Here is a 91669-nt window from a genome sequence, read left to right as displayed (position 1 = left end):
GCTAAAGCTCAACCAGTTGTCCAGGCGCGTGCTGACGGTCCTTTTGACGACGGTCGTGCCTACTCCCTTCTTCCGCGTCAGCAGATTCTCGTGTTGCAGCTTGTTCGTGGCCTGGCGGATGGTATTGCGCGAAATACCCAGGCGCTTGGCTAATTCCACCTCTTTCGGCAGCAGCTTCCCATTCTGGTAATGGGGGCTTTCGATCAACGCCCGCAAATGGTTTTCCACTTGTACATGCAGCGGTATGGGACTGCTGTGGTCGATCTTAAAATCGCCGGGATCTTTCTCAATTTTATCCTTTACGGCCATAATACAGCTGGGATACAAGTCGCAAATTAGACATGTGCGAACATAAAAACAACGTCATGCACCTTGTATTGCCCACGAACCTGGATTTTAGGGCGATCCGGAAGCAGAAAGTGGAATGCCCTTGTATTGCAAATGGTATATCTGAAGCTTTCGGTGCGGGTCGTGACCGATCATCAGCAATCCGGCGCGCACCAGCACCGCCAGTGTATTGTATACCGTCGACCGGCTGACACACCGGCCCTGGTTACACAACCGCAGGTATACCGATTCGGCGTCGAACGAGCCCTGGCCGTTGAGGATCTCTTCCAGGATACGCTTTTTCTTGGCCGTCAGAACGATATTCTGATCCGCCAGGGTGCTTTCGGCCAACGTGATAAAATACCGGGCGGAGGTTGAGCTCAGCATAATTTTCTATTCATCTGCAAACGTGATAACAACAGCCGGGCTCATGATCGATATTACCTCGAAGCTGGTCATGGCGCGCAGTCCATACGGCTGCCCGGCCGGCACCACCAGCGTCTTGCCCCGCGACAATTCATGATCGGTACCGTTCAGGTGTATCATGACGCGGCCCTTCTTGACCAGCATGAACTGCTCGCCCGTTGCATATCGGGTGCGCAACCGCTGGCGTTCAGCCCCGGCCAGCTGTACAACCTTAAAGAGGTCGTTCTGATACAGCGCCCGTTCTTCAATAGGCAGCGGCATGTTCATTATACGCCAAACGAAGATTGGCCAAACTTCAACAGGTTGCCGTCGGGATCGCTGACGTAAAATTCCTTCATGCCCCACGGCCGGTCTTCCAGGTGAAGCCGCACAATGCCCTTACGCTCACAATGCTCATAGAGCGCTTCGATCCCGCCCGACACCCGGAAATAAAGACTCGAGCTCTGCGGAATAGCCGGATCACTACACCGCCACAAATGGATCTCGACATCATCGCGCTTCAGAATGATCAGGTTCTCATACCGACGATGCAACACAAAGTCCAGCTTGCGCTGATAAAAGTCACGCGAGCGCTCCAGATCAAGCGACGGAAGCTGCGGAATAGCCTGATGGATCATACTATCATATCAAGTAACAGTAAAGAATGAGATCGTTAGTCCCTGCAACAGCCGGGGCATTGGTTGCCCCGGCCCGAGGGTTAGCGTGAGCCATTAGGCCTTCACAACAAGTTTGTATTCGATCAGCGGCTTACCACGCGTACCGCCATCGTTCGCATGGAAGTTGATAAAGCGCAGCTTATAAACATTGCCAAAGGCATCCTTCACCACGTAATACCGATCCGTGCGCACACCGACGGTCTCTGTGCTACCTTGCGGCGCCGACGTCACGCGCCAGCTGGAACCGATCACATCGCGTTGGTTGTCAAATGTAATATTCGCTACATCGCTTGCCGCGAAGTTGTCGTACGCCACGGTGGCTTCCATCACCTGAACAGATGACACACCCCCACGGTTATTGATGAACACCAGGTCGGAGTATGCATACGGAATGCCCTGCGGCGCCTTGTAAATGCTGTAAGTCCACTCGATGTCCCACTTCTCACGCGCCGGCGCTACGGCTACGACTGCATTTGTCGTAAACGACACATACGTAAAGTCGTTCGTAGCGGACTTCGCCACGTCAAGCTCGGTGAACTCCGTAGCGTTCAGCGGAGCGTATTGCACTTTGTATCCTGCACCGTTGCGCAGCACACGAACTTTGATCAGATTCTCTGCCGCATCGACGATACCGAAACCGCCGGCGCGGTTTATCACATATACTTTATTTTCAGCGTCGTTATCAGAGATTTCCTCGATGGCGGTATTGTTGAGGTCGCCGGTCACGTCGTCAATGATGTCAAACGTACCCTGGCCCTGGCCCAGCGCCAGTCCGCCTGTCTCCACATTCTCCGCCGTAACTTCGGCCAGATCCGTGGCATCGACTGCGATGACCGACGCGGCGGTTGTGTTGTTGATAATCACCCGGAACTCGTCACCGCTATAAAAACCGAGGTCCCATGACTTGCGGGCTACCGCCGTCTGCTGGTTGCTGCTAAAATCGACAAACACCGAGTTGCCTGCGCTCGAACCGAGCTCATCGCTGATGATGCCGTTCAGCGTCATCTGCTGTCCTTCCGATACGATCGGCGAGAACGACACCGTCACGGTAGACTTCTCTCCTACTACAGCGCTTTGCGAAGTTGTTCCAACCGTAAAGACGATCGAAGCATCGCCTTCCAGGAACACGTTGCTTGTGCGAAGTACTTTAAACGACGCCGTGCTGGAAGCTGCCGGCACAGACACGGTAAACTTACCATCGGTGGCGGCCGGTGATGTCGTAAAGTGTGTGCCGTACTGTACTCCGGTCGTAACCAAGCTCACGGTAAAGTCGGTAGCCACGTCCACCGCGCGCGACAGGTTCAATTTTATTTCAACTTCGTCCTGGCCGTCTTCCAGACCCAGTGTGGAGGATTCAAAGTCCGCTTTGTTGGCCGGCAGCGGCGGATCGTCGTCGCTACACGCGTTGATCACCAACGCTAAAAAAACAATGCTACAAGCGATAGCAGCCAACTTCAGAAATCTGTTCAAGCTATTCATACGAGTTTAGATTATGTAAAAATTATAGGTGTTTTGTGTTATTTGGTAAAGTGCACATGCAGCGACAGGAAGTACGAGCGGCCATAGCTCATCGGTTGATCTCCGCCGCCACTGTGCGCGTTGCCGACATCCAGCGACGTATTGCGCAGCGTCGTTACGTCCAGCAGGTTTCGTACGCCCACGGTCAGGTCCAGCAGGCGGTTGATGCGCTGGGCCACGGTAAAGTCGGCCCATTGAAAGTTCTCGCGGGAGGCCAGGCGCGTGATGGGCTCGGTACTTCCCTCCGGTATAACAGTTTCATAGTTGGAGCTCTTGCCAGTGTATTTATAGTACAGGCTAACCGTCGTACCGGGCTTGTTCCAGGTATAGGACACGTTGGTGCGCACCTCCGGCGACCAGAGCAGCTCCAACACCCCCTCCTGTGACTTCAGCGGGTCGGAGACGCCGATATAGGAGAAGCCCAGCGAAACCTGCAGACCACCGTACAGGTAATTGTTGTCCAGCGTCGTACCGATGGTACGTGATCTTGTGATATTCTCATACCGCGAAATCACACCCGACGGCATCGACGGATCGGCCACCGTCGCCAGGATGATCTGATCCTGAAAGGTGCTGTAGAAACCCGCCAACGTCGAGGTCAACTGATCTTTGCGGCCCGCGCCCGTCAATGCCTGCCAGGCCAATGAGCCGGTAAAGCTGTTAGAGTATTCTGCCTTCAGGTTTTCATTGCCATAGATGTCATGGCTGGCATCGTGAAAGCTGAAATACAGCTCGCGCAACGCCGGCGAGCGAAAGCCATACGCATAGGCCAACCGCAGGTCAAGCCGCGAAGAGAGCTGGATCTTGGTGTTGAGCGAAGGCACTGCGGGCGGTGCATCGTATACCGAGTTATGAATGAACCGAATGCCAGGCCGTATATTCAGGAACGAAGCGGGCTTGATCTCTGCCGCGGCAAAAACAGCATAGTCGTTTATTTCGCGCTCGCGGTCGATGCGGTCACCGGCGCCCTTGCTGAGGTTTACATCATACCCCGGCTGCAGGGACACGCGATCCGATAAGCGGTACAGGAACGTGCCGCGGCTCATCGCCATGCTGAAGTCCGTTTCGTCTTGCGTGCCCGGTTCCGGGGAGAGCCAGGTAGCGCCCGTGGCCATGTCGTACAGCAACGTGCGGGTACGGCGCGAGTAATCCTGGTAACTGGCCACACCGTTGAATACAAGTCGCTCGGTCAGGTTCCAGTCCGCCTGCAGCTGGTGATTATACCGGTGCGTGATATACTCCTTATCGATCGCCTGCCCTACCCGCGGGTTGTATGTTCCCAGGCTGGTGATCGTCTCGTCGGTGTAGTTCAGCCGGTAACGCAGCGTCATTTTATCTGTTCCAAAACCTACGTTTCCCATGCCGAGCCATTGCTCTTTGGGGTGCCACCGCATCGGCTGCGACGGCAGGTCGCTGGAGTAATGATCTTCGTTCCAGCCGCCCGCGTTGTTGCGGGTGACCGAACCACCCGCCGACCATTTGCCGCGTTGCCAGTGCGCACCCACGCTTTCGTTGTGCACGCCTTTGTCCGTAAAGGGATCGTACTCGCGGGCCGCGGTCTCTTCCAGCACCCGTGCTTCGAGGTTCCAGTGGCCGTCGTACTTTTTGGTAATGATGTTAAATACACCGGCCAGGGCGTCGGAGCCATACATCACCGACATCGGCCCCTCCACGATCTCGATACGCTCCACGGTGTTGATGTCGATCTGGTTCAGGGCTTCGCGGGTTTCGCCACGCTCCAGCAACGGTACACCATCCAGCAGGATCTTTACATTCTGTCCGCCCATGCCCATCAACCGGATGTCGCTTACGCCCAGGGCCAGATCGTTCGAGAAGCGCACGCCCAGTTCCGTGGCGAGCACGCTCTGCAGGTTCGTGGCGCCGCGCCGTACGATCTGTGCGTACGAGATGGTACGCACCTGGTATACAGACTGCTTGATCGACAGCGGCTCGAACTGGCCCGTAACCACTACGTTATCCAGCTGCGTCGTCCGAAGTGAATCCTGTGCATACAGCATACCGTACCACGCCAGTAACACGCCGGCGATTGCCAATCGGAGTTTCATATTACAAGGCGGGTAGGTTTTCGACCATGCTGCGCCACTCCAGCTTCTCGGGTATACCCGGCTTGCGCAGGCCAAAGAACTGGGCAATGAGGTTGCGCTGCTTGTCAAACAACTCTACCGAGGTGACAAACCCCTCGGTGGTATTTTTCTTTACCACCCAGGCGGTGTCCACCAGGTCCATGCGCAAGTGCATGTTGAAGTCGGGGTCCAATACGTTCAGCCACGGCTCGGGGCCGTTGTGGCCGCGCTCCAGCAAACGAATGGTGCGCACCTTGCCCTGATGTATCTGCAGGTTGCCGCGGTTGCCGGCAAAGATCATAATGGGCAGCTTCTGCGCTGCCGCTGTTTCCAGGATCTGCTGCGGTGTAGCCTTCGCGTTCAACTGGTAGGTAAATTTTCCCCGCGCCACTTCCAGCGCCTGGTAGCGGTCTACTTTGTGACGGCGCAGCATGCCGAAGAAGTCGTGCGTGTCTTTCAGCTCGCCCCACTCCTGCAGGAACGCCGCTTCGTTGTCGGGGCCTTTCAGCACTTCGTTTGCATAGACCGACACGGGCTGCTCGGGACTTTGGTCTGGCGAACGGAAGTCTTCGATCAGACGCGCATAGGCTTGCTCATCGCTCTTCTCCTGCAGGTATATCTTGGTCACGGCTTCGCCTGAACGGTCAAACACCTGGATGCTCTTCAACACCCGGTCGCTCTTCTCTTCCGTCGCCGCAAAGGCTACGTGCCAGGCGTGAAAGAACACGCGGCTTTCAATAGGGCCAATGACCGTCGCCATCGACCGCGGGCCGGCGTCAATGATATCGATCTCCTGAAAGGGCCCCTTGTGCTCGAGGATACATGCGTCGTTGCGCGTGAGCGACATGACACGGCCGAGCGTCGTAAAGCGCCGCAGCAGCTCGGGCCACGGCCCCTGCAGGCGTACTACCTGTGCGCCGATCTTGGTGGCAAGCAGCTCGGCTTCGCTGGCACCAAGCGCCCGCGCCGCTTCGCGGATTCGAAGCGTGGGTTTAGTTTGTAAGAGCGATGCCCAGGCCTCGGCCAGCGCGCTGGCGCCGGCGGTGTTGGTTTGAATTGAAGTTTCCACGTTATGTTAGTTATTCCGTTGAGTCATTTGTTATTATTATTTGCCCACCGCCACAAACCGGTTAGCAGGATCGCTCGCCGGAATGATATAGGGGTGGCCGGTAACCGGGTCGCGGTATAGATTGACGCGACATCGGAAGGTTTCTTCTATATTACGTTGTGTAAATACCTGCCCGGCCGGACCGTGTGCTGTCACCAGGCCGTCGCGCAGAAAGTATAGCGTGTCTGCGTATTGCACCGCCTGGTTGAGGTCGTGCACGATCGCCATCACACCGATGTTGCGGGCGCAGACGGCACGGGCAAGGTTGAAGATGTATTGCTGTTGGGCAATGTCGAGGCTGCTGGTCGGTTCGTCCAGCAGGATGTACCGGGGGTAAACGGTTTCATCCCACACCTGCGCCAGCACGCGTGCCAGCTGTACGCGTTGTTTCTCTCCGCCCGACAAGGTTTGATACTGCCGTTCGCGAAACGCCAGCGTACCGGTCAGGGTCATGACCGCTTCGCAGACGGCCCGGTCCTCTGCCGGCGACGACCGCCGGCCGTGACGGCCCAGCGCCACCACCTGTTCCACCGTAAAGGCAAACTGCACCGTCGTGGCTTGCGGAAGTACCGCGCGTACCTGCGCCAGCTCGCGCGGCGTATAGGAGCTTATATCCTGTCCGTTAATACTGACAGCGCCTTCGCTGGGACGTTGCTCGTTGGCCAGTACTTTCAGCAGCGTACTTTTGCCGGCGCCGTTCGGTCCGACAATAGCCGTAAAGGCACCCGGCATTACCTGCAAGGATACACCGTGCAGGATCGCTCTGCCGAGGGTGCGAAACGTTATCTGGTGGGCCTCGTACATCAGAGCTCGTGTTTCTTTTTTGCGTTTAACAAGAGGGCTATAAAGAAAGGCGCGCCGATAAACGCCGTCACCACACCGATGGGCAACTCCGAGGGGGCCACCACCGTGCGGGCCACGACATCCGCCAGCACCAGCAGCAATGCGCCACCGAATACCGACGCCGGCAAGACCAATCGGTTATCCACCTGGAACGACAGCCGGATAAAATGCGGCACGACCAACCCGATAAAGCCGATCATACCCGCCAGCGATACGCTCACGCCTACGGCCAGCGCGGAAAAAAGTATGACCAGTTTTTTTGTGCGTTCTACGTCGACGCCAATGTGGTAGGCTTCGGCCTCGCCCAGGGCAAGCGCATTGAGGGAACGGGCAAAGAATAATAATGCACCCGTTGAACCGATCAGGAAGGGCGCGGCAAAGCCCAGCTTTTGCCAGGTAGCACCGCCCAGGTCGCCGAGTGTCCAGAAGGTAAACGTGCGCAATTGATTTTCGTCGGCATAGAAGATCGCCAGACCGATAATGGCCCCGGATAAGGCATTCAGCGCAACACCCGTCAGGATCAATACGGCTACGTTCGTACGTCCCAGCTCGCTGCTTAAACGCAGCACCAGGAAGGTTGCCGCAAGCCCACCGGCAAAAGCAACGATGGGTAACAGCGAGTCATAGACCCAGGGTGCGAGGTATACCGACAACGGACCGCCAAACACGATCAGGATCACCACCGCCGAGGCCGAGCCACCGGATACACCGATCAGGCTGGGCTCTACCAGCGGATTTCGAAACAGCCCTTGCAAGGCCGCGCCGCTTACACCCAACGCACCGCCGATCAGGATCGTCATGGCTATGCGCGGTATACGGATCGACGACAAAACCACGGCGTGCATCTCGTCGACGGCCGTGCCCTGAAAGAGGCCAAGCTTCTGCAGCAGGATCACAACCACATCGCCCGCCGGTATAGACACCGCGCCGATGGTCAGCGAAAAGATTGTCGCTACCAGCAAGCTGACGCCTAATCCCACCAGGACGACGGTGGCACGAAGATCGCGCAAAGACAATGCAACGTTCATGATCCGCCTTACTTGGGTTGCAGCTCGGGATGCAGTAACACTACCAATGCCTTCACGGCTTCGCCGAAACGGGGCCCGAAGTTGGTGAGCATTAAACTATCGAGGGAGACGATCTGTTTTTTCTTGCCGGCAGTCGTTTGTGCGACACCCGGTACGGTGAGCATACCTTCCACACCGCCGATGCTTTGCAGGCCCGCATCGATCATCACGAGGTAGTCGGGGTTGGCGGCAATGAGCGCCTCGGTATTTAAAGGCTTATAACCTTCTACATCTTTTACCGCGCTGACAGCACCGGCGTAGGATAATATTTCACCAAAGGTGTTCGTACCCGCTACGCTGACCGTAGCCGTCCCTCTGTTGTAGATACAAACCGCCTTGGGTACAGCGGTAGCGCGCTTCAGCATGGCCTTCGCTTCCGCCAGTTCGCCTTCGATCTTCGCGATCAGTTTTTTACCTTCTGCTTCACGATGCAGTGCCGTGGCGATCTGCTGTATAAACTTGCGTGTGTCGTCTACGGTAAACTTGCGGTCAACGATCACCAGCTTCACGCCGCTGCCGGCAAGTTGTTGCAACACGGCTTCGTCAACATAATCTTTCTCGGCGATGATCAGGGTGGGCTTCAAGCCCAGGATACCTTCGGCGCTGATGCCGGTGCGGTAACCAATCGAGGGCAACTTCTGGATCTCGGCCGGATACAGGCTCGTACGGTCCGAAGCAATGATCTTGTCACAATCTCCCAGAGCACATACGGTCTCCGTTAGTGCACTGCCCGCAGTAATAATGCGGAGCTGCTGTGCCGACGAAGAAACAGATATACCTATAACAAGGAGAAATAATACAAGGCGGCAGGCGCTGGATTTGCTCATTCTGTTTAGATTAATTCTAAACAAAAGTAGAGCAGCACGTCATCCTGCGTCAATCGCTTGCAGCGGGCATTTTTGATTTACCTTATGGGGGCTAGTGTGTATACAGCGGGTGTATCACATTCAGGCGATATACCATCGTACGTTGGGGTTAGGTATATACCTTCTAAGGGTGAGGCCCGTTACCTCGGTTTAATGAGACCGAAGTCGATCGCATAGATCACAAACTCGGTCGGCGACTTGATACTCAATTTGCGAATGATACTCTTACGGTGCGTTTGTACGGTATGCGGGCTGAGATGCAGGTCGTCTGCGATCTTTTGCGTAGAGTTACCCATGGCCAACAACTTGAGGATCTCGGTTTCACGTGTCGTGAGAACATTCACGGCGGCCTGCGGTATTTCGGCACCGAAATGTTTCTCCATGATGATGTCCAGGATCTTGTGGCAATAGAATTTCTCGCCACGGGCCACCGATTGTATCGCCATCATGATCTCCTCGCGGCTACACTCTTTTGTCAGATAGCCTTTCACACCGGACTGTAACACATCGAGTATGTTACTCTTATTATCATCCGACGAAATGATGAGTACCTGGGTCTGCGGAGAAATGTTCTTGACGGCGTGAATGTCCTGGCGGGTAATAAAGCCGCTCAGGTTATAGTCGGCAATGAGCAGGTCGGGTGTATGTTTACGAAGCAGGGGCTCCAGCAGTTCGCGTTTTGTTACTTCATCGATGATGCTGGCGTTGTCATTACCGCCAAGAAATTGTGTAAGTCCTGCGGCGGTTAGGGGCTGGTTGTCGGCCAGTAGAATGCGAATGGGATCCCTCATTGGATATCTTTTGCTTCGTTGATCCGGTTCGGACAAGCTTCTAAAGTCCTAGAAGCCAACCTATTTAGACTAATTCCAAACAAAAGTAGCGACGAATTCGTTCAGAATCAAGGTTTCTTTCATTAAAGCGGGTAGGACGTCACACGTGAGGGGTGATTTAGCTCCCGACGCATGCTGCGCAAGGGGCGGAAATCATGGAAAAGAGTGCACCAAGATTGCCGGCCGACCCCGGCCCGAGGCGTTACGTAGCTCCCTTCCCTTGGCGGCGGATGATCCCTCGCCCTGGGTAGCCATAAACTGCATTTAACTGACAGGCCGGAGTCATTTTTGGACAGTCTTCAATCACGTAATGCGAGTCAGTTAAATACAACTATCTGATTATCAAATGCATGAAAAGTTGTCTTTATTTAGATTTTTTCTACAGAAAGGTATTTATGAATACTAACTTGTCGCTACATTTGCTTTCGAATATGCAAAGTTTGGAAAATCAGGTGACCGATACCCTCGTACTTACGCTTACACGTGCCGGCGGTAGATTTGAGTTGATGGTGGGCGAGAAAACGTTCCAGCAGAATACCTGTGAGTTCATGCTCACCTACTGGTCCCTCCAGGGAAAAGACATGGATGAGTACATGAACAACCTGGCAAACGAGTTCGACCAGGTACGTGTCCCTCTTTCCGGCTGCGGCAGAGCTGTTACACTGCCCCTTTCCGATTTCGCCCGGCTTCGCTCGCTGTACGGTCAGCGCATGTTTGATCTCAAGCTGGAAGATATGCTGATGCGTCAGGGAATCACCACGTACGATGCCGCCACGCGGCAATCCCGCTAAGTCTATATATAGACTTGTTTTAAATAACACTCATTTCGCCCTGTTTCTTAGATCGTTGTGATCGAAGGCGATATTTTTGTTTAAGAAATCGACCGTCGCTCAGCAGGCGAATGGTCCTAAACAAAAAAGAAATGGCAACAACTTCTATACTTCGTCAGAAGACATCTCTCCAGGAGAGTGTCCTGGACATCCTCAACCAACAAATGGGCGTAGAAGCTCATTCATCGGCTTTGTACCTCTCGATGTCGGCCTGGTGTTATGCACAGGGCCTGCGCGGCTGCGGCGAATTTTTCAGAAAGCAATCGGACGAAGAGCGCGAGCACATGATGAAGATCTTCCACTATATTACCCACGCGGGGGCATTGGCTGTATCGCCCGAAGTTCCCAAGGTGGAAGCTAGCTTTGACGACCTGCGCGCGATCCTCGTGAAAGCACTCGACCAGGAGATCCAGATCACCGAGAATTTCAATAAAATGACCGAGCACTGCCAGAAGGTCCGCGACTTTCAGACAGCACGGTTCCTGCAATGGTACCTCGATGAACAGCTCGAAGAAGAGCGTCAGGCACGCCGTTGCATCGAGATCTTCGACCTCATGAATGCGAAAGATGCATTGTATGACATCGACCGCGAGATCCACGATCTCAAAAAGGGCGAATAGTCAAGCGTCACAATTTGTGAATAGAGAGGCTGCTCACGACCGGGCAGCCTTTTTATTTTTTCTCCGCCAGCATCAGCATATTCGTGACAGGATACGGCAGCGGAGCAACCCCTGCTTGTACCGGCTCGAACAGCTCCACCTTTCCGGCCAACCGGTTGGCTACGATCCATTCGTTGACGTAGGGCTTTGAGACCGGTAACACCGTAAAGCCCGCTTCTTCCAACGCATGCTTCCAATCGGTAACGCTCCAGAACGTAAAGGTCTCGTGCATCTCGCTCTCCCAGTTGTCGGTATAGTCCTTGCGGCTCATGAACTCACACGCGTCGCCGAGCGACAGGCGGACATAACGCTCTCCCCGGAGCGCCACTTCTTCGTATGCCAGGGTATACCCTTCTTTCCTGCGGAAGTCCCGCGCAAAGCGGCGGAAGCGCGCGGCCGTGGAGAGACCTTCCAGGTGTTCGGCCAACGCTTCGCGCGTGTCTGCTGTTTTGAAGATGTCTTCGTCGCTGCCGTCTGCGTCGTTCAGCTTCATCAGGACCAGCCGGCGCTTATCTTCCGGTCCCACCACGTCGCGGTTGATCCAGATGCCGCCGGGGCGAAGCTCCGCATAGCGGTTGCGAATGAAGGTTAACAGGTCGGCGCGGCTGCCGTACGATTCGATCTCGTGCGTCAGCGACGAGGTGTGGATCGTATCCATCGAATTCGGCTCAAAAGCCAGCCCCGTGACGGCGTTGCGTTGCGAGAAGAATACAAAAGGGTTCTTAAACTCGCCGTTGTGTTTGCGCTGTTGGCAGATATCGAACAGGTGGCGTGCTACCTCGATGCCATAAAAGTCCGACTCGCGCAGCCGCGCATCGTCGCACGCCAGCTTGATCCACGAGCCTACCGCACAGCCGATGTCACCTACGCGCCCCGGGCGGATATAGGGCGCGGTGTCTGTATACTTCAATGCGGCGATGGTGTCCATCTGGCGCACGTAGGTGTTATAGTCGCGGGTCGTCGTAATGTCGCCGTCCTCGCCGATCATGTGGTCGCGGAACAGCAGCTGTACCTTGCCGGCCAGGCGGTACTGGCGCCAAAGTGCACGGGACGACGGATGCATGTGATCGTGTATATAGGCATCGTCCTCCCAGGCGTCGGTCGTGGCGATCTTTTCGACGACGTCCCACGGCAGGGCCGTGCTGTGTTGCCCGGTGCGGCGGTCGGTGAGCTCGGCCGGCAGGATCGGAAAGCCCAGGGACTCGTACATGTCCAGCACCGGCGTGGAGCAGATCACCGCGGTGTTGTCGGGCCGCAGGTCCAGCTGGCCGTCGCTTTCGTGGCGGATACGCTTCAGTGTATAGGTCGCAAAGTTGTTCAGGCTGCCGACATCGTCAATGCCATAGATATATACCGGTATGCCCAGCGTAGCCGTAAACTCACGAATGGCCAGCGCGCGCAAATAAAACGGCAAGGGGTTGCGCCGGGTATTGCTGTGGTTGGCCGAGGTCACGGCAAACACGATCGCCTCGACGTCGCCCGTAGGCAATACCTGGCCGTGGATGTCGCGGGCTGTATGCAGACCGTTGGACAACAGGCCGGAGAGATACTGAAACTGAAAGTTGGTCAGGAGCTGATGGCGCCCGGGAAAGAGCAGGTACATGCTCAAAGATAGCGCTTTTAGCCCATCTCGCTAAGGCTTTTGTTCGTCACCAGGTTGGAGATGGCGCGGGCCAGCAGCTCGGCGCACGTCACGATCTCCACTTTCGGGTGATCCAGCGCCGCCACCACGGTATCGGCCATGTACAGCTTTTCCAGCCGCGACTTCATGAGGTTGTCCAGCGCGGGGCCGCTCAACACACCGTGCGTACAGTACGCACGAACGGACCGTGCACCATGCTCCATCAGCAGGTCGGCCGCCTTACACAACGTACCGGCTGTGTCAACGAGGTCGTCGATGAGGATGATGTTCTTGCCTGTCACATCGCCGATGATCTCCATGTGCGCCACCTGGTTGGCCTTGAGGCGTTCTTTGTTGATCACCACCATGTCGGCATCCACGTGCTTTTTGTATTGCTTGATGCGTTTAATGCCGCCAAAGTCGGGGCTGCACAGACACAGGTCCGGCAGGTTGAGATTTTTGATATGGCCCACGAACAGCTTGAGCGACGAGAGCGGGTCGAGCGGTATCTTGTAAAACCCCTCGATGGCATTAGTGTGCAAGTCGAGGGTGATGATGCGGTCGGCCCCCATCTGCTGAATGATGTCGGCAATGATACGCGACGAGATGGAGGTGCGCTGGTTGTCGCGCCGCTCCTGTCGGCTATGCGGCAGGTACGGCAGCACCAGCACTACCTCGCGGGCCGAAGAACGACGGGCAGCATCTACGGTCAGCAGCAGCTCGAAGATGTTCTCATACGGCATGTTGATCTTGGCGATGAGAAAGACGGTCTGTCCCCGGACACTTTCGTTGAAGCGGACAAAGAGCTCGCCGTCTGAAAATTTCTCGCAGTGGATGTGGTGCAGCGGCATGCCCAGGTGAGAGGCGATGCGTTCGCTGAGAACCCGTGCGGTCGAGGTGCTGTAAATCTTGACGTTGTTTTCCATAAAAGGGTCGTACTAGGCTTGGTTGCGTATGGATGCAAAGGTATACTCTTTCCTGATCTCTCCATTCTCAAAGACCGTTTCTAACACGTCGGGCAGCCCTGCCTCCGCTCCTTCCGCCACCGTGCGGAACCCGGCGGCATCCCGCACCAGCTTCAGGCGGCCGGCCTTCGAGGTTTTGAAAGACCGCACCAGGTTGCCGTTTTCATCCATCTCCCTGGGCGACTTCTGTACAATGACCGGACGACCGTCGACTTCCGCATACGAACACTTCAGTGCAAACTTCTGCGTATCGCGATTCACTTTCTGCAACAACGCACCACCCATACCCAATACCAGGTTTTCTGCAGACACACCGTCTTTCTTCAGTGCGTCATAGATCGTTTGGATGGAATCATAATCGACACCGTCTCCCTGGATGACACGTATCTGCGGCGGCAACACGCGGTAGCCCTTGCTGTTTACCGTAAAACCGAACTTATCGAACAGGAGCTGGAAGATCGTTTTCAGGGTCATCACCGGGTCACCACTGTCTGGGCGTACCACCAACCGGCCGTTACGGGCCAGGATGCGGTCTTTAAATACACCGCCCCACAGGTTGCTCACGGCATGAAAGACGTCGTAGGAATCGGATACACAAGAGAGGATACCTTCCGGGTAAGCACGTAATACATGGTCAAAAACCTTCTCCTCCCCTTCTTTGCCCAGCAGCGTCATGATGGAGTGCTCGGTAGCGGGTACGGACATACCGTACACGCGGTCGGCGTTATAATACTTCTGTGCAAAGACCGATGCATATACCGTGTCACTGCCCAGGAAGCTGAGCAAGTGCGCGGAACCACCCAGGCCGGCGCTCTCGACAGAGCTTACACCGCGAAAGCCAAAGTCGTTCAATACAAAATCGATACCGCCGTGCGCGGCTTGGTCAACGGTCTCGTCGTAATAACGCTTTACAACCTTGCGTACCTGGTGAGAGACAGTGGCCACGGTGCTGGGGTACCACACCTGCATCAGCAGCGTTTCCAGGAAGTTCGTCAGCCAGTAGCAGTTCGGGTCGGTGTTCTCGATCGTCATCAATACCTGGCGTACCGGCACCGACATGCCTTCTGGCACCGCTTTGATGCGCACCGGCAACCGGCCGCCGTGTTTGTCGATGATATACTCAAAGATCTCACGCTTGAAGACACCTTTGCGACCAAACACCTGGTTCATGAGCTGCTCGGCAGCGTCCACATCCGCGCGGGTAACGGCTTCGCCTTGCAGATACTCTTTCAGAAAATATTGCAATCCATAGAATACTGTTTCATCAAACGTGCCGCCGCGGCTTTCCAGGTAGGAGTATATTTTTTCGGTACCGGGGTAATACAAGGCATGGTGAGAATATTTATAGGCGTCGGCCAGCAAAAGGAGATTGTTCGTTTTCATACCGATGGTATTTAGAGATGGGAAGTGTCACTTCAGGTAGGTATTCAGGACAGCGCTCAGCTGTGGCGTGTGTTCGGGTGCCGTCTGACCGTTGGCCATGAGTGCGGCAACATCGGTCAGGGTAAACCAGGCTACCTCGGCAATGTCGTCGCTGCCGACCGGCGTTCCGGCCAGGAAGTCCGTGGCAAAGAGCGTGGTGATGATCTTGTCTTCTTCGCGTCTGTACCGCCAGTCGTCCATGCGGAAGGAAGCCATATACTGCATTGGAGAGATCTCCAGCCTGCCACATTCTTCGCGCAGCTCCCGCGCAGCAGCCTCTTCATAGCCGGCATCGGTCGGGTCGACGAAGCCACCCGGTACGCGCCATTTGTTGTCGATGTCTTTCCGGCCCAGCAGTATCTCTGTGCGGTTGTTCCGGAACAGCGCCACGTCCACCGTGGGGTATACTTTCAGGTATGTGTTGGCGTAGGCGTAGATAATGCCCGTGCGGAACTCCCGCGAGTCGAGCACCTTGTCACTGATCTTCTCGCGGATGAGGGTCGAATTGTGACGGCCCGTTTCCGGTAGCTCCACCGTTTCGTGCACACCGCTGTAGTAGGCCTTAAAGCTGTCGCGGCTGCCGTAGAGTACAAACTGCCCGCCGGGAAACGTAGAGGCCAGCAATGCGTCGAGCTGCTGCGACCACCGTGTGTCCAGCGGGTGATCCGACAGCGGCAATACGACGATGTCGGGAAACTCGTTTTTGATCATCCGCTCGCGGGTAGGAAAGTCGAGCGGGTTACGACGGCTGCCGCGTACGGGCGATACGCCCAGGACAATGACTACCTGGTTATGCCGCTGCTGCACCGAGGTGATCAGCGCCTGGTGGCCTTCGTGCAGGTAAGGCGACTGGAAGCGGGCGATGACAACTCCTGTTTTAGTCATATTGAAATTGGTTACTATTTGCGTAATATTTACGCAAACTAGGTCATACAGGTTTTACCATCTTCAAATAATTTGCGTATTTTCTACAACAACTCTTCTCGATCCGTTCTGCAATCGATGGAGTTACATGCTTTTATACATAGCCCCGGGGTTACAGAAAGAGATCGAAGTTGTAGCCTTTCGTTTTCAGCTCGTCGTATTTCTTTTTGTTGAAGCGATAAAGGTGTGCAGGGCGGCCGGCTTTGCGCTGGATGGTCTCGTCCAGCTCTTCGAGAAAGCCGTAGCCGATGATCTTCTTCTTAAAATTCCGCCGGTCGATCTCGCGCCCAAGCAGCGTCTGGTACAGGTTTTCGAGATCCGAGAACGGAAACTTCTTATCCAGCAGCTCAAAGCCTACCGGTTCATAGGCAAGCTTACCGCGCAGGCGGGTGATCGCCATGTCGATAATGGCCCGGTGGTCAAAGGCAAGCCTGGGTATCTGGGCGATGCCGTGCCAGGCAACGTCTTCGGCATCCGTCTGGGCGGCCAGTTGATAGTCCGACGGGCGCACCAGGCCAAAATAAGCCACGGTCACCACCCGGTTACGCGGGTCGCGGCCGGGTTTTCCAAAGGAATATAACTGTTCGAGGTAATGAACGTCCACGCCTGATTCTTCCAGCAGCTCGCGGCGCACGGCGTCTTCAAGCGATTCGTCGTTGCCGACCAGGCCACCGGGCAGTGCCCAGGACTTCTGAAACGGCTCATACTTCCGCCGGATCAACAGAATGGAAATACCTTTCTCGGGGTCGTAGCCAAAGACGACAGCGTCTACGGCAACCTTGATAGACTGCTTCATGATCAGTAAATGAAGCAAATTTTAGGGGGTGATCCGAAGATCGGCGCTAAAAAATCAGTCTTCGCGCAGTGCAGACAGGGCTTTTTGGTTCCGAAGCTGCTTGGCACCCTGGCGGGTCAGCTTCAGCAGGAACAGGCGCTTTTTATACGGGGGCGTTACTACCTTGATCAAACCGCGTGCTTCCAGGTCGAGTTTCACCTGCAGTACGTACCAGCTCACATCGCTGTCGATCATGTCGGGCAGGTTCGATTGTGCACGTTCCAGCAGCGCGTGGAGCGTAAAGGTCTCTTCTTCGGTATCCAGGATGGAAAGTACTACGGCGCAGATCTCGTCGTAGTGATGTTTGGGCATAACGACACCCTTCTTCCCATCTGGCCTCAATGTCACAATCGTCTCGGTCCCGCTCATGCCTGTCAAAATATATTTAGTGCAAAATTAAACTCTATAACGCAGAACTCGTTTACCGGATATATCAGGTATCTACCTTTTTTCAAAAAAAACGTTGCCGGTCGGCTAAAATCTGTCCGTGTCTGGCAATGATAAAATAAAAAAGACAGGCTATAGCGCTCACCTATAACCCGTCTTTACTATATATTTTACTCTTTGTCAACCCGCTCCCTCCCCTGTGCAGGGTAGTTGCACGGTATATATAACCCTGCGCCTAGGGGTTAATAGGCGTAAAATCTTCACCGCTTACGGCGTCGTCCGGCATTACGGCAACACCCTTCTTTGCACGAATGTTGTCCATACGAACCGCCTCTTTTTACCGTTACCGTTTGCATGCGTTGTATACCGCGGTGCCCACTGCTGGAACTTGCGCACGGTATAGTCTTCGGCTGCGTAGTCCTTCTCCCTATCGTCGATCGTAAAGAACGACGAGGTCTTTCAGGCTTTCGGCCCGGGCAGTGAGCTCTGTCCTCCCCCTTCGATCAGTTGCCGCATGCGTGCCTCGTACTCGGCCAGCATGCGGGCCATCATGTCGCCGGACAGTTCCATTTGCTCCACTTCGGCCAGTAGCATCTCCAGCAGCTTTCCCTGCTCGGCAGGGCGCGATTCCTGCTGAAGCAGCTGCAACATGCCTTTTACCCGAAACAGCGGCCCATGCAACATCTGGTCGTTGTGAAATGCATAGTGCCGCGTTTGCTCATACATCCGTTGCAGGATCTCCCCTTCTCTTTCCATCACAATCTCTATTTTACTTCCGTTATGGATGTGTTTATTCTTCTGCTCACTCCACTGGCAATGCTCATCCGATAATCTCCTTCATCCTCTCCGGCTGTCTATCGGGTCATCTCTCCTTATGTCGGTATACTCTGCGTGAGAGAATATCTTGTCCATGTCAAGGATTACGATAAACTTGTTGTCGAGCTTGATCACACCATCGATAAAACGCGTGAGCTCTTTGTTGCCCACCGTGGCCGGTGGCAGGATCGCTTCGGGCGTGACCTCGATCACCTCGAAAACGCTGTCGACGATCGCGCCGATCTTCAGTAATTCCTGGTCCGCCTTCACGTGTAGCACGATAATACAGGTGTCCATGGTGTCGTCAGCGGTCGGTAGCGAGAGCTTCACCCGCATATCGATCACCGGCACTGCACTACCCCGCAGGTTGAGCACGCCCCGCATGTACTCGGGCGCGCGCGGCACACGGGTCACCGGTAACATTTCCATCAGCTCGGTAACCTTGCTTACATGTACTGCGAAATGCTGGTGGTGCATCATGAACGTCAGGTATGAGTCGTCCACCGCTTGCTGTTGATCTCCGCCAGGCCGTATCATGTTACGAAGGGATCACATTCATAAACAGTTCTTATAGGGATATCTGTTTTGCAGGGGAAATCACCGTTCTTAATTGCGAAAATCCCTACGTTTCAGTCGGGCAATTGGCGTCTGGCGCCTTTACAGTCGCACCATTGTCAAAATGGTCGTGTCAGTCCCGTGCTTTTTGGACTACAAATGAGGCGGAACCCGCTGCCGCAAACGATAGGAGGTTTCAGAAATAGGTGGGCGAATTCCCAATTCGGATTGGGAAATTTCCCAATTCGAATTGGGCGATCCGCAGGGTCAGGCGTGCTGCAGGTACAGCTTGATAAGCTGCACGACGTTCTTGACGTCGCATTTTTGGAGGATGCTGTTCCGGTAGTTGGCCGCGGTCTTTTCGCTGATGAAGAGCTTCCCGGCGATCTCGTCGGTGTCGAGGCCCTCGATGATGAGCTCCAGCACTTCCAGCTCGCGTTTGGACAGCACCTTGCGGAAAAAGTCGTAGCCCTCCCGCGGTTTGTTCATGTTCTCCACGATGTTGCTCATGATATTCTGACCGAAGTATTTCTTGCCGCTGCTCGCCGCCGCGATCGCCGCCAGCAGCTCTTCCTTGGCAGCGTCTTTGGTGAGATAGCCCATGGCACCGGCCTCGATGGCTTTGGTGGCAAACGACGACTTGTCGTGCATCGTCAGGAAAATGATGCGCACGGCTTTGTTATACTTCTTGGCATATTCCAGCACTTCGTAGCCGTCGCCATCGGGGAAATTGATATCACACAATAAGATCTCGACTTCGGGATGCTCCTCCAGCAAGGTCTTCGCTTCGGCAACGGTGCCGGCCTCTGCTACAACCTCCACTTTGCCGGAGGCCTGCAGGATAGAGGCCATGCCTTCCCGCAGGATGCCGTGGTCGTCGGCGAGTGCAATCTTGATCATGATACGTCTGCGTTTAGGGGTATAGTGAGGCTGATCGTCGTGCCGGCCCGGCTGGCCGAGTTCACCAGCAGCTTGCCGTGCAGCAGGCGCGCCCGCTCGACCATCGTTTTGAGGCCAAAACTGTTTTGTCTGCTCAATGCTTCGTCTACATCAAAACCTTTACCGTTGTCTTCGATCAACAGGTGCAGGCTGTTCTTTAACTTCATCACCATCACCGACAGCGACGTGGCCTGCGCATACTTCATCGCATTGTTGACACCCTCCTGCGCAATGCGGTAGATGTGCATCGCCGGCGCCTGCTCCGGCTCGAAGCCGTCGAGGTTGATCTTGCATTGGATCGTTACCTGTTTGCCACGGAACACCTGGTAGCGCTCCAGCAGCGCGGTGATCGCGCTCTCCAGCCCCAGGTTGCGAATGCTGAGCGGCATCAGGTCGCTCGTCAGGCTCTTGATATCGGTCGTGACGTGCAGCAGCAGCTCCTGTACACTCCTGCATTGCCGTTGTTGCTCCGGCGTCAGTACGTCGTGCAGGCCTTCCAGCTGCAGCTTGACCAGGCTCAGCAATTGTCCCACGCCGTCGTGCAGCTCACGGGCAATGCTTTCTTTTTCATTCTCCTGTACCAGGATGATCATCTCCGTCAGCTTGCGCTGCATCTCCAGCTCGATCTCGAGCTTGGTCATCGTCAGCGCGGTGACTTCGTCCTCCAGGCGTTTGCGTTCGGTAATGTCGAGGATGTTGATCACAAAGCCCATGGGGTCGCCATCCTGGCGGATCAACGATGTCACGACCTGCGTCAGCAACCGCCGGCCGGACTGTGTAATAAACTCCTGCTGGCTGCGGCAGTGCTCTTGCAGCAGGTGCTCGGCCGATGGCTCTGGCAGCAAGGTGGCAATATCCTTTTCAATGATCTCGTGTTGTTTATACCCCAGCAGCTCGACGGCCGTGTCGTTCAGGAACTCGATCGTGCCGTCCATCGAAGTAAAGAGAATGGCCGAATGGTTCTGCTTGATCATCTCTTCGTAGATGGTCAGCTCCTTCTGGATCACCTTGTGATCGGACAGGTCGGTGACCGTGCCCACCATGCGTTGCGGGTTGTTATCATCGTCTACCTCCACCACCTTCGCGCGGAACATGATCCAACGGTAGTCGCGGGCGTCGTCCAGCACCTGTACTTCCATCGTAAACGGGTGGTACGGCGGACGCAGGCTTGTTTCGAAGTTAGCCCTGAACTCGCTGCGCAGGTCGGGATGCACGTGCCGGATAAAACGGCTAAAGTCTTGTTCCGGTCCCAGGTCGATGCCCATGATCTCTTTGGCACGCGGCGAGAAATAGAACTGCCGGGTACTGATCCTCCATTCATACACACCGTCGCCGTTGCCTTCCAGCGCATAGGCCCAGCGGTCCTCGCTTTCGCGCAAGTCCTTGTTGAGCTTGCTCAGGGCATCGGCCGAACGCTTCTCGGCATCGATGTCCTTGATGATGCCGATGATGCGCGTCACGCGGCCCTCGGCATCCCACTCGATGGGCATGTGCTGGTCTTCGATCCAACGGTAGGTGCCGGCGCGATCCTGCAGGCGATATATTTGTATGGCCGGCTGGCTGGCCATGGGCGCATAGGCATGCTTGCGCTCGGCAAAACATGCTTGCTCCTCCGGATGGACCAGCGACAGCCACTGCGTAAACGTCGGGTTGAATTCGCCGGCGTCGTGGCCGATCAGCTCGTATAATTTTGTATTAAAGACGGTCTTATCCTCTTGCGGATACCAATCGTATACCGCCAGGTTTCCCACCTGCAACGCAAACAGGTACCACTCTTCGCGCTGTTTGAGCTGGTGGCTGAGCGCCAGCTCACGCTTGAAGGCCTCGCGCAACCGGCTCTCGCCCTGCACCTGCTGGTCGCGCAGCCGTTGTTCGAGTGCGATGCGCTCCAGCTCGCTGCCGATGCGCAATGACAGGAACTCGAACGTAAGCCGAACACGCTCAGAATCGAGCACAGGCCGTTTGAACAAGCTGACGATAATACCCACAGGGCTGCGGTCCAGGTCGCAAATAGGAATGCCCACGTAGCCGTCGATGGCCCGGGCACGGAGAAAAGGTATGTGCGGGTGGCGGGCAGCAATGCCGTCGTAAAACACCATCGCCCCGCTTTTTCGTACTTCATCACACGGGCCGCCCGCCAACGGATACTGTATATTTTCCAGCATGCCGCTGCGATCGCAGACCGCCAGGGTACTGACCGTTGTTTGCGAGGCAGAAAAGGTGCCGATGAAGGTTATATCGGCGTCCAGTAGTACATTGAGGCTGGTGACGGCCGTGTCAAAGAAGGCCTGGCCGGTTTTTCCGGTCAGCGTAGTTTGCAGCGCATGCCACAAGGAGTCAACATTCCTGTGGTCGGCTGGAAACGGCTGGAGGGAGGCCTTTTTTCCATTGATCATGGTGGTGAATACAAAAGCTCCTGCAAAAGGAACTATTACTTAAGATACGAATGATGATGCAATATTACACATTAGAGAACAAACTCCAGGATGCCGCCTTCCTCGCCGGCCAACCCGTCGTTTGCCCCATCGCATTACATCGCCATGACCTGGAGGCAGGCACCCTACGCGAAGGCGCATCCATCGTCGTCATGCTCTCCAACCGCGCGAAATACAAAGCTCGTATAGCCAGCCTGACCTACACCCTAAAAGGCACCCATGCCGCCGGTGAAATGACGATTATCCGTGAAGTGCCGTCCTAAAAATACCTATTGACCCGAAAAACGTCGGGCCGTATCTCATTTTCACCTCGTTTTACAACCAGTAATCCCAACACGCGTCTTCATCACCTGCTTCTCATTTAAAATATTTCAAATTTTAACTGACCTAGCCTAAAAACACCCCATCACTAAAACGTTTTCGGTCATTTTAATTAAAAATGCCTCAAAATCGAATCTATTCTTCCAAAAAACACCGATTTTTGAGTCACTACAACAACCAGATCTTATTCCTATATGAAAAAATCGTTAATCTTTCTTTTGCTGCTGGTGGGATTCAGCGTGCTGGCGGTGTTTATGCCGTCGCTGCCCAAGCAGATCGTGACGGAGGGGCTCAATGGAGGGGACATCGCCTGGATGCTGGCGGCTTCGGCGCTGGTGCTGCTGATGACACCCGGACTGGCGTTCTTTTACGGCGGCATGATCGACATGAAAAACATCATATACACCATGTTCCAGAGCTTCATCGCCATGGGCGTAGTCGGTGTCTTGTGGATCGTAGTGGGCTTCAGCCTTGCCTTCGGTGATTCGATCGGCGGCATCATCGGCGACCCCCGCTCCTTCTTTATGTTCCAGAACGTACTGGACGGCAAACCCTGGGCTCTTGCCCCCACCATTCCGCTGGTGCTGTTTGCCTTCTTCCAATTGAAATTCGCGATCATCACCCCGGCGCTGATCACCGGTACCTTTGCCGAGCGCGTACGGTTCAAGTCGTATATCATCTTCCTGGTGCTTTTCACCCTGTTCATCTACTCGCCGCTGGCGCACTGGACCTGGCACCCCGAAGGTTTCCTCTTTAAAATGGGCGTACTCGACTTCGCCGGAGGCACCGTGGTCCACATGTCGGCCGGTATCGCCGCCCTCGTAGCGTCGATCTTCCTGCGCAGCAACAGCGAAAAGAAACACATCGCCCCCGCGAATATTCCCTATGTACTGCTGGGCACCGGCCTGCTGTGGTTCGGTTGGTTCGGCTTCAACGCCGGCAGCGCCATGGGTGCCAGCACCCTGGCCGCCTCTGCCTTTGCCACCACAAACACGGCTTCCGCGGCGGCAGGCCTTGCCTGGATCCTGCTGGATTCGGTAAGAGGTAAAAAACCTTCCGCCCTTGGGTTCTGTATCGGCGCCGTGGTAGGTCTCGTGGCCATCACCCCTGCCGCCGGTTTCGTAACCATTCCTTCAAGCCTCTTCATCGGTACATTCGCCAGCCTCATCAGCAACCTGATGGTGCACTGGAAGACCACCAAAACTTCCCTCGAAGACACCCTCGACGTGTTCCCCTGCCACGGTGTAGGCGGCGCGGTCGGCATGCTGATGACGGGCCTCCTCGCGCACACGGCCGTCAACGGTGCAAACACCACCGGCAACGGCCTGTTCTTCGGCGAGACAACCCTGTTCTTCGTACACCTGAAAGCCCTGGCTATCGTCGTAGGCTTTACCTTCGTAGGCTGCATGGTGATCCTGAAGATCACCGACATGATTTCGCACCTGCAGATCAAGGCGCACACCGACGCCAAACGCCCGGCCGAAGAAACAGCCGACGAAGCCATCGAGTCTGCCGAGCTCCTCACCGCGAACTAGAGAACTCATTTTTCTTATATACCTAAACCGACAAGAGGGTGCTTCGAAAGAGGCACCCTTTTTCGGTTTTACAGGATGCACCTGGCAAGTCTGAGCGAAGCGGTGACTTGTGCCGCGGTCGGTGGGCAGTTTGCAACTGCCGTCAGCCGGCTGGCGGATGGCCACAGTATAGGCACAAATCATCGCTTCGCTCAGACTTGCCAGTGACCTTTTTAAAAACAACAAGGCCACTCCAGTCTCCTGAAGCGGCCTCGTGCCTTTATACCTGTTTTCTGTGTGTGCGTGTAGTGCCCTAGTTAGGCACCGCTGCGGCGTCGGCCACGGGAGTGATTTTTTCCAGGCCGCTGAAAGATTCCAGGGTGCCGGTCGGTGTATACTTCACCTCGATCTTATTGCCTTTAGCTTTCTTTACGAAGCTATAGTTCAGCGGTGTTACGATCGTGCGGCCGTTGCTCGATTCTTTTTCGATAAGAGCGGTCCAGTAGCCACCTTCCGGCGCGGCGCCAAAGTCTTTTTCAAATGCATTGCGTACCGACACGGGCACTTGTTCCAAGGGAACCTTGATCGTTTCTCTCAAAGGAGCGTTTGCTGCGATTGCCAACCCCATGGCTAATACGAATGCGAAGCCTGCCAAAATTACCTTTTTCATAGTTGTCGATATTTAATGTGACTGATGTGTTTTAAGTTTCTTTATGGTGATCTTAACGGGGCGGGTTTGAAGAAAGTTAGCGTTTATAGCTCCCGCAATCGGTGGTATTTTTATTTCTACCCCATCTATACTCTTGTCGTCACGGCTATACCGTACACTATCGAACAACATGATCCATCTCAAAAACCCACGCCATGCGGGCACGAAGCGCGATAAAAGATGACGTGTGTATCGCTTGTTCAAAAGCGTACATCACCCTCGCAGCGGCGGACACCTCCGTTTTTCTGATATATACCCTCCGTTTTTTTCGAAAATATTTTTTTCCGCGTCGTAAAGACCCTTCTCAAACAGCGTATATTGTTCACAAGTGAACAAAACCTATCCCATTCACGGACATCTACCGTTGGTATTTTCTCTGTAAATTTCATGTTACAACAATCACGCAGATAAAAGGCATACATTTTTTATCGGCATGCATACCAAACAATCACGCTTCTATGAATAGCAACCGCATTGACCGCGAAGACAACAAAGGATCTGAACTCCCCGCCGTCACGGTGGCCGAAACCGGCGGCCTCGGGTCGGCGCGCGTGCCGGCCGCCCGACAGAACAAGGTGGCGATCCGGCTGGCCGTGACCGTCTTCTTCTTCACGCAGGGCCTCTGCTTTGCCTCCTGGGCCAGCCGCATTCCGGATATTAAGGTGTTGTTGGGGCTGAACGACGCGCAGCTGGGCACGATCCTCTTTGCTCTACCCGCGGGGTTGATGACAAGCCTGCCCCTGTCGGGCTGGCTGGTGACACGGTTTGGCAGCCGCCGGATGCTGCTGGTGGGCTCCTCGTTGTACACACTCACCCTGGTGGTGATCGGCCTTGTAACCGACCGGTGGCAGCTGACCGGCGCGCTGTTTATGTTCGGCTTCTTCGGCAACCTGGTGAACATCGCCGTAAACACCCAGGCCATCGGCGTCGAAGCCGTCTATGGCAAGTCCATCATGGCCTCCTTCCACGGCGCCTGGAGCCTGGCCGGCTTTACCGGTGCTTCCATTGCATGGTTCCTCGTATCCTTAAACACCGCCCCCTCCCATCATTTCGCGATGATCGCCGGGTTGGTCTTTGTGCTGGTAGCCCTGGCGTATAAACGCACGCTACCGGCCATGCGCGGCTCGAGCGACACTCCGCTGTTTGCCAAACCCGATGGCTTGTTGCTGCGCCTCGGCATCATCGGCTTCTTCGGCATGGCCAGCGAAGGCACGATGTTCGACTGGAGCGGCGTGTATTTTCAGAAGATTGTCGAAGCCCCCGAGAAGCTGGTGACGCTGGGTTATGGCGCCTTCATGAGCACCATGACCGGCGGTCGTTTCATCGGCGATGCCCTGTCAAACCGGCTGGGACGTAAAAAGATGTTGCAGTTAAGCGGTACACTGATCGCCACGGGATTGTTGGTGTCCGTGTTCTTTCCGATGATGATCACCGCCACGATCGGCTTTTTGCTCGTAGGCTTTGGTGTGTCGTCGGTAGTGCCGCTGGTGTACGGCGCCGCGGGCAAGTCGGGCACGATGTCGCCCGGCGTAGCGCTGGCGGCCGTGTCGACCATCAGCTTCTTCGGCTTTTTGTTGGGCCCGCCCGTGATCGGCTGGATCGCCGAGGTAGCAAGCCTACGCTATTCGTTCGCGCTCATTGCCTGTCTCGGTTCGGGTATCGCCATACTCGCAACACGCTCGCGCCTGTTGCAGTAACGCCGTTAGTTCCAGAAACCTTCCTTACTGTTGAAGGTCGGACACGGTATCAGCTTATATTTTTTCTTGTTCTTCTTTTCGTTGCCTTTGGATGAAAACTCGAACACGACCGACAGCTCGTGAGCGCCGCCCGAGGCGGTCTGCATTTCCGAGATCGTAAAGTCGTAGCTGTAGCCGATCGACAGCTGCTTGAAGTATAGCCCCAGCGTGAGAATGAGCGCATCCTGCGACAGCCCGTTTGACACCGACTTCTCAAACGGCTTGCCGCGGTACCATACCCCTACCGACACCGGGTCGATGTGATAGTTCACCCCCAGGTCGAGCTGTGAGAACGTCGGCCCCTGCATGCGATAAATGAACGACGGCGTGAGGTACGACGCGCGCCCGCCGTTGCGAAGGCCGCGGTTCAGGTCGAGCTTCGCCCCGGCGTGAATGTTCGTGCGCATGGGCAGTTGACTTTCGCTGTTCAGCACCGAGATGTTCGGCATGTTCATGTGCAGGAACGACGCGCCGATCCACAGCGAGCGGCTGTAGATCAAAAAGCCGGATCCGAAGTCGAAGTACTCATGACGTCCCAGCTTGCTCACCTCCGGGTCGAGCGACGAGCCGGGCGTTTCATATTCTACCGAAAGGTCACCCCCCAGGCGTATTTTGCTCCGGTCGATGCCGTTGGATCCATACCCAAAGGATAAGCCCGGCGAGAAAACGATCTTATCCGTCAGCTTTACTTTATATGAATACATCAGGTTGACGTTGGTCGTGCGCCACCCTGCCGTGCCCATCTTGTCAGTGGTGAACAAAATGCCGAAGCCGCTGCGCAACTCGTTGACAAAGATGTCGTACGATGCCGCATAGGTTGTAAAGGCCTTGGGCAGGCTGGGCCACTGAATGCGGTGGTTGAACACCAGGCGTTGCTGTGGCGTAATGCCCGTAAAGCCGGGGTTGAGATACAGCGGCGCCTGGTAGTATTGCGAGAACTGCGGATCCTGGGCCCGGGCCTGTTGCAGCAAGGCGCAACACGCGAGAACAACGATGGCTATTTTGCTGGTAAAGTTTTTCATACGCGTTTGCCGCTTAGCGAATCAGGGTTACGTCTCCTACTTGTGTGGTGCGCTGGCTGTCAGACAACCGCAGCGTGATCTTATATACGTAGACACCGGCCGGTAACAATCGGCCGTTCTTGTCGTAACCGTCCCAGCCCTGGTTCACATCACGGCTTTCAAAGATGAGGTTGCCCCACCGGTCGTAGATCTGCATGTGGAACTCCTCCACGCCTTCCATGATCGGGCGGAACACATCGTTAAACAGGCCATTGCCAAAGCCCCCGTTCGGGCCGCTCGGGTCCGGCGTAAAGGCATTGGGGATCTTGATCCGCCCACCCGTGCGGGCGATGATCGTTTGCGTAGCCGTATCATAGCAAACCAGCGGGCCGTCGATCGTGCCGTCACCGTCTATGTCCTTCATGCCGTGGTTGAAGGATGCGATCAGCTTGATGAGGTAGTTGCCCTCCTCGGTATACTTGTGCAGGGGCTGGATCTCGATGGAGCTAGCACCATCGTCAAAATCCCACGTATAGTCGCTGGCGCGCAGCGAGTAGTTACGCATCTCGATCCCCACATTGTCGGGCACAAACACGATCGTGTCGGGCACGACGTCAAACGCGGCAAACGGATTCTCGAAGATCTGCACAGGCTTGTCGGCGTTGCTGGTCTCGTCCGTGGTGCCATCAAAGGCATCGGTCGTCTTCAGGTGAATGACATATTCCCCCGGATTGGAGATTCCGAAGATAGGCTTCACCTCGTTCGACGTGTTGACTACACGGCCCAGCTTGTCGGTCACCTTCCACTCGAACAGATCGCCCGTGGACTTGTTTTCCAGGATCTCGATCGTAGCCGGGAAACACACCGCCTGCGGCGTGTAGGTGAAGTCCGCCAGAATCGCGCCGCGGGTGATCAGCAGCGTACCCGGAAACTTCTTGAAACAACCGGGAGCCGCCCGATTGATCATCGTCAGCTCGATCGTCTTCGTACCACGCGAGGTATATTGCACACGGCCGGGGTTCATACCGACTTCGCTGGCCGGGTTAGACGCCTCGCCAAAGGTCCATTCATACCGGAACTTGCTATCGTCCAGCGGCGTGGACGTGTTGGTGAAATCCGCAAACGCCATACCGCCCGTGAAAGAAGTAGCCGCCGAGTTGAACAACGGCGTCATGCCCTGGTATACCGCAATCGGCAACACGACAGTCTCCTGACAATTTGCGTTCTTCACAATGTATACCACCTCATACGGATCCGGGTTGGCCGGACCGTTGTTCGTGATCCTGAACGACTGCGACGAAGGTGTCGTAAGGTTCCGGTTATCCAGCTTCTCAGTCACCCCGGCATGCCGGTAGAACCATTCGTGGCTGGTACCGCCGATCGTCGCGTTGGTGATCTTGATCTCTTCGTCGCTGCACATCTCGGTCTTGTCAGCCGTTACGTTCAGGTAAATGCGCGGGTACACCGTCACATTCTTCGACGAGAATTTTGAACACGCCCCTTCCGGAGTGCTCGTGATGCTGGTGGCCGTCAGCATCACGGGTATTTGTGTTTCGCTGTTGACATTGGCGGACTCGAAAATGTGCGTGGGCGCCGGCGTGATCGGCACTCCGGCCGGATAGGCATTGGCGGGGATTACCAGGTTTGGCGTACCGTCGTTCCAGTTGAAGGTGTACGTTACATTCGCCTGCGGCGTGAGGGAAATGGTATATACACCACCACTGCATTTCGACGCAGGCTCCGTCAGTCCGAACGTGGCGTCTACGTTGATCATGTTTACAGTGACCGGGGCCGGGAAAGCCACCGCCTCACATCCATAGAAATCGGTGATCTTGGTCAGCGTATAGGTACGCGTGGCCGTATAGTTTATGATCGGCACCAGGCGATCGGCTCCCCCCACGAGGTTAGAAGGAGTAACACCGTTATTGTACTCAAACCGGAACGGCTCCTGCCCGGTCGGGAATTTAAAGTCGAGCGTAAAGTTGCCGCCCTGGCAAACGGCGTCGGTGCTGGCGGTCAGCGTGGCCGTCGGCAACGCACGGATCGTTACCTTCAGCGTTTCCGATGTCTCCGTCGGACAGGCCGGGTTGGTGCCCGAGGTCACCGTACGACGATAGTACCGATCCGTGGCCAGTACCGGCGGTTCGTATTCCGCTACGGTGTTCGCGCCGGCCGCGGCACCAAACGTAACGTTGTCGGCCGACTCTTCCCAATAATAGGTATAGACACCGGTACCGCCATACGGTTGTGACAGCTCCTGAAACGCCGCGGTCGGCGACCCGGCACAGATGTTCTGATCAAAGCCCAGCACACCCGGCAGCAGCGGCATCGGCTCGATGAGCAGGCGCGGGACAGAGGTTTTCTTACAGCCGTTGGCATCCGTAGCCGTGACCGTATACAGGATGTTCGCCGACAGGTTTTCAAATATACCCGATGTGGCACCCGTCGTATTGGTCAGGTCCTGGTCCAGCACGTAGGTATAGGTGGGTGTACCGTCCGTCACCAGCACCTGAATGATCCCATCGGCGGCTCCCATACAGCTTACGTCGTTGCCGTCATAGTCTGACGTGATGCTGGCGTTGATCTTCAGATCGTCGGGCTGCGTTACGGCAATGTTGGGCACCATCACCTGGCAACCGTTCCGATCGCGGATCACGACCGTGTACGACGGGTTCGCACGCAAGCCGCTAAAGCTGCCGGTGGCAGGATTATACACAGCCGTAGGGTCTTGCAACAAACCAAACTGCAAGGGCACACCGCCTCCGGCAGACGTACCACCCGTTGCGGTGATCGCAATCCTTCCATCCGGTGTCGGGCTGTTGAAACAGCTCACCGGTGTCGTGCCCGGTGTGGAAGGCATGATCGCATCCGGCGCAACGATGGCTACATCCACAGAGTCCTTACAACCTTCCGCGTTTTGCGTACGGATGGTATAGGTACCGGCAGAAAGCCCGGAGAAGAACAGTGCGGGCACATACGTAAGCCCGTCGGTACTAAAGGTGTGATTGGTACCGTACTGCGCCGACAGGTCGATGCGGCCGTCGGCAAAACCGTTGCATGTGATATTAAAGCGCGGGTCTGTGGTCTTGAAGGCGGTGGCGCTGACCTGGGGCATCGGGTTGACGATGTATTTCACCTCCACATCCTTCGAGCAGCCACTGCTGGGATCCGGATCGACCACGTGCATCGTCACCGCCTTGTTGTTCTCCAACGTATAGGCGCCGAGCTGGCCGGCTGGAATCGGCGTGCCGTCATGCGCAAGCCAGGTATAGGTCAATGCCGCCGAAGGCTGCAAGTCCAACAAATCTTCCACATAGGTATTGCCCCCCCGGGTATCCGAGCATACCGTCTTGCTGATGTTCGCCACCGTCGGTGCAGGCCGCACGTTGATCGTAATAAGCTGCGCAGGTCCCACGCACGTAGGATATGCCGGATCGACCGCCGTGATCGAGTAGCGCACCTGGTCAAGCGTAATGCCGCCGTTGACCAGTTTGTCGTCGATCACACCGGTATTGTCGTTCGTCGCACCGGTGATCAGCGTACCGGTATACTGCACGATGGCCGAGAACTGCAGCGACGTCAGGTTATCCGACTGCAGCGTGATCGCCAGCGTCTCACCACTACAGACGTCTTGTGCCGGCACCGCCGTCACCAGCGGCTTCGGCCGGATCACCGCGATAACATCGGCCGGTGGGTTGCCATAACACTGCGTAGTCGAGCTATACGGCCGGATCTTATAGGCGATCTGTTGGGAGGCACCCGTAACATTCTGCCAGCGGTTCTGGTAAATTGCATTGTCGGTTAACAAAGTATTGAGCGCAGGCAGGTTCGGCGTAGCCGGCGGCAAAGGCAGCGGCGTCAACAACGCCGGATCGTAGGTGATCTGCTCCACCGAGAACCTGTCTGCCACATACGCGCCCGTAGCCGACCGCAGCGTAATGCGGATTTCCTCGTCGCTGCACACGGCCGCCGACAGGTTCACATCCATCACCGGCTCCGCCTTGATATTGACGGTCGCCGTACGCTCCTCGCCTAAACAGCCGTACGCGCTTACCGGACGCACGCGGTATATCACCGGCAGCGTCTGCGCAATGGTCTTATTCTCATAACGATCGAGCGCCAGCGCCTGGCCCGGCTGGTTGTTGCCGAACGTCCGCACCACGGGGTTAATGCCGGGGTATATAAAAGGTTCCTGAATGTTGAACAGGGAGGCCGGTTCGCTACCCGCTTTCACGTCGAGTGTAACACCAATGTCCAGGCCACTGCAGATCTCCGTCAGGACGTTATCCATCTGCGGATTCGCACGCACCGCCACGTCGATCACCGGCGGTGTCGCCGCCGGACAGTTCGACGCGTTTGTCTCCGTTACCTTGACGCGCACATTCTGACTTTCAAAGTTGATCAATACCGTCGCACTGCCCTGTCCGTTGGATACCACGCCACCCCCGGCGGCACCATCGCTCTGTCGAAAGATCTCCCAGTTATAGGTAGAGCCGTTCGACGGCGTCGATACTTTGAATTGATAGGTGCCCTCTGCACAGACCACCGCCGGCGGATCGATGGTATATCCCTTCGGGTCGTCTGATACCGTAATGGTTTTTGTCGTCACCAGGCTTTCGCAGCCGTCGACCTCCAGCTTGACCGTAATATCTTTGGTTTGCAGGCTGGGGAAGCTCAGGTACAGGAAGTTGTTACCAACCTCTCCGCCCACCAGGTGCGTAAACTCCGGCGGGTATGTCCAGAGATACTTTGCGCCCGATACCTGCGTGACCGTATACAGCTCCGAGCTGTTCATACACGGATCGGCCTTGCCGGTGATCACCGGCGGTGCGGGCACGGATTTGATAATAAGGTTTACCTCCGCCACGTTATAGCAGCTGGTCGTGCTGCCTTCGATGCGCGCATAGAGCACGCGGTTGGCCGTCAGGTCGATGTCGTTGGCGGCCAGGGCATTCATGCCGTTGTCGGCATCCACGGGCGTGTTATACCAGGTGATGGTGCGGCTGCCGGCCGCCAGCGTCGTGAGCGAGTCTCCTACCGCGGCGGTCGTCAGATCGATGTCGTGTACCTCGCCAATGCCGATACCGCCCGGCGAAACCTCTTCGCAGAAGTAGAAGCTGTGGTCGCGTGCCACCGGGCGGCCGCTTACCGCAAACCGCACTTGCGCCAGCGTGTTACAGGCCAGGGCACCGGTGGTCAGGTCGATCACGCGGATGTATAGTATATCGTTGTTGGAAATGTCGTAGCTGGTGATGATCCCGGCCGGATCGTTATTTACTTGCGCAATAGCCGATGCATACCACTTCACCTGGCGGTCGGCCGCGTTCGCCGCGCCCACAACCCGGGCGTCATAGCCGGCCAGCGTTACGCCGGTTGCCTTCAGGCTGCCTTCGGTGGTTTCACACAGGTCGTTGAATTGCAACGTAGCCAACACAGGCAGCGGATTGACGATCACCCGTACATCATCCGAGGTGGTGGCGCAGGCGCCGGCGTTGCCGTTCTGCGCGCTCGTCACGGTCCACGTGAACGTATACGGCGAGCCCGACACCGGCAGGTTGGTCACCGTCGAGGCTGGATTGTGCGTGGCCGCGATCGTTCCACCCGTGCCGGTCCATGTACCCGTACCATTGTTGGTCGCCGCCGTGGCATTGAGCGTAGCCGAGCTGCCCTCGCATATATTGATATCCGCACCGACCGTGGCCGCGGCCGGCTTGCGATCGAGCGTGATCGTCATGTTGCTGCTGTTCACGTTCGCACAGGGCCCGGCACCGTCGGGATCTATGCCCACCAGCCGCACCGTGACCGCGCCGGCCAGAAAATCCGCTGCCGTCGGCTTGTATGCATCGGTCAGCGACCCCGCCGCCAGTATAGCCCCCGGGGTTGCATTGTTGCTCGTAAACACTCCGCTCCCTGTTATAACTTCCCAGCGAGCTTGTGTCGCGCTGCCGCCAACGCTGCCCACTGCCAGGGCTATCGGCGCAAGCGTCGTTTCATCCACACAGGCGACAAAACCCGTACCCGGTAGCGTCGCCGTGGCGGGTCTGCTAAAAACCACATTCACATTTACAAACTTCGGCGCACAAGCACCGGTACCGGAACCACTGCTATACTCCCACCGCAATCGATACGTACCATACACGGTAGCCGTTGCCTGCGCCGTGGGTTTGGTATCGTCGTCAAAAGACACGGTGCCACCGGCAGGGCCGCTCACATAGCTCCACTTCGACTGCTCGAAGGTAGGAGCGCTCCCGTTCAGCGCCCCTGTCAGACCGCAGAAGGCGATGTCGTTCGCGGTCGGCTGTGCCGGCTCCCGGCCGAAGTCGATCTGCACCGTCGAGGCCCGCGTACATGAACCGGAAGTAACTTCCCATTCAAATACATACCGGCCCGGCAGGTCTACCGTCACTTTGCTGTCGTGCTGGTTGACATTCGTAAACGTGGGGGTGTTATCCGGGCCGCTTACGTATGACCAGGTACCCGTTCCGGCTGATGGAGTCGCCGCAGCCAACGTCGTCGTCAGCGGTGGCGCCGTGAAGCAAAGGTTTTGGTTCGGGCCGGCCGATACGTTTTGCAAACCGGGCGTGATCACGACATTGACGTTGTCGGTGCCCGAACAGCCAATGCTGTTGATGACAGTGTAGGTAATCGTATACGAACCGGAAGAGGCCGTCGTGAGAATATTCGGTTGCTGCACGGTCGGATCATCCAATAAAGTACCGACGCTCAACCCCGTCCAGCTATGCGAAGCGATCGTACCAAACGGGTTATTGGGATTGCCGTTGACCTGCACCGTCTCGCCTTCACAGAGGCTGACCGGATCTGGCTGAATATTCGGAGTAGGCCGCGGACGAATATTTACCGTGATCTCGCGTACCTGCGACGGACAAATGGGCGCCGTCGTCCACTGCCGCACTACGCGGAGTGTAAAAGTGGAGTTCACTGTCACGTTGCTTGTCAGGATCGAAATCTGCCGGGTACCTTGTCCACCGGTGATCGTCGCAGCACCGGTGATTGTCCAGGCAAATTCGGTAGCGCCTCCGAAGGCCTCGGTGGCGGGATCGTTAGGCAAAGAATACGTATAGGTCGTGTTCGGGCAGACATCCGTCGCCGGCGAGATAAGCGCAGGCGGCTGGGCGCTGATATTTTCACGCCGGGTTAAGCTGACAATGGACGTATCGCTCACACACGAGATGTTGCCCTGGGCGGGATATACCATCGATGACGTCACCCAGAAGCGCGTACTGCCTATGGGCGCCTGTGCATCGGCAGGGGTGAACGTCGGGCCAGTGCCCACCACGTTGGCCGCCGTCAAGGCATCGGTAGCGTTGAGATACCACTTATAGGTCATACCCGCGACGGGCACAACGCTAAGGGTACGCGTGCCGTTGTGGCATATCGCCAGATCCGGCGCTACGGGCGGGTCCGGCGAATCTACCACCGTGATCGTATAGTCGCGGGCGACGGGATTGTTATGTGCAAAATAAGATCCGGTGGGCATCGGTTGACAAGCATCGGAAGTGCCCGGCTGGTACGTTCCCCCGTATATTTCGAATTGGTTGTTGGTGCCTCCCTGTGCCGGATTTAGGCCGCAGCCGTCCACGCCCAGATCCCGGTCGAATGGATTACAGGTATTCCAGGTGCGTAGCGTAACGACGAATTGTTCGTTGGGGTTTGCCGAGACCGGCATCCGTATGTCGTCGGTCTGTAAGGTAGCCGGCCCGGTAAACGGTTGCGGTTGATAGAACGGACGGCCATATACAGGCAATTGCGCCGCGGTATAAGATACACCGTTGATGATGATACTGCCATCTGCCCCGCCGGGTGCCGTCACGGACGATGTGGAACCATATACCCATTGCATCCAACGACCGCGACTGTTCGGGTTGGGATTTTCGACCTGCGTGCCGCCAGGGGTACAGTTGAAATCGGTGTTGTCGACCAGGCGAATGGGGCTCGTGTCGCCTTCACAGATGTTGACGTTCTCGCCGTTGGCCGGCAGGGGCGCAGGCGGATTAGCCTCGCTGCCGGCGGTACCTGCCTGGTGATTGATATCGAACGTACCGAGCTGAGCGTTGTCTTCGGTGTCCCACACAGGCACTTTTACAGCCTCGAATTTGGTGCCAAAACAGTGGCCCGCCGGTCGACCGTATGATGTGCGGATGGTGTATGTACAACGCTCGCCGGGAATCGTCGATGCCGTACTGCCGGCGCGATAGTCGTAGGTGTGATTCACCTGCACCATCCACTGTTGCCGCATTTCGTTCGTTTCGCGGATGTCGACGATAGTAGCCGGATACGACTGAATTGGACCGTCGCCCCAGTCAACATAAATCGTGGGCGCGTTGGTTGGAATGGTGTAGTCGATGCCACGGTACCGCACGGTAAGGGTAATAGTGCGGGGCGAACAGGAGCGATCGCCCGCATCGAGGGTGATGGAAGGGTCCGGCGAGCCGGTGCCGTCGGGCTTTGTACAGCTCGAACCGGTTGGAATAACCGCATTGGACGTACTCGGGTCGCCAGCGCCGGCGCCGCACGACCAGGGTTGGAAGGTTTCGATGTTGCCCGTCTCACCGGATGCATCACGGGCGGTCACACGAACACCGATATGTTTGCCCACGTCGGCATTGGTAAGTCGGTAAGTTTTGGCGGTAGCACCAATAATAGCTACAGGATTACTACCGCAATTGTCGTCATACCGGAACCATTGATATAAAGATGCATTTGCGCTGCCTTCAGGGTCAGAAAAGGTGTATTCAACGGTGACGTCATGGTTTCGCTCCATCACACCCGTCATGTGGACATCGGAGATTGTCGGCGGCGCAGCATGCAGCAACCCCGGCAGCCCCACGAAAATAATGACGAATAAAAAAGCAGCTCTTAGAGGGGAAAAAGGGCTCATTTTTAAAAGGAACTTAGATAGGTTAATCCAAAACTACGGCAAAAAATGGCTGGCGCCCGCCGGGCTGGCGTTTTGTGCACGACCGGTCGGTTGGTGAATACAACGAAAAAAAAGGAAGGTAACCGGGAAATGCCGTATTTGGGCTGATTCCACACCTTTTTCCACACTTTACGCGAAATCCAACCCTATGCCCACTGTTTTTGAAGACATTTCGAAATTAAATAATGCCATCGCGGGCACCTGCAAAATCGCCCCGGCAACGCTGTGGCGGCGGGTATTCTTTTGTGGGTGAACTTTCGAATTGCACGTAATTATTGTCTCGAAAAGGCTACCTTTGCACCCGGTTTACTCAGGCTGCTTCATTAATCTATGTCATCTACTGCCAAATACATCTTTGTAACCGGGGGTGTTACGTCTTCTTTGGGGAAAGGAATTATTGCCGCATCGCTGGCGCAACTGCTTCAGGCTCGGGGCTTTAAAGTAACGATCCAGAAATTCGATCCCTACATCAACATCGATCCGGGCACGCTCAACCCGTACGAGCACGGCGAGTGCTACGTAACGGACGATGGCGCCGAGACCGATCTCGACCTGGGCCACTACGAGCGTTTTCTCAACGTGCGCACCTCCCAGGCCAACAACATCACCACGGGCCGTGTCTACAACAACGTCATCACCAAGGAGCGCAAAGGCGAGTACCTCGGCAAGACCGTGCAGGTAGTGCCCCACATCACAGACGAGATCAAACGCAACATCTTCCTGCTGGGAGAAAGCGGTGAATACGATTTTATTATTACGGAGATCGGTGGTTGCGTGGGCGACATCGAGTCGCTGCCCTTCATCGAAGCCGTGCGCCAGGTAAAATACGACCTGCCGCCCAACCACTCCATCGTCATTCACCTGACGCTGATCCCCTACCTGAATGCCGCCAAGGAGCTTAAAACAAAGCCCACCCAACATTCCGTAAAAGAATTGCTGGAAGCCGGTATTCAACCCGATATCCTGGTATGCCGCACCGAAATGCCGCTGCCGCAGGAGATCCGCAAAAAGCTGGCGCTCTTCTGTAACGTACACATCAACTCGGTGATCGAAGCCATGGATGCCGAAACGATCTATGATGTGCCGATCCTGATGCGCAAAGAAAAGCTGGACGAACGTGTGCTGTCCAAGCTCAAAGTGACCTCCAAAGAGGAGCCGCACCTGGAGCAATGGAAATCGTTCCTGGGCAAGCTCAAGAATCCCGTAAACGAAGTGACAGTCGGCATTGTGGGCAAATATGTATCCCTGCCCGATGCCTATAAATCCATTGCCGAAGCCTTCGTGCACGCCGGTGCCGAGAACGACTGCAAGGTGAACGTGAAGTGGATCTCCTCGGAAGAGATCTCCAAAGAAAGCGTAGCGTCTGTGCTGGAACGGCTGGACGGTGTGCTGGTAGCGCCCGGCTTTGGCGAACGCGGCCTGGAAGGCAAGATCGAAGCCATCCGCTACGTGCGCGAAAACAAGGTTCCGTTCTTTGGGATCTGCCTGGGCATGCAGTGCTGCGTGGTGGAGTTCGCGCGCCACGTGCTGGGCCTCGAGGCCAGCTCCACCGAGCTGAACCCCAAGACCAAGAACCCTGTCATCGACATGATGGAGGAACAAAAGAAGATCACAATAAAAGGCGGTACCATGCGTCTTGGTGCCTATACCTGTAAGCTGAAGAAAGGAAGCAAGGCCTACGCCGCCTACGGCGAGTCGCAGATCGAAGAACGGCACCGCCACCGGTATGAGTTTAACAACAAATACCTGGAGCAGATCGAAGAAGCCGGCCTGAAAGCCGTCGGAACCAACCCCGACTCAGGTCTGGTGGAAGTGGTCGAGCTGAAAGACCACCCGTGGTTTGTGGGCGTGCAATACCATCCCGAGCTGCGCAGCACCGTGCTGAACCCGCACCCGCTGTTCGTGAAGTTCGTCGAGGCGTCGCTGGAACACAAAAAATCATTGAACAAGTAATCATTTAAGTATACAGACACGATGGATAGGAATTCCGCGATTGGCCTTACCTTAATTGCCGGCCTTTTACTGGCATATTTTTATTGGTTTGCGCCGAAGCCCCAAGAGGCTCCGAAAGCCCCCACCGCTACCGAGCAACGCATCGCCGCCACAGACTCTTCTGCCGTCGTTGTGAAAGGCGAGCCCGAAGCCAGCGACAGCATCCTGGCGGCTACCTACGGCGATCTCTCCGCGGCGATGAAAGGTACCGACGCTGCGACCACGGTAGAGACCAACGACCTTCGCGTAGAATTCACCAACCACGGCGGTATCATCCGCGCGCTGGAGCTCAAGAAGTTCAAGACCTATGACCAAAAGCCGTTGCTGCTCGTGCAGCCGCTTTCCACCGCATTCAACCTGTCGACACAGTACCAGGGCCGTGAGATCGACCTCTACACCCTGTACTACCGGCCCGAGCAAAAGAAAGAAGGCGACACCACGGTGCTGACCTTTACCGCGACGTTGAGCAACGGTGCGAGCCTGGCCCATGTATACAAGGTCCCGGATGCAGGCCACGAAATTCAATACCAGCTGGTCAGCAAAGGCTTTGACAAGCTGCTGGGCACCGACCAGCTGACCTTCCGTTGGGCCGACGCCATTCGCCCCCTCGAGAAAGACCTGACCGATACACGCAACAACACCACGGTGACCTACTACGGGCACGAAGAAGGCTTTGACGAGCTTTCCGCGCGCAGCACCGGCACCGAAAACGAAAAGATCGCCACACCGCTCAACTGGGTGGCTATTAAACGTAAATTCTTCCTGTCGTCGATCATCGCCAACGGAACACCGTTCACCGGCGGCGAAGTACAGACCGCAGTCAACACCGCCGACTCGTCGCTGGTAAAACAAGCCAACCTCCAGCTGACCATTTCCAAAAAGGCCCTGGCCGAAGGTAAAGCAAGCTTTAAATTCTACTTCGGCCCGAACGACTATCAGGTCATCGGCAAGGTAACAGAAGACTTCGCCAAGAACGTATACCTCGGCTGGCGCCCGGTATACTGGATCAACAAGTTCGTCATCTTCCCGGTGTTCCACTTCCTGACACTGTACATCGGCAACTACGGCCTGATCATCATCATCCTGGTGATCCTGCTGAAGCTGGTGTTGTTCCCCCTCTCCTACCGTTCGTACCTCAGCATGGCCAAAATGAAAGTGCTGAAGCCCGAACTGGACGAGATCAAAGCACGCGTGGGCGACGACATGGCCAAAGTACAGCAGGAGCAAATGAAGCTGTATTCGCAGGTGGGTGTAAACCCTATCAGCGGTTGCGTGCCGGTACTGTTACAGATGCCGATCCTGTTCGCGATGTTCTACCTCTTCCCCGCCAGCATCGAACTGCGGCAGCAACCGTTCCTGTGGGCGGAAGACCTTTCCACCTACGACTCGCTGATCCAGCTGCCGTTCGCCATTCCCTTTGGCGTCGGAAACCACATCAGCTTATTCACCCTCATCATGACCATCTCGACGCTGATCTATACCTGGCAGAACAACCAGATGTCGTCGGTACAGGGACCGATGAAGTCGATGTCGTATGTCATGCCCGTGATCTTCTTCTTTTTCCTGAACTCGTTCTCGGCGGGTCTGACGTTCTATTACTTTGTCTCTAACCTGGTAACATTCGCACAGCAAGCCGTGATTAAACGCTTCGTAGACGAAGACAAGATCCGTGCGATCATGGAAGAGAACAAAAAGAAGAACGCAGCCAACGGCGGCGGCAAGAAGTCGAAATTCATGAGCAAGCTGGAAGAAGCGATGAAGGCCGGTGAAGAAGCCCGCCGCAAAGCCGACGAAGAGAAAAAGAAAAGAAAAGGCTGATTCAGCGGTTACCTTTTGCGTATATCGCAGACGAAATCCCTGAAATAGCGTGAAATAATTGGTAACGAAGCGCTTAACGCAAATCGTTCAAGTATAGGATGCGAAAAGCACAAAAGTTGCCGACAATCGTCAACAAAATTGTCGGTGATTTGTGCAGCGATTGTGGATAACACGTTCCACGATGTTCCACGCTCCGATCACTTTTACCATATCTTTGTGCCCGTCCGTTTAGACCCGGACGGGCTTTTTATTTTTTAAACGTCATTCTTGAATGGGAAAAATCATTGCCATTGCCAATCAAAAAGGTGGTGTCGGAAAAACAACTTCAGCTATTAACCTGGCTGCAAGCTTAGCCGTACTGGAGAAACGCACGTTGCTGGTCGATGCCGATCCGCAGGCCAACTCCACTTCCGGGCTCGGTCTAAATCCTAAAGATGTAACGCAGGGTATCTACGAATGTATGGTAGACGGCGTGAACCCGAAGGACGCACTCGTGAAGAACGACCTGAAGTACCTCGACATCCTGCCTTCACACATCGACCTGGTAGGTGCCGAAGTCGAAATGGTCAGCATCGAACGCCGCGAGGAAAAGATGCGCGATGCCCTGGGCATCGTCCGCGACGAGTACGACTTCATCATCATCGACTGCTCGCCGTCGCTGGGTCTGATCACCATCAACGCGCTCACCGCCGCCGACTCGGTCATCATCCCGGTACAGTGTGAATATTTCGCCCTGGAAGGTCTCGGCAAATTGTTGAACACGATCAAGATCATTCAAACACGGTTGAACCCGAAGCTTGAAATAGAAGGCATCTTGTTGACGTTATATGATTCACGTACCAGCCTGGGCAACCAGGTAGTCGAAGAGGTACGGACACACTTCCAGAAGATGACGTTCAATACGATCATCCCACGGAATGTTAAGCTGAGCGAGTCGCCCAGCTTTGGTCTGCCGGCCATTGTTCACGATGCGGAAAGCAAAGGTGCGATTAGCTACCTGAACCTGGCCAACGAAGTACTAGATAAAAACGGCCTGTCGAAATGAGTAAAAAGAAAGCATTAGGCCGGGGACTGAGCGCTCTTCTAAGCGACAACTCCTCGGACGATAAACTAGAAACAGACGTTGCGGTAGACGCCGCCGACGCAGCCATTGCTGCGGGCGTCAACCTCACAGCTGAACAACCTGTCGCCGTGGCCCCCGCTCCGCCGGTGCCGACGGTAGGTGCGATTATCGAGATCCCGGTCGAAGAGATCGAAGTGAACCCCTTCCAGCCGCGCTCGCACTTCGACCAGGAGGCGTTGCTCGAGCTGGCCGAATCCATTACGGTACACGGCATCATCCAGCCGATCACCGTACGCCGCCTGGCCCAGAATCAGTACCAGCTGATCTCCGGTGAGCGCCGCTTTCAGGCGTCCAAGCTCGCCGGCCTGAAAGCCATACCGGCCTACATTCGCTCCGCCGACGACCAGCAGATGCTGGAAATGGCGCTGATCGAAAACATCCAGCGCGAGAACCTCAACGCCATCGAAATCGCCCTCAGCTACCAGCGGCTGCTGACCGAGTGTAACCTCAAGCAGGAAGAGCTGGGCGAGCGCGTGGGCAAGAACCGCACCACGGTAACCAACTACCTGCGCCTGCTCAAGCTGCCGCCCGACATCCAGATCGCGGTGCGCGACAACAAGCTTTCCATGGGCCAGGCACGGGCGATCATCAGCATAGAGAATCCCGAAGAACAGCTTTACATCTTCAAAAAGACCCTGGAAGAAGACCTCTCCGTGCGCAAGGTAGAAGAACTGGTGCGCGAAATGTCGGAGAAGAGCCAGTCGACCAAGGGCGAGACCGGGGCCTCTTCAGCGGCACAACCCGTATCGCGCGAGATCCAACAGCTCCAGTCCAAGCTTTCGTCATACTTTGGCACTCGAGTTGTTGTAAAAAGCGACGGCAAACGTGGTGAGATCAAAATACCCTTCCTGTCGGTCGAAGACCTGAACCGCGTGTTAGACATCCTGAAAGTCGGGCTGTAACACTGGTAGTTTCCTCAGGTTTCGGTAACTTGACACCGTTTTGCGTGCCGTCAACCCCATGAAGAAACTATCGCTGTGCTGTCTGCTCCTGTTGTTCCTCCTTCCTGCCGCCGTCCAGGCGCAGGAGGTAGCCCCCGCGGCACCCAACACGGCAGACGACAGCATCTACATTGAACGCGCCCAGGACACGGTCCTCATTAAGTCGTACGCCACCCGCTACGACCCGCGCAAAGCCCTGCTCTACGCCGCCGTGCTGCCGGGCCTTGGCCAGATCTACAACAAAAAGTACTGGAAGCTGCCGCTGGTCTACGGCGGATTCGGCGCCCTGGGGTACGCCATCGGCTTCTACCAGAACGGTTACAAGAAGTATAAGTCGCAGCTCTTCGACAACATCAACGAAGCCCCCAACAACGAAAACTACCTGAACGCCGAAAGCGACCTCTCCACCGGCCAGCTCCGCACGATCGTCAACTCCTACCGCCGCCAACGCGACTTCTGGCTCATCATGGCCGGCGCGGTATACTTACTCCAGATCGTCGACGCCCACGTCGACGCCCACCTCAAAGAATTCGACGTCAACCCCAACCTCCAGGTCCGCCTGGAACCCCTGATCGAACAAGACGCGATCCTCGGCCGGCAATCAGGCGTAGCGTTGGTAATAAAATTCTAAAAGAGGCATATTTTCACCCGTGTGCCAACAGCAACAACATCCACGCCTCCTGCACCTTCCCATGCGTCAGCAATAAATGCGCATGCTGATGCACCGCATCAACCCCCTTCTGCAACACCTGGTGGATCCCCGCCCGCAATCTATACTGCTGGCAAGCCTCCGCATCCGGCAATTGTTCAACATTCCCTAAAAGCCCGAGATCATTCCCTGTCAGGTAATGACTATAGCGCACAACGTGCGGTATAGCATCCACGCCGATCCCCAGCCGGTCTACCGGCTTGGGCACCTTAAAGATCGCATCGCCCTGCACCCGGCAATACCAATCCCCGCCCAACCGCGCCACGGCATCGAGCTTAAACGGATCGATGCGTCCGTCCGCGCCGAGTATCTCTTCGCGAATGTGCATATAGATCACCTCGCATAAAATGAGATTCCCCGCACCGCCCTGGTCACCGGTCGGCACGACCTGCAGCACGCGGCACTCCATCGACACGGGTGCTTCCGCCACGCGCGGCGGCGCCACTTTTACCGAAGGGGCTTCCGTAAAGCCTGCCTTGATAAATTCGTTCACGCCCCTGGCATACTCCGTACTGGCCAGCGACGCCTGTTGCACCATGGCATAGTTCACGATGTTGATCACCACCTCCTGTACCTCCAGTACGTTCTCATAGGTATGCTTCGTGGTATTATCGCGCACACGCCGTGCCGGCGAAAAAACCAGGAGCGGGGGGTTGGTGCCAAAGACATTGAAGAAACTAAAGGGGCTCAGGTTGACGCGCCCCTCTTTGTCGACCGTGCTGGCGAATGCGATCGGTCGCGGTGTTACAGCCGATTGCAGATGGTGTTGCAGTTGAATGAGAGAGATCTCTTTCGGGTCGATCGTGAGCATCAAAGCGTGGTTTTATCAGAAGGTTCGGAGGGTGTCGGTTGTTTCATCACGGGTGACTCGGGAAACGGCTCGTGCGGCACCGGCAACGTTGCCCATGCATAGCCGAACACAACGGCCAGGATGGCGGGCAGCAGGTAGGCGCCCAGGCGAAACCGCAAGCCCGTATGGCTATAGCTCCACGCCGTAAAGTCGACGGCCGTTTTTACCAGCATCGCCACCGCCGCGAGCAGCAGCAACGACAATACCACCTGCCCCAGGGGCCGCTTCCACATGCCGCGCTTCACCAGGAATCGTACGGCCTCCGCCAGCGCTACCGCCACGCCGACCACCAGCGACACCGTGACGAGTGTCTTCGGAAAAGTGCGGAGGTAATGGTATTTATAGATGATCAGCCCGATCTTTCCCAGCAGATTGGGGCTGCGCAGCAGGACGCCGTCGAGCACCACCAGGGCGGTAATGAACAGGTAGAAGTTTATACGCTTCATGAACGCGCGTGGGTTGCAGGTTGGATTGTACCGCGGCAGTCGCCAAAGCCGATGCGCACGCCGTTCTTCTCGGCATAGCCGCGCATGATGACGGTGTCGTGGTCTTCGATGAAGGTGCGCTGCACGCCGCCCGACAGGTGCAGGGGCTTCTGACCGTTCCACGTCAGCTCGAGCAGCGAACCGTACGAGCCCGGCGAAGGACCGCTGATGGTACCCGACGCATACAGGTCGCCGACTTGAATATTGCAGCCGTTGACGGTGTGATGCGCCAGTTGCTGGCTCACATTCCAATACATATACTTGAAGTTCGTGCGGCATACCGTGGCCGGCTCGGCTTTGCCGGCTTGCATCAGCACTTCGAGCACAATGTCGAAGTTCTTCGCTCCTTCGTAGGCCAGGTAGGGCAACACGTGCGGGTTCTGCTCGGGGCCCTGCACACGGAAGGGCTCAAGCGCGTCCATCGTCACGATCCAGGGAGAGATCGTCGTGCCGAAGTTCTTGGCCAGGAACGGCCCCAGCGGCACATACTCCCACTGTTGAATGTCGCGTGCGGACCAGTCGTTGAGCAGCACGAGGCCGGCCATATACTCTTCCGCCTCAGCGGTATGGATGGCCTGGCCCAGGGGCGTGTCACCGCACGTGACGAACGCCACCTCCAGCTCAAAGTCCAGTTTGCGTGTGGGGCAAAAGACAGGCAGATCGCTGTCGGCGGGTTTGATCTGTCCCTTCGGGCGTGTAATGCCGGTTCCGGTCACGACGATCGACGACGCCCGGCCGTGGTAGCCGATGGGCAGGTGCTTCCAGTTCGGCAGCAGGGCATTCTTGGGATCGCGAAACATAGAGCCCACGTTGGTGGCATGCTCTTCGCTGCTATAGAAGTCGGTATAGTTCGCCACCTTCACTGGCAGCAGCAGCGTTACCGCGCGGGCCGGCACCAGCGCCGCAACGCGTCCATCGGCGTCGAGCTCGTCGTTGGTGTCGCGCAGCAGCTCGGAGACGCGCTCCCGCACCTCGCGGATCTTCCGGCGGCCCAGCGACAGGAACTCGTTGAGCGTGGGCTGTATAAAAATATCGGCCGGCAGGTGCAGACCGTGAAAGTAGCCGTTGGTATTGAGATAGGCCAGGTCCAGGATGTCGTCGCCGATCGCAACGCCCGCCACCGGCGAGCTGCCTTTCCGCAGGAAGATACCAAAGGGCAGGTTCTGGATCGGAAAGTCACTTCCGGCGGGAACGGATACCCAGCTTCTTAAACGAGGGTCGTTGGCAGTGGTTTGCACCATGGGATGATCGGTTTATAGGGGCTTTCGTATAGTGTACGAGGCGCCTAAGTTACAGGGTTTACCCCGATCTGCTACAACGCCGGCTGACAGAATTTAATAGTTGTCGCCAGAACATCTTTTTACTTACTTTTACCGGCTGTGAATCGCTATGACGCCAACCTTTCCACCGGACTTTGAAGCGCGCATGCGGCAGCAACTTGCGGGTGCCTGGGATGCCTTCGCGGCAGCCCACACAACGCCCCCGCCCGTCAGCATCCGTCTCAATCCGCGCAAACCCGGCCCGGACCTGTATACAGCGTCTATACCCTGGTGCGCCACCGGACGTTACTTGCAGGAGCGCCCCGTGTTCACCCTCGACCCCGCACTGCACGCCGGCGCCTACTACGTGCAGGAAGCCAGCTCGATGTTCCTCGAACAGATCTTCCGGCAGGTCGCAGACACTACGGTACCCTTACGCGTACTCGACCTGTGTGCCGCTCCCGGCGGGAAGTCCACACACCTCAGCAGCCTGTTGCCGCTCAACAGCCTGTTGGTTTCCAATGAAGTCATTCGCGCGCGTGCCGGCATCCTGGCCGAGAACCTGCAGAAGTGGGGCAACCCCAACAGCGTCGTCACACAAAACGATCCCGAAGATTTTACACCCCTGCAGGGCTTCTTCGACGTGATGGTCGTGGATGCGCCGTGCTCCGGCGAAGGCCTGTTCCGCAAAGACCCCGAAGCGATGGACGCTTGGTCGATAGACAACGTGCAGCTGTGCAGCGCCCGCCAGCGCCGCATCCTGAGCGATGTATGGCCTGCGCTAAAAACCAACGGCCTGCTGATATATTCCACCTGCACCTATAACCGCCTCGAGAACGAAGAGAACCTGGCCTGGCTTCGCAACAACCACGATGTAGAATTTATACCGCTAACTATACCGCCCGAGTGGGGTATTGAACCGATCGAAGAAGATGGTATCGTAGGCTACCGCTTTGCGCCGCACCGCGTGCAGGGCGAGGGTTTCTTCCTCTCGGTCATCCGCAAACGCGCGGCAGAAACCGAAGTAAGCGTGCGGCTGTCAAAGCCCGTCTTTGCCCCGCCGGCAAAAAAAATCCTCGACCAGATAACGACGTGGGTGCAAACACCTGAAGACAAAAGCTTCATACAACGCGAAGACCTGTTGCAGTTTGTCCCGATAGAACAAGCACAAGCCGTCGCATTCCTCTCGCGCCATCTACGTTTAGTGATCGCCGGTACATTCGTGGCCACACTCAAGCACGACAAGCTGATCCCCGAACACGCCCTGGCGCTGTCGACAGTCTTGCAACCGGAGGCCTTCCCTACCCTGTCGGTGTCGTACGACGAAGCGATACAATACCTGCGCAAGGAAACACTGCCCGCCACAGAAAGCGGCAAAGGCTTTGGCCTCATCACACACAACGGCCTGTCCCTGGGCTGGGTCAATCAGCTGCCGAACCGCCTCAACAATCTATACCCGGCGGCATGGCGGATCCGGATGGGAAATTAAAAGTTTTCCAGGCGTCCTCGACGTATTTGCTCGCTCGCGCCACACGCGTCAAAGCGCTGCTTCACCGCGGCCTCGTGGACGAGCTGCGGCTGATGCTATATCCCGTCTCGATCGGCGGCGGGTTGAAGTTATTCGACGACGATCCGACCGTACAAAATTCGAGCTCAAACACGCCCACTCGGCAACGGTGTCCTGATCCTCGAATATCAGCTGACCCATTTGCCGCGCTAGTCCGGTGCGGACCCGGCTGCTGACGCCCGGTATCAAAAGAGCGATTCTATCGTGCTGGCAGTCATGTAAAAACAATCGCCAAACTGCTGTACAAAACCCGTCCGGCAGACCTTAAAAGTCCGGTATAAAACCACACATTCGCCGGAATATCCAATAGATATCCAATAATTTATAAAGAATTATAGAATAGATATCGAATAATTATATAGTTATTGGATATCTTATAGTAAAGACCTTTTCCTTAAAATTTATTCTATACAGTATAAAGGCTAATGCCTTCCTTTCCGTAAATTGAGCTCAGACACTGGTCGAACATCGACCGTTATCTAAAACCCTCTCGTTACTCCAAAACCAATCGACTATGCCCTTTCTTGAAGGACCATTCGCTTTTACCGGCAAGCTGGACAAGTTCAGCGCGTATCGCATGCGCGGCGTCGACAAGATTGTTCTTCGCCGTAAGGGCGGCCCAAGCGGCGAAAAAGTAAAAACGGCCGAGAGCTTTAAAAATACGCGCTGTACCATGTCGGAGTTCGGCGGATGCTCACGCCACGGCAGTTATGTGCGAAAGGCACTGCTTCAGATCCGGCATCTTGCAGACTATAATTTCGGCAGCGACATCAACAGCGTGATGCGCCAGGTGCAACTGCGCGACAGCACCGGTGAGTGGGGCCGCCGCCGGATCACGCTCTCCGAACACCCGCGCCTGCTCGAAGGTTTCTCGACCACACAAAAAGCGCCTAGCTTCGATTCCGTCGTACGCGCGCCTATATATTACACGATGGATCGCCAAAAGCGTTCGGCGCGCGTCGACCTGCCCGAGCTGCTGCGCGATATCAATTATCACCCGCGGAACGACCACGCCATGTTCCGCCTGACCGTGACGTTGGGAATTGTACCCGATGTAACGTATGATGTACCCGCCAAAGAATACCTGCCGCCGAAATGGTACAGCCGTGCCTACAATTCCATCAGCGTTTCCACGGATTGGAACCCGTCGCTGGAAGGCATGGAACGTACAACGCTCGAGCTCGCGATGAATGTACTTCCGCCGGATGATTCGTGGACATTAATGCTTTCCATCGGCATCGAGTACGGAGCGTTCCGCGAGAAAGGTACGATCGGACAGGTAAAAAGGTTCGGGGCGGCAACGATCCTGGCCTTGCGTGGAAAGGATGCCCCGCCCGAAGGCGACAATGGCGGGAGTACGATCGATGAAGATGCCTCCCCGCTGGCGGATGTGCCGCCGGAAAGCGTGTCACCTGTAGAAACAGAAGAGATTCAATGCGATGCGGAACGTCCTGTATTACGGTATGTATATACGGTGAAAGGACCGGAAAAACAGGAACGGGAGATTGTGGCGTATAGTTATGTCGTTCCGATGCATGTTCGGGACGACGCCAACTGTACAACCACCCAGCCCATGCCTCCACCGCCCCTCCCCGACCTGTTGTCGCCGCAAGGCGTGGTACGATCCTCTTTGTGCGAGCAATTGACAAGCGTACACTTGTCCCGACCTGAAGGCATGCACACGCCATGGCCCGACCGGTGTGGACCGAAAAACGTCGTTGAAGCGCATTCGTTGCCACTACGGCGCGGGCGGGACAAATTAACGATGTCAACCGGGACTGGATGATATTCCGGTACGGACGCGTCTATACGATTTAAAACTGTGGTTTTTACATATATACCAGTGGACTTTTTTCCGCAGACTGGCGGGCAGTCGCGGAACATTCGTATGCGAGAGAGAAATCCTGATTTATTCAAAATCAGGATTTCCCTAATAAAAAAAAAGACGATAAGCACCATTTTTGCTCTCGCAAAACAGACGACATGTTACAGACCGTATGATTATCTTTCCACAGGAAGTGTTGTATTCAAAGGTACTCATCGGATCGTTGATAAAGGTCATGCAGGAAGCGCTGCTGGTCCTTAACGCTTCCGACGAGATCGAAATCGCCAATCAGGCTGCCGCCGATATCTTTGGCTCTCCTGAAGCGGAGCATCTCCTTCAAAGGAACATCCGGGAGCTGTACGCTTCGCCGGAAGATGCTGACAAAAAAAACGCCTTTTTCCGGGAGGAAGGGCATTCGGATAAGTGGGAGGATCCGTTCGTCCGGGACGATGGTCGCGTCTTTGTGGCCTCGTACTCCATCACCGTCACCCGCGACACCGAAAGCGGAAAACTGTTCAAGATCATTCTGCTGCAGGACGTATCCGAGCAGCGGCGATACACCCAAATGATCGCGGAGTACACCCATTCACTGGAGAAAAACAACAAGGAGCTGGATCAGTTTGCTTATATCGTATCCCACGATCTGAAGGCACCGTTGCGGGCCATCAGCAATCTGTCGTCGTGGCTGGAGGATGACCTGGGGCCTTCGCTGTCGGGAGAGAACAAGGATAACCTGGCGACGTTGCGCGGCCGTGTCAAAAGAATGGAAGCGCTCATCAACGGCATCCTGGAATATTCGAAAGTAGGCCGGGAAAACGTCGCCTCCGAAACGGTGGACGTCAACAAGCTATTGGAAGATATTGTAGAGCTGTTGTCGCCGCCACCGCACATCCGGGTGAACATCCTGCCCGCGATGCCGTGTATCGAAACACCGCGCATCCTGCTGCACCAGGTCTTTTCCAACCTGATCAGCAACGCCATCAAATACAATGACAAGGAAGCCGGCAGGGTGTCTGTCGGCTTTACAGAAAAAGAGAGCGCTTTCGAGTTCTGGGTGGAAGACAACGGACCCGGTATCTCTCCCGAATATCATGAAACGATCTTTGTGATCTTCCGGACGCTGCAGGCACGTGACAAATATGAAAGCACGGGCATTGGGTTGACTATTGTAAAACGGATCCTGGCCGCCGTAGGCGGTACGATCAACGTCGAATCTAAAGTAGAAGAGGGCAGTAAATTCATTTTCACCTGGCCGAAAACGAATCCTGAACAACGCAATCATGAAAAACCCTGACGCTCCCCAGCATTTTGTAAAACTACTCGTCGTCGACGATGACGAGGTGGACAAGCGTCTGCTGAAACGGGCCTTGCGTGCCAGCGGATTTGAGTATGAGCTCACCGAGTATTCTGACGCGCTCAGCATCTCGGACATCAGCCTGCTGAACTCCTTTGACTGCATCTTCCTCGACTACCTGTTGCCGGGCGATAACGGTCTGCGCTTCCTGCGGAAGATCCGGGATGCGGGCATCGTGACCCCCATCGTGATGATCACTTCGCAGGGTAACGAGAGCATTGCCGTGGAGCTGATGAAGGCCGGCGCTTCGGATTATATCGTTAAGAACGAAATCAACGGTCAGTCGATCAGCCAGGTGCTGCGGAACATGTTCCGATTGAACAGCATGATGCGCGAGCGGGAAGAAGCCTACTGCGCGTTGCGGGTAAGCGAGGCCCGGCTGGCAGAAGCGCAAGAGATCGCTAAGGTAGGTAACTGGGAATTCCATGCAGAAAGCAATTCCTTTTATGTGTCGCACGAAATATACAATATCCTGGAGCTCGACCCTCAAAAGCCGGTGACCTTCGAGATGTTCCTGGCGATGGTGCACCCCGATGAACGAGCGAAGGTCCATACTGCGTGGATGGATGCGCTGGAAGGAAAACGATATAATATCGACATCCGGATCAATACTCCGTCTGGGATTAAATTCGCGCATTCGCAAGGGCGGTCTATACTGGATCCCCTCGGCAGGCTGGAGAAGATCGTGGGGACCTTTCAGGATATCACAGACCGGAAACTCACCGAGCAGGAGATGATGCGGGCACGCGTGCTCGCCGAAAACTCCATGAAAGTGAAGGAGATCTTCCTGGCGAACATGAGTCACGAGATCAGAACGCCCATGAACGCCATTCTCGGGTTCACGCGGCTGCTATACGAAACGCCCCTTACCACGGAGCAAAAAAGCTATATCGATGCGATCCACTTCTCCGGCGAGAACCTGCTGGTCATTATCAACGATATCCTCGATCTTTCGAAGATACAGTCCGGGAAGACGATCATTGAAAAGAGTGAGTTCAATATACGGGACCTCGTAAACGGGATCGTCAGCGTATTGCGTCCCAAGGCACTCGAGAAGGGTATCCGTCTGACGTATAATTTCCACCAGCAGGTACCGACAACGATAAAAGGAGACCCCGTACGTCTCAACCAAATCCTGACCAACCTGCTTTCCAACGGCATCAAGTTCACTGAGAAAGGAGGCGTAACGCTGGAGATCAACTCCAATGCCGCGAAGAAGCAGGACTGCGTGCTCGAGTTCAAGGTTCGCGATACAGGCATTGGAATTCCCGCCGATAAGCATGCCGCCATCTTCGACAGCTTCGTTCAGGCTTCCAGCGACACCACTAAGAAATATGGTGGCACGGGGCTGGGCCTGGCCATCGTTAAAAACCTGGTGGAGCTTCAGGACGGAAAGATCTCGCTCAGCAGCTCGGAAGGTGGTGGGTCGACGTTTACTGTACATCTTCCCTGTGAAGAGGTCACGCAGGAGATCACACAACCTTCGCAGTCGCCGGGACGGACATCCCCCGCGCCTGAATCGATCGATCAGTTGATCGGGGCTGCGATCCTTGTCGTGGAAGACAATCCGCTGAACCAGATGCTGGCGCGCAAGGTGCTTCAAAAGGCAGGCTGTAACGTCGATATCGTATCCAACGGTCTGCTGGCGCTGGAGCGGGTCAAAACGAAACGATACGAGGTGATCCTGATGGACATTCAAATGCCCGAGATGGACGGATTTGAAACGACGCGCCATATCCGCACCCAGCTTCAGCCACCTGTTTCGGAGGTACCCATCATCGCCATGACCGCCCATGCGTTTGGATCCGATGTGGCCAAGTGCCTGGCCGCCGGCATGAACGACTACATCTCCAAGCCCTTTCAGGCGGATGATCTCTACCAAAAGTTGCTGAAGTTCGTTCAGCCTTCTCCTTTGAGGGTCATTCCTTTCAAACAGGCGGAAACATTTCCGCACCACAAGATCGATCTGACCGCGCTTCATGAGCTCGCGGGAGAAAACAATGTATTCATCGACGCGCTTGTGCTGGAATACAACCGCCAGACGCCGGCGTTTGTCGAGAAGCTGAAGACCTATACGAAAAGTCAGAACTTCGAGGCGATCCGGTTCATCTGCCACCAGATCCGGAACTCCTACGGGATATTGAAGATGGCTGAGCTCGACAAGGCCCTAGATAAAATATCGAAGCTCCTGAAGATGACCGATCCCGGACCGGAAATGACAGACGTGACCAAGCTCGTCAATACGATCATAATCCTGATCTCGGCCATCAATGAAGCCGTAACGCACGGTCTGCGCAGGACCGGATAACGCACGCACTATACGGACAGACGATGTTCAACAACCTCTCCATACGGACCAAGGTAATCCTGGGGCAAACGATACTGATTGCCATGGTATCGCTGTTCATTTACAGCTACTACCCCCGTCAGCAGGAGAAAGCCGCTATAAAGGCCATTGACTCCAAGATCCAAAGCCTGATCAACATGTTCTCGATCGGCGTCGGCATCGGGATGGGAGAAATGGATTTCGTGGCGGTGTCGGAAGCACTGGAGTGGGCTCACAATGACAGTTCTATAGTGTACATCACGGTGGTCAACAATACCGGGCAGAATATCGCTTCTTTCATAGCGCCTGGCCATGAGAGCATCGACGTATCGGGAATTCCCCTCAGCCGAAAGCCTGTGGAAATAAACGGTACACTTTTCTACAAAACAACGATCGTCTATCAGAATACTACTTTCGGCACGCTGACGCTCGGGTATTCCCTGACCCAATCGCAGAATACCATCAGCCGGCTGAAACGTACCACGCTCTATTTCTGCACGGGACTTTTCATGTCGGGTGTGATCTTCTCCTTTCTGGTGAGCAACATGATCAGCGGCAACATCCGCGAGCTGGATGCCACGGTGAAGACGATCTCCAGCGGCGCGGAAAATGTGCGTGTAACCATACACAGCAATGACGAAGTGGGCAAGCTGGGGCGTGCCTTTAACGACATGCTGGAGCGGTTGGAGCATTCGCGGAAGAACCTGGTCCGCTATTCCGAGCAGCTCAAAAAACAAAACGAAGAGCTGAACCAGTTCAGCTATGTTGTTTCGCACGACCTCAAGGCGCCGCTGCGGGCGATCTTCAAATTATCGGAATGGATCGAAGAGGACATGCACGGGTCGATGTCGGAAGAATCAAAAAAAAACATGCAGATCCTGCGCGGGCGCGTATTCCGGCTGGAAGCCCTGATCAACGGACTGCTGCAGTATTCGAAGATCGGCAGGATCAATGTGCCAACGGAACCGGTAGACATCCGTGTGATGCTCAAAGAAACCATCGACCTGCTGAACCCGCCGCCCCACATAACGATCACCATTCAAAAAGGGATGCCCGTGTTGAACACCAAAAAATATCCCTTGCAACAGGTCTTTATCAACCTTCTTTCGAACGCCATCAAATACAACGACAAAGAGCAGGGACTTATCAACATCACGTGCTCGAAGATGCCCGGCTTCTACAGGTTTACGGTGGAAGACAACGGCATGGGAATTGCACCAGCGTATCATCAGAAAGTATTCGAGATCTTTCAGACGCTTCAATCGCGGGACACGGTGGAAGGTACCGGCGTTGGTCTGTCGATCATTAAGAAAAGTGTCGAGGACATGGGTGGAACCGTAACGCTGCGGTCGGAAGAGAACAAGGGCGCTACCTTCAGCTTTACGTGGCCGCAGTCAGTTTAAAAAAAATTCAACCGTGAGCATATTTAAACCGCACGATATGACAAGCTTAGTAAACATCCTCCTGGTAGAGGACGACGAGGTGGACATCATGAATGTCCAGCGTGCGTTCAAAAAAAATAACATCAGCAATCCCCTTTTTATCACCCGGAACGGCATCGAAGCGCTGGAGGCATTACAAGGAAAGAATCCGGCGATGATCATCCCTTCGCCGCGGGTGATCCTGCTCGACATCAACATGCCGAAGATGGGCGGCATCGAATTCTTAAACGAGCTGAGGAACCACCCGGAGCTCAAGGCGGTCAGCGTCTTTGTCATGACCACGTCCAATGAAGAGAGCGATAAGATCGCGGCCTACGACCTGAACGTGGCCGGGTATATTCTAAAGCCGTTGTCGTTCGAGGGATTTATCCGCGCCGTGTCTATCCTTAACCACTACTGGCATCTGTGTGAAATGCCCCAACTGTAGACACAGTCCCCGTTCATGCGCTGCAGACTGAAATATATCCTTCCGCTTATACTCCTGGCCTACAGCGTGAGCTCCCGCGGACAGGCGTCTACTTACGGAGAGCTGCAGGCGGCGTATATTTTCAATTTTGCCAAGTATATCAAATGGCCCGGCAACGCTACCGTGTTCGTGATCGGCGTGGCGGGTGAAACCGACATCCTGGATGCGCTGCAGACTACGTTGAAGGGAAAAAAGGTGGGGGGCCGCGAGATCGAGATCCGCACCATCGCGACGCTGGAAGAAGCCGCCACCTGCCGGATCGTCTACCTGCCGGCCTCTAACTCCGAAGCGATCGTCGATCTGAGACTGGCGGTCGTGGGAAAAAACGTATTGATCGTATCCGAAGAGGATCTGATCAAGCGCGGCGCGTGCATCAGCTTCATCGTTGAAGACGAAAGGCTGCGCTTCAAGCTCCGGAAGGCGGCGCTGGAAGCCGCGGGGCTCGAAGCAAGCGAAGGATTGCTGAAGCTGGCGATCCTTCTATAGATCAGCACCAGACCGTATCTGTCGCTTCAAAATTCGGCACGTACGCCGATCGCCGCGCGAAGCGGGTTTTGAAAACTTCCCTCCCATTCCAGGTCTCTGGGCAGTGTAGCGACATACCGTTGATTCAACGCATTTTGAACATTCATAAAGATCGTGACGGAGCTTTTATAGGTATATCCTGCCGATATATTCACCAACGAATATCCGTCTGTCGTTTCGCGCTTACGTTCGCTCTGCGAACGGAATTGATACATTCGCTGGCGACCGGACTGCAGCAGACGGGCAGAGAAATAGAACGCCTTCAGTTTTCCGTCGATGCCCAGCCGGTACTGCCACGGCGTGATGGCCGGTTGCTCAACATCGTTTGCCGCCGAGGTAAGATTTGACTCCTCCCCCTCCAGGTAGCTCAGTGACGAGTAGGCCATGAACCTGGTTCGACCGACGGTAAAGGTGGCGTTAACGCTTAGGTTCCCGCCATAATTGTGTTGTGAGCTTTTATTCATGGGCACTTCAATATAGTCTACCTCCCAGCCCAGGAATCTGCCGCCGTATAAATTGGTATTTCCCTCATCGGCCACAGGTTGAATGATATTTTTGATCTTTGTACTATATCCGGTCAGTGTAACGCTGAGATCTTTGCCGATCTTTTGATTAATGCTTACCTCCACCGTTTGCGATGTGGTGGGCTTGAGATTGGGGTTCGGCAGATGCCAGTGCCGGGAGCGATAGGTAGCGCCCGAATCGGTGGAATAAAAAGACCCGAACGATTCATAGGTAACCATGGGGGACGGCGCCCAATAGGCGGTGCCATACAGTGCCTTGATCGTTGTTTTCTGAAATGGTTGAAATACCGATCCTATGCGGGGATTCACGGTGGCGCCAAACCTGGAGTTGTAATCGTACCGGCCACCGACGGTAAAGGAAATTTTCCTGACCGGGTTATACTGGACCTGGAGATACGACCCAACGTTGGTGTATACCAGTGGAAAGAATTTGGCCTCGATTCCGGCCGGGTTGCCGTCATAAACCGAATTGAGCAGGACGCCACTCCTGGCGCCGGTGCGGCTTACCGGATATTGCAGCTCCGGTGTCTTGGGAAGCGACTGAAAAATCTCATACGTCGCCCCTCCCGTAAGACCGACTGTCTGAGAAAAGGAGTAGATAAGTTGCTCTTCTATCTTGAGCATCGAGCCCGTGCTGTACTTATATCCATGTTCCATTCCACCATACAGATTCCGGAAGTTCGATTTGGGGTTCACTTCATAAAAGCTTCCGGTCAGTGTACTAACGGACTTTACTTTGCCTGCTTCCGCGGTGTAGGCCGCGCTTGCGGTCGTCACACCGTGGCCGTAGAAGACGTCACGGTTAAATACGGCGTCGTCGGGACTCAGCGTCGTCGACGTCGGTACCGCCGTATAGTGATGCAGTAGTGTCATCGTAAAACCATCTTTCGCCAGGGATGCATACACGTTGTAGGCTTTCACCGGAGCCTCAAACCCACGCTCTACCGTACCGTTGCGGGGTGTCATGGGCCCCAGGGTGGTGTTGAATACACCGGTCTCGTGCGAGTCCATCCGAAAGTGATCCGGATAGGTCTTCGAAAAATCGGGCTGGGCGTCATACGAATAGAGGCCTGCTATACAAAACCGAAGACCACTTTTTAAACTCTTGTTCAGGATCAAAGAAGTGTTGCTATACCCTTGTGTTCCCCCCATGGCCGCCGCGGTGATCTCATCTTCTTTGCCGGGTCTCTGTGTAATGATATTGATCACACCCGCCATCGCATCTGCTCCGTAGAGCGCCGAGCCCGGCCCATAGACCACTTCGATCTGTTTTGCCAGTTGAATAGGATAGTTTTCAAGAATGGGCAGCGCCTCGTTTGTCGGAGACGAGATCCGCACGCCGTCCAGCAGGATCGTAAAATAGTCCTGCCGGGAAATACCCCGCAGGCCCACCGGGTTATAAAATTGCGGGTCGGATTTATCTTTGACCAAAAAGCCAGGCAGATCGTTCAGCACCTCGGCGAGATTCCGGTATCCCCTTATTTTGATCAGATCTTTTGTGATCACCAACACGGTAGCGGGCGCCTGTTCCTGTTTCTGATTGTTCCGGGTGGGCGTGACAACGGTCACATTCACGAGGTCTTCGAAGGATAAATCCAGGAGCTTGTCAAGCTTGAGCGTATCCGATGACGGGGATTCCTGGGCTGCCGCCGATGCGAGGCAAAAGATGCAACCTGTGGCCGCGAGGAGTTTCCGAATCATCATGGTTATCTGGTCTGCAGGAACTGTTTTCGCACGTAAAATACCCTCCTGCATGTGAGACTTTTATCAGGGAATTACTGATTTATCAAAATCAGGATGATCCGTCGCGATACAAGCGTGCGACTGTTGATCCGGGGGAATGAATTTGCAACAACCGATCAACCGGTCGACCCGGATACCGCGAGATGCATTCTTTTTACATTTCCACGGAACGTTCGGGACATCGTCGCTGGCATTCAGCCGGCCAGTACCTATGCGTACAGCGGGGCGTTGCCGGGGTGATAATTTAATTCAACGTCATGTGAGCGATCATTTTTCGGGCAGGTGCGCCACCAGTTCCACCTCCAGTTTGGCGTCGGACATATATAGTCGCGAAACCTGCACCCAGGTTGCGGCGGGAAAATCGTTGTTGTAAAACACCTTTCGCGCATAATTATACTTTTTCATGGCTTCGATGTCTGTGGTGTACAGGTTCTCCTTTACCACATGTTGAAACGTTGTTCCAAAACTCTTTAACGACTGTTCCAGGGCACGATACACATTCGTAATCCCCTCGGGTGTGATCTCGGTGGAGACGGCGCCGGAAATGTACAGTACGTTGTCTACTTTTACCACTTGAGCGTACCCGGCCGTTGTATCCTGCCGGGTCTTGTTGTTCCAGTGCCACTTTTCCTTAACAAGTTCCGTGTTCTGTGCCATGGCTGCCGTGCTCAGCAGCAACAACGCCACGACCGTTACGTGTTTTGATACGCTGTTAACTTTCATCTTGGGTATATTTTTGTTCTTATTACTTCGTATAGTTCCCTGGTTAACGTTTACGAATTTTGTCACGGGCTTCCGGGCTGGCGTTTCAGGATCGTTTACCGGTCTCGTCGTCTGTTTGTGCAAGGTAACTGGTTATTATCCGATAAAAAAAGCCATCAAATATTACTATCGATGGCTTTTTGATTTGTGGATTTCAGGTATTCGTTGGCTATCCGCTACGTGATCACGAAAACAGCTTTGCCGGGTATGCCGCCTTTCTTCACTTCGTCATAGGCCCTCTTATAGTCGTAGAAGTCGTAGCGTTTACTGATGAATACCTGCAAGCCGGCAGCGGCAAGCTTTTCCAGGTAGGCCACAGAGGGTTTTAATAACAGCAACTTATAGCGGCCGCCGGAAAACAGCGAACCGATCATTTCCTTCGGGCCGGGCGAAGTGTTTACATACACGCCGTTCTTCTTCAAAATTGTCCGGGCTATTTTATAGGTCAATTTTCCGGACAGATCGATGGCCACGTCATAGGTCGTTCCACCGGTGAGCACGTTATCGCGCTGGTAATTTAAAACCACGTCGCTTCCCAGCCGCGATGCCATGTCGAGGGCTGCGGGCCCGACAACAGCCGTGACGATCGCCCCGGCCATTTTAGCCAGTTGAATGGCCAGGGGGCCCATGCCGCCCCCTGCGCCGTTGATCAATACGTGCATGCCGGGGCGTATCTGCAACAGGTCATGAAAGATCTGCAGGGCGGCAGAACCTACTACAGGCAGGCTGGCCGCTTCTTCAAAGGTGATCGTGCCGGGCTTGTGCGCAATGTCTTCTGCTTTCACTGCTATATATTCCGCGAGCGCCCCGCCTTTGAACATGCTGACCAGGCCAAATACTTCGTCTCCCTTGCTATATTTTCCGCTGCCCTGTTCTACTACACCGGCGAAGTCGATCCCTACGGATTTTGGAAACTTGCGTCCGCTCATCAGCTTCATATCTCCCTGCCACAACTTCCAATCCAGCGGATTGATCGAAACCGCTTTTACTTTTACGATGATCTCCCCTGCCGGCATGGGCGCGTCTGTCAGTTGCAGTACTTCTGTTCCGCCGAAACGGTTGTAGGTGATCTTTTTCATAGTGTAGGGTAGTCGGTATAGCCCACTGAACCGGGGGTGTAGAGCGTGTTAAAATCGGGTTGGTTCAACGCTGCTCCTGTCGCAATCCGTTTTTCCAGGTCGGGGTTGGCCAAAAAAGCGCGGCCGAAAGCGACGAGGTCGGCAAAGCCAGCGTGCAGGGTTGCCTCCGCCGTTTCAGGCGTCAGGCCGTTGCAAAGGATGATCGTGCCCTTGAAACGCCGTATGGCATCGAGCGTCTTTTGTGGTATCGCCGCCGACACACCGATATGCAGGTATGCGATCCCGGTTTGGCTCAGCTCCATCGCCAGCCGCGCATAGGTCTCGTGTACTTCCTGTTCGTCGTACGGTGCCAGATCGCCGAGCGTAGAATAGGGAGAAAACCGTACGCCAACCTTGTCGGCTCCGATGGCCGCGGCCATGTCGTGTACGACGCGGAGGGTGAACCGGGTTCTATTGGCTATACTACCTCCCCAGGCGTCGGTGCGGGTATTGACATGCGGGTTCAGGAACTGCTCGGTCAGGTAGCCGTTGGCGCCGTGCAGCTCGACGCCGTCAAAGCCTGCAGCGATGGCATTGCGGGCGGCGCTGACGTGCTCGGCTATTACGGCTTCCACTTCTTCGTCTGTCAGCGCGTGAGGTTCGGGGTAAGCCTGCAGGCCTGCTGCATCCGTCCAGATCTCACCGGCAGCTTTTGTCATGGAAGGACCGACCACGCGGGCACCGGGGGGAAGGTTGGCGGGGTGGCCGATGCGGCCCGTGTGCATGAGCTGCAGGAAGATCTTCGTTCCGGCAGCGTGTGCCGCGGCCGTGACGGCCTTCCAGGCGTTGGTTTGTTCGTTGGAAAATATACCGGGAATGCGCGAGTAGCCCAGTGCATCGGGTGACGGCGCGGTGCCTTCGGTAATGATCAGACCGGCGCCCGTTCGTTGTGCATAATAGGCCGCCATCAAATCGTTTGGCAGGTTGTTGATGGCCCGGCTGCGGGTCATGGGCGCCATGACCAGGCGATTTTTCAGTTGTAGAGTGCCTTTGCTGTAAGGCGTTAGCAATGTGTTCATGTTGTTGTCGTGTTGATGACGACACAAAATTGTCCGAACACAAGGAGGCAAAATAGCCGCTTATAGCGAAAAAATAGTCCTATCCGCCGGCGGCATATCGTTTGGGCGTGACGCCGTGGTATTTCTCAAAGAGGCGGGCAAAATGGCTGAGGTTGGCGAACCCGAGCTGATAGCCTGTCTCTGAAACCGACAACCCGCCGTGCTTCAGCAGAAAGGCTGCTTCGTCCATCCGGGCTTGTTGATAATAGTTGTAGATGGTATCGCCGAATACCTGTTTAAAGAGGTCGCGCATCTTTGTTTCGCCGAATCCTACCATTTTTGCCAATGCCGGCAAACTGGGTGGAACGGCGAGATCGGAAAGAACGGCGGTCCTGATCAGGAACAGCTTTTCGACATCGTCTTTATGCACCGCGCTGTGGTGTTGCGCTTCCCGCTTCTGCAGCTTCTCGAATACGAGGTAGAGCAGCTCGTGTACCTTAAGTCGCTGATAAAACGTAGCCAGGTCGTTGTCTGCGCGGATGTCTGTCACCTGCTTGACCAGCTTGTGGATCTCCGGGCTCATGCTTTCATAAAACAGAAAGCCCGGTGCTGCCTGTAACACCGTTTGCACCGTGGCGTTGGGGGTTTTGATCGCCAGCAGCTCTTTCAGGGCATCCTTCAGAATGCCTACTACCAAAAAATATATATCGGTGTGGGCGGGAAAACTGATCCTGGAATTAAGGTCTGTCGATGCGACCTGTATGGCAAAGGCGCTGCTGCGCGAAAGCGGGGCGGCTTGGTCGCCGGTATCTACGGTGGCTCCGACTTCGTTGCTATGAAAGATCACGCTCACCAGATCGTTGGGCGCGTCGCTGCCGATCCTGTTCAGGATAAAGTCCTGGTTGAGCTTGTACCGGTGGACGACGAGCTTCAATCCCGCAGATAAGGCCACCCTTTTGATACTCCCGGTGCCCAGAGCGGGTGGAATGATTAACCGGTCATCTTCTATGGGTACGTTAAACTTTTTGGCAAAGCTCGTCAGAAAGTCAAACTGCGGGTTGGGGACAAACTCAAAAAACATGTGTAAAAATACTATTTGAGCGTGATCCAAACGGGCGCGTGGTCGCTCGCCCGGGGCCAGCCCCTTACGGCTGTATCGACGCCGGTCTTACGAAGCCTCGGCACCAGGTGCGGGCTTAGCAGGAAATGATCCAGCCGAAGGCCGGCATTGCGTCCCCAGGCATTGCGCAGGTAATCCCAGAAGGTATAGATACTTTCCCCGGGATGCTGGTGGCGGATAGCGTCTGTCCAGCCTTGCTTCAGCAGGCGGGCGTAGGCGGCCCGGACCTCTTTGCGGAACAGGGCGTTGTTAAGGTACTTCTCTGGTTTGTATACGTCGAGCGCAGTAGGCATTACGTTGAAGTCTCCGACCAGCGCAACGGGTACGTCATGAGCCAGCAGCTTTTTGGCATGCACGGAAAGTCGTTTGAACCATTTGAGCTTGTACTCGAATTTAGGTCCGGGGTACGGATTGCCGTTGGGCAGATACAGGCAGGCGATCACCATCTTGCCCACGATCGCTTCCAGGTAACGGCTGTGCTCGTCTGTCCTGTCTCCCGGCAACGCGCGGCGCAGCTCCTGAATGGGCAGTTTACGCGAAAGGATCGCGACGCCGTTCCAGGACTTTTGTCCATGCCAGAGTGCCTGGTATCCCGCGGCGGTTATGGCCTCTATGGGGAATTGAGCATCAAGTGCCTTGAGCTCCTGCAGGCAGACAATGTCGGGCTTTGCTTCACTCAACCAGCGCAATAATACCGGGAGCCGGTTGTTGATGCCGTTGATGTTATAGGTGGCGATCTTCATTTGTAAATGTTAAGATACGCTGCCGGCAACCAACTACAAAAAACATCTTCTTTCCGCCGCTACCGAATTAGATTATTGAAGATAACCGCTCCATAACCAGCCGATCGTGCCCTTATAGTCCACCTTATACCAGTTCGCCGTCTTTCCTGCGATTGTCTCACTGTCACCGTTTTTGTCTATGACACCCACGGTCTCATTGTAGGGAACTGTTAGCAACACCGTACCGCTTGAACCTGGTTGGTCTCGTAGATTGAGCCCTTTTGTTGAAGCCACTTTCGCTGTCTGTCCGCTGTATTGATATGACGCAGCTTTTTTAGATGAACTATCCCTTCTCGATGAGCTTGAAAAATGATTAAAAAAGAAAATAGCTATAATTGCCCCAATGGCGATCTTAAAAATAAATCTGATTGTATTCCCTCTGTCTATTGTTCTTGCACAGTCCTGGCAAACGGAACGGACGCCATAATAAGTTCGTGAACCAGCGCCGTAAGACCGCTTACTCCACCATGTACCGCTTGAATAGCCAGTATAGGTTGTCCGTCTATAGTTTGCGTTTGGTACTCCGCATCTGTAACAGGTTGCCATTATCCGTTGTCATTTAAATAACCACAACGACCGAATATACACAATTGCAGATATTTTCGGATATCGAAATACGCCAATCCATTTCATTTTGCATTTCCAGTCCTCTTCAAACCTGTTCAAAGAAATAATTACTAAATCATTAGTAGATCTACTAAACATTTAGTAGATTTGATTACATCAATGCAAAACGTATGGATTTGAACCTTACCAAGGCAGAGGAAAAGGCCATGAAGATCCTTTGGTCGATCAAGAAGGGCTTGATCCGGGATATTGTCAATGAATATGAAGACCCGAAGCCGGCCTATACTACGGTGGCGACCATATTCAAGATCCTGGAACGGAAAGGGTTTGTGGGGCGAACGCCGGTGGCGAACTCCCATGAATATTATCCGCTGGTGGAGCGAAAGGATTATACTACGCAGTCGGTGCAATCGCTGGTGGAGAACTACTTCTCCAACTCGTTCAAGAACATGGTGTCGGAGTTCAGCAGTGCGGAAAACCTCAGCACCAAAGATATGCAGGAGCTCATCGAGCATTTTAAGAAACAGATCGAACAAAAAAAGAAAAAGTGATGGAAAGCTATTTCGTGAAGTCCGGCACTTCGCTGATCCTGCTATACGCTTTGTACAGGGTCGTGCTTCGGTATGAGCTCAACCACCAGCTGAACCGGTTTATGGGATTGGCCTGTATACTTTTCTCGATGGCTGTTCCTTTTATAGAATTTAACAACGTCTCGTCCGCCGGCCGGTTTCCGGGGGTGTATTCTGTGGTGGCCCGCACGGCCAATTTCCAGGAAACGGTCTCTTCTACCCTGTCAGCGGGCACCATCGATATTGTCTTCATGCTCTATGGGCTGGGCGTGGGCGTGTGCTTATTCCGTTGTGTATTCGGGCTGGCTACTTTGCTAAGGCTCTTCATCCAATCGTCTAAACGGCGACGGTGGGGATTTACCGTTGTCAGCCTCGATCGCCATGTCTCGCCGTTCACTTTTTTCAACGTGTTGTTTACGGGAAAAGATGATATGGATAATGCCGAAAGAGAAACGATGCTGCTGCATGAGTGGGTGCACCGCGATCAATATCACTCCATCGACAACATATTCCTGGAGGCGGTGACGATTATGTTTTGGTTCAATCCCGTGGTCTGGCTTTTCAGGCGGGATATCAAAGCCGAGCATGAGTATTATGCGGATGCATGCGTACTGAAAAATGGCGTCAGCCCGGAGGACTACCAGCACATCCTGTTCAAGGCCAGAACGGGTATCGCGATCGATCTCGGTAATTATTTAAGTAACAAAACAAGTTTAATCAATCGATTCACTATGATGACAAAAACAAGAACAAACCACAAAAGCAGCTACTGGAGCGTTTCTCTTTATGCTGCGTTGATGTCTGTGATCGTACTCCTCGGGGCATTTTCGGCCCGGCAGGAGGAGCCACAGTTTGACAAGGTCGCCACCTACGAACAAGGCGAAGCGGCGATGTATCAAACCCTTACAGCGCGGATCAAATATCCCACCATTGCCCGCAGGGAAAACCGTTCGGGGGTAGTGCAGGTCTCTTTCACGGTCAACGAAAAGGGCACTGTCGAAAATATCAAAGCCGAGACGCAAAAGGACGGCTATTTGCTGAAGGAAATGGTGGTGGTGGGATACTACCAGACATCCGAAAAAGCAAAAGGCATCGACGATGCGCTCAAGGGCGCGGCAGTGGACGCGGTGGAGGGCCTCGGTAAATTCACACCCGCAGAGAAAGATGGAAAACCTGTTCGCTGTGTATTGACACTACCAATAAAATTTACACTAGGGGAAAAAATATAAACCGATAGCGCAGTCTAGTGAAGAGGCTGTCTCAAAAGTGAGATAGCCTCTTTTGAGCAATTTAGCCGTAGGCTCATTATGCATTAAACCCACCATCGATGGTAACCCACGAGCCGGTGATATGCCCGGCCTCGTCGCTTGCCAGGAATGACACCACACCGGCCACATCCGCGGCAGCGGCATACTGCGGCAGCGCCATGCGGCTGCGCAAGTAGTCGGCGTGGCCACTGTCGGCCGGGTTCATATCGGTATCGGTCGGGCCGGGTTGCACCAGTGTGACAGAGATGCCTTTCGGACCCAGGTCGCGGGCCAATCCCCGTGTAAATCCCTGCAGGGACGATTTGCTCATGGTATACAGCGTCATTTGCTGACCGATGGCATTATCGCCCATATTACTGCCGATGGTAATGATCCGCCCGCCCGCTTTGAGGTGCTTTACCGCCTCCCGCGCGGCGATGTATACAGCCTTGACGTTCACCGTCATGATCTGATCATATTCCTCCTCGGTATGTTCATAAAAATCTTTACCCAGGAAGATCGCCGCGTTGTTCACCAATACATCCAGGCGACCGAACTCAGCAACGGTCTCGTTCACGGCGTTTATGATCTCGCCTGTATTGGCGCTGTCTGCGCCGATGGCGATGACCCGGCCACCGGCTCCGGTGATCTCGGCGACCAATGCGTTCGCTTTTTCGACAGATCGCGCATATGTAAATGCTACGTGTGCCCCTTCCGCTGCTAAACGACGTACGATCGCGGCGCCTATACCGCGGCTGCCGCCCGTTACCAATGCTACTTTATTCTCTAACTTTTTCATCCTGATGTTATTTGCGTTTCAGATTATGTGAACAAACGTAGATCGCGCCACGTTATATTTGCAAGCAAGCATTGGATTGTTAGATACTAACAAAATAGTAAGAAATGAGAAAACAGACTTCAACGAACGCTTTGAATGAGAAGCGCATCATCGACACCTGCGGCATGGCCGTAGCGTTACGGGTAATCGGCGGCCGGTGGAAGCCGGCCATTTTATGCAGGTTGGCCAACGGCACGATGCGTTACAGCGAGCTGAGAAAATCTATTGAAGGAATTTCCGAACGCATGCTGGTGGCCCAACTGCGTGAGCTGGAGCAGGAAGGAATTGTACGCAGGGTTGTATATGCCGAGGTTCCGCCAAGAGTCGAATATGAGATCACCGAGCTTGGGCACACCATGACGCCGATGCTGAATGCCATGTCTGACTGGGGTCGTCAGCGGAGCCGGTTAGCGCAGCAGTGACCGACCACTTACCGACCATTTATTTTAAGGATGTGCATCTTGAAAGAAACCTCACAAACCATGGAACCGCTAGATACTCCCCGTTTTCGTATTGAAAATATAGCGCCTATTCTCCGTGTACAAGACATATCACGCAGTGTAGCCTTCTACACCGGTGTGCTGGAATTCACCAACGCCGACTGGGGCACCGATCAGTTCACACTCATTCACCGCGACAACACCGGTATATACCTGTGCAAGGGTGGGCAAGGCTCACCCGGCACCTGGATCTGGATCGGCTTTGACGGCGACATCTTTGCGCTGCATGAAAAGCTACAAGCCAACGGCGTCAGGATCAAGCTCCCTCCTACCAACTTTTCCTGGGCGTATGAAATGCAGGTAGAAGATCCTGATGGTCATATACTCCGTTTCGGAACGGACCCAAGCGACAAAAAACCTTTTGCTGACCAGGAGGTAAATTTCTGATAGGCTATTCCGAATGATTTCAGATTATAAACTTTAATTGCTTTCGAAGCCAATTCCTTCTTTGTCTTTCCGTATGGCAGATCAGAAAAATCAGTTCATGTAGACACTTACTCACCTACTTCTTTCAAAATTTCCTCTACCAACAGGTCCGAGATTCTGAAATCGGTGTTTCGAATCAAATCAATAATTGGTCTCAACTCTTTAATAACTCCCAACTTTCTTGCCTTTACCAAAACACCCAACGTACCGGTAAAAACTAGTCCAAGTTTCTTAGCCATCTTTCTGGCCTTAAGATCGTCTAAAAGTAATAATGGGTCTGTATAGTTTAATGACAATGCTATGGCACTCGCTTCTCCAGGATCAATTGACATTTCGAGAACCTTTTGATAATTCTTATCCGGCGATTCTTTCAACGTTATCCAGGAAGGTAATAGTTTGCCGAATTCTTTTGCCACTTCGGGGGTCGTCGTGACATTCTGATATAGATCACTTAAGATTTCAATCCTGTTGATCTTATCCAAGATGATCAAACAACTGGCATCCGATATAACAACCTCAGGCATTGGCAATATCTGATTTCAAATCATCCAACGAATCGCCAAATACGGACACGTTGTATTTGCCCAGCAATTCGATAAACGCTCGCTTCGACAACCCCGTTAATTCAGCTGCCTGTCCGGAGGACAATCGGCCGTCCTCATATAGTTTCGACGCAACAATCATTATTAAATCCATATCCGATATCGCCAAACTATCAGGTATATTTAGTTGTAGTGTTCTCATAAATAAATTATTGAGTCTTCGTTGGACCAATTTACTAAATAATGGATTCAAAATACACTGCAATTTTTTGAACCATACGAAGCATACGTCCACGTTTGGAACGGTGCATATCTGTTGACCACGCCTTAATGTAAAGAAAAACTTCCCTTCTGCAATCGATAGCATAAAAATCTCTATCCGCCTCCATACGCAAACGCTACCTATACATGCGTATGCAGCTTCGCGAATACACTGTAATCTCTGGAACTATACCATCATCAATATCCTTATATAACTGACGGAACAGGAGTAAAAGCCTGAGACAACAAACCGGGAAACCGCCGCTGCTTTCGGAGAAGCCGAAAGGTATAGACACAAAAAAACCTGAGCTCTTTCAAGCTCAGGTCTTCGAGTAGTCCGTACGGGAATCGAACCCGTGTTACCAGAATGAAAATCTGGTGTCCTAACCCCTAGACGAACGGACCGTATTGGGTAGTGTTTTGTGTGTGGCCTTTTGGTATTTCTCTCAAAAGGTGTGCAAAGATAGGGCTGTGGTTTTGATTTGCAAACCGGTGCGCAAAAAAATATTCAAAACACAATTTTATTTCATTGGTTTTGGATATCAGGTCTTTTATTTTTGGCTTCCGAAATTTTAACAAAACAACTGAACAATGACTAAAGTAGGTATTAACGGTTTCGGCCGTATTGGTCGCCTGGCTTTCAGAGCTGCTATTAATCGTAAGGATATTGAGATCGTTGGCATCAACGACCTCGTGGAGCCAGACTACATGGCGTACATGCTGAAGTATGATTCTACCCACGGCAAATTCGACGGTACGGTAGAGGTGAAAGATGGCAACCTGGTGGTGAACGGAAAGAAAATCCGCGTAACAGCTGAGAAAGACCCTGCTAACCTGAAGTGGTCTGAAGTTGGCGCAGAGATCGTGATCGAATCTACTGGTCTGTTCCTTACCCAGGCGGATGGCCAAAAGCACATCGCCGCCGGTGCTAAGAAAGTTGTTTTCTCCGCTCCTGCGAAAGACGACACCCCTACTTTCGTAATGGGTGTGAACCATAAGAAACTTACTGCCCAGCATACGATCGTTTCAAATGCTTCTTGTACCACCAACTGTCTTGCTCCGCTGGCAAAGGTCCTGAACGACAAATTCGGTATTGCAGAAGGCCTGATGAGCACTGTGCACGCGGTTACGGCGACACAGAAGACTGTTGACAGCCCGTCTGCAAAAGACTGGAGAGGTGGCCGCGGCGCTTACCAGAACATCATCCCCTCTTCTACGGGCGCTGCCAAGGCTGTTGCCCTGGTAATCCCCGAGCTGAAAGGCAAACTGACAGGTATGTCGTTCCGCGTGCCGGTAGCCGACGTATCGGTTGTCGACCTGACGGTACGCCTGGAGAAAGCCGCTTCGTACGAGCAGATCAAAGCTGCGATGAAAGAAGCTTCTGAAGGCGAGCTGAAAGGCATCCTGGGCTACACCGAAGACGACGTGGTATCACAAGACTTCCTGGGTGACGCACGCACGTCGATCTTCGACGCGAAAGCCGGTATCGCCCTGAACGACAACTTCGTAAAAGTTGTATCCTGGTACGACAACGAGTGGGGTTATTCCAACAAGCTTATCGACCTCGTGCAAGAGCTCGGTAAGATCTAAGCGATCAAACGCATACAATATCCCAGTGAGACCCCGGCCATCCAGCCGGGGTTTCTTTTTTTCACCCCCGATATAGGCCTCTTCCCCTAAAAAGATCGAAAAAAAGGCCTCCCGCCTTGTCAAAACACCCCCTGAATACGTTATAGGGAGTAGAACACCCGAATACGCGATGGCCAACTACTACGAAGTGCTAGGTGTGAGTATGTCTGCCAACGCCACCGAGATCCGGATGGCGTATAAGCGTATGGCCATGCAGTACCACCCCGACCGGAATGCGGGTGATCAGCGTGCGGAAGAGATCTTCAAGCAGATCAACGAGGCCTACCACGTACTCTCCGACCCGCTCAAGAAGGCGCGCTACGACCAGCGCTTCTACGACCCAGTGCCCCTTCCCCGCGCCGAAACCCTACGCGAGCGCAACATGCGCCGTTACCGTCAGTGGCAACAAGCCCGTCAGGAAGAATATACCATCGGCAGGGAGTACTTTCGCATACAGGGCCTGGCCTTCCTGGTCTTCCTTGTTATTGCCGGCTTCTGCTTTGCGGTGATCCACACGGCGTATTACTTCATGGAGCAAAAGCGGCTGGTGCGCTACCGCGAGAACAGCGTTCAGCTCAAAAAGGTGAACACGCTCTTCGCCTCGGGCAAGTTCAACGAAGCCTTTGCCCTGGTGCGCATTCTGAAAGACAAAGATCCGTTCGACTATCGTTTTTTGTATGCCCACGACAGCCTCACGGGCGCCCTGGATAAACTGGCCGAAGCAGAGTATAAAAAGCAGGACTTCGCCGCGGCGGTAGCGTATTACCTGGTCTTAAAGAACCACCAGGATCCTGTCGCGTTCCAGACGCTCGAGCGCCTGGCGCTGTGCCAGTACTACCTGGGCAACTTCCGCGAGTCGCTGCAAGCGTTAAAGCACCTGCACAACCAGCAGCCGCGCAATCTCGAGCTGGTGTACCGCATCGGTATGATCCACCTGGAGAAGCTGGAGGAGCCGGAAGAGGCCCTGCAATACCTGGACCTGGGCAAGCGGCTGTTCAAGGAGAACCTCAGCGAAGTGTATGGCGAGGCGTTTATGTTTGCCATGGACCCCGCCGACGCGCCGGACATTTATTACAACATCTTTGAAGCCCGCGCCCGGGCGCACCTGCGCCTGAAACAATACGACGAAGTGCGCAGCGACTGCAACTGGGCCAGCTACCTGCGGCCCCTGCGCCCCGATCCCTATTTGCTGCTGGTGGAAGCCGGCCAGGCCGGGGGCCATTGGCCTACCCTGTGCGACGACCTGCGCCCGGCCCGGAAGCTGGAAGACCCGGCCCTGCGGACGCTGATCCGCAACCACTGCCGCGGTTGACGGGGCACGTATTTTTAAAGAAAAATACCGGCCCGTTCACCTCACAACAAACGTTTTTTACGATCTTTCAAACCCGACCACTGGCGGGAAACCCATAAAAACCCTATGAAAACCCAACACCTTGATCGCGAACATCTTTTATCGGTAAAGAATAGCTATTTCAATATCCTGGCGCTGTTCCTGGGGCAGCCCAAAATTGAAAGCCGCTTTCTGCGCTGCCTCCTCAAATGGGGCTTTCAGCTGCACCTGAACCCCGAGGATCTGACCAAGGCGAACGTTGACCTTACGCACCTGCAGTTTGCAGACCCTGCCGACAAAGTGGCCAAGCTCGAAGCCATTTATCACCTGGTATACATGATCTATCTCGACGAGGTGGTGGAAGATGTTGAGCTGGAAGTGGCCACGATCTATGCCGAGCAGCTCGGCTTCCGGGCATCGGTGGTTAGCGACCTGTTCAAATCGATCGCCACGGCTACCTTCGATGACAAAATACAACGCAATGTGCGCCAGGAAGTACTGGACTTTCTGAAACTCTACGAGATCTGATCTCATGTTCCGACACGCAATCCTGTTTGTACTGGTTGTGCTGCATGCAACGCCCCACCTGCAGGCGCAGCAGGAGCATGCCGACATCCACCTGTTCCTGGACCAGTGGCATTGCGCCGCTACCGAGGCCCGCGCCGACGCATTCTTTGGCAGCATGAGCGAAAACAGCATCTACATCGGCACGGATGCGAGCGAGCGGTGGACCAAACAAGAGTTTATAAAATTTGCTAAGCCATACTTTGATCTGGGCCGGGCGTGGGATTTTACCCCGTACGATCGCGATGTCCACGTAACACCTGACGGGAACTATGTATGGTTTTCCGAACTTTTAACAACCTGGATGGGTGTGTGCCGCGGCTCGGGGATGCTTCATAAAACAAAAACGGGGTGGAAGATCGAGCAGTACCACCTTTCTGTTACCGTTCCCAATGCACTTATAAAGGATTTCATCAGCCTGGTCCAAAAATCTACGCTTCAACGAAAACAGCAATAACAACTCGTTTGCATAGCAGGGGGCCAGTTGCCAATCAGTAAACAAAGCTACCAATGTATGGTTTCACCGATCTTTCGGTGGCAACCGGGGGGTGATTTTGACGAATTTTGAATCATCAATTAATCAATAACCCTTGGTATGCCATACATGAAGAATCTTGATTTCAGCAGGGACATTGCCAATGCAAGGGTCTCCTCGCGCTTAAAACAGGTTTTGGTACTGGTAGGAGCCATCCTGATCGGAATGTTGATATCAGTATCTGTGAACGCCGCTTAATAAAAGACCATTTTTTAATATAACCAATTCCATTTTTTAAGGTTTATCTTTTAGTTTCTAAGAACCCCGCCGCCGGGGTTTTATTTTTTGTGAGTACGGTATGGGAGTGGATCGATGCTTTTTTTCTTCGCTCTCATACTGACACCCACACTTTGCAGTTCCCGGACTGGCGTGCCGGGGTTGCGCCAGACGTGTGTCACACGGATTTTTCTAGTTTTGCAACATGGATTTTGACCCGCAGATCTTTCTGGGCAATATGGCCCAGACCACTGGTGAACCCTACCTGATCAGCGTTGAACGCGCCGAAGGTATCTACCTGTATTCGCCGGAAGGCAAACGCTACACAGACCTGATCTCGGGGATCGGCGTGAGCAATATCGGGCACCGGCACCCCGCGGTGGTAAAGGCTATCAAGGACCAGGTGGACAAACATTTGCATGTGATGGTCTATGGGGAGTTTATCCAGTCAGCGCCGAATCGGCTGGCGGCGAAGCTGGCGTCGTTGCTGCCCCCCAGCCTGAATTGCAGCTATTTTGTTAATTCGGGTACGGAGGCCAACGAAGGGGCCTTAAAGCTGGCCAAGCGGTATACGGGCCGCACGGAGATCGTGTCCTTCCGGAAGTCCTATCACGGCAGCACGCACGGCTCTATGAGCATTTCGGGTAACGAGGTCAAGAAGCAGGCTTTCCGCCCCCTCCTTCCGGATGTATCGTTCCTCCATTTCAATGTCATGGAGGACCTGGCCCGGATCACCGACCGCACGGCGTGTGTCATCGTAGAGACCATCCAGGGCGACGCCGGTGTGCGGGTGCCCGACCGGGCGTATATGGCAGCCCTGCGCAAGCGCTGCGACGAGACCGGCGCCCTGCTCATCCTGGATGAGATCCAGTGCGGTATGGGCCGGACGGGCAAGCTCTTTGCCTTCGAGCACTTCGGCATCGTGCCCGACATCCTTACCACGGCCAAGGCCTTTGGCGGCGGCCTGCCGATCGGCGCGTTCATCTCCTCGCGCGAGATCATGCAATGTCTCACCCACGACCCCATGCTGGGCCACATCACCACCTTTGGCGGCAACCCGGTCTGCTGTGCGGCGGCCCTGGCCACCCTGGAAGTGATCGAGCATGAAAACCTGCTGGCGTCCGTCGAGGCCAAGGGCAAGCTGTTCGAGCAGCTGCTGGTACACCCGGCTATTCGCGAGGTACGGCGCATCGGGTTGATGTTCGCCATCGACTTCGACTCGGCCGAGCGCGTGTCGGAGATCGTGCTGCGCGGCAAGGAGCTGGGGGTGATCACGTACTGGTTCCTGTCGCACCCCTATAGCTTTCGCATTGCGCCGCCGCTAACCATCACGGAGGCCGAGATCAAAGAATCGTGCAACGCCATTTTGCAGGCCATCGGGAATCCGTAAATTCGGGCATGCACGAACCCTCTCCACGCCGTTTCGACCGCCTCGACTACATCTATAAGCTCTTCATTGTTATTGCCCTGGCACTGATCGCGATGGTCTGGGCGGCCGATATCATCATACCCTTTGCTTTTGCGGGTATCCTCTCCGTGGTTATGATGCCGCTCGTGAAAAGACTGGAGGCCCGCAGGGTCGCGCCGGCGCTGGCCATCTCGCTGGTCCTGCTCATGACGATCGTGGTCCTGGGGTTGCTGATCTGGCTCATGGTCGGGCAGATCATGGGGCTGGTGGCCGACCTTCCTAACCTGCAGACCAAGCTCGAGACTTTTATCAACCAGGCCAGCAATACACTACGCGACTTTGGCGTCGGCACGGCCGACCAGAACAAAATGGTGGCTGACGCCATGCGCACGGTCAGTACGTTCCTCGCCACGATCGTTTTGTCTACTACCAATGTGCTTTCTGCGTTGGTCCAGATTCCGATCTATATCTTTCTGTTGCTGATCTACCGCGATAAGTTCCAGGCATTCTTTCTCGCACTGCTGCCGGGGCGTGAGTTCGGTTGGAAAAAAGATGTGGAGCGTGTTATCCAGGGGTATATATCGGGGTTGTTCCTGGTCACGATGATCATCGCCGCGCTGAATACGGTCGGCCTGCTGATCGTGGGCATCGATCATGCGATCTTCTTCGGTATACTCTCGGGCGTTCTCACCGTGATCCCCTACGTGGGCATCATCATCGGTGCGCTCTTCCCGATCGTGATGGCGCTGATCACCAAAGACAGCGCGTGGTACGCCATCGGCGTGGTGATCGTATTTACGATCGTGCAGTTCCTGGAAGGCAATTTTATCACGCCGCGCATTACGGGCTCGAAGGTCAGCATCAACGCGCTGGCGGCGATTCTTGCCTTGCTCATCGGCGGCAAGGTGCTGGGCATCGCGGGCATGATCCTGGCGGTACCGGGCATCGGCCTGCTGAAGATCCTGCTGTCATACACCCGGCATTTAAAGCCGTTTGTGATCCTGCTGGAAGATACTCCCACCCAGAAAGAGCTTCCCCCCGACATCGAACAAACGCCGGAGGACCCGGCTGCTGTCACGCCGTCGTAGCGACCAACCGCTAGAGCTTTTCGATCACCAGGTTGTGGTTGGTATAGATACAGATATCGGCCGCGATGTTGAGGCTTTCGCGTACGATCTCCTCGGCCGTTAAATGTGTAGCATGTTTTTTGAGCGCTAACGCGGCCGATTGCGCATACATGGAGCCCGAGCCGATGGCGGCTACCTGATGGTCTGGCTCGAGTACGTCGCCCGTGCCCGACAGCACCAGCAGCTCGTCTTTGTTGACGGTGATCAGCATGGCCTCCAGCCGGCGCAGGTAGCGGTCCATGCGCCAGTCCTTGGCCAGCTCGATGGCCGCACGCTTCATGTTTCCGCCGTGGGCATTCAGCTTCTCCTCAAATCGTTCGATGAGGGTAAAGGCATCTGCCGTAGAGCCCGCAAAGCCCGCCAGTACCTTGCCGTCTTGCAGCTTGCGGATCTTGCGTACATTGCTTTTGGCCACATAGTTGCCCATCGTCGCCTGGCCATCGCCCCCGATGGCTACCTGTCCGTTGTGTTGCACGGCCAGGATGGTCGTTGCGTGAATTTTTTCCATGGTTGCTGTGATACCGTAAAAATAAAATCCCCCTCCGCCGGGCGGAGAGGGAGTATAAAGATCGTTGTGTAGCTTAGATCAGGATGCGAACCGGATCTTCCAGGAGGCCCTTGAAGGTCTTCAGGAAGGCCGCGCCCACGGCGCCGTCTACCACGCGGTGGTCGCACGACAGGGTCACCTTCATGATGTTGCCGACCACCAGTTGGCCGTTCTTCACGATCGCGGTCTCCTTGATGCCACCCACTGCCATGATGCAGGCATCGGGCGTGTTGATGATGGCGGTGAACTCGTCAATGCCGAACATACCCAGGTTGGAGATCGTAAAGGTGCTGCCTTCCCAGTCCGCAGGTTGCAGCTTCTTGTCGTGTGCTTTCTGCGCCAGGTCTTTTACCTCGGTGCCGATGTGCGACAGCGACTTGTTGTCGGCAAAGCGGATCACCGGTACCAGCAAGCCGTCTTTTACCGCTACGGCCACACCGATGTGGATGTGGTGGTTGCGACGGATCTTGTCGCCTCTCCAGCTGCTGTTCACGTCAGGGTGCTGACGGAGCGCCGCGGCGGCGGCCTTGATCACCATATCGTTGAACGATACTTTGACGGGGCTGATCTCGTTGATGCTCTTGCGCGCTTCGATGGCCTTATCCATGTTGATCTCCATGGTGAGGTAGAAGTGCGGCGCGGTGAACAGACTCTCGGACAAACGCTTGCCGATGGTCTTGCGCATTTGCGATACAGTCAGCTCTTCGAAGCTTTCTTCGCCTACTACACGCGGCAGTACGATGGGTGTAGCGGCTTTGTCGCCTTTTGCAGGGGCCGATGCCGGCGCTGCTGCAGGTTTGTACTCTTCTACGTCGCGGCGGGTAATGCGACCGTGGTCGCCGGAACCCTGTATCTTGGCGATGTCATAACCTTTGTCTTTTGCCATCTTCTTGGCCAGCGGCGAAGCTTTGATCCGGCCGTTCGAGCCGTGGTCGGCGGAAACCGCTTCGGCCGCAGGGGCCGCCGGAGCGGCAGCCTTTTGCTCAGCGGCGGGAGCGGCGGCAGGCGCTGCGCCACCGGATGCACCGGATTGTTCTGCTTTCAGCAGGGTTTCCCAATCAGCGCCTTTCTCGCCGATGATGGCCAGCACGCCGTTCACAGGCACTGCCTTGCCGGCGTCGGCACCGATGTACAGCAGCGTACCGGTGTTGTACGATTCGTACTCCATGGTCGCCTTGTCGGTCTCTACTTCGGCCAGCAGCTCGCCTGACTTCACGCTGTCGCCTACTTTCTTGTGCCAGGCGGCAATTACGCCGTCGGTCATGGTATCGCTCATCTTCGGCATGCGTACGATCTCCGCCTTGATGGAAGACGTATCGATCTTTGCTGCCGGGGCAGCAGCTTCTTTCGGAGCGGCAGCGGGTGCGGGTGCGCTGGCCTGGCCTCCTCCGGAAGACGCGGCGTTGGACGCGCCCGACAGCAGGGCTGAATAATCTTCTCCTGGTTTACCTACAATGGCCAGCACGTCGTCGATCTTCACCGCCTGTCCCTCCTGCACGCCCAGGTACAGTACAGTACCCGTGTTGAAGGACTCATAATCCATCGTAGCCTTGTCTGTTTCGATCTCGGCCATCAGTTCTCCGGACTTAACGGTATCCCCCACTTTCTTATGCCATTTCGCTACCACACCCTCGGTCATGGTATCGCTCATCTTAGGCATGCGTACTATTTCTGCCATGTTCGATTATAGATTTAAGAGTTTCCATACGCCTTTTGCAAACCTTTGCAGAAGGACTTTTTCAAATTTTCGCTTCCAAAAATAGGGTATAAACGGCGATTTTCAACATTGTAATACAAATGTTTGGATGGAGGGTGAAAACGTGTGTGCGTATGCTTAAAACGCGATTGCCCCGACAATAAATTCCAGCACGGTGCCCGAGGTGTTGTAAATGTTGGCTTTCCGGTAGGTTGTGCGGAAACCGAGCTCAAACCGGGGTAGGAAACGCATGAGATTAAAATCAAAGGTCGTCTCGACACCCACCGATTGATACGTCGCATCGGTCAGCGAGCGGTAGATCCGACCCGAGTCCGTGTTGTAGTAGTACTCCTTGCCGGTGCCCTGGCCATAGTCGTAAAACAGGTTGAGCTTGACGCGCTGGATGTTGAGGATCGGCCCCAGGGCGATGTCGGGATACCACAACGGGAACGCGTAGTTCACCGACAAGGTCGTGAACGTTTCGTTGTTGGGATAGCTGTAGCCCCGCGGCTTGGCTATGCGGTTGCGGAAGGTATATAACTGCGCATCGGTCCCCTCCAGGCTCTCCTGGTAGGCCGCGCGCGCATACAGGTAGTGATGCCGCCCGATGCCGGGAAAGTACAGCGCTCCGCGTACGGCCCACAGTCGTCCTTCAAAGTCGCCGCTGCCCGGTGTGTTGTACAGCTCCGCCGCGAACGTCTGCCCCCAGCGGTACAGAAAGTCGCGGTAGCTGGTCTTCAGCAGGCGGTTGTACGACAGCGTGAAGTGGTTGTAGAGCAGGTCGCCGTTGTTGAGCTGATCTTTGTACACATATAGCAGGGTATCAAACGCCGGCACACCGCGGTCGGGGCCTTTGTAAAGCACTTCGCCCCGGCGCGAAATAGTATTCTCAAACGACGACACTTTCGTAATGCCCACGGCACCGCTGAGGGACAGTTGCTGGATATACCTGGAGCGTGTCAACAGCAGCGGAAGGGTCAGTCCGCCTTCGGCGGTCGTTTCGGTCCACTCAAACTCGATGTCGTTGCCGAACGCGCGCTCGTCGTCATTGCGATCGCCGCGCTGAATGCTCAGGTCGATGATGGGATACAACCCCTGGTAGCTCACGCCGGCCTGCCAGAAGCCCGTTCGCTCGTTGATGTCGTATGCATAGCCCGCGGAAACAGACGTTGTGCTCAGAATATCCTGTGATGCAACGCCCGCCTGGATGCGGGTCAGATCGTTCGTAACGTTAAGGCCCCACGCATAGGGATTGATAATGCCCTTCCATCGTGAATAACGCTTCACCGCCAGGGCCGTTGCCGGCACGCTGTCGAGCAGGCCGGGGTGTCCCTCCTGGTCTACCAGCACCTGGTATACTTGTTTTGTCTGTTTCTCTTCAAACGGCTTCCATGCGGCCGGGGTGAACGGCGTCTTGACGACGTCCAGGCCATCGCGCGATTGCTCGTTGTAATACAGCGTGACACTGTCGTGCGAGATCGCCGGATTGTACGCACCGTACCGGCTGGACGTCACCTGGTAGCGCTTGCCGTCGCGCAGGTCGAGGGCATAGATGTTGTCGATGCCGCTCACCGGTGAATTGAAGAGCAGGTAGTGGCCGATCGGCACCGGGTGCCCCAGGTTCTCCTGGCGGATGGGCAAAAGATCTTCGGCCACGCCGGTCTCGGCATCGATGCGGCAAAGGGTTTTGCCGGCGCGTGTCGTCTTGACCACATACAGGCTTTGGCCATCGGCCGACCAGCGCGGCATGGCGTAGAAATGGTTCTCGGGGTTGGGGAATTCGTGCAGCGGCTTGCCGGTAAAGAGCTCCAGGATGACAATGCTCACTTGGTAGTCGTTGGCCGAGCGTATAGTCGCCACGCGGTCGCCTTTGGGAGACAGTGCCGCCACGCCGTAGCGTTCATGCTTGTTGCCGATCACGCGTCGCTGATGCGTCTTCCGGTCATACACCTTGATCTGCGAGTAGCTTCGCGCGCGCCAGCGGGGGTCGTAGCCATACTCCGCCCACACGACGGCGTCATACGCCGTTGAAAGCATGCCCGCATCGTTGATGAACCCGGGCGTAAAGACCTTCTCCTCTTCGCAGTCTTTGACCTTCACAAACTGTGCGATGTGACTGTTGCCACTTTTCATAACCAGCACGCTGCCATCTTCCTGTGGCTGAGGGTATGCATAGTCGACGTATGTGCGCGGCGGGCGGTCGTTGACAAGTTCGAACGCCGTAGGCGTCAGCGATGCTACTTCGGCTTCCCACTCCTGCCGATAGGTATCGGCCATCTCGCGGAAGAGATCGGTAACATACAGGCCGGTCTTGTTCTTGATGGCATTCGAAAAAGCAAACGGAATGAACGGTACGCTCCACGACCGCGCCGTGATCTTGCCCCAGATCTCGGGGTCGTTGGTCTTGCGCCGCAGGTAGCTGATCATGTTATACCCCAACACATAGTGATTGGGGATGTTGTGCTTGAACGAGCGCAGGTATTGTTTGTGGTAGTTGAAGGTCCGCCCCTCCTGCAGGTTGGTGCGGAACAGCAAATTGAAGTTGGGGATCTTGCCACGGCCGCTCGGCGTAAAGGCCGTCTCGGTGGCTACGGCGTCGCCCTCCCAGAACCACTGCGGCGCCGACACCTGGGCCATGGCCGCCAGCGTGGGATAGCCAAAGAGGTAAAAGAACAGCCGGTTGAAGCCACGGGTGGCATGCTGGTATTGAACAATGTGCCGGTACTCGTGGGAAGCCAGCAGGTCCAGCCAGTCGTTGGTACCGACGAAGTTATAGTCCTGCGGCGGCATGGTATAAAACTCAGACCGCCGGGGGATCTGCGACACAAAGCCGTTGGAAACAGACGACTGGTTTTGCAGCACCACCGAGATCTTCCGGGGCCTGCTGCCGAGCGAACGGGCCTCGGGCGCGTGAATGTGCTCCAGCGTGTTGGCTACGCGTATACCCTGGGCATCAAAGCCCTCGGGGAACAAGACGCGGAAATGGGGTGTATTGACCTGGTACCAGCGCAGCCCCGTAGGGTTGTTTTCCAGCACGGCCTGGGCGTACACTCCGCCACAGCAGTACCATGCAACAAAAAAAGGGAGTAGCTTCTTCATCGGAATGTATTTCCGTATGAAAGATGAAACTCCCCTGCTACAAAAGCAAACCCGGCCGGGGTATTTATCCACCGGCCGGGTTAAGATAGATGCGACTGGTTTATTCCGCTGCCTCTATCCGGATCTCGTCGTACGAGATCGCGCTGGCCTGGAACACGCCGTACGCATTGTTAGAAATATTCGAGCGGGGGTTTGCCGGCGGCGGGTCGAACATACCGCCGTCGTTGGCCAGGATCTTGCTCAGATCGCGGTAGTAGATGAATACCGGACGGCTGAGGCTGTAGATCTCGGCACCTGCCACTTCGCCGTTCTCAAAGTATCCCGGGATCGCGATGTCATTGATCTCCCCACCGACCAGCACGTCGTCTGTTACGTAGATCTCCGGATCTTCTTCCGAGCTCTCGGCCCAGATACGCTCGCCGTTGCGATACGTACGGAACAGGTAGTAGTCGCGGGTTTCCTGCGGTTCCTCTACGGTCATGAGCACTTCGTAGATGCGGTTGGGGAAATCTTCGTCCTCCGGCTCGTCTACCTGGTCGTCGTCCACCCGGAATTCGAGCTCTTCGATGGGATTGATGTGAAACATCTCATCACTCGCGGTATAGGTCTCGCCGTCGGCTTGTACCGTCAGGTTATACGTGCGGCCTACCTGCCCGATGAACGGCACTGCGGGTTTATAGTAGCCTACCGAGTCTGCGTGACCATTGGGGTTGTGCACGTAGGTGTAGGTGTTACCGGCGTTGTCGGTTACCTGTACGGTAGCATTGGTGATACGCTCGGTCTTGCCGGAGGCATAAAAGTCTCCCGAGCGGCTGACCTTTACAAATTGCCGTGTCGGCAGGTTTGTTACCAGGCCTTCAATGACCACGGTGGATTGGGTTTTCAGGCCGTCCATCTTATACTCTTCATCACAGGCTGTTACGAGCAGCGCGGTAAGCGCCAGGAGTGCCGTTTGTTTTATATACTTGTTCATATTGTTGACTGCGATTAGAATTTGATGTTATAGGTTACAGACGGGAGAACGGGGAACAGGTAGATCATGCGCGCTTCCTTCTGGGTGCCGTCGCCGATCACGTGGTTATCGTCGTCACGCTTGGTGCGGGTATAGATCGTGAAGGCGTTCTTGCGGCTGTACACGTTGTACACCGAGAATACCCACTGTCCTTTGAACCGGCGCGTGGCGTTCTTGCGCGGGTTGAGCGTAACCGACAGGTCCAGGTGGTGGAAGTCCGGCATGCGGTAACCGTTGCGCTCGGAGATGGTGTTGGGCATGTACCCATCCAGCTCGTATTTGCCGGAAGGCAGCGTAATGGGGCGGCCCGTGCTGTAGGTAAAGCTGGCACCAAAGGTCCACTTGTCGTTGTAGTCGTACGCGGCGATGATGTTTGCCACGTTGCGGCGGTCGTAACCGGCGGCGTAGGTTTTACCGTACACATTGCCGTCGGCATCGCGCTGCTGGTTCACGCCATCGATCTTGCGCATTACTTTCGACCAGGTATATGTTGCCATACCGGTAAGCTTGCCTTTCTTTTTGTTGATCATGAACTCGGCGCCGTAGGCCCATGAATCACCCTGGCGATATTCGGTAGACAGGTCTTCGTTCAGGAGGATCTCGGCATTATCGGCGAAATCGGTTACGTTGTTAACGTCTTTGTAGTATACCTCCACCGATCCTTCATACATATTGTCTTTGAAGTTCTGGAAGTATCCCAGGGCTACCTGGTCTGCCACCTGCGGTTTCAGGTACGGACCGCTCGGTGCCCAGTTGTTGAACGGCAGCGGCACAGTACCGGCGGCCATCTGGTGGGTATTTTGCACCATGCGGTTGTAAGAGGCTTTGATCGATTTGTCTTCTCCCAGTGCATAACGGACACCTAAACGCGGCTCGAGGTTGATGTAGGCTTTGATCGTCTCCCAGCGATTGTACTCTGACGAGTCGCTGCGCACCGGATTGTCAGCAGCCTGGGGGTCTTCGTACCAGTACACTTTGCCGGGGCCTACGTTCTGGAAGATCGACAGGCGCACACCGTATTCCAGGGAGATCTGGTCGTTTATGCGTTGCTCGTTGCTGATAAACAGCGCGTGGTCGAGTGCATACATCTTTTCGAACTCGGTGCGTTTGAAGAGTGATCCTTCCGACGAGGGCACAATGCGCGCAGGCTGGAACCGGCGGCTGGTGAGGTGATAACCAAAGGTCAGCTCGTTGTTGGTGTTGATAAAATAGCTCAGGTCGTTCTTCAGGCTTACTTCCGTCAGATCGGATGTCCACTTGAAGCCTTGTGCCGGGTCGTTGATCTCGAGGGAGTAGTCAAAGCGGCTGGCGATGAGCGAAGTGTTGGAGAAAAGGCGCTCGTTGAACAGGTGGTTCCAGCGGAAGGTGGCAGTAGCGTTACCCCAGCCGAAGCCTGCGTCGCCATCGTCAAAGGTGATCTTGTCGCGGCCCAGGTATCCCGATATGAAAAAGCGGTTCTTGTCGTTGACTTTCAGGTTTATTTTACCGTTCAGGTCATAGAAGGTCACGCCGTTGTCGACATCGGCTGCTTTCAGGTATGCACCGATATTGGATACACGACCCGATAGCAGAAAAGAAGCCTTGTCTTGTTTGATAGGACCTTGTACCGACAGGCGGCTGGCCAGGGTACCGAGACCACCTTGCACCTGGAAATTTTTGTTGTTACCATCGATGGTGCGCACTTCGAGGATCGACGACAAGCGTCCGCCAAAACGTGCCGGTATGCCTCCTTTGTATAATTCGGAGTCTTTGATCACGTCTGCGTTGAAGACGGACACCAGCCCCCCGAGGTGCGACGCGTCGTAGATCGGTGCTTCGTCCATGAGGATCAGGTTCTGGTCGCCGCCACCCCCACGCACAAAGAATGCAGAGGTACCTTCGCCGGCGGAAATAACACCGGGCAGCATTTGTACGCTCTTGAGAATATCCACTTCACCGAACAGGGCCGGCAGCTTGCGCACTTGCCCCAGGTTGAGTGTGTTTTTACTCATCTGAATGCCTACGACGTTGGCATCTACACGCTCTCCGGAGATTTCTACTTCTTGCATCATGGTAGATTCGGCACCCATTTCAATGCTGCGCGATACGTCGCCGGTTAACGCAATGGATACTGTTTGGGTGTTATAACCGATAAAGCTATACACCACATCGTACGTGCCGGGAGGAACGGTGATGGAGTAGAAACCATACGGGTTGGTAGTGGTTCCTGCCTTTAATTGGGGGATGTAAACAGACACTCCGATCAGCACCTCGCCGTTCGCCCCATCCTTCAGGTATCCATTTAACGTGGCTTTCCCCTGCGACCACGCAGCAACATTTAAAAAGAGTAACATCGTAACAATCAGAAATCGGATCATGTGTTATTAAGGTTTGTTAAGCGTTAGACAATCAATCGGTGATTGCCCCCTACGTGTGTCGGAATTTTTTATTCAGGATTACGGGGCGAAAAGTACTAAGACGGAAAAAGAAAAAAATTGTTGCCCGGCAATACAGCATAATTATCGGTATTTTTACACCGACCCTTCATTAACACGCAAAACAATCGATTGTAATCATGTTCAGGAAGCTTCGCGATATGTACCGGCAGTACAAACCCTATGTGCGGGTAGACCTTATTATGTACGCCTCGCTGATCCTGATGATCATCTTGTATTTCATTATCAGTACGGTCTTCTAAGCGTGTGCTGCATTACACGTTGGAACAGCTAAATCATGTATAGGTGTAACGCGTGCCTGTGCTGCGTAAGGATATGGCTGATCTTATTAAAAAGATTATAACAATATTTCCCGTATGTTATCGCGGATGCGCTTGGCCAGCTCATCGGTCGGCAGGTCGTTGACGTCCCGTCCAAAGGGATCTTCAATCTCCTCGGCAATCAGCTCGACACTCAGCAATACATAGGACACGAGCATCACGGTAGGAATGGTGACATACCCCAGCGTTGTGACAAAACCAAACGGCAGCGTGATGAGGTATATAAAAATAAATTTCTTGATGAACATCGAATACGAGTACGGTATCGGTGTGTTCTTGATACGCTCGCAACCGCCCATCAGGTCAATAAAGTCTTTGAGCTCTTTGTCCAGGTTGATGAGATGATCGCCCGTGAGCTTGTCGTTTTTATAGAGTGTATTGATACGGGTATACAACATGCCCGAGATGCCATTGGGTTTATGCTTGAACTTTTTCAGTTCGGGGATCAGGCGGTCATCGGCCTCTTCCAGCTCGGCAAATTGCACGCCCTGCCGCAGGTTCTCTTTCATGGCAAAGACAAAGTTGGGGATCATCTTGGCAAACCAGGCCCGCTCGTCGTGCTCTTCTTTCGGCAGGTAGGCGTTGAGCTTCAGCGCCAGGTTGCGGGTGCTGTTTACGATCCCACCCCACATACGGCGCCCGTCCCACCAGCGGTCGTAGGCCGAATTGGTGCGGAACACCAGGAACAGACCCAACACGATACCCAACAGTGAATGGACGGCCGGAGTGCCGGGGAACTGGCTGGCTTTCAGATCGAAATGATCCAAAATGGCGTAACACACCAGGCTTGCGAAGCCGGTCAGGAACAGCAGGGCCGGCAGCATGGTTTTCAGTACATGCCGGCTGTAAGAGTGAATAATGAGCTTAAACCAGGTTTTCGGGTTATAATTGACCATAACAGTGTGTCGTCATTTCGGCCGCAATAACGTTTAAGAAATGTGTTTTTGCAATGTGGCGCCCTCCGGTCCGGGCAATAGTAATTTCCCGAATTCGTTCTATCTTTCGAAGTCAGAACAACCTACACATGAACAAATTTGGCATTATCCACATCGTACTCTTCTTCCTTTTAATGCTTTCGTCCCTGTTTTTGTCCGCCCAGGACGACCATGTCGTGACCATCAAAGGAGAAACCCTTACCGGTACCCTCAAACCCCTGGCCTTTGGCCCCGACAAAAAAATACAGGTGACAGGTCCCGACAAAAAGAAAACCACTGTACCCCTGCTGCAAGTGAAATACTACACCTTCAAAGGTGACACCTATCGCCCGGTAAAGGGCCCCCAAGGCTACACCTTTATGAAGGTGTTGAAAGACGGCTATGCTACCCTGTACGCTTTCCAGATGGAAAACCAGACGTCGTACGACGGCCGCTTCCTGATGAAAAAAGACGGTGAAAGCACCGAGATCCCCAACCTGAGCTTTAAAAAGATCATGACCCGCTTCCTGGACGATTGCGAAGAGGTATCGGCCAAAGTCGAGAACGGCATGCTGTCCAAGAAAGACCTGGACGCGATCATCGATGAATACAACCAGTGCATCGAGCAACGTACACAGGCCCGCGAGAAGGCCGTAGCCACCCGCGTGGAGCAAGTAAAGAAGATCAGCTCGTGGGACGTATTGGAGGAGAAGGTGAAGAGCTACCAGGCATTCGAAGGTAAGGAAAGCACGATCGAGATGATCACAGAGATCAAGAACAAGATCGCCCGTGGCGAGAAAGTGCCGAACTTCCTGACGAGTGGATTGAAGTCGTCGTTGCCCCAGGCCGACCTGCAGGAAGCCCTGAACAACGCATTGAAAGAATTGGAATAAACGAATAGGCATTTCACAAAGAAGGGTGCCTGTATAGACACCCTTCTTTGTTTTATAGGCCGCTGACGTTAAAATCGCGCGGCCATTAACAGCTCGATGTTCTTGTACTTCAACCCGAACTTACGGGCTACGTTTTCGTTTGTCAGACCGCCTTTATAGGTGTACACACCTTTCATGAACCATTTGTGCGAGAAGATCATGGCCTCCACGCCGCCTTCCTCGGCTGCGCGCAAAATGGTAGGCGTAAAGATATTGCTCAGCGCGTTGGTGGCCGTGTGGGCTACGCGTGACGCTACGTTGGGAACACAATAGTGAATTACATCGTGCTTTCGGAATACCGGTTTGCTCAACGTGGTGATCTCAGAAGTCTCGATGCACCCTCCCTGATCGATGCTCAGGTCGATGATCAGGGAGTCGGACTTCATGCGGCTCACCATTTCTTCGGTGATGACTTGCCGGGCGCGGCCTTTTTCTGCGCGCAGGGCGCCGATCACAACGTCGGCTGTCTTCAGGGCGTCTCCCAACGTATACGTATCGATCGTAGAGGTATATACTTGCTGGCCCAGCAGGTGTTTGATGCGGCGCAGCTTGTAGAGATGGTTGTCGTAGATCTGTACTTCCGCACCGAGTCCCAGGGCGGCGCGGGCGGCGTATTCGGCCACGGTGCCGGCGCCGATGATCAGTACCTTGGTGGGCGGCACGCCGGTGATGCCCCCCAGGATAATGCCTTTGCCGTTGTTGTTGGTGCTAAGGTATTCGGAGGCGATGAGCATGACCGTGCTGCCGGCGATCTCGCTCATGGCGCGGATGATGGGCATGCCCCCTACCTTGTCTTCGATAAATTCGTACGCCAGCGCCGTTACTTTCTTTTTCAGGAGACCTTGCAGACTTTCCACCCGCAGGTGCCCGAGCTGTAGTGCCGAGATCAATGTCTGGCCGGCGTGCATCAGCTCGATCTCCTCGGAGGTAGGCGGCTCGATCTTGAGAATGACATCGGCCTGGTATACTTCCTGCGGCGAATAGACGATCTTTGCACCGGCGTCGCTATACTGTTTGTCGGTGAATTTTGACCCGAGACCGGCTTTGGTTTCAACCCACACATCGTGCCCGTTGGCAACCAACAATGCCACGGCATCGGGCGTCAGGCTAATACGGTTCTCTTGTAAAGATATTTCTTTGGGCAGGCCAATAAAAAAAGCGTGTCTGCGCTTCCGGACTTCCAGCGTCTGCTCCTGCGGAACCAGGCTGCTCTTGGCAAGCGCTTCAAAGCCCGTTTTCTTCTTCTCGGTCATGTATAGAAATCGCTATAGTACGTTGTGTTTCGTTATCAATGGAGAGGGTTACGGAGGCTGCTTTTGGGGGTATCAGGCCGGGTATCTTTTCGGGCCACTCCACCAAACAGGGATAGCCCGAATAAAAGTATTCTTCCGCGCCAATATCAAAAGCTTCTGCTTCATTTCGGATCCTGTAAAAGTCAAAATGGAAGACCTTTTCCACGCCGATGCCGGCAGCGTATTCGTTGACGATCGAAAAGCTCGGACTGCTCATCGCATCTTCCACCCCGAGTGCCCGGCACACCTCTTTTATAAGGGTGGTCTTCCCCGCCCCCATTTCGCCATAAAACAGCCAGACCGGTACATGCTCCATTTGCCGGGCGATCGCCGCGCCGACATCTTTCAATGCTTCCCGGTCTACGTGGCGGTAAACCTTACCCCCTCCGGTCATCACACATTCTTCGAAGTTAAGAAAATTACAGGAATGATCATCTCTTCCAGGCTTATTCCCCCGTGCTGGAAGGTGTCTTTATAGAAATTAACGTAATAATTATAGTTGTTGGGGTATGCAAAGAACTGGTCTTCGGTCGCAAAGACATACGATGTAGAAACATTCAGTTTTGGCAGAAAGAGCTTTTCCGGCCGTGTGACGTGCATCACCTTGTCGCCGTCAAAGCCCAGGTTCTTGCCTTGTTTATAGCGCAAATTGGTGTTCACCGTGCGGTCGCCAATGATCTTGAAAGGCCGCTTTACGCGGATGGTGCCGTGGTCGGTGGTAATGACCACTTTCACATCGCGTTCGGCGATCTTCTTGAGGATGTCCAGCAAAGGCGAATGTAATAACCAGGACTTGGTGATGGACCGGTAGGCCGATTCGTCGGGTGCCAGCTCGCGGATCATGGCCATGTCGGTGCGGGCGTGCGAGAGCATATCCACAAAGTTGTACACGATCACGTTCAGGTCGTTCTGGAAGAGATTGTTGACCGTGTCGGCCAGGCTGCGGCCCTCCTCCATGTTTTTGATCTTGTGGTAGGACATCTTGATATTCAGGTTGTTCCGGCGTAATTGCTTGGCCAGGAACTCCTGCTCAAAATTGTTCTTCCCCTCCTCCTCGTCGTCGCCTACCCACAGGTCAGGGTTGGTCTTGGCCATCTCCGAGGGCATCTGGCCGGAAAAGATCGCATTCCGGGCATAGCCTGTCGTGGTGGGCAGGATGGAATAATAATGCTCTTCTTTCTCGATATTAAAATACTCGGCAATGACCGGCTCGATCACCTTCCATTGGTCTATGCGCAGATTGTCGATCAGCACCATAAACACCGGCTTGTTGCCCAGCTCCGGGAAAATCTTGCGCTTCATGAGCTGGTGCGACAATACCGGCTTCTCGGCCTTGGTATCGTTCAGCCACGACTCATACTGGCGAATGACGAACCTGGCGAAGTTGGCATTGGCTTCGGTCTTCTGCATGTCCAGCACATCGCCCATCTCCTGGTTGTCGGGCTGGTCCATTTGCAGCTCCCAGTGCACCAGCTTCTTATAGATGTCGGCCCACTGTTCGTGGTTCATGTCATCCATAAAGGCCATGCTGATCTTGCGAAACTCCTGCTGGTAGTTCAGGTTGGTCTTCTCGATCACGAGGCGTTTGTTGTCCAGGATCTTTTTGACCGACAGCAGTATCTGGCTGGGATTCAGGGGTTTTATCAGATAATCGGCGATCTTGGAGCCGATCGCCTCTTCCATGATATGCTCCTCTTCGTTTTTGGTGATCATCACCACGGGGAGGTTGGGCTTATTGGTCTTTATCTGGGCCAGGGCCTCGAGGCCCGACATGCCCGGCATGTGCTCGTCCAGGAATACGACGTCAAAATGCTTCTCATCACACTTCTCTACGGCGTCGGTAGCATTGTTCACCGGGGTGATGTCGTAGCCACGCTGTTCTAAGAAAAGGATATGCGGTTTCAACAAGTCTATCTCATCGTCCGCCCACAAAATGCTGTATCTTTGCATGGCATATTTTTTTCCAATTTAACATTTACTTTGAAGTTCGGGTTTCAAAGTTTTAGGTTTATCGTTAAACAACAGCTCCCGAAACAATCGGGCCAAAGGCCCACATACCGATAAAACATCCGTAAGACCCATGCGTGTAGTAGGCGAAATTCCACACCCTGATTGCAAAATCACCATCTTTTCCTGGAATAACCGGTACCTGATCAAGTTTGAGAGCGGCCTTTTGGAGCAGACCTTCAAGGTGGCCGAATACGATATCCTGCAGGAGTCGGACCTGTATACGCTGGTGGATGAGGCCTTTATACAGGACACGCTGGCCCGTTTTGCCGCCATGAACGCGAGTTTCCGTACCCGGCTGCAAGCTATTGGCTAAAACCATCCCCTCCCCCCGGGGTTCCAACAACTCGAACTTTTCACTTATTTTGCACCCCCGATGGAAGTCGTAGAAAAGAAAAATAAGAATAAGAAATACAAGCCCATCCTGGAGGATATACCCGATTGGCCGGTATACCAGTTGAGCAAGAACCGCAAGGAGTTTATCGAAAGCGTGGCCCAGAAGTCTATCGCCCAGATCAAGGAATTGCGTCCTACCACCAAACAGCTGCTCGACGAGCTCCAGACCACCGTGTACCGCGAGCAGCAGCGCATGAAGCGCAACCGCTGGCGTGTAGACCCTGTAGACGAGCCCCGCTTCTGGGCTTCTGTCAAAGACGAGCTCGTGGGCCTCGACGCCAAACCGCCCGAAGAGGCGCAGCCCAAAGCCGAAGAACTGCTGCGCCGCATCGTGATGCGCTATGCCGAAGAAATTGCCGGCAACTTCAAGGCCAGCTCGTATAAGGTCACCCGCGAGGTCGTCAAGTTCTGGTTCGCGCGCCTGCTGAACGGCGCCCGTGTAAAAAAATTCGGGGCCTTCTTCCGCAACCGCTATACGCTGCGCGACAAGATTCACATTGTGGGCAAGGTAAAGCACCTGCGCAACCTGGCTTCCAAAGGCACTGTCATCATGGTGCCCACGCACTTTAGCAACCTGGACTCTATCCTCATCGGCTGGGTGATCCACTCGCTCGGTCTGCCCGCCTTTATTTATGGCGCCGGACTGAACCTGTTCAACATCAAGATCTTTGCATACTTCATGAACAGCCTGGGGGCGTACAAGGTCGACCGGCGTAAGAAGAACCTGCCCTACCTGGAAACGCTCAAGCTCTACTCGACGCTTGCCATCCAGAAAGGTGCGCACAGCCTGTTCTTCCCGGGAGGCACCCGTTCACGCTCGGGCATGCTGGAAAAACAATTGAAGCTGGGCTTGCTGAGCTCGACCGTCGAAGCGCAACGCAGCCTCTATATGGAAACACCGCCGGGCGAAGACGTTCGTAAGATCTTTATCGTACCGGTCACGCTGAACTACCACTTCGTGCTCGAAGCGCCCGACCTGATCGACGACTACCTGTCGGTAAAAGGCCAGGAGCGTTACCTGCCCGAGCAAGACAAGTATGGCAGCTGGCAGTTGCTGCAGTTCCTTTTTAAATTCTTTACCAAGGGCTCGAACATTTCGGTGTCGATCGGCCGCGGCCTCGACATCATCGGCAACTACGTAGACGACAACGGCAACAGCCTTGACGCGCAGGGCCGTGTGATCGACACGCGCGACTACTTTGTCAGCGACAATCAGATCACGATCGACAAACAACGCGAAGACGAATATACCCGCATGCTCAGCCAGAAGATCGTGTCGGAGTATCACCGTATCAACCGCGTGTTCGCCAGCCACCTGGTAGCCTTCGTGGCATTCGAGATGTGGCAGAAGATGCACGCCAAGCTCGACCTGTTCGGCTTGCTGCGCCTGCCGGAAGAGGACCAGGTCATACGCTATGAAGAATTCCGCGAGGCCTGCAAGCGCGTGCGCAAACAGATCTATGCACTGAAGGCTGAGGGCAAGGTATACCATGCCACCCACCTGAAGGGCAATATCGACCTGGTGATCCGCCACGGCCTCGACAATGTCGGAATCTTCCACCTGAAGCGGCCGCTGTTGCTCAACAAAGAGGGCAACGTCATTACCAAAGACTTTAACACCCTGTATTATTATCACAACCGGCTTGTTGGCTATGACCTCGAAAAGTTTATCTGACGATAAACCGGTTGGCGTGATCGGCGCCGGCAACTTTGGTAGTGTGGTGGCCAACCTGTTGGCACAACACCGCCCGGTGCTGCTCTATGCCCGCGATCCCCAGGCCGTGGAGCATATCAACACCCATCGTGAAAACCGCGGGCATACCATGCTCGCCAACGTGCGCGCTACCAGCGACCTGGCCGAAATCGCCAACACGTGTGATGTGATCTTTCCCATCGTTCCGTCGCAGCACTTCCGGTCGGTCATTCGCCAGCTGTCGCCGCACCTGCATCCGTATCATATTCTGATCCACGGCACCAAGGGCTTTGACCTGACGCTGCCCGATGGGCAGAGCATTGAGAATACCGCCAAGCTGAACCGCAGCCAGGTAAAGACCATGAGCGAAGTGATCATGGAAGAAAGCGTGGCCGTGCGGGTGGGCTGCCTGGCAGGACCAAACCTGTCGAAAGAACTGGCCGCGGGCCACCCTGCCGCGACCGTTATTGCCAGCCACTTCAACGAAGTGATCTCGCTGGGCAAACGCATGCTGCGCAACGACCACTTCCAGGTATATGGAAACAACGACACCGTGGGCGTAGAACTTGCCGGTGTGTTAAAGAATATCATCGCCATTGCTGCCGGCGCCCTGAGCGGCCTGGGCTATGGCGAGAATGCCAAAGGGCTGCTCATCAGCCGCGGCATGGTGGAGATGATCTACCTGGGCCGTGCCCTGGGTGGCAACACCAAGGCCTTTTTGGGAGTGGCCGGTGTGGGCGACCTGGTCACCACCTGCAACAGCTCGTTGAGCCGTAACTTCTCCATCGGCTCGCGCCTGGCCAAAGGCGAAACGCTGCAGGAGATCCTGGCGACAACGGACGAGGTGGCCGAGGGTATCAACACCATCCGCATCGTGAAGAAATGTGCCGACTACTACAAAGTGCGGGCCCCCATCACCAACACGCTGTATCAGGTGCTTTTTGAAGACCTGACCGTACACCAGGCCTTGCGTTACCTCATGCGCTACCCCCTGAATGTCGACATAGATTTTATCTGATCCCGGCTGTCAATGTTGTCACGAAATGAGAGACTTTCTTACACCTTAATTTTCCGGCTACGGCCGACCGCAGGGTCGAAAAAATGGGGCTCCTGCCCCAGGTTTGTGTAATGACAGAAGAAACTATTACGCTTTGAACGGCATATTCGTCAATAACCCGACGAACATTTCAGGCGTTCGGAACCGCATTTCCCCTATTTAAATGTCAATAAAACACCGGTATTACCATTCGCCGGCAAAACGAAGGTGTTAGGCGACAACGCAGACAGATCCGCCATTTTTCTACTCACAAAATCCTTCATTTTCGACGAGTAAACTTACATCTGCATGTTGCCTTGGGAGAGTCATTATACACCCCCGAGAAATGCTGTTAATCTTGTGTGACGAAGTGAGTTGAACCCCAGAACCTATACTTTATCTATTACTACCATGAAAAAAACGGTTGAGTTTTTACGATCCGAAGCCTTCGTGTTTTTGACCCTGTTGGC

Annotated in this window: 79 protein-coding genes and 1 tRNA gene (1 of these 80 only partly in view); 33 read left to right on the top strand and 47 right to left on the bottom strand. The window is 54.7% G+C overall.

The window, feature by feature from the left end; genetic code table 11:
- The 11 genes from KK078_RS01340 to KK078_RS01290 all read right to left on the bottom strand — a co-directional run.
- Nucleotides 1-309: GntR family transcriptional regulator (locus KK078_RS01340; RefSeq protein WP_254088427.1), on the bottom strand; the 309-nt coding region annotated here is incomplete at its 3' end.
- Between the two features lie 87 nt (nucleotides 310-396).
- The gene (locus KK078_RS01335; protein WP_254088426.1) at nucleotides 397-714 is read right to left on the bottom strand and encodes a transcriptional repressor; all 318 of its coding nucleotides are present in this window, start codon (nucleotides 712-714) and stop codon (nucleotides 397-399) included.
- Nucleotides 715-720: 6 nt separating this feature from the next.
- Nucleotides 721-1014: a cupin domain-containing protein gene (locus KK078_RS01330; RefSeq protein ID WP_254088425.1), complete on the bottom strand. Its 294-nt coding sequence runs from the start codon at nucleotides 1012-1014 to the stop codon at nucleotides 721-723.
- A gap of 5 nt (nucleotides 1015-1019) precedes the next feature.
- The gene (locus KK078_RS01325) at nucleotides 1020-1370 is read right to left on the bottom strand and encodes a bleomycin resistance protein (protein ID WP_254088424.1); all 351 of its coding nucleotides are present in this window, start codon (nucleotides 1368-1370) and stop codon (nucleotides 1020-1022) included.
- A 93-nt stretch (nucleotides 1371-1463) separates the two neighbouring features.
- Nucleotides 1464-2888 (bottom strand): HmuY family protein, encoded by a 1425-nt coding sequence (locus KK078_RS01320; RefSeq protein WP_254088423.1) that lies wholly within the window; start codon nucleotides 2886-2888, stop codon nucleotides 1464-1466.
- A gap of 38 nt (nucleotides 2889-2926) precedes the next feature.
- A complete protein-coding gene (locus KK078_RS01315) occupies nucleotides 2927-4993 on the bottom strand; it encodes a TonB-dependent receptor plug domain-containing protein (RefSeq protein WP_254088422.1) in 2067 nt (688 codons plus the stop codon).
- A gap of 1 nt (nucleotide 4994) precedes the next feature.
- A complete protein-coding gene (locus tag KK078_RS01310) occupies nucleotides 4995-6080 on the bottom strand; it encodes a hemin-degrading factor (RefSeq protein ID WP_254088421.1) in 1086 nt (361 codons plus the stop codon).
- Between the two features lie 36 nt (nucleotides 6081-6116).
- Nucleotides 6117-6923 (bottom strand): heme ABC transporter ATP-binding protein, encoded by an 807-nt coding sequence (locus KK078_RS01305; RefSeq protein WP_254088420.1) that lies wholly within the window; start codon nucleotides 6921-6923, stop codon nucleotides 6117-6119.
- Nucleotides 6923-7990, bottom strand: a complete 1068-nt coding sequence (locus KK078_RS01300) for a FecCD family ABC transporter permease (protein ID WP_254088419.1) — start codon at nucleotides 7988-7990, stop codon at nucleotides 6923-6925. Before KK078_RS01300 ends, KK078_RS01305 begins: the two co-directional genes overlap by 1 nt.
- Before the next feature lie 8 nt (nucleotides 7991-7998).
- A complete protein-coding gene (locus tag KK078_RS01295; protein WP_254088418.1) occupies nucleotides 7999-8856 on the bottom strand; it encodes a heme/hemin ABC transporter substrate-binding protein in 858 nt (285 codons plus the stop codon).
- A 179-nt stretch (nucleotides 8857-9035) separates the two neighbouring features.
- Nucleotides 9036-9686 carry a LuxR C-terminal-related transcriptional regulator gene (locus tag KK078_RS01290; RefSeq protein ID WP_254088417.1) on the bottom strand — a complete coding sequence of 217 codons (651 nt, stop codon included), beginning with the start codon at nucleotides 9684-9686 and terminating at the stop codon, nucleotides 9036-9038.
- A 470-nt stretch (nucleotides 9687-10156) separates the two neighbouring features.
- Here KK078_RS01290 and KK078_RS01285 point away from each other — a divergent pair, with 470 nt between their 5' ends.
- Both KK078_RS01285 and KK078_RS01280 read left to right on the top strand, forming a co-directional pair.
- Nucleotides 10157-10516 (top strand): hypothetical protein, encoded by a 360-nt coding sequence (locus KK078_RS01285; RefSeq protein WP_254088416.1) that lies wholly within the window; start codon nucleotides 10157-10159, stop codon nucleotides 10514-10516.
- A 131-nt stretch (nucleotides 10517-10647) separates the two neighbouring features.
- Complete coding sequence (locus KK078_RS01280; protein ID WP_254088415.1) at nucleotides 10648-11175, top strand: ferritin; 528 nt, start codon at nucleotides 10648-10650, stop codon at nucleotides 11173-11175.
- 52 nt (nucleotides 11176-11227) lie between these two features.
- Here KK078_RS01280 and KK078_RS01275 read toward each other — a convergent pair whose 3' ends face one another.
- The 10 genes from KK078_RS01275 to KK078_RS01230 form a co-directional block, all read right to left on the bottom strand.
- Nucleotides 11228-12817: a class I SAM-dependent methyltransferase gene (locus KK078_RS01275; RefSeq protein ID WP_254088414.1), complete on the bottom strand. Its 1590-nt coding sequence runs from the start codon at nucleotides 12815-12817 to the stop codon at nucleotides 11228-11230.
- Nucleotides 12818-12834: 17 nt separating this feature from the next.
- Entirely contained in the window at nucleotides 12835-13761 is a 927-nt protein-coding gene (locus KK078_RS01270; RefSeq protein ID WP_254088413.1) for a ribose-phosphate diphosphokinase, read from the bottom strand.
- A 12-nt stretch (nucleotides 13762-13773) separates the two neighbouring features.
- The gene (locus tag KK078_RS01265; RefSeq protein WP_254088412.1) at nucleotides 13774-15183 is read right to left on the bottom strand and encodes a nicotinate phosphoribosyltransferase; all 1410 of its coding nucleotides are present in this window, start codon (nucleotides 15181-15183) and stop codon (nucleotides 13774-13776) included.
- Nucleotides 15184-15210: 27 nt separating this feature from the next.
- Entirely contained in the window at nucleotides 15211-16107 is an 897-nt protein-coding gene (locus tag KK078_RS01260; protein WP_254088411.1) for an NUDIX domain-containing protein, read from the bottom strand.
- A gap of 151 nt (nucleotides 16108-16258) precedes the next feature.
- Complete coding sequence (locus KK078_RS01255) at nucleotides 16259-16942, bottom strand: NUDIX hydrolase (protein WP_254088410.1); 684 nt, start codon at nucleotides 16940-16942, stop codon at nucleotides 16259-16261.
- A 54-nt stretch (nucleotides 16943-16996) separates the two neighbouring features.
- Nucleotides 16997-17350 carry a DUF6958 family protein gene (locus KK078_RS01250; RefSeq protein WP_394370540.1) on the bottom strand — a complete coding sequence of 118 codons (354 nt, stop codon included), beginning with the start codon at nucleotides 17348-17350 and terminating at the stop codon, nucleotides 16997-16999.
- Nucleotides 17351-17827: 477 nt separating this feature from the next.
- Nucleotides 17828-18124: a hypothetical protein gene (locus KK078_RS01245; RefSeq protein ID WP_254088408.1), complete on the bottom strand. Its 297-nt coding sequence runs from the start codon at nucleotides 18122-18124 to the stop codon at nucleotides 17828-17830.
- Nucleotides 18125-18205: 81 nt separating this feature from the next.
- A complete protein-coding gene (locus KK078_RS01240; RefSeq protein WP_254088407.1) occupies nucleotides 18206-18721 on the bottom strand; it encodes a chemotaxis protein CheW in 516 nt (171 codons plus the stop codon).
- A 285-nt stretch (nucleotides 18722-19006) separates the two neighbouring features.
- The gene (locus KK078_RS01235) at nucleotides 19007-19639 is read right to left on the bottom strand and encodes a response regulator transcription factor (protein ID WP_254088406.1); all 633 of its coding nucleotides are present in this window, start codon (nucleotides 19637-19639) and stop codon (nucleotides 19007-19009) included.
- Complete coding sequence (locus KK078_RS01230; protein WP_254088405.1) at nucleotides 19636-22074, bottom strand: sensor histidine kinase; 2439 nt, start codon at nucleotides 22072-22074, stop codon at nucleotides 19636-19638. Before KK078_RS01230 ends, KK078_RS01235 begins: the two co-directional genes overlap by 4 nt.
- Before the next feature lie 53 nt (nucleotides 22075-22127).
- Between KK078_RS01230 and KK078_RS01225 the strand changes: the two genes are divergently transcribed.
- Complete coding sequence (locus tag KK078_RS01225; protein WP_254088404.1) at nucleotides 22128-22376, top strand: hypothetical protein; 249 nt, start codon at nucleotides 22128-22130, stop codon at nucleotides 22374-22376.
- A 252-nt stretch (nucleotides 22377-22628) separates the two neighbouring features.
- Entirely contained in the window at nucleotides 22629-23969 is a 1341-nt protein-coding gene (locus tag KK078_RS01220; RefSeq protein ID WP_254088403.1) for an ammonium transporter, read from the top strand.
- A 292-nt stretch (nucleotides 23970-24261) separates the two neighbouring features.
- Here the strand turns inward: KK078_RS01220 and KK078_RS01215 are convergent, their stop codons facing one another.
- Complete coding sequence (locus KK078_RS01215) at nucleotides 24262-24618, bottom strand: hypothetical protein (RefSeq protein ID WP_254088402.1); 357 nt, start codon at nucleotides 24616-24618, stop codon at nucleotides 24262-24264.
- A gap of 497 nt (nucleotides 24619-25115) precedes the next feature.
- On the opposite strand from KK078_RS01215, the gene KK078_RS01210 reads away from it, so the two are divergent.
- Nucleotides 25116-26354, top strand: coding sequence for an MFS transporter (locus KK078_RS01210; protein ID WP_254088401.1), 1239 nt, complete (start codon nucleotides 25116-25118; stop codon nucleotides 26352-26354).
- Between the two features lie 5 nt (nucleotides 26355-26359).
- Here the strand turns inward: KK078_RS01210 and KK078_RS01205 are convergent, their stop codons facing one another.
- Both KK078_RS01205 and KK078_RS01200 read right to left on the bottom strand, forming a co-directional pair.
- Nucleotides 26360-27415 (bottom strand): PorP/SprF family type IX secretion system membrane protein, encoded by a 1056-nt coding sequence (locus tag KK078_RS01205; protein WP_254088400.1) that lies wholly within the window; start codon nucleotides 27413-27415, stop codon nucleotides 26360-26362.
- A 13-nt stretch (nucleotides 27416-27428) separates the two neighbouring features.
- On the bottom strand, nucleotides 27429-36011 hold the full coding sequence (locus KK078_RS01200) for a PKD domain-containing protein (RefSeq protein WP_254088399.1): 8583 nt from the start codon (nucleotides 36009-36011) through the stop codon (nucleotides 27429-27431).
- Nucleotides 36012-36662: 651 nt separating this feature from the next.
- On the opposite strand from KK078_RS01200, the gene KK078_RS01195 reads away from it, so the two are divergent.
- The 5 genes from KK078_RS01195 to KK078_RS01175 all read left to right on the top strand — a co-directional run bounded on the left by KK078_RS01195 (nucleotide 36663) and on the right by KK078_RS01175 (nucleotide 42837).
- Nucleotides 36663-38285 carry a CTP synthase gene (locus tag KK078_RS01195; RefSeq protein ID WP_254088398.1) on the top strand — a complete coding sequence of 541 codons (1623 nt, stop codon included), beginning with the start codon at nucleotides 36663-36665 and terminating at the stop codon, nucleotides 38283-38285.
- Between the two features lie 21 nt (nucleotides 38286-38306).
- On the top strand, nucleotides 38307-40142 hold the full coding sequence (gene yidC, locus KK078_RS01190) for a membrane protein insertase YidC (RefSeq protein ID WP_254088397.1): 1836 nt from the start codon (nucleotides 38307-38309) through the stop codon (nucleotides 40140-40142).
- A 271-nt stretch (nucleotides 40143-40413) separates the two neighbouring features.
- On the top strand, nucleotides 40414-41187 hold the full coding sequence (locus KK078_RS01185; RefSeq protein WP_254088396.1) for a ParA family protein: 774 nt from the start codon (nucleotides 40414-40416) through the stop codon (nucleotides 41185-41187).
- A complete protein-coding gene (locus KK078_RS01180) occupies nucleotides 41184-42167 on the top strand; it encodes a ParB/RepB/Spo0J family partition protein (RefSeq protein WP_254088395.1) in 984 nt (327 codons plus the stop codon). Before KK078_RS01185 ends, KK078_RS01180 begins: the two co-directional genes overlap by 4 nt.
- A 58-nt stretch (nucleotides 42168-42225) precedes the next feature.
- Nucleotides 42226-42837 carry a DUF5683 domain-containing protein gene (locus KK078_RS01175; protein WP_254088394.1) on the top strand — a complete coding sequence of 204 codons (612 nt, stop codon included), beginning with the start codon at nucleotides 42226-42228 and terminating at the stop codon, nucleotides 42835-42837.
- Between the two features lie 13 nt (nucleotides 42838-42850).
- Here the strand turns inward: KK078_RS01175 and KK078_RS01170 are convergent, their stop codons facing one another.
- From KK078_RS01170 to fahA, 3 genes are read right to left on the bottom strand one after another with little or no spacing between them, the layout of a single operon-like run.
- Nucleotides 42851-43726 (bottom strand): flavin reductase family protein, encoded by an 876-nt coding sequence (locus tag KK078_RS01170; protein ID WP_254088393.1) that lies wholly within the window; start codon nucleotides 43724-43726, stop codon nucleotides 42851-42853.
- On the bottom strand, nucleotides 43726-44211 hold the full coding sequence (locus tag KK078_RS01165; protein ID WP_254088392.1) for a hypothetical protein: 486 nt from the start codon (nucleotides 44209-44211) through the stop codon (nucleotides 43726-43728). Before KK078_RS01165 ends, KK078_RS01170 begins: the two co-directional genes overlap by 1 nt.
- Nucleotides 44208-45491, bottom strand: a complete 1284-nt coding sequence (gene fahA, locus KK078_RS01160) for a fumarylacetoacetase (protein WP_254088391.1) — start codon at nucleotides 45489-45491, stop codon at nucleotides 44208-44210. Before fahA ends, KK078_RS01165 begins: the two co-directional genes overlap by 4 nt.
- A 148-nt stretch (nucleotides 45492-45639) precedes the next feature.
- Here fahA and KK078_RS01155 point away from each other — a divergent pair, with 148 nt between their 5' ends.
- The 7 genes from KK078_RS01155 to KK078_RS01125 all read left to right on the top strand — a co-directional run bounded on the left by KK078_RS01155 (nucleotide 45640) and on the right by KK078_RS01125 (nucleotide 54975).
- Nucleotides 45640-46998, top strand: coding sequence for a methyltransferase RsmF C-terminal domain-like protein (locus KK078_RS01155; protein WP_254088390.1), 1359 nt, complete (start codon nucleotides 45640-45642; stop codon nucleotides 46996-46998).
- A gap of 592 nt (nucleotides 46999-47590) precedes the next feature.
- Nucleotides 47591-48862, top strand: coding sequence for a hypothetical protein (locus KK078_RS01150; protein ID WP_254088389.1), 1272 nt, complete (start codon nucleotides 47591-47593; stop codon nucleotides 48860-48862).
- A 211-nt stretch (nucleotides 48863-49073) separates the two neighbouring features.
- Complete coding sequence (locus KK078_RS01145; RefSeq protein WP_254088388.1) at nucleotides 49074-50195, top strand: sensor histidine kinase; 1122 nt, start codon at nucleotides 49074-49076, stop codon at nucleotides 50193-50195.
- A complete protein-coding gene (locus tag KK078_RS01140) occupies nucleotides 50182-52563 on the top strand; it encodes a hybrid sensor histidine kinase/response regulator (RefSeq protein WP_254088387.1) in 2382 nt (793 codons plus the stop codon). Before KK078_RS01145 ends, KK078_RS01140 begins: the two co-directional genes overlap by 14 nt.
- Nucleotides 52564-52586: 23 nt before the next feature.
- The gene (locus KK078_RS01135) at nucleotides 52587-53984 is read left to right on the top strand and encodes a sensor histidine kinase (protein WP_254088386.1); all 1398 of its coding nucleotides are present in this window, start codon (nucleotides 52587-52589) and stop codon (nucleotides 53982-53984) included.
- A gap of 37 nt (nucleotides 53985-54021) precedes the next feature.
- Nucleotides 54022-54450 carry a response regulator gene (locus tag KK078_RS01130; protein ID WP_254088385.1) on the top strand — a complete coding sequence of 143 codons (429 nt, stop codon included), beginning with the start codon at nucleotides 54022-54024 and terminating at the stop codon, nucleotides 54448-54450.
- A gap of 15 nt (nucleotides 54451-54465) precedes the next feature.
- On the top strand, nucleotides 54466-54975 hold the full coding sequence (locus KK078_RS01125; RefSeq protein WP_254088384.1) for a YfiR family protein: 510 nt from the start codon (nucleotides 54466-54468) through the stop codon (nucleotides 54973-54975).
- 26 nt (nucleotides 54976-55001) lie between these two features.
- Here KK078_RS01125 and KK078_RS01120 read toward each other — a convergent pair whose 3' ends face one another.
- The 7 genes from KK078_RS01120 to KK078_RS30750 all read right to left on the bottom strand — a co-directional run bounded on the left by KK078_RS01120 (nucleotide 55002) and on the right by KK078_RS30750 (nucleotide 62607).
- On the bottom strand, nucleotides 55002-57242 hold the full coding sequence (locus KK078_RS01120; RefSeq protein ID WP_254088383.1) for a TonB-dependent receptor plug domain-containing protein: 2241 nt from the start codon (nucleotides 57240-57242) through the stop codon (nucleotides 55002-55004).
- 306 nt (nucleotides 57243-57548) lie between these two features.
- Nucleotides 57549-58004: a RidA family protein gene (locus KK078_RS01115; RefSeq protein ID WP_254088382.1), complete on the bottom strand. Its 456-nt coding sequence runs from the start codon at nucleotides 58002-58004 to the stop codon at nucleotides 57549-57551.
- Nucleotides 58005-58219: 215 nt separating this feature from the next.
- Nucleotides 58220-59122 (bottom strand): NAD(P)-dependent alcohol dehydrogenase, encoded by a 903-nt coding sequence (locus KK078_RS01110; protein WP_254088381.1) that lies wholly within the window; start codon nucleotides 59120-59122, stop codon nucleotides 58220-58222.
- Nucleotides 59119-60180: an alkene reductase gene (locus tag KK078_RS01105; protein WP_254088380.1), complete on the bottom strand. Its 1062-nt coding sequence runs from the start codon at nucleotides 60178-60180 to the stop codon at nucleotides 59119-59121. The genes KK078_RS01110 and KK078_RS01105 overlap by 4 nt, the downstream gene beginning before the upstream one ends.
- A 79-nt stretch (nucleotides 60181-60259) precedes the next feature.
- The gene (locus KK078_RS01100) at nucleotides 60260-61240 is read right to left on the bottom strand and encodes a helix-turn-helix transcriptional regulator (protein ID WP_254088379.1); all 981 of its coding nucleotides are present in this window, start codon (nucleotides 61238-61240) and stop codon (nucleotides 60260-60262) included.
- 11 nt (nucleotides 61241-61251) lie between these two features.
- A complete protein-coding gene (gene xth / locus KK078_RS01095; RefSeq protein WP_254088378.1) occupies nucleotides 61252-62022 on the bottom strand; it encodes an exodeoxyribonuclease III in 771 nt (256 codons plus the stop codon).
- A 72-nt stretch (nucleotides 62023-62094) separates the two neighbouring features.
- A complete protein-coding gene (locus KK078_RS30750) occupies nucleotides 62095-62607 on the bottom strand; it encodes an SH3 domain-containing protein (RefSeq protein WP_394370539.1) in 513 nt (170 codons plus the stop codon).
- 191 nt (nucleotides 62608-62798) lie between these two features.
- On the opposite strand from KK078_RS30750, the gene KK078_RS01090 reads away from it, so the two are divergent.
- Together KK078_RS01090 and KK078_RS01085 are read left to right on the top strand one after the other, a co-directional pair.
- Nucleotides 62799-63179, top strand: coding sequence for a BlaI/MecI/CopY family transcriptional regulator (locus KK078_RS01090; protein ID WP_254088377.1), 381 nt, complete (start codon nucleotides 62799-62801; stop codon nucleotides 63177-63179).
- A 128-nt stretch (nucleotides 63180-63307) separates the two neighbouring features.
- Nucleotides 63308-64426 (top strand): M56 family metallopeptidase, encoded by a 1119-nt coding sequence (locus KK078_RS01085; protein ID WP_254088376.1) that lies wholly within the window; start codon nucleotides 63308-63310, stop codon nucleotides 64424-64426.
- 76 nt (nucleotides 64427-64502) lie between these two features.
- Here KK078_RS01085 and KK078_RS01080 read toward each other — a convergent pair whose 3' ends face one another.
- Nucleotides 64503-65243 carry an SDR family oxidoreductase gene (locus KK078_RS01080; protein ID WP_254088375.1) on the bottom strand — a complete coding sequence of 247 codons (741 nt, stop codon included), beginning with the start codon at nucleotides 65241-65243 and terminating at the stop codon, nucleotides 64503-64505.
- Between the two features lie 104 nt (nucleotides 65244-65347).
- Between KK078_RS01080 and KK078_RS01075 the strand changes: the two genes are divergently transcribed.
- Both KK078_RS01075 and KK078_RS01070 read left to right on the top strand, forming a co-directional pair.
- Nucleotides 65348-65704, top strand: coding sequence for a winged helix-turn-helix transcriptional regulator (locus tag KK078_RS01075; RefSeq protein ID WP_254088374.1), 357 nt, complete (start codon nucleotides 65348-65350; stop codon nucleotides 65702-65704).
- A gap of 60 nt (nucleotides 65705-65764) precedes the next feature.
- Complete coding sequence (locus KK078_RS01070; protein ID WP_254088373.1) at nucleotides 65765-66169, top strand: VOC family protein; 405 nt, start codon at nucleotides 65765-65767, stop codon at nucleotides 66167-66169.
- Between the two features lie 107 nt (nucleotides 66170-66276).
- Here KK078_RS01070 and KK078_RS01065 read toward each other — a convergent pair whose 3' ends face one another.
- From KK078_RS01065 to KK078_RS01055, 3 genes are all read right to left on the bottom strand, one after another.
- Nucleotides 66277-66732, bottom strand: coding sequence for a DUF3368 domain-containing protein (locus KK078_RS01065; RefSeq protein ID WP_254088372.1), 456 nt, complete (start codon nucleotides 66730-66732; stop codon nucleotides 66277-66279).
- On the bottom strand, nucleotides 66725-66952 hold the full coding sequence (locus tag KK078_RS01060) for a UPF0175 family protein (RefSeq protein WP_254088371.1): 228 nt from the start codon (nucleotides 66950-66952) through the stop codon (nucleotides 66725-66727). The genes KK078_RS01065 and KK078_RS01060 overlap by 8 nt, the downstream gene beginning before the upstream one ends.
- Nucleotides 66953-67344: 392 nt before the next feature.
- Nucleotides 67345-67416: transfer RNA gene (locus tag KK078_RS01055), tRNA-Glu, on the bottom strand.
- 186 nt (nucleotides 67417-67602) lie between these two features.
- On the opposite strand from KK078_RS01055, the gene gap reads away from it, so the two are divergent.
- The 6 genes from gap to KK078_RS01025 all read left to right on the top strand — a co-directional run bounded on the left by gap (nucleotide 67603) and on the right by KK078_RS01025 (nucleotide 73781).
- Nucleotides 67603-68601 carry a type I glyceraldehyde-3-phosphate dehydrogenase gene (gene gap, locus KK078_RS01050; protein WP_254088370.1) on the top strand — a complete coding sequence of 333 codons (999 nt, stop codon included), beginning with the start codon at nucleotides 67603-67605 and terminating at the stop codon, nucleotides 68599-68601.
- A 169-nt stretch (nucleotides 68602-68770) separates the two neighbouring features.
- Entirely contained in the window at nucleotides 68771-69952 is a 1182-nt protein-coding gene (locus tag KK078_RS30600; RefSeq protein ID WP_317195860.1) for a tetratricopeptide repeat protein, read from the top strand.
- A gap of 105 nt (nucleotides 69953-70057) precedes the next feature.
- The gene (locus tag KK078_RS01040; RefSeq protein ID WP_254088369.1) at nucleotides 70058-70498 is read left to right on the top strand and encodes a hypothetical protein; all 441 of its coding nucleotides are present in this window, start codon (nucleotides 70058-70060) and stop codon (nucleotides 70496-70498) included.
- Nucleotides 70499-70502: 4 nt separating this feature from the next.
- Nucleotides 70503-70991, top strand: coding sequence for a nuclear transport factor 2 family protein (locus tag KK078_RS01035; RefSeq protein WP_254088368.1), 489 nt, complete (start codon nucleotides 70503-70505; stop codon nucleotides 70989-70991).
- Nucleotides 70992-71490: 499 nt separating this feature from the next.
- On the top strand, nucleotides 71491-72675 hold the full coding sequence (locus tag KK078_RS01030) for an aspartate aminotransferase family protein (protein WP_254088367.1): 1185 nt from the start codon (nucleotides 71491-71493) through the stop codon (nucleotides 72673-72675).
- An 8-nt stretch (nucleotides 72676-72683) separates the two neighbouring features.
- Nucleotides 72684-73781 (top strand): AI-2E family transporter, encoded by a 1098-nt coding sequence (locus KK078_RS01025; protein WP_254088366.1) that lies wholly within the window; start codon nucleotides 72684-72686, stop codon nucleotides 73779-73781.
- Between the two features lie 10 nt (nucleotides 73782-73791).
- Here the strand turns inward: KK078_RS01025 and hslV are convergent, their stop codons facing one another.
- From hslV to KK078_RS01000, 5 genes are all read right to left on the bottom strand, one after another.
- Complete coding sequence (gene hslV / locus KK078_RS01020) at nucleotides 73792-74328, bottom strand: ATP-dependent protease subunit HslV (RefSeq protein ID WP_254088365.1); 537 nt, start codon at nucleotides 74326-74328, stop codon at nucleotides 73792-73794.
- 73 nt (nucleotides 74329-74401) lie between these two features.
- Nucleotides 74402-76045, bottom strand: a complete 1644-nt coding sequence (locus tag KK078_RS01015; RefSeq protein WP_254088364.1) for a pyruvate dehydrogenase complex dihydrolipoamide acetyltransferase — start codon at nucleotides 76043-76045, stop codon at nucleotides 74402-74404.
- A 156-nt stretch (nucleotides 76046-76201) separates the two neighbouring features.
- Nucleotides 76202-79162 (bottom strand): hypothetical protein, encoded by a 2961-nt coding sequence (locus tag KK078_RS01010; protein ID WP_254088363.1) that lies wholly within the window; start codon nucleotides 79160-79162, stop codon nucleotides 76202-76204.
- Between the two features lie 100 nt (nucleotides 79163-79262).
- Nucleotides 79263-80135: a DUF4249 domain-containing protein gene (locus tag KK078_RS01005; RefSeq protein WP_254088362.1), complete on the bottom strand. Its 873-nt coding sequence runs from the start codon at nucleotides 80133-80135 to the stop codon at nucleotides 79263-79265.
- A gap of 14 nt (nucleotides 80136-80149) precedes the next feature.
- Nucleotides 80150-82531 carry a TonB-dependent receptor gene (locus KK078_RS01000; protein ID WP_254088361.1) on the bottom strand — a complete coding sequence of 794 codons (2382 nt, stop codon included), beginning with the start codon at nucleotides 82529-82531 and terminating at the stop codon, nucleotides 80150-80152.
- Nucleotides 82532-82728: 197 nt separating this feature from the next.
- On the opposite strand from KK078_RS01000, the gene KK078_RS30350 reads away from it, so the two are divergent.
- Entirely contained in the window at nucleotides 82729-82851 is a 123-nt protein-coding gene (locus KK078_RS30350) for a hypothetical protein (RefSeq protein WP_262898559.1), read from the top strand.
- Nucleotides 82852-82946: 95 nt separating this feature from the next.
- On the opposite strand, the gene KK078_RS00995 is transcribed toward KK078_RS30350, so the two are convergent.
- Nucleotides 82947-83825 (bottom strand): bestrophin family protein, encoded by an 879-nt coding sequence (locus KK078_RS00995; RefSeq protein ID WP_254088360.1) that lies wholly within the window; start codon nucleotides 83823-83825, stop codon nucleotides 82947-82949.
- A gap of 128 nt (nucleotides 83826-83953) precedes the next feature.
- Between KK078_RS00995 and KK078_RS00990 the strand changes: the two genes are divergently transcribed.
- Nucleotides 83954-84736 carry a hypothetical protein gene (locus tag KK078_RS00990; RefSeq protein ID WP_254088359.1) on the top strand — a complete coding sequence of 261 codons (783 nt, stop codon included), beginning with the start codon at nucleotides 83954-83956 and terminating at the stop codon, nucleotides 84734-84736.
- Between the two features lie 68 nt (nucleotides 84737-84804).
- On the opposite strand, the gene KK078_RS00985 is transcribed toward KK078_RS00990, so the two are convergent.
- The 3 genes from KK078_RS00985 to porX are packed head-to-tail and all read right to left on the bottom strand — an operon-like array spanning nucleotide 84805 to nucleotide 88017.
- Nucleotides 84805-86028 (bottom strand): alanine dehydrogenase, encoded by a 1224-nt coding sequence (locus tag KK078_RS00985; protein WP_254088358.1) that lies wholly within the window; start codon nucleotides 86026-86028, stop codon nucleotides 84805-84807.
- Entirely contained in the window at nucleotides 86000-86416 is a 417-nt protein-coding gene (tsaE, locus tag KK078_RS00980) for a tRNA (adenosine(37)-N6)-threonylcarbamoyltransferase complex ATPase subunit type 1 TsaE (protein WP_254088357.1), read from the bottom strand. The genes KK078_RS00985 and tsaE overlap by 29 nt, the downstream gene beginning before the upstream one ends.
- A gap of 44 nt (nucleotides 86417-86460) precedes the next feature.
- Nucleotides 86461-88017, bottom strand: a complete 1557-nt coding sequence (gene porX / locus KK078_RS00975; RefSeq protein ID WP_254088356.1) for a T9SS response regulator signal transducer PorX — start codon at nucleotides 88015-88017, stop codon at nucleotides 86461-86463.
- Between the two features lie 130 nt (nucleotides 88018-88147).
- On the opposite strand from porX, the gene KK078_RS00970 reads away from it, so the two are divergent.
- The 4 genes from KK078_RS00970 to KK078_RS00955 form a co-directional block, all read left to right on the top strand.
- On the top strand, nucleotides 88148-88390 hold the full coding sequence (locus tag KK078_RS00970) for a hypothetical protein (RefSeq protein WP_254088355.1): 243 nt from the start codon (nucleotides 88148-88150) through the stop codon (nucleotides 88388-88390).
- A gap of 60 nt (nucleotides 88391-88450) precedes the next feature.
- A complete protein-coding gene (locus KK078_RS00965; protein WP_254088354.1) occupies nucleotides 88451-90145 on the top strand; it encodes a 1-acyl-sn-glycerol-3-phosphate acyltransferase in 1695 nt (564 codons plus the stop codon).
- Nucleotides 90123-91181: an NAD(P)H-dependent glycerol-3-phosphate dehydrogenase gene (locus KK078_RS00960; protein ID WP_254088353.1), complete on the top strand. Its 1059-nt coding sequence runs from the start codon at nucleotides 90123-90125 to the stop codon at nucleotides 91179-91181. Before KK078_RS00965 ends, KK078_RS00960 begins: the two co-directional genes overlap by 23 nt.
- Nucleotides 91182-91610: 429 nt before the next feature.
- Nucleotides 91611-91669 carry the 5' portion of a hypothetical protein gene (locus tag KK078_RS00955; RefSeq protein ID WP_254088352.1) on the top strand. The gene runs 445 nt beyond the window's last position, so only the first 59 of its 504 coding nucleotides appear in the window; it begins with the start codon at nucleotides 91611-91613; the stop codon falls past the right edge of the window.

Source organism: Dawidia soli (assembly GCF_018598185.1).
Taxonomy (GTDB): Bacteria; Bacteroidota; Bacteroidia; order Cytophagales; family Cyclobacteriaceae; genus Ohtaekwangia; species Ohtaekwangia soli.
Note: the sequence above shows the minus strand (reverse complement) of the source record. Positions and strands in the feature narration are given on the sequence as shown.

Bases quoted from the DNA above. Each gene is read 5' to 3' on its own strand.
- KK078_RS01335 (WP_254088426.1), bottom strand. From the start codon at position 714: ATGCTGAGCTCAACCTCCGCCCGGTATTTTATCACGTTGGCCGAAAGC.
- KK078_RS01330 (WP_254088425.1), bottom strand. From the start codon at position 1,014: ATGCCGCTGCCTATTGAAGAACGGGCGCTGTATCAGAACGACCTCTTT.
- KK078_RS01325 (WP_254088424.1), bottom strand. From the start codon at position 1,370: ATGATCCATCAGGCTATTCCGCAGCTTCCGTCGCTTGATCTGGAGCGC.
- KK078_RS01320 (WP_254088423.1), bottom strand. From the start codon at position 2,888: ATGAATAGCTTGAACAGATTTCTGAAGTTGGCTGCTATCGCTTGTAGC.
- KK078_RS01315 (WP_254088422.1), bottom strand. From the start codon at position 4,993: ATGAAACTCCGATTGGCAATCGCCGGCGTGTTACTGGCGTGGTACGGT.
- KK078_RS01305 (WP_254088420.1), bottom strand. From the start codon at position 6,923: ATGTACGAGGCCCACCAGATAACGTTTCGCACCCTCGGCAGAGCGATC.
- KK078_RS01300 (WP_254088419.1), bottom strand. From the start codon at position 7,990: ATGAACGTTGCATTGTCTTTGCGCGATCTTCGTGCCACCGTCGTCCTG.
- KK078_RS01295 (WP_254088418.1), bottom strand. From the start codon at position 8,856: ATGAGCAAATCCAGCGCCTGCCGCCTTGTATTATTTCTCCTTGTTATA.
- KK078_RS01290 (WP_254088417.1), bottom strand. From the start codon at position 9,686: ATGAGGGATCCCATTCGCATTCTACTGGCCGACAACCAGCCCCTAACC.
- KK078_RS01285 (WP_254088416.1), top strand. From the start codon at position 10,157: ATGCAAAGTTTGGAAAATCAGGTGACCGATACCCTCGTACTTACGCTT.
- KK078_RS01280 (WP_254088415.1), top strand. From the start codon at position 10,648: ATGGCAACAACTTCTATACTTCGTCAGAAGACATCTCTCCAGGAGAGT.
- KK078_RS01275 (WP_254088414.1), bottom strand. From the start codon at position 12,817: ATGTACCTGCTCTTTCCCGGGCGCCATCAGCTCCTGACCAACTTTCAG.
- KK078_RS01270 (WP_254088413.1), bottom strand. From the start codon at position 13,761: ATGGAAAACAACGTCAAGATTTACAGCACCTCGACCGCACGGGTTCTC.
- KK078_RS01265 (WP_254088412.1), bottom strand. From the start codon at position 15,183: ATGAAAACGAACAATCTCCTTTTGCTGGCCGACGCCTATAAATATTCT.
- KK078_RS01260 (WP_254088411.1), bottom strand. From the start codon at position 16,107: ATGACTAAAACAGGAGTTGTCATCGCCCGCTTCCAGTCGCCTTACCTG.
- KK078_RS01255 (WP_254088410.1), bottom strand. From the start codon at position 16,942: ATGAAGCAGTCTATCAAGGTTGCCGTAGACGCTGTCGTCTTTGGCTAC.
- KK078_RS01250 (WP_394370540.1), bottom strand. From the start codon at position 17,350: ATGAGCGGGACCGAGACGATTGTGACATTGAGGCCAGATGGGAAGAAG.
- KK078_RS01245 (WP_254088408.1), bottom strand. From the start codon at position 18,124: ATGGAAAGAGAAGGGGAGATCCTGCAACGGATGTATGAGCAAACGCGG.
- KK078_RS01240 (WP_254088407.1), bottom strand. From the start codon at position 18,721: ATGATACGGCCTGGCGGAGATCAACAGCAAGCGGTGGACGACTCATAC.
- KK078_RS01235 (WP_254088406.1), bottom strand. From the start codon at position 19,639: ATGATCAAGATTGCACTCGCCGACGACCACGGCATCCTGCGGGAAGGC.
- KK078_RS01230 (WP_254088405.1), bottom strand. From the start codon at position 22,074: ATGATCAATGGAAAAAAGGCCTCCCTCCAGCCGTTTCCAGCCGACCAC.
- KK078_RS01225 (WP_254088404.1), top strand. From the start codon at position 22,128: ATGATGCAATATTACACATTAGAGAACAAACTCCAGGATGCCGCCTTC.
- KK078_RS01220 (WP_254088403.1), top strand. From the start codon at position 22,629: ATGAAAAAATCGTTAATCTTTCTTTTGCTGCTGGTGGGATTCAGCGTG.
- KK078_RS01215 (WP_254088402.1), bottom strand. From the start codon at position 24,618: ATGAAAAAGGTAATTTTGGCAGGCTTCGCATTCGTATTAGCCATGGGG.
- KK078_RS01210 (WP_254088401.1), top strand. From the start codon at position 25,116: ATGAATAGCAACCGCATTGACCGCGAAGACAACAAAGGATCTGAACTC.
- KK078_RS01205 (WP_254088400.1), bottom strand. From the start codon at position 27,415: ATGAAAAACTTTACCAGCAAAATAGCCATCGTTGTTCTCGCGTGTTGC.
- KK078_RS01195 (WP_254088398.1), top strand. From the start codon at position 36,663: ATGTCATCTACTGCCAAATACATCTTTGTAACCGGGGGTGTTACGTCT.
- yidC (WP_254088397.1), top strand. From the start codon at position 38,307: ATGGATAGGAATTCCGCGATTGGCCTTACCTTAATTGCCGGCCTTTTA.
- KK078_RS01185 (WP_254088396.1), top strand. From the start codon at position 40,414: ATGGGAAAAATCATTGCCATTGCCAATCAAAAAGGTGGTGTCGGAAAA.
- KK078_RS01180 (WP_254088395.1), top strand. From the start codon at position 41,184: ATGAGTAAAAAGAAAGCATTAGGCCGGGGACTGAGCGCTCTTCTAAGC.
- KK078_RS01175 (WP_254088394.1), top strand. From the start codon at position 42,226: ATGAAGAAACTATCGCTGTGCTGTCTGCTCCTGTTGTTCCTCCTTCCT.
- KK078_RS01170 (WP_254088393.1), bottom strand. From the start codon at position 43,726: ATGCTCACGATCGACCCGAAAGAGATCTCTCTCATTCAACTGCAACAC.
- KK078_RS01165 (WP_254088392.1), bottom strand. From the start codon at position 44,211: ATGAAGCGTATAAACTTCTACCTGTTCATTACCGCCCTGGTGGTGCTC.
- fahA (WP_254088391.1), bottom strand. From the start codon at position 45,491: ATGGTGCAAACCACTGCCAACGACCCTCGTTTAAGAAGCTGGGTATCC.
- KK078_RS01155 (WP_254088390.1), top strand. From the start codon at position 45,640: ATGACGCCAACCTTTCCACCGGACTTTGAAGCGCGCATGCGGCAGCAA.
- KK078_RS01150 (WP_254088389.1), top strand. From the start codon at position 47,591: ATGCCCTTTCTTGAAGGACCATTCGCTTTTACCGGCAAGCTGGACAAG.
- KK078_RS01145 (WP_254088388.1), top strand. From the start codon at position 49,074: ATGATTATCTTTCCACAGGAAGTGTTGTATTCAAAGGTACTCATCGGA.
- KK078_RS01140 (WP_254088387.1), top strand. From the start codon at position 50,182: ATGAAAAACCCTGACGCTCCCCAGCATTTTGTAAAACTACTCGTCGTC.
- KK078_RS01135 (WP_254088386.1), top strand. From the start codon at position 52,587: ATGTTCAACAACCTCTCCATACGGACCAAGGTAATCCTGGGGCAAACG.
- KK078_RS01130 (WP_254088385.1), top strand. From the start codon at position 54,022: ATGACAAGCTTAGTAAACATCCTCCTGGTAGAGGACGACGAGGTGGAC.
- KK078_RS01125 (WP_254088384.1), top strand. From the start codon at position 54,466: ATGCGCTGCAGACTGAAATATATCCTTCCGCTTATACTCCTGGCCTAC.
- KK078_RS01120 (WP_254088383.1), bottom strand. From the start codon at position 57,242: ATGATGATTCGGAAACTCCTCGCGGCCACAGGTTGCATCTTTTGCCTC.
- KK078_RS01115 (WP_254088382.1), bottom strand. From the start codon at position 58,004: ATGAAAGTTAACAGCGTATCAAAACACGTAACGGTCGTGGCGTTGTTG.
- KK078_RS01110 (WP_254088381.1), bottom strand. From the start codon at position 59,122: ATGAAAAAGATCACCTACAACCGTTTCGGCGGAACAGAAGTACTGCAA.
- KK078_RS01105 (WP_254088380.1), bottom strand. From the start codon at position 60,180: ATGAACACATTGCTAACGCCTTACAGCAAAGGCACTCTACAACTGAAA.
- KK078_RS01100 (WP_254088379.1), bottom strand. From the start codon at position 61,240: ATGTTTTTTGAGTTTGTCCCCAACCCGCAGTTTGACTTTCTGACGAGC.
- xth (WP_254088378.1), bottom strand. From the start codon at position 62,022: ATGAAGATCGCCACCTATAACATCAACGGCATCAACAACCGGCTCCCG.
- KK078_RS30750 (WP_394370539.1), bottom strand. From the start codon at position 62,607: ATGGCAACCTGTTACAGATGCGGAGTACCAAACGCAAACTATAGACGG.
- KK078_RS01090 (WP_254088377.1), top strand. From the start codon at position 62,799: ATGGATTTGAACCTTACCAAGGCAGAGGAAAAGGCCATGAAGATCCTT.
- KK078_RS01085 (WP_254088376.1), top strand. From the start codon at position 63,308: ATGGCTGTTCCTTTTATAGAATTTAACAACGTCTCGTCCGCCGGCCGG.
- KK078_RS01080 (WP_254088375.1), bottom strand. From the start codon at position 65,243: ATGAAAAAGTTAGAGAATAAAGTAGCATTGGTAACGGGCGGCAGCCGC.
- KK078_RS01075 (WP_254088374.1), top strand. From the start codon at position 65,348: ATGAGAAAACAGACTTCAACGAACGCTTTGAATGAGAAGCGCATCATC.
- KK078_RS01070 (WP_254088373.1), top strand. From the start codon at position 65,765: ATGGAACCGCTAGATACTCCCCGTTTTCGTATTGAAAATATAGCGCCT.
- KK078_RS01065 (WP_254088372.1), bottom strand. From the start codon at position 66,732: ATGCCTGAGGTTGTTATATCGGATGCCAGTTGTTTGATCATCTTGGAT.
- KK078_RS01060 (WP_254088371.1), bottom strand. From the start codon at position 66,952: ATGAGAACACTACAACTAAATATACCTGATAGTTTGGCGATATCGGAT.
- gap (WP_254088370.1), top strand. From the start codon at position 67,603: ATGACTAAAGTAGGTATTAACGGTTTCGGCCGTATTGGTCGCCTGGCT.
- KK078_RS30600 (WP_317195860.1), top strand. From the start codon at position 68,771: ATGGCCAACTACTACGAAGTGCTAGGTGTGAGTATGTCTGCCAACGCC.
- KK078_RS01040 (WP_254088369.1), top strand. From the start codon at position 70,058: ATGAAAACCCAACACCTTGATCGCGAACATCTTTTATCGGTAAAGAAT.
- KK078_RS01035 (WP_254088368.1), top strand. From the start codon at position 70,503: ATGTTCCGACACGCAATCCTGTTTGTACTGGTTGTGCTGCATGCAACG.
- KK078_RS01030 (WP_254088367.1), top strand. From the start codon at position 71,491: ATGGATTTTGACCCGCAGATCTTTCTGGGCAATATGGCCCAGACCACT.
- KK078_RS01025 (WP_254088366.1), top strand. From the start codon at position 72,684: ATGCACGAACCCTCTCCACGCCGTTTCGACCGCCTCGACTACATCTAT.
- hslV (WP_254088365.1), bottom strand. From the start codon at position 74,328: ATGGAAAAAATTCACGCAACGACCATCCTGGCCGTGCAACACAACGGA.
- KK078_RS01015 (WP_254088364.1), bottom strand. From the start codon at position 76,045: ATGGCAGAAATAGTACGCATGCCTAAGATGAGCGATACCATGACCGAG.
- KK078_RS01010 (WP_254088363.1), bottom strand. From the start codon at position 79,162: ATGAAGAAGCTACTCCCTTTTTTTGTTGCATGGTACTGCTGTGGCGGA.
- KK078_RS01005 (WP_254088362.1), bottom strand. From the start codon at position 80,135: ATGAACAAGTATATAAAACAAACGGCACTCCTGGCGCTTACCGCGCTG.
- KK078_RS01000 (WP_254088361.1), bottom strand. From the start codon at position 82,531: ATGATCCGATTTCTGATTGTTACGATGTTACTCTTTTTAAATGTTGCT.
- KK078_RS30350 (WP_262898559.1), top strand. From the start codon at position 82,729: ATGTTCAGGAAGCTTCGCGATATGTACCGGCAGTACAAACCCTATGTG.
- KK078_RS00995 (WP_254088360.1), bottom strand. From the start codon at position 83,825: ATGGTCAATTATAACCCGAAAACCTGGTTTAAGCTCATTATTCACTCT.
- KK078_RS00990 (WP_254088359.1), top strand. From the start codon at position 83,954: ATGAACAAATTTGGCATTATCCACATCGTACTCTTCTTCCTTTTAATG.
- KK078_RS00985 (WP_254088358.1), bottom strand. From the start codon at position 86,028: ATGACCGAGAAGAAGAAAACGGGCTTTGAAGCGCTTGCCAAGAGCAGC.
- porX (WP_254088356.1), bottom strand. From the start codon at position 88,017: ATGCAAAGATACAGCATTTTGTGGGCGGACGATGAGATAGACTTGTTG.
- KK078_RS00970 (WP_254088355.1), top strand. From the start codon at position 88,148: ATGCGTGTAGTAGGCGAAATTCCACACCCTGATTGCAAAATCACCATC.
- KK078_RS00965 (WP_254088354.1), top strand. From the start codon at position 88,451: ATGGAAGTCGTAGAAAAGAAAAATAAGAATAAGAAATACAAGCCCATC.
- KK078_RS00960 (WP_254088353.1), top strand. From the start codon at position 90,123: ATGACCTCGAAAAGTTTATCTGACGATAAACCGGTTGGCGTGATCGGC.